General features: G+C 70.0%; 95 protein-coding genes, 2 tRNA genes and 1 pseudogene (1 of these 98 cut by a window edge). 50 read left to right on the top strand and 48 right to left on the bottom strand.

The window, feature by feature from the left end; all coding sequences use genetic code 11:
• Positions 1–279: 279 nt before the first annotated feature.
• Positions 280–2,430, top strand: a complete 2,151-nt coding sequence (locus tag ACFYPC_RS16435) for a SpoIIE family protein phosphatase (RefSeq protein WP_388675912.1) — start codon at positions 280–282, stop codon at positions 2,428–2,430.
• Between the two features lie 123 nt (positions 2,431–2,553).
• On the opposite strand, the gene ACFYPC_RS16430 is transcribed toward ACFYPC_RS16435, so the two are convergent.
• The 3 genes from ACFYPC_RS16430 to ACFYPC_RS16420 form a co-directional block, all read right to left on the bottom strand.
• Positions 2,554–2,778, bottom strand: a complete 225-nt coding sequence (locus ACFYPC_RS16430) for a hypothetical protein (protein ID WP_388675909.1) — start codon at positions 2,776–2,778, stop codon at positions 2,554–2,556.
• A 9-nt stretch (positions 2,779–2,787) separates the two neighbouring features.
• Positions 2,788–3,303, bottom strand: a complete 516-nt coding sequence (locus ACFYPC_RS16425) for a GNAT family N-acetyltransferase (RefSeq protein ID WP_388675907.1) — start codon at positions 3,301–3,303, stop codon at positions 2,788–2,790.
• A gap of 249 nt (positions 3,304–3,552) precedes the next feature.
• Complete coding sequence (locus tag ACFYPC_RS16420; protein WP_388675904.1) at positions 3,553–4,074, bottom strand: DUF2165 domain-containing protein; 522 nt, start codon at positions 4,072–4,074, stop codon at positions 3,553–3,555.
• 104 nt (positions 4,075–4,178) lie between these two features.
• Here ACFYPC_RS16420 and ACFYPC_RS16415 point away from each other — a divergent pair, with 104 nt between their 5' ends.
• Both ACFYPC_RS16415 and ACFYPC_RS16410 read left to right on the top strand, forming a co-directional pair.
• On the top strand, positions 4,179–6,815 hold the full coding sequence (locus tag ACFYPC_RS16415) for a BREX system ATP-binding domain-containing protein (protein ID WP_388675901.1): 2,637 nt from the start codon (positions 4,179–4,181) through the stop codon (positions 6,813–6,815).
• 163 nt (positions 6,816–6,978) lie between these two features.
• Positions 6,979–8,094, top strand: coding sequence for an ADP-ribosylglycohydrolase family protein (locus ACFYPC_RS16410; RefSeq protein WP_388675899.1), 1,116 nt, complete (start codon positions 6,979–6,981; stop codon positions 8,092–8,094).
• Positions 8,095–8,376: 282 nt separating this feature from the next.
• Here ACFYPC_RS16410 and ACFYPC_RS16405 read toward each other — a convergent pair whose 3' ends face one another.
• Together ACFYPC_RS16405 and ACFYPC_RS16400 are read right to left on the bottom strand one after the other, a co-directional pair.
• Complete coding sequence (locus ACFYPC_RS16405) at positions 8,377–9,945, bottom strand: sodium:solute symporter family protein (protein ID WP_388675897.1); 1,569 nt, start codon at positions 9,943–9,945, stop codon at positions 8,377–8,379.
• Between the two features lie 209 nt (positions 9,946–10,154).
• Positions 10,155–10,943 carry an SDR family oxidoreductase gene (locus tag ACFYPC_RS16400; RefSeq protein ID WP_388675895.1) on the bottom strand — a complete coding sequence of 263 codons (789 nt, stop codon included), beginning with the start codon at positions 10,941–10,943 and terminating at the stop codon, positions 10,155–10,157.
• 123 nt (positions 10,944–11,066) lie between these two features.
• On the opposite strand from ACFYPC_RS16400, the gene ACFYPC_RS16395 reads away from it, so the two are divergent.
• Together ACFYPC_RS16395 and ACFYPC_RS16390 are read left to right on the top strand one after the other, a co-directional pair.
• Entirely contained in the window at positions 11,067–11,924 is an 858-nt protein-coding gene (locus tag ACFYPC_RS16395; RefSeq protein ID WP_388676241.1) for a hypothetical protein, read from the top strand.
• A 6-nt stretch (positions 11,925–11,930) separates the two neighbouring features.
• Positions 11,931–12,056: a hypothetical protein gene (locus tag ACFYPC_RS16390; protein ID WP_388675893.1), complete on the top strand. Its 126-nt coding sequence runs from the start codon at positions 11,931–11,933 to the stop codon at positions 12,054–12,056.
• 91 nt (positions 12,057–12,147) lie between these two features.
• On the opposite strand, the gene ACFYPC_RS16385 is transcribed toward ACFYPC_RS16390, so the two are convergent.
• From ACFYPC_RS16385 to ACFYPC_RS16375, 3 genes are all read right to left on the bottom strand, one after another.
• Positions 12,148–12,357 carry a DUF397 domain-containing protein gene (locus ACFYPC_RS16385; RefSeq protein WP_388675892.1) on the bottom strand — a complete coding sequence of 70 codons (210 nt, stop codon included), beginning with the start codon at positions 12,355–12,357 and terminating at the stop codon, positions 12,148–12,150.
• Positions 12,358–12,605: 248 nt separating this feature from the next.
• Entirely contained in the window at positions 12,606–13,463 is an 858-nt protein-coding gene (locus ACFYPC_RS16380) for a helix-turn-helix domain-containing protein (RefSeq protein ID WP_385733527.1), read from the bottom strand.
• Between the two features lie 425 nt (positions 13,464–13,888).
• A complete protein-coding gene (locus tag ACFYPC_RS16375) occupies positions 13,889–14,644 on the bottom strand; it encodes a GPP34 family phosphoprotein (RefSeq protein ID WP_388675890.1) in 756 nt (251 codons plus the stop codon).
• A gap of 375 nt (positions 14,645–15,019) precedes the next feature.
• On the opposite strand from ACFYPC_RS16375, the gene ACFYPC_RS16370 reads away from it, so the two are divergent.
• Both ACFYPC_RS16370 and ACFYPC_RS16365 read left to right on the top strand, forming a co-directional pair.
• Positions 15,020–17,887 carry a serine hydrolase gene (locus ACFYPC_RS16370; protein WP_388675888.1) on the top strand — a complete coding sequence of 956 codons (2,868 nt, stop codon included), beginning with the start codon at positions 15,020–15,022 and terminating at the stop codon, positions 17,885–17,887.
• 270 nt (positions 17,888–18,157) lie between these two features.
• Positions 18,158–20,170: an MFS transporter gene (locus ACFYPC_RS16365; RefSeq protein ID WP_388675886.1), complete on the top strand. Its 2,013-nt coding sequence runs from the start codon at positions 18,158–18,160 to the stop codon at positions 20,168–20,170.
• A gap of 186 nt (positions 20,171–20,356) precedes the next feature.
• On the opposite strand, the gene ACFYPC_RS16360 is transcribed toward ACFYPC_RS16365, so the two are convergent.
• The 3 genes from ACFYPC_RS16360 to ACFYPC_RS16350 form a co-directional block, all read right to left on the bottom strand.
• Positions 20,357–20,644 carry a DUF6355 family natural product biosynthesis protein gene (locus ACFYPC_RS16360; protein WP_388675884.1) on the bottom strand — a complete coding sequence of 96 codons (288 nt, stop codon included), beginning with the start codon at positions 20,642–20,644 and terminating at the stop codon, positions 20,357–20,359.
• Between the two features lie 298 nt (positions 20,645–20,942).
• On the bottom strand, positions 20,943–21,440 hold the full coding sequence (locus ACFYPC_RS16355; protein WP_388675883.1) for a glutathione peroxidase: 498 nt from the start codon (positions 21,438–21,440) through the stop codon (positions 20,943–20,945).
• Between the two features lie 9 nt (positions 21,441–21,449).
• Positions 21,450–22,193, bottom strand: coding sequence for an LLM class flavin-dependent oxidoreductase (locus tag ACFYPC_RS16350; RefSeq protein WP_388675881.1), 744 nt, complete (start codon positions 22,191–22,193; stop codon positions 21,450–21,452).
• Here ACFYPC_RS16350 and ACFYPC_RS16345 point away from each other — a divergent pair.
• The 9 genes from ACFYPC_RS16345 to ACFYPC_RS16305 all read left to right on the top strand — a co-directional run bounded on the left by ACFYPC_RS16345 (position 22,192) and on the right by ACFYPC_RS16305 (position 31,799).
• Positions 22,192–22,482, top strand: coding sequence for a hypothetical protein (locus tag ACFYPC_RS16345; protein WP_388675879.1), 291 nt, complete (start codon positions 22,192–22,194; stop codon positions 22,480–22,482). The two genes, ACFYPC_RS16350 and ACFYPC_RS16345, sit on opposite strands and share 2 nt — an antisense overlap.
• Positions 22,483–22,488: 6 nt before the next feature.
• Positions 22,489–23,295 carry a transposase family protein gene (locus ACFYPC_RS16340; RefSeq protein WP_388675877.1) on the top strand — a complete coding sequence of 269 codons (807 nt, stop codon included), beginning with the start codon at positions 22,489–22,491 and terminating at the stop codon, positions 23,293–23,295.
• 294 nt (positions 23,296–23,589) lie between these two features.
• The gene (locus ACFYPC_RS16335; protein ID WP_388675874.1) at positions 23,590–24,756 is read left to right on the top strand and encodes an ATP-grasp domain-containing protein; all 1,167 of its coding nucleotides are present in this window, start codon (positions 23,590–23,592) and stop codon (positions 24,754–24,756) included.
• A gap of 99 nt (positions 24,757–24,855) precedes the next feature.
• The gene (locus ACFYPC_RS16330; protein WP_388675871.1) at positions 24,856–26,124 is read left to right on the top strand and encodes a radical SAM protein; all 1,269 of its coding nucleotides are present in this window, start codon (positions 24,856–24,858) and stop codon (positions 26,122–26,124) included.
• 12 nt (positions 26,125–26,136) lie between these two features.
• Positions 26,137–27,354, top strand: a complete 1,218-nt coding sequence (locus ACFYPC_RS16325) for an acetyl-CoA carboxylase biotin carboxylase subunit family protein (protein WP_388675869.1) — start codon at positions 26,137–26,139, stop codon at positions 27,352–27,354.
• The gene (locus tag ACFYPC_RS16320) at positions 27,351–28,220 is read left to right on the top strand and encodes a sulfurtransferase (protein WP_388675866.1); all 870 of its coding nucleotides are present in this window, start codon (positions 27,351–27,353) and stop codon (positions 28,218–28,220) included. The genes ACFYPC_RS16325 and ACFYPC_RS16320 overlap by 4 nt, the downstream gene beginning before the upstream one ends.
• A 38-nt stretch (positions 28,221–28,258) precedes the next feature.
• Entirely contained in the window at positions 28,259–29,473 is a 1,215-nt protein-coding gene (locus tag ACFYPC_RS16315; protein ID WP_388675863.1) for an MFS transporter, read from the top strand.
• A complete protein-coding gene (gene metC, locus ACFYPC_RS16310) occupies positions 29,470–30,660 on the top strand; it encodes a cystathionine beta-lyase (RefSeq protein ID WP_388675860.1) in 1,191 nt (396 codons plus the stop codon). The genes ACFYPC_RS16315 and metC overlap by 4 nt, the downstream gene beginning before the upstream one ends.
• A gap of 236 nt (positions 30,661–30,896) precedes the next feature.
• On the top strand, positions 30,897–31,799 hold the full coding sequence (locus tag ACFYPC_RS16305; RefSeq protein ID WP_388675857.1) for an LLM class flavin-dependent oxidoreductase: 903 nt from the start codon (positions 30,897–30,899) through the stop codon (positions 31,797–31,799).
• Between the two features lie 107 nt (positions 31,800–31,906).
• Here the strand turns inward: ACFYPC_RS16305 and ACFYPC_RS16300 are convergent.
• Both ACFYPC_RS16300 and ACFYPC_RS16295 read right to left on the bottom strand, forming a co-directional pair.
• A pseudogene (locus tag ACFYPC_RS16300) lies at positions 31,907–32,134 on the bottom strand (LLM class flavin-dependent oxidoreductase); the annotation flags it as partial.
• A gap of 7 nt (positions 32,135–32,141) precedes the next feature.
• Positions 32,142–32,912, bottom strand: a complete 771-nt coding sequence (locus tag ACFYPC_RS16295) for an ABC transporter ATP-binding protein (RefSeq protein WP_388675854.1) — start codon at positions 32,910–32,912, stop codon at positions 32,142–32,144.
• 182 nt (positions 32,913–33,094) lie between these two features.
• Between ACFYPC_RS16295 and ACFYPC_RS16290 the strand changes: the two genes are divergently transcribed.
• Entirely contained in the window at positions 33,095–34,147 is a 1,053-nt protein-coding gene (locus tag ACFYPC_RS16290) for an ABC transporter substrate-binding protein (protein WP_388675852.1), read from the top strand.
• A 91-nt stretch (positions 34,148–34,238) separates the two neighbouring features.
• A complete protein-coding gene (locus ACFYPC_RS16285; RefSeq protein WP_388675849.1) occupies positions 34,239–35,024 on the top strand; it encodes an ABC transporter permease in 786 nt (261 codons plus the stop codon).
• A gap of 3 nt (positions 35,025–35,027) precedes the next feature.
• Here ACFYPC_RS16285 and ACFYPC_RS16280 read toward each other — a convergent pair whose 3' ends face one another.
• Entirely contained in the window at positions 35,028–36,026 is a 999-nt protein-coding gene (locus ACFYPC_RS16280) for an ArsR/SmtB family transcription factor (protein ID WP_388676238.1), read from the bottom strand.
• Positions 36,027–36,117: 91 nt separating this feature from the next.
• On the opposite strand from ACFYPC_RS16280, the gene ACFYPC_RS16275 reads away from it, so the two are divergent.
• From ACFYPC_RS16275 to ACFYPC_RS16250, 6 genes are all read left to right on the top strand, one after another.
• Positions 36,118–37,365 carry an MFS transporter gene (locus ACFYPC_RS16275; protein WP_388675847.1) on the top strand — a complete coding sequence of 416 codons (1,248 nt, stop codon included), beginning with the start codon at positions 36,118–36,120 and terminating at the stop codon, positions 37,363–37,365.
• 190 nt (positions 37,366–37,555) lie between these two features.
• Positions 37,556–38,566, top strand: a complete 1,011-nt coding sequence (locus tag ACFYPC_RS16270; RefSeq protein ID WP_388675845.1) for a trypsin-like serine peptidase — start codon at positions 37,556–37,558, stop codon at positions 38,564–38,566.
• Between the two features lie 206 nt (positions 38,567–38,772).
• On the top strand, positions 38,773–39,321 hold the full coding sequence (locus ACFYPC_RS16265; RefSeq protein WP_388675842.1) for an isochorismatase family protein: 549 nt from the start codon (positions 38,773–38,775) through the stop codon (positions 39,319–39,321).
• Between the two features lie 205 nt (positions 39,322–39,526).
• Positions 39,527–40,657: a GNAT family N-acetyltransferase gene (locus ACFYPC_RS16260; RefSeq protein ID WP_388675840.1), complete on the top strand. Its 1,131-nt coding sequence runs from the start codon at positions 39,527–39,529 to the stop codon at positions 40,655–40,657.
• 181 nt (positions 40,658–40,838) lie between these two features.
• Positions 40,839–42,035, top strand: a complete 1,197-nt coding sequence (locus tag ACFYPC_RS16255; RefSeq protein WP_388676236.1) for a DegT/DnrJ/EryC1/StrS family aminotransferase — start codon at positions 40,839–40,841, stop codon at positions 42,033–42,035.
• A gap of 167 nt (positions 42,036–42,202) precedes the next feature.
• Positions 42,203–42,811: a DJ-1/PfpI family protein gene (locus ACFYPC_RS16250; protein WP_388675837.1), complete on the top strand. Its 609-nt coding sequence runs from the start codon at positions 42,203–42,205 to the stop codon at positions 42,809–42,811.
• 84 nt (positions 42,812–42,895) lie between these two features.
• On the opposite strand, the gene ACFYPC_RS16245 is transcribed toward ACFYPC_RS16250, so the two are convergent.
• The 12 genes from ACFYPC_RS16245 to ACFYPC_RS16190 form a co-directional block, all read right to left on the bottom strand.
• Positions 42,896–43,402 (bottom strand): flavin reductase family protein, encoded by a 507-nt coding sequence (locus ACFYPC_RS16245; protein ID WP_388675834.1) that lies wholly within the window; start codon positions 43,400–43,402, stop codon positions 42,896–42,898.
• 80 nt (positions 43,403–43,482) lie between these two features.
• On the bottom strand, positions 43,483–45,906 hold the full coding sequence (locus tag ACFYPC_RS16240) for an amino acid adenylation domain-containing protein (RefSeq protein ID WP_388675832.1): 2,424 nt from the start codon (positions 45,904–45,906) through the stop codon (positions 43,483–43,485).
• The gene (glyA, locus tag ACFYPC_RS16235; protein WP_388675829.1) at positions 45,903–47,318 is read right to left on the bottom strand and encodes a serine hydroxymethyltransferase; all 1,416 of its coding nucleotides are present in this window, start codon (positions 47,316–47,318) and stop codon (positions 45,903–45,905) included. Before glyA ends, ACFYPC_RS16240 begins: the two co-directional genes overlap by 4 nt.
• Positions 47,315–48,007, bottom strand: coding sequence for a thioesterase II family protein (locus ACFYPC_RS16230; RefSeq protein WP_388675826.1), 693 nt, complete (start codon positions 48,005–48,007; stop codon positions 47,315–47,317). Before ACFYPC_RS16230 ends, glyA begins: the two co-directional genes overlap by 4 nt.
• A complete protein-coding gene (locus ACFYPC_RS16225) occupies positions 47,998–49,278 on the bottom strand; it encodes a condensation domain-containing protein (RefSeq protein WP_388675823.1) in 1,281 nt (426 codons plus the stop codon). Before ACFYPC_RS16225 ends, ACFYPC_RS16230 begins: the two co-directional genes overlap by 10 nt.
• A 5-nt stretch (positions 49,279–49,283) precedes the next feature.
• Positions 49,284–50,132: an SDR family oxidoreductase gene (locus ACFYPC_RS16220; RefSeq protein ID WP_388675821.1), complete on the bottom strand. Its 849-nt coding sequence runs from the start codon at positions 50,130–50,132 to the stop codon at positions 49,284–49,286.
• A complete protein-coding gene (locus ACFYPC_RS16215; RefSeq protein ID WP_388675818.1) occupies positions 50,129–51,454 on the bottom strand; it encodes an MFS transporter in 1,326 nt (441 codons plus the stop codon). The genes ACFYPC_RS16220 and ACFYPC_RS16215 overlap by 4 nt, the downstream gene beginning before the upstream one ends.
• The gene (locus ACFYPC_RS16210) at positions 51,451–54,564 is read right to left on the bottom strand and encodes a condensation domain-containing protein (protein WP_388675815.1); all 3,114 of its coding nucleotides are present in this window, start codon (positions 54,562–54,564) and stop codon (positions 51,451–51,453) included. Before ACFYPC_RS16210 ends, ACFYPC_RS16215 begins: the two co-directional genes overlap by 4 nt.
• Entirely contained in the window at positions 54,561–55,682 is a 1,122-nt protein-coding gene (locus ACFYPC_RS16205) for a MupA/Atu3671 family FMN-dependent luciferase-like monooxygenase (RefSeq protein WP_388675813.1), read from the bottom strand. Before ACFYPC_RS16205 ends, ACFYPC_RS16210 begins: the two co-directional genes overlap by 4 nt.
• Entirely contained in the window at positions 55,675–58,719 is a 3,045-nt protein-coding gene (locus ACFYPC_RS16200; protein WP_388675811.1) for a type I polyketide synthase, read from the bottom strand. The genes ACFYPC_RS16205 and ACFYPC_RS16200 overlap by 8 nt, the downstream gene beginning before the upstream one ends.
• A complete protein-coding gene (locus tag ACFYPC_RS16195; protein WP_388675808.1) occupies positions 58,716–61,829 on the bottom strand; it encodes an amino acid adenylation domain-containing protein in 3,114 nt (1,037 codons plus the stop codon). Before ACFYPC_RS16195 ends, ACFYPC_RS16200 begins: the two co-directional genes overlap by 4 nt.
• 10 nt (positions 61,830–61,839) lie before the next feature.
• Positions 61,840–62,067: an acyl carrier protein gene (locus ACFYPC_RS16190; RefSeq protein WP_388676233.1), complete on the bottom strand. Its 228-nt coding sequence runs from the start codon at positions 62,065–62,067 to the stop codon at positions 61,840–61,842.
• Between the two features lie 424 nt (positions 62,068–62,491).
• On the opposite strand from ACFYPC_RS16190, the gene ACFYPC_RS16185 reads away from it, so the two are divergent.
• Together ACFYPC_RS16185 and ACFYPC_RS16180 are read left to right on the top strand one after the other, a co-directional pair.
• Positions 62,492–65,644: an amino acid adenylation domain-containing protein gene (locus tag ACFYPC_RS16185; RefSeq protein WP_388675806.1), complete on the top strand. Its 3,153-nt coding sequence runs from the start codon at positions 62,492–62,494 to the stop codon at positions 65,642–65,644.
• A 37-nt stretch (positions 65,645–65,681) separates the two neighbouring features.
• Positions 65,682–66,386 carry a thioesterase II family protein gene (locus ACFYPC_RS16180; RefSeq protein ID WP_388675803.1) on the top strand — a complete coding sequence of 235 codons (705 nt, stop codon included), beginning with the start codon at positions 65,682–65,684 and terminating at the stop codon, positions 66,384–66,386.
• A gap of 85 nt (positions 66,387–66,471) precedes the next feature.
• Here ACFYPC_RS16180 and ACFYPC_RS16175 read toward each other — a convergent pair whose 3' ends face one another.
• The 5 genes from ACFYPC_RS16175 to ACFYPC_RS16155 form a co-directional block, all read right to left on the bottom strand.
• Positions 66,472–68,043 (bottom strand): amino acid adenylation domain-containing protein, encoded by a 1,572-nt coding sequence (locus tag ACFYPC_RS16175; RefSeq protein WP_388675800.1) that lies wholly within the window; start codon positions 68,041–68,043, stop codon positions 66,472–66,474.
• Positions 68,040–69,047 carry an NAD-dependent epimerase/dehydratase family protein gene (locus tag ACFYPC_RS16170; protein ID WP_388675797.1) on the bottom strand — a complete coding sequence of 336 codons (1,008 nt, stop codon included), beginning with the start codon at positions 69,045–69,047 and terminating at the stop codon, positions 68,040–68,042. Before ACFYPC_RS16170 ends, ACFYPC_RS16175 begins: the two co-directional genes overlap by 4 nt.
• Positions 69,048–69,305: 258 nt before the next feature.
• A tRNA-Arg gene (locus ACFYPC_RS16165) sits at positions 69,306–69,378 on the bottom strand.
• A gap of 188 nt (positions 69,379–69,566) precedes the next feature.
• Positions 69,567–71,270, bottom strand: a complete 1,704-nt coding sequence (locus ACFYPC_RS16160; protein WP_388676229.1) for an IclR family transcriptional regulator C-terminal domain-containing protein — start codon at positions 71,268–71,270, stop codon at positions 69,567–69,569.
• 201 nt (positions 71,271–71,471) lie between these two features.
• Positions 71,472–72,746, bottom strand: coding sequence for a M6 family metalloprotease domain-containing protein (locus tag ACFYPC_RS16155; RefSeq protein ID WP_388675795.1), 1,275 nt, complete (start codon positions 72,744–72,746; stop codon positions 71,472–71,474).
• Positions 72,747–73,034: 288 nt separating this feature from the next.
• Between ACFYPC_RS16155 and ACFYPC_RS16150 the strand changes: the two genes are divergently transcribed.
• A complete protein-coding gene (locus ACFYPC_RS16150; protein ID WP_388675793.1) occupies positions 73,035–73,679 on the top strand; it encodes a TetR/AcrR family transcriptional regulator in 645 nt (214 codons plus the stop codon).
• 262 nt (positions 73,680–73,941) lie between these two features.
• Positions 73,942–75,495, top strand: a complete 1,554-nt coding sequence (locus tag ACFYPC_RS16145; protein WP_388675791.1) for an MFS transporter — start codon at positions 73,942–73,944, stop codon at positions 75,493–75,495.
• A gap of 226 nt (positions 75,496–75,721) precedes the next feature.
• Here the strand turns inward: ACFYPC_RS16145 and ACFYPC_RS16140 are convergent, their stop codons facing one another.
• Positions 75,722–76,225, bottom strand: coding sequence for a MarR family winged helix-turn-helix transcriptional regulator (locus tag ACFYPC_RS16140; RefSeq protein ID WP_388675788.1), 504 nt, complete (start codon positions 76,223–76,225; stop codon positions 75,722–75,724).
• A gap of 255 nt (positions 76,226–76,480) precedes the next feature.
• Here ACFYPC_RS16140 and ACFYPC_RS16135 point away from each other — a divergent pair, with 255 nt between their 5' ends.
• The gene (locus tag ACFYPC_RS16135; protein WP_388675785.1) at positions 76,481–77,299 is read left to right on the top strand and encodes a dioxygenase; all 819 of its coding nucleotides are present in this window, start codon (positions 76,481–76,483) and stop codon (positions 77,297–77,299) included.
• Between the two features lie 73 nt (positions 77,300–77,372).
• Here the strand turns inward: ACFYPC_RS16135 and ACFYPC_RS16130 are convergent, their stop codons facing one another.
• Complete coding sequence (locus ACFYPC_RS16130; protein WP_388675782.1) at positions 77,373–77,891, bottom strand: GNAT family N-acetyltransferase; 519 nt, start codon at positions 77,889–77,891, stop codon at positions 77,373–77,375.
• A gap of 172 nt (positions 77,892–78,063) precedes the next feature.
• Here ACFYPC_RS16130 and ACFYPC_RS16125 point away from each other — a divergent pair, with 172 nt between their 5' ends.
• On the top strand, positions 78,064–79,062 hold the full coding sequence (locus tag ACFYPC_RS16125; RefSeq protein ID WP_388675780.1) for an RNA polymerase sigma factor RpoD/SigA: 999 nt from the start codon (positions 78,064–78,066) through the stop codon (positions 79,060–79,062).
• Between the two features lie 719 nt (positions 79,063–79,781).
• Entirely contained in the window at positions 79,782–80,486 is a 705-nt protein-coding gene (locus tag ACFYPC_RS16120) for a TetR/AcrR family transcriptional regulator (protein WP_388676226.1), read from the top strand.
• 296 nt (positions 80,487–80,782) lie between these two features.
• On the opposite strand, the gene ACFYPC_RS16115 is transcribed toward ACFYPC_RS16120, so the two are convergent.
• Positions 80,783–81,772, bottom strand: a complete 990-nt coding sequence (locus tag ACFYPC_RS16115; RefSeq protein ID WP_388675777.1) for a helix-turn-helix transcriptional regulator — start codon at positions 81,770–81,772, stop codon at positions 80,783–80,785.
• Between the two features lie 62 nt (positions 81,773–81,834).
• Between ACFYPC_RS16115 and ACFYPC_RS16110 the strand changes: the two genes are divergently transcribed.
• The 5 genes from ACFYPC_RS16110 (at position 81,835) to ACFYPC_RS16090 (ending at position 88,239) form a co-directional block, all read left to right on the top strand.
• Positions 81,835–83,370, top strand: coding sequence for an MFS transporter (locus ACFYPC_RS16110; protein ID WP_388675774.1), 1,536 nt, complete (start codon positions 81,835–81,837; stop codon positions 83,368–83,370).
• 201 nt (positions 83,371–83,571) lie between these two features.
• On the top strand, positions 83,572–84,333 hold the full coding sequence (locus tag ACFYPC_RS16105; protein WP_388675771.1) for a DeoR/GlpR family DNA-binding transcription regulator: 762 nt from the start codon (positions 83,572–83,574) through the stop codon (positions 84,331–84,333).
• Positions 84,334–84,456: 123 nt separating this feature from the next.
• Positions 84,457–85,410, top strand: a complete 954-nt coding sequence (gene pfkB, locus ACFYPC_RS16100; protein ID WP_388675769.1) for a 1-phosphofructokinase — start codon at positions 84,457–84,459, stop codon at positions 85,408–85,410.
• Positions 85,411–85,645: 235 nt separating this feature from the next.
• Entirely contained in the window at positions 85,646–87,784 is a 2,139-nt protein-coding gene (locus tag ACFYPC_RS16095) for a fructose-specific PTS transporter subunit EIIC (RefSeq protein ID WP_388675767.1), read from the top strand.
• A gap of 188 nt (positions 87,785–87,972) precedes the next feature.
• Entirely contained in the window at positions 87,973–88,239 is a 267-nt protein-coding gene (locus ACFYPC_RS16090; RefSeq protein WP_388675764.1) for a hypothetical protein, read from the top strand.
• A 101-nt stretch (positions 88,240–88,340) separates the two neighbouring features.
• On the opposite strand, the gene ACFYPC_RS16085 is transcribed toward ACFYPC_RS16090, so the two are convergent.
• The 4 genes from ACFYPC_RS16085 to ACFYPC_RS16070 all read right to left on the bottom strand — a co-directional run bounded on the left by ACFYPC_RS16085 (position 88,341) and on the right by ACFYPC_RS16070 (position 92,947).
• Positions 88,341–89,090: a DUF6227 family protein gene (locus ACFYPC_RS16085; RefSeq protein WP_388675761.1), complete on the bottom strand. Its 750-nt coding sequence runs from the start codon at positions 89,088–89,090 to the stop codon at positions 88,341–88,343.
• 159 nt (positions 89,091–89,249) lie between these two features.
• Complete coding sequence (locus ACFYPC_RS16080; protein WP_388675758.1) at positions 89,250–90,479, bottom strand: Ig-like domain-containing protein; 1,230 nt, start codon at positions 90,477–90,479, stop codon at positions 89,250–89,252.
• A 240-nt stretch (positions 90,480–90,719) separates the two neighbouring features.
• Complete coding sequence (locus ACFYPC_RS16075; RefSeq protein ID WP_388675756.1) at positions 90,720–91,760, bottom strand: P1 family peptidase; 1,041 nt, start codon at positions 91,758–91,760, stop codon at positions 90,720–90,722.
• A 32-nt stretch (positions 91,761–91,792) separates the two neighbouring features.
• Entirely contained in the window at positions 91,793–92,947 is a 1,155-nt protein-coding gene (locus tag ACFYPC_RS16070; RefSeq protein WP_388675753.1) for a low temperature requirement protein A, read from the bottom strand.
• 274 nt (positions 92,948–93,221) lie between these two features.
• Here ACFYPC_RS16070 and ACFYPC_RS16065 point away from each other — a divergent pair, with 274 nt between their 5' ends.
• A complete protein-coding gene (locus ACFYPC_RS16065) occupies positions 93,222–93,404 on the top strand; it encodes a hypothetical protein (RefSeq protein ID WP_388675750.1) in 183 nt (60 codons plus the stop codon).
• Positions 93,405–93,573: 169 nt separating this feature from the next.
• On the opposite strand, the gene ACFYPC_RS16060 is transcribed toward ACFYPC_RS16065, so the two are convergent.
• The 6 genes from ACFYPC_RS16060 to ACFYPC_RS16035 all read right to left on the bottom strand — a co-directional run bounded on the left by ACFYPC_RS16060 (position 93,574) and on the right by ACFYPC_RS16035 (position 99,659).
• Positions 93,574–94,044: an MscL family protein gene (locus ACFYPC_RS16060; RefSeq protein ID WP_388675748.1), complete on the bottom strand. Its 471-nt coding sequence runs from the start codon at positions 94,042–94,044 to the stop codon at positions 93,574–93,576.
• A gap of 141 nt (positions 94,045–94,185) precedes the next feature.
• Positions 94,186–94,671 (bottom strand): hypothetical protein, encoded by a 486-nt coding sequence (locus ACFYPC_RS16055; RefSeq protein WP_388675746.1) that lies wholly within the window; start codon positions 94,669–94,671, stop codon positions 94,186–94,188.
• A gap of 442 nt (positions 94,672–95,113) precedes the next feature.
• Positions 95,114–95,992, bottom strand: a complete 879-nt coding sequence (locus tag ACFYPC_RS16050; protein ID WP_388675744.1) for an S-methyl-5'-thioadenosine phosphorylase — start codon at positions 95,990–95,992, stop codon at positions 95,114–95,116.
• Positions 95,993–96,070: 78 nt separating this feature from the next.
• Positions 96,071–96,424: an FmdB family zinc ribbon protein gene (locus tag ACFYPC_RS16045; RefSeq protein WP_388675742.1), complete on the bottom strand. Its 354-nt coding sequence runs from the start codon at positions 96,422–96,424 to the stop codon at positions 96,071–96,073.
• Positions 96,425–96,492: 68 nt separating this feature from the next.
• Complete coding sequence (locus tag ACFYPC_RS16040; protein WP_388675741.1) at positions 96,493–97,755, bottom strand: MFS transporter; 1,263 nt, start codon at positions 97,753–97,755, stop codon at positions 96,493–96,495.
• A gap of 368 nt (positions 97,756–98,123) precedes the next feature.
• Positions 98,124–99,659, bottom strand: coding sequence for a potassium/proton antiporter (locus ACFYPC_RS16035; protein WP_388675740.1), 1,536 nt, complete (start codon positions 99,657–99,659; stop codon positions 98,124–98,126).
• A gap of 266 nt (positions 99,660–99,925) precedes the next feature.
• Here ACFYPC_RS16035 and ACFYPC_RS16030 point away from each other — a divergent pair, with 266 nt between their 5' ends.
• On the top strand, positions 99,926–102,679 hold the full coding sequence (locus ACFYPC_RS16030; protein ID WP_388675737.1) for a penicillin acylase family protein: 2,754 nt from the start codon (positions 99,926–99,928) through the stop codon (positions 102,677–102,679).
• Positions 102,680–102,745: 66 nt separating this feature from the next.
• On the opposite strand, the gene ACFYPC_RS16025 is transcribed toward ACFYPC_RS16030, so the two are convergent.
• Positions 102,746–103,321 carry a 5-formyltetrahydrofolate cyclo-ligase gene (locus ACFYPC_RS16025; protein WP_388675734.1) on the bottom strand — a complete coding sequence of 192 codons (576 nt, stop codon included), beginning with the start codon at positions 103,319–103,321 and terminating at the stop codon, positions 102,746–102,748.
• 130 nt (positions 103,322–103,451) lie between these two features.
• Between ACFYPC_RS16025 and galU the strand changes: the two genes are divergently transcribed.
• The 8 genes from galU (at position 103,452) to ACFYPC_RS15985 (ending at position 110,636) form a co-directional block, all read left to right on the top strand.
• On the top strand, positions 103,452–104,354 hold the full coding sequence (gene galU, locus ACFYPC_RS16020) for a UTP--glucose-1-phosphate uridylyltransferase GalU (RefSeq protein ID WP_388675732.1): 903 nt from the start codon (positions 103,452–103,454) through the stop codon (positions 104,352–104,354).
• Between the two features lie 4 nt (positions 104,355–104,358).
• The gene (gene glp, locus ACFYPC_RS16015) at positions 104,359–105,681 is read left to right on the top strand and encodes a gephyrin-like molybdotransferase Glp (protein ID WP_388675729.1); all 1,323 of its coding nucleotides are present in this window, start codon (positions 104,359–104,361) and stop codon (positions 105,679–105,681) included.
• Between the two features lie 61 nt (positions 105,682–105,742).
• Positions 105,743–106,255 carry a cyclic pyranopterin monophosphate synthase MoaC gene (moaC, locus tag ACFYPC_RS16010; protein ID WP_388675727.1) on the top strand — a complete coding sequence of 171 codons (513 nt, stop codon included), beginning with the start codon at positions 105,743–105,745 and terminating at the stop codon, positions 106,253–106,255.
• Complete coding sequence (locus ACFYPC_RS16005; protein WP_388675724.1) at positions 106,252–106,797, top strand: molybdenum cofactor biosynthesis protein B; 546 nt, start codon at positions 106,252–106,254, stop codon at positions 106,795–106,797. Before moaC ends, ACFYPC_RS16005 begins: the two co-directional genes overlap by 4 nt.
• 26 nt (positions 106,798–106,823) lie before the next feature.
• Positions 106,824–107,510, top strand: a complete 687-nt coding sequence (locus ACFYPC_RS16000; RefSeq protein ID WP_388675721.1) for a GNAT family N-acetyltransferase — start codon at positions 106,824–106,826, stop codon at positions 107,508–107,510.
• A gap of 176 nt (positions 107,511–107,686) precedes the next feature.
• Positions 107,687–109,114, top strand: a complete 1,428-nt coding sequence (glpR, locus tag ACFYPC_RS15995; protein WP_388675718.1) for a gephyrin-like molybdotransferase receptor GlpR — start codon at positions 107,687–107,689, stop codon at positions 109,112–109,114.
• 95 nt (positions 109,115–109,209) lie between these two features.
• Positions 109,210–109,283 (top strand) — tRNA-Ala (locus ACFYPC_RS15990).
• Between the two features lie 471 nt (positions 109,284–109,754).
• The gene (locus ACFYPC_RS15985; protein ID WP_388675715.1) at positions 109,755–110,636 is read left to right on the top strand and encodes a barstar family protein; all 882 of its coding nucleotides are present in this window, start codon (positions 109,755–109,757) and stop codon (positions 110,634–110,636) included.
• A 42-nt stretch (positions 110,637–110,678) separates the two neighbouring features.
• Here the strand turns inward: ACFYPC_RS15985 and ACFYPC_RS15980 are convergent, their stop codons facing one another.
• The 3 genes from ACFYPC_RS15980 to ACFYPC_RS15970 all read right to left on the bottom strand — a co-directional run bounded on the left by ACFYPC_RS15980 (position 110,679) and on the right by ACFYPC_RS15970 (position 112,308).
• On the bottom strand, positions 110,679–111,167 hold the full coding sequence (locus tag ACFYPC_RS15980) for a DUF4265 domain-containing protein (protein ID WP_388675712.1): 489 nt from the start codon (positions 111,165–111,167) through the stop codon (positions 110,679–110,681).
• A 109-nt stretch (positions 111,168–111,276) separates the two neighbouring features.
• Positions 111,277–111,627 (bottom strand): hypothetical protein, encoded by a 351-nt coding sequence (locus ACFYPC_RS15975; protein ID WP_388675709.1) that lies wholly within the window; start codon positions 111,625–111,627, stop codon positions 111,277–111,279.
• Between the two features lie 129 nt (positions 111,628–111,756).
• Positions 111,757–112,308: a hypothetical protein gene (locus ACFYPC_RS15970; RefSeq protein WP_388675707.1), complete on the bottom strand. Its 552-nt coding sequence runs from the start codon at positions 112,306–112,308 to the stop codon at positions 111,757–111,759.
• A gap of 77 nt (positions 112,309–112,385) precedes the next feature.
• On the opposite strand from ACFYPC_RS15970, the gene ACFYPC_RS15965 reads away from it, so the two are divergent.
• The 4 genes from ACFYPC_RS15965 to ACFYPC_RS15950 all read left to right on the top strand — a co-directional run.
• A complete protein-coding gene (locus ACFYPC_RS15965; protein ID WP_388675704.1) occupies positions 112,386–112,922 on the top strand; it encodes a DUF4240 domain-containing protein in 537 nt (178 codons plus the stop codon).
• Between the two features lie 90 nt (positions 112,923–113,012).
• Positions 113,013–113,417: a hypothetical protein gene (locus tag ACFYPC_RS15960; protein WP_388675701.1), complete on the top strand. Its 405-nt coding sequence runs from the start codon at positions 113,013–113,015 to the stop codon at positions 113,415–113,417.
• Positions 113,418–114,175: 758 nt separating this feature from the next.
• A complete protein-coding gene (locus ACFYPC_RS15955) occupies positions 114,176–114,841 on the top strand; it encodes a response regulator transcription factor (protein WP_388675698.1) in 666 nt (221 codons plus the stop codon).
• Between the two features lie 70 nt (positions 114,842–114,911).
• A protein-coding gene (locus ACFYPC_RS15950) for a sensor histidine kinase (protein ID WP_388675695.1) crosses the window boundary here: on the top strand, positions 114,912–115,343 show its beginning. 960 nt of this gene lie beyond the right edge of the window; only the first 432 of its 1,392 coding nucleotides appear in the window; the start codon lies at positions 114,912–114,914; the stop codon falls past the right edge of the window.

The raw sequence follows: 115,343 nt of genomic DNA, 5'->3' as shown, positions 1-115,343 counted from the left end.
GGCGAACGCCGCCGAAAGGATGAACACCCCCCAAATGTTCGCGTTACGGGCAAGCCACGGCAAACTGTAGGAGTGACTGCCCCGCTGGTCCCTTGCTGCGCACGTAGCTCGTTTGGTGAGAACGGTCGTGATCGTGGAGCGAATGCTGTCGGAGCCGACGCCGATTCCGGGATGGCCGACAAGGGCTGTTGACTGGCACCGACCGGTCCGACATGGCCTGACACTCGCCCCGCGAAGCGATTCGCCCACGCGGGGAAGCGGGCCAGGGAGGTGAGCCGGGTGCCAGGGCCGCGGTCAAGCAGCAGGACCGGCGTCTTCACCGTTCTGCTCGTCTACATCGGGCTGCTCTCGGTCGCGCAGGTCCCCACGTCACAGGGTGGGGCGATCAGGCTCGGAGGCTTCTCCATCCTGGCGCCGCTCGTGGCGAGCGCACTCCTGTCGTACCGGCGGACGCTGATCGTCTGCGGTGTGACCATGGCGGCACTCGTGTTCATCTACGGAGGAGTCGTCCCGGGACTTCCGGTTGTCCAGCGCGTGGTCACCATCGTCCTGGTTTCGCTGGCGGCGGCCGCCAGCCTGCTTGTGTGCCGTGTCCGCATCGAGCGTGAGGAACGCATCAGGCGGCTCATGATCGCCCGGGACCGGCTCACCCTCCTCACGGAGGCAGGAGAGCGGGTGGGCTCGACGCTCGACATCTCCCGCACCGCCCGGGAGCTGGCAGACATCGCCGTTCCGCGATTCGCCGACCTCACCGCGGTCGACCTCTTCGACACTGTGCTCTCCGGCGACGAACCACCCGCGCTGACCACCGAGGAACCGGTCATCCTGCAGAGGATGGCCTACAGGACATCGAGGGCGCAGGCCGGCCAGGGTCCCGGATCGGGTCCGGGATCGGACCCCGGACCCGGTCCCGGATCGGACCCCGGACCCGGTCCCGGATCAGACCCCGGACCTGGCCCCGGCGGCCCGCGGGTCTACCCGCTCGATTCCGTTCCCGGCCGGGCGCTGGTCTCGGGGCGGCCGATCCTTGCCTCGATCACAGGTACGGCCGACGCTGCGGACTGGCTCGGTACGGCGGATCCGCAGGCGGCCGCCGGGGCAGCCGATTCCGGTCCCGGCTCCGGCTCCGGCCCCGAGCCCGCCCCCGCCGCGCCCGGCCACCGTGCCGCTCGCGCCTACCGCTCCGGCATCGCCGTGCCCCTGCGCGCACGGGGTACCACCCTCGGATTGGCGATCTTCGTCCGGGAGGCGCACAGCGAGCCGTTCGACGCCGACGACCTGCTGCTCGCGGAGGAGATCGGGGCACGCTCCGCCGTGTGCGTGGACAACGCTCGCCGCTACACCCGGGAACACCTGGTGGCCCTGGCCCTGCAGCACAGTCTGCTGCCGCACGGCCTGCCCGAGCAGGACGCCGTCGAGGCCGCGTACCGCTACCTGCCCGCGCAGCAGGGAGCCGGTGGCGACTGGTACGACGTCATCCCGTTGTCCGGTGCCCGGGTGGCGCTGGTCGTGGGCGACGTCATGGGCCATGGCCTGCACGCCGCCGCGACCATGGGGCGACTGCGCACCGCCGTGGACAACTACGCCGCCCTCGACCTGCCGCCCGAGGACCTGCTCACCAACCTCGGCGATCTCGTGGGCCGCCTCGGCATCGAGGACTATCTCGCCACCTGCCTGTACGGGGTGTACGACCCGGTGTCCCGCCTCTGCACATTCGCCAGCGCCGGTCATCCGCCGCCTGCCCTGGTGCTTCCCGACGGCACGGTGAAATACCTCGACATCCCGGCGGGGCCGCCGCTCGGCGTGGGCGGCACGCCCTTCGAGTCGGTGGAGGTGACGGTGCCCGAGGGCACCCGGCTGGCCCTCTACACCGACGGTCTCATCGAGCTGCGGAACCGTCACGTCGACACCGGGATGGACATGCTCCGCAACGCGCTGGCCGACCGGCCGGACCGCTCCCCGGACGAGATGTGCGAGGCGGTGATGGAGACGATGCTGGACGGCAACTCCCGGGACGATGCGGCTCTGCTCATTGTCCGTACACAGGGCTTCGACGCCGACCGGTGGGCGGACTGGGAGGTGCCCGGCGACCCGGAGGCTGTCTCCGCGGCGCGTGACAAGGTGCTCAGGAAGCTGGAGGAGTGGGGTCTGACGGAACTGGCCTTCAGCACCGAGTTGATTGTCAGCGAGCTGGCGACAAACGCCATCCGGTACGCCGGCCCGCCCATCTCCCTGCGGTTGCTGCGCGAAGACCATGCCCTGATCTGCGAAGTGTCGGACGGCAGCAGCACCTCACCCCGCCTGCGCCGGGCCGATGTGGCCGACGAGGGCGGCCGCGGCCTGTTCCTGGTCGCCCAGCTCGCCCAGCGCTGGGGCACCCGCTACACACCGAAGGGCAAGATCATCTGGGCCGAGCAGCAGCTGCCGTAGAACCGGACCGCTGGGAAGCATCCCGAAGATCTCGATCACCTCGATACCAGCCGCTTTGCCGAGACAGCCTGAGTGTGCGCGACTGCGGCGGAACTGCGGCGGAGTTAACGGGCCCGGTGCGGTTCAGCGCTCGATACGGATCTGGGCGGGCGGACAGGGGTAGGAGGACGTGGTGCCGACGGCCCAGTAGCCGTTGGCCGTTCCCGGCACCCGTGCAAAGGAGTTGATCAGGACGGGAGTGGAGGACACCAGCCCCCGCTCACTCACCCAGGCCGTGCCGTCCCACCGCAGATAGTGCGCCTGGGTCCGATCCCAGAATTCCCAGCCCGCGTCTGTGCGCGCCCTCAAGATCGCAAGCTAGATACTGATCCAGTACCGCCGCGTGCAGCCGTGCTCGGTGTCCCGGACGCCCTCGATGACGCCGCCCCGCTGCTCGATCGTCTTCACTGAGGCCAGGTTGCCGGCTTCGCAGACGATCAGCACCCGGTCCAGGCCGAACTCCCGCGCCTCGTCGAGCATTTGGCCCAGCGCCCAGCCGGCCAGCCCACGCCGCCGTGAAGACGGCCGGATGCCGTAGCCGATGTGGCCGAACCGCAGCACGTGGTCGTCGAACCCATGCCGCAGCGCGATCCCGCCGTGCACCTTGTTGCCCTCGACGATCCATCGGTACGTACAACCCCCGTCGGCCTCCGCCGCTTTCGGGCCCGACTCGTCAGCCAGCCGCGCCACCCAGGCCGCGAACCCTTGCGGCGAGTCGACCTCGTCGGACGGTCCCAACCCGAACCCGTCCTCGTGGAGGCCAGGACCCCACTCGTCACGAGCCTCGCGCCAGGCGGTGTGCAGACGGACGGTGGGTGCGATCAGTTCAGGCACACGGCAACGATAGTGATCGAGACCATCACGATCTACGGCCACGGTAGCCAAGCTCCGCGGAAGGAGGCGGCGTTGCAGGGCACTCGCTCTGTGCCCGGTGGCTCCTGTCGCGAGATTCAGGAGCGCCCCCTCCCATCGGCGGGCGACCAACAGGAGGAGACGCCGGAAGCTCAACCGGACATCAGGCCAAGGGTATTCGAATCAGGGGAGATTCGAATCAAAGGGCATACGAATCAGGGGGCATTCGCATCAAGGGGCTTTTGAAGCGGTCGCCGACTCGCCCCACGGGAGATGAATGACCACCAGCACGACCCCGCTCAGCAGAAACACCCGCATCGCCGCGTCGAGCCCGTTCCAGTCCCCCGACTGCCACATGGAGAACCACTCGCCGCCGATGCCGATGAAGCCGGCGCCGAAGAGGAGCATGAGCATCAGGAGGCCGAGGGTGGAGACGGAGCGGGCGCGGATGTCGTCACGGCGGGCCCAGAGATACGTCCCGGCGATGAGGACGAGGGCCGCGATCGTCTCCCAGGCGATGATCACGACGTACACCGCGTCCTGCAAGGCGTGTGACGTGATGGCCCGCCACATCAGGTCGTCGTCCTTGAACGTCGTGTCCATCGCGAGGACGTGGCGGACGAACTGCTGGTTGGTGCCGAAGTCGGTGATGTTGCCGAAGGCGACGAGGGTGATGTAGAGGGCGATGGTTGCCGTAAGGAGGGTGGAGGTGAGGCGGAGGACGGTGGTGCGGGGGGTTCTGGTTACAGGCATGATCCCAATATGGCCCTGGGGGGCCGTCAACAACCATGCCTTTTGAGGTGGGTTGGGCCAGACTGATCGCGGTCCGGACAGGCGATTGCGGAGGAGACGGGCGGATGGTGCGGGCGCGGCCTTCGATGCGGGAGCTGATCACGGGCCGTTCGCGGCGCGGTTTCGTCGGCAGAGGTGCTGAGCGTGCCGCGTTCCGGGAGAACCTGGAGCTGGCGGCGGAGGACGAGCGGCACCGGTTCCTGTTTCATGTGCACGGGAACGCGGGGGTCGGGAAGTCCTTTCTTGTACGGGAGTTGGAGCAGCTTGCGCGAGAGCGCGGGGCGCTGACCGCTTACGTCGACGAGAGCGTCGGCAGTGTGCCCGAGGCGATGGCGGCCATCAGTGACCGGTTCGCCCTGCAAGGGCATCGGTTCAAGGAACTCGACAGGTTGCTGGCCACTCATCGGGAGCGGCGGCACGAGGCCGAATCGACGGTCGTGGAGACCGTCGGGATGCTTGAGCCCCAGCCGTCGCCCGCGAGCATGACCGCCGCCCGCGCGGGCCTGGTCGGCCTGGGGCTCGTGCCCGGCGTCGGCGCGTTCGCCGGAGCCGTCGATCCGGCCCAACTCGCGCAGGGAGCCGACCGGTTGCGTGCGGGACTGAGTGCCCGCTTCCGCAGCCAGGAGGACGTGCAACTGGTGCTGTCGCCCGAGCGCGTCCTCACGCCCGTCCTGCTCACCGAACTCGCCGATGCCGCCGACGCCGCCCCCTGGCTCGTGCTGTTCTTCGACACCTATGAGCGGACCGGGCCCTTCCTCGACGGATGGCTGCACGACGTGATGACGACGGACAAGTACGGCGGCTCGCTGCCGGCCAACACCGTGGTCGTGACGGCCGGGCAGCGGGCCTTCGACACCGCCCGCTGGGGCGGCTTCGCGGACTTCGTGACGGACCTTCCGCTGGGGCCTTTCACGGACGCCGAGGCGCGGGGGCTGCTGGCAGGCAAGGGCGTGGTGGAGGAACCGGTCGTGGAGGAGGTGCTGCGACTCACCGGCGGGTTGCCGGTACTGGTGTCCACGCTGGCCGAGGCACGGCCGGCCGACCCGGACGATGTGGGTGACCCGAGCGCCACCGCCGTAGAACGGTTTCTGAAATGGGAGCAGGACCCGGCGCGGCGGGCGGTGGCACTGGCCTGCGCGCTGCCCCGGAGGCTCGACGCGGACGTATTCCGGGCAGCCGTGGAGTGCCCGGACGAGGAGGCGGACGCACTGTTCGGGTGGCTGAGGTCGCTGCCCTTCGTCAGTGACCGTGGGGATCGGGTGCAGTACCACGATGTCGTACGCGCCCCGATGCTGCGCCTGCAGCGCGGCCACTCCCCGCGCGGGTGGGCGGAGCGGCACGTACGCCTTGCGGAGACGTTCGGACGGTGGCGGGTCGAGGCCGAAGCCGGCCTGGAGACCGAGGAGTTGTGGGCGGACGACGGATGGCGGGAGCTGCGGCTCGCGGAGTCGTATCACCTGTTGTGCGCCGGAGTGCGAAGTGCCCTGCCGGCGCTGCTGCGGGACTTTGTCGATGCCTGCGACAGCGGTGATGTCACCGCTCGTCGTTGGGCGCAGGTCCTCATGGAGGCGGGCGATGACGCGGATGCGACTGTCGTGCGGAAATGGGGGCGCGACCTTCTGGCGGCGCTCGCGGAGGGCGGGGTGGCCGCCGCACTCGGGCTGCTGTCCAACCGGGCCGGGTTCGATGAGCGCCAACAGGCCCTCGCTCGGACGGTGCGGGGAAGCGCGCTGCGGCGCAGCGGCGCGTATGAACAGGCGATGGCGGAGTACGACCGGGCCGTCGCGCTCGATCCGGAGCTGGCGCGGGCCTACCGTGGCAGAGCCCTGAGCCGCGACATGCTGGGTGACCACGAGGCGGCGATCGCCGACCTGGACCGGGCTGTCGCGCTCGCGCCGAACCATGCCGGCACCGTCGCCGCACGCGGCGAGCACCACCGCCGCCAAGGCCATGACCGGGAGGCGGTCAGGGATCTGACCCGGGGAGTCGAGCTCGACCCCTCCCATCATTTCGCCTGGGCCTCCAGGGGAGCCGCCCATCAGATGCTCGGAATGCTGGACGAAGCTCTCGCGGATCTGAACCGTGCACTGGAACTCAACCCGGAGTACCCCTTCGCGCTGATGCGCAGGGCCCGCGTGTGGCGAGCTCTTGGAGAGCCCGCACGGCAGATCGCCGACCTCGATCACATGATCCGACTGAATCCCGACAGTGCCTGGCGCCGCTGCGAGCGAGGCGACGCCCTCCACTCCGCGGGCCGCCACGAGGAAGCCGTGGCCGACTACGACCGGGCCATCGACATCGACGGTGAGCACGCGTCGGCCTACGCGGGTCGTGGCGTCTGCCGGGGCGGGCTGGGCCGGTTCGACGAGGCGTTCGCAGACCTGGACCGGGCCCTCGCGCTTGCACCCGAGTACACCTGGGCACTGTGGCAACGCGCGGAGATCCATCTCCAACTGGGGTCCTACGACCGGGCTTTGTCCGACACCGACCAGGCGACGCGGCTCCGCCCCGACGATGCGGAGATCCTCGTGTGCCGCGCCCGCGCGCTCATCGGCCTGGAGTGCTTCGCCGAAGCCATCGCCGACCTGGACCGCGCTGCCGCACTCGTGCGGTCCGCGACGGTGGAAGGGGCCGGCCTCGCTCCGCTCCTGGGCCGGATCGACGTGGCGCGTGCCGCCGCCCGGGAGGGGAGCGCGCAGTAGTCCCTCAACGTGCTGCCGCGAAGCCCACCGAACACCTGTCAAAAGGTTCCTAATCGTGACCGGTCGGACCACATTTCGCATACCGTTCCGCCCCTAAACCGACCGTTCCCGTTCGATTACAGTGCTGGGCAGTCGGACGTGCGGACGGTGGCGGGAGGTCTCGGTGGGTGCGACAGCCGGTGCCGTCTGGGGCCGTGCCGAACAGCAGGACTTCCGTAGCCGGGTGCGCGGAACCTTGCTGGGCACGGCCGTCGGCGACGCGCTCGGCGCGCCCCTCGACGGGCTCGGCCTGGACGAGATCCGGGAGTCGTACGGCGCCGAGGGCCTCACCGACCTGACCTTCGGGCACGGCAGGCGGGGCGCCGTCACGCACCTCACCCAGCTCACGCTCTTCACCTTCGACGGGCTGGTCCGCGCCCAGGTACGCCGTGACACCGGCGCCTGGCACCCGCCCACCGACCTCCACCGGGCCTACCGCCGCTGGGCCGCGACCCAGAGCGACTGGGGCCCCGACGAGCGCCGCAAGGACGACGGCTGGCTGGCCCGCGAGGAGTGGTTGTACGCCCGCCGCGACCCCGCCCGCGCCTGCCTGCTCGGCTTCGGCGACGACACCATGGGCACACCGGACGCCCCCAAGAACCCGGGGGAGGCCGGACCCGAGGCCGCCGCACGATCCGCGCCGTTCGGGCTCCTCGTCGGCTGGGAACCGCAGCTCGTGATGCAGCTCGCCGTCGAGTGCGCCGCGCAGACCCACGGGCACGTGACCGCGTACCTGTCTGCGGGCGCATACGCCGTCATCGTGCACGGGCTGGCTCGCGGCGAGAGCCTCGACGGGGCCGTGCAGCGCGCCCTGGGGATGCTGGCCGCGCGCCCGGGGCACCAGCCCGTCACGGAGGCCCTCCAGCACGCGCTGGGCGCCGTACGGCAGGGTCTGGCCACGCCGTCCCGGGTGGAGGAGCTCGCCGGGGACGGCAGGGCGGAGGGGCTGCTGTCCGTCGCCGTGTACTGCGCCCTGGTCGGCGAGGACATCCGGCACGGGTTGTGCCTCGCGGTGAACCATGGTGGGGCCTCGGGGGCGGCGGGTGCGCTCACCGGGGGGCTGCTGGGGGCGCTGCACGGCGAAACGGCCCTCCCGCCGGCCTGGCTGGCCGAGCTGGAGGGCCGTCCCACGATGCTCGTCCTGGCGGACGACTTCGCGATGGAGATGACGCAGGGGCCTGCGTTGCACGGGCCCGGGGGGTCGTCCCCCGGGTGGCTCATCCGGTATCCGCGGGCGTGAGCGGGCGTGAGCGGGCGTGAACGGGCGTGAGGGCGGAGAGGGTTTCGCCCCCTCCGCCCCTGCCCGTCCCTTACCCCTGGGGGCTGCCGCCCCCAGCTTCCCCCGCTTCGGCCTGAACGGCCTCGTCCTCAAGCGCCGGACGGGCTGAGGAATGCGGATGGCGCGGCCTCGTCCTCAAGCGCCGGACGGGCTGAGAAATGCGGATGGCGCGGCCTCGTCCTCAAGCGCCGGACGGGCTGAGAAATGCGGATGGCGCGGCCTCGCCCTCAAGCGCCGGACGGGCTAGAGACCGGCGCCGGACGGGCTGGCGGTGCCCGCGTCCGCCTGCGTCGGGATCGCCGCCGCTGCCGAACCCGAGCCCCCGTCGTCGCTGTTGATCTTCGCGATGAGCTCGTCCCGTTCCGGGGTGTCCTCCGGCTTGATGTATCCGACGAGGATGTAGAGGACGAGGGAGACCGCGAGCGGGATCGACACCTGGTACTGCAGCGGTACGCCGCCGTCGACGTTCCAGCTGATCGGGTAGTTGACCAGCCAGAAGGTGAGCAGGCCGACGCCCCAGCTGATCAGGGCGGCGGTGGGACCGCTCTTGCGGAACCAGGGCAGCAGACCCAGCATCAGCGGGATGGCGATCGGGCCCATCAGCCCGGCGACCCACTTGATGACCACCGTGATGATGTCGCCGAAGAAGGCGGAGTTGACCTGCGTCGCGATGGACATCGACAGACCGAGGAAGAGCAGTGTGGTCAGGCGCGCTGCCAGCAGCCCGGCCCGGGTGTCCCACTCGCGTGCCTTCTGCGAGACGGCGGGCATGATGTCACGCGTGACGACGGCGGAGATCGCGTTGGCGTCCGAGGAGCACATCGCCATCGTGTGGGAGAAGAAGCCGACGATGACCAGCCCCAACAGGCCGTGCGGCAGCAGTTTCTCGGCCATCAGCGCGTACGAGTCGGCCGGCACGTCCGTCTTGATGATCAGCGGCGCGACCCACATGGGGAAGAACAGCACCAGCGGCCAGACGAGCCAGAGCGAGGCGGACAGGACGCCCGAGCGCGTGGCGGACTTCGCGGAGTCGGTGGCCATGTAGCGCTGGGCCTGGTTCCACATGCCGCCGTTGTACTCGAAGGTCTTGATGAAGAGATAGGCGATCAGGAAGACCATCATGTACGGGCCGGCCAGCGGCTTGGTGTGGCCCTCCAGAGCGGGCGCGTCCCACACGTTCCACAACTGGCTGAAGCCGCCCAGTTCGGACAGGACCGCGGCGAGCATCGCGATACCGGCGATGAACTGGATGACGAACTGGCCGAGTTCGGTGAGCGCGTCGGCCCAGAGCCCGCCGACCGTGCAGTAGACGGCCGTCACCGCGCCGGTGATGAGGATGCCCATGTTCAGCGAGACGCCGGTGAACACGGACAGCAGGGTCGCGATCGCGGCCCACTTGGCGCCGACGTCCACGATCTTCAGCAGCACACCGGACCAGGCGAGGGCCTGCTGGGTGGGCAGGTTATACCGGTTCTTCAGGTACTCCAGCGGCGAGGACACGTGCAGCCGTGAGCGAACCCGGTTGAGCCGCGGGGCGAAGAGCTTCGCGCCGATCGCGATGCCGATGGCGATGGGGAAGGACCAGGTGACGTACGACGTAACGCCGTAGGTGTAGGCGATCGCCGCGTACCCGGTGAACATCACCGCGCTGTAGCCGGACATGTGGTGCGAGATGCCGGACAGCCACCACGGCATCTTTCCTCCGGCCGTGAAGAAGTCGCTGACGTCGTCCACCCGCTTGTGGGACCAGACTCCGATCGCGACCATCACACCGAAGTAGCCGATGAGCACGGCCCAGTCGAGACTGTTCATATGCCCCCTCCCAGGGTCCGCCTTGTGAACTGCGATGACACGCGCGGCACTTCGCCAGTGCAGCCCGAAGAAGCCGCGAAGTGCCCGCTCATCGTGAGTTCGGTGGCATGGCGGCGACAACAGCTCGTAGGGTCAAGAGGGAGTAAAAATGTTCTCGTTGCTGACCTCGGTTCACATGAATGAACAACCAGGGGATGTCACATAGGCTGCTAACGCATCAATTCGCCCGCGTTCACCAGCAGCGACTGCCCGGTGATCGCCCGAGCGCGGTCCGATGCCAGGAACACCACGGCGTCCGCGACGTCCGCGTCCGTGGCCAGCTCGGGCAGCGCCATCCGCTCGGTGAGCCGCGCCAGCACCTCCGACTCCGGTACGCCCTCGGTGTGCGCGGTGAACTGGACGTACGCCTGGACGGGTGGCCCCCACATCCAGCCCGGCAGCACCGTGTTGACCCGAATCCGGTGCGGGCCGAGCTCCCGGGCCAGTGAGTACATCGCGCTCGTCAGCGCCCCCTTGGAGGCCGCGTACGCCGCCTGCCACACCTGCGAGGGCGCGGCCACCGCCGACTGGGTCCCGATGACGACGACCGAGCCGCCGCCCGCCTTCAGTGCGGGGAGGCAGGCGCGGGTCATCCGCAGCGTCCCCAGCAGGTTCACATCGATGATCGACTGCCAGGTGGCGAAGTCGGCGTCCTCCAGACCGCCGAAGTAGCTGTCCCAGGCGGCCACATGGACGACGCCGTCGATCCGCCCGAACCGCTCCACCGCCAGCGCGGCCAGGTCCTCGCACTGCCCCTCGTCCGTGATGTCCGTCGCCCGGTACGCGGAGTGCGCGCCGTCCGGATCGAGTTCGGCCGTGCACTTGGCGAGATTCGCTTCCGTGCGCGCCCCGAGCACTGCGTTGCCCCCGTCCCGCACCACGGCCGCCGCGACCTGGTGACCCAGCCCGGGTCCGACCCCCGACACGACGATGGTCCTGCCCGCGAGCAGTGCTGACATCGGACGCCTCCCCGGCTATGGCACATTTCCTGACGGGGCGTCAGAGTATGGGCGTCCAAGGGAGGAAGGAAGGGGAGCGACGTGAGCGAGGAGACCCGTGCTGAGGAGAGTCGCGGTGAGGAGATCCGCGGTGAGGAGAGCCGTGGTGAGGACACCCGTAGCGAGGTGTACGGGGAGCTGGCCGCCGTCGGTCCGTACGGCGTCCACCCGGGCCACGCCCTGATCACCATGGTCGAACCGCATCCGGGCCACGAGTACGCCTACAACCGCTGGTACGAGGACGACCACTACTACGCCGGCGCGATGGCGATGCCCTGGATGTACGCGGGCCGCCGCTGGGTCGCCACCCGTGACCTCCAACTCCTGCGGCACCCCGAGAAGTCGGCGGTCGCCAAGCCCGTCACCGCCGGCTGCTACCTCTCCACGTACTGGGTCACCGACGGCCGCTACGACGACCACATGAAGTGGACCGTCGGTATCAACAAACGGCTCAACCGTGACGGACGCGTCTACCAGGACCGTACCCACGTGTTCACGGCCTTCCAGGACCACGAGGTCACGGTCTACCGGGACGGAGCCGCGGGGCCCCGCGACTTCCACGCCCTGGACCACCCGTACGCGGGCCTGGTGTTGCAGGTCGTCGACGCCGAATCCCCTGAGCAACGCGCCGAGTTGCTGGAGTGGCTGCGCTTCCGGCACCTCCCGAAACGGCTCGCGGGGTCGCCGTCCGCGCTGGTCACGGTCTTCCGCCCGACCCCGCTCCCCGGTGACCGGATGACGTACGTCAAGCAGGTCGAGGGGGTGGATACGCGGCTGACACTGCTGTGGTTCCTGGAGGCGGATCCCCGGGACTGCTGGGAGGGGTACTTCGCCGGGACGGACGCGGCGGTTACAGAAGTGGGCCTGGGGAAGGTGGAGTTGGTGGCGCCGTTCATCCCGACGGTGCCAGGGACGGACAAGTACGTGGACCGGCTCAGGTAGAAGACCGTGGAGTTCGTGGAGTTCGTGGAGTCCGTGGAGTTCGTGGAGTTCGTGGAGACCGTGGAGTGGGGCGGTGGGGCCGCGGACGGTGGTGGCGAGTCTCCGGGGAGAAAGCCGAGCCCCCTCGGCTAGGACGGCGGGCCAGTCGAGAGGGCTCTGTCGGTGGTGCGTATGCGGTTGTTCGGTGCAGTTGTGGTGGTGGGCGATGGGTGGAATCTGTGCATCAGGCGAGGTCGGAGGTACCCCGGCTCACCTCTGTCACGAAGGCGTTCCACGAACTCGCGGGAAACGCCAGCGTGGGGCCCTGAGGGACCTTGGAGTCCCGTACCGCCATTGCCGCGAGAACGGGAGACTTGACCTCGACACATGCGCCGTTGCCAGTGGAATACGACGACTTGGTCCAAGTGTTCAGCGTGCCCTGCTGGATTGCCATGTTCACTCCGGTCAGCCAGTTGTTGAGTTGCTGTCACCGCACAACGGGTTCCTTCTGGAACGCGCTGTGCGGTTTGCGCCAACGTTGTTGCTTGATGGCGTGATCGACGCTACTCGCCAACATCGGCAGGCGAATGAAGTGTTCACTCGACCGGGTGGCATATTCCAATGGAGCTTCCGCTCAGCTGTGACGAAGGTGTAGAGTCCGGCACCTTCGCGACGAGGGTGCCCCTGTGAGCCTCACGAGCCTCAGCGTGCGTAGTCTTTCGCGATGTCCGCGATGAACTGCCGCGACTGCTCCACATTCAGGGCCTGGGCCCGCAGATGCTCGTACATCACGCTGTATTTCTGGACGTCGTTCGCCTTCTCCAGATACAGGTCGCTGGTGACTCCCTCGATGTAGACGACGCTCGAGTCCGCCGCGTCGGGGAACTCCAGGATCGCGTACTGCCCGTTCAGTCCCGGATGCGCGCCCATCTCGAACGGGATCACCTGGACGGTGACATGCGGGAGCTGCGACTGCTCGACGAGGTGTTCCAACTGCTCACGCATCAGGGAGCGGTTGCCGACGACACGGCGCAGGGCGGCCTCGTCGAGGACGGTCCACAGGCGGAGCGGGTTCTCCGGGGCGGAGATACGTTCCTGTCGGCGCAGTCGCACCTGGACACGCTTGTCGATCTCGCCGGTGGCGGTCTCCGGCAGCGCGCCGGCGATCAGGGCCTCCGCGTACGGGCGGGTCTGCAACAGGCCGGGGACGACCTGGGGGTCGTACACACGCAGGCTCGCGGCGTCCGTCTCCAGGCCGATGTAGACGCTGTACGGGATGTCGCCGAAGGAGTGCCACCAGCCCTGCTGGCGTGAGTCCTTGGCCATCTGCATCAGCGAGTCGACGATACGGACGTCCTCCACTTCGTAGACCCCGCAGAGGTCACGGACGTCGCGCTGGCTGATGCTGCGCCGCCCGTTCTCCAGGCGGCTGATCTTCGACTGGGAGACCAGCAGTCGCTCGGCGACCTCTTCGGCCGTCATGCCCTTGAGCTCACGGAGCCGGCGCAGCTCCTGGCCCAGCCGGCGCCGCCGGACGGTGGGATTGACACTTGACGCCACGGGACGTGCACCTCCGGCTGCGAACATCTACTTTGCGTATCTGCTTTTGAGCAGACTGCCACCAAGGTGCTTTCTACCGCTGGGAAACCGTGGATATGCGCTGGGTAGCCGCCAGTTCGGGGATCTGGCCGGTATGCGCGCGTGTGCGAGCTATCCGCGCGTGTACGAGCGCGCGAGCCCGTGTGTGAACGTGCCCGCCCATGCTTGAACGTGCTTGAAAATGTGGCCGCGCGGGGCGGTGAGTCCGTGTCGTCGTCCGGACGTACGGTCTCATCGCCCCGCGCGCCAGCGGCTCCCGGACCGGTTCCTGGGGACTGCGGTGCGGCGCTGGTGTTGCGGTCGTACGGTTCCTGCGGTCGTACGTTTCATGCGGTCATGCGGTCATGCGGTCACGCTGTTGTGTTGCTGTGCCGTGGTACTGCGGCTCAGTGGGCCACGGCGCGCGCCATTGAACTGTGGCGCGGTTGCATCGGAACACCGCGGGCGGGTTCCGGTGCGGACCTGACTCCGGCGCCGGCCGAACGGCCTGCCGGTGCCGGGCTCCGGCGTGGCTGTGCGGCCACACCGTTCTGGACGTCCATGACCGCGTGTGCCACGAGGCCGCCCATGGGGTCGTGCCTGATCAGATCCCGTAGCCGGGAGCGGGACGAGCGTCCCTCATTACCCGGATACAGGTGCTTGCCGAGTCCGACCGCGTGGGCCAGTGCGGCGAGCGCCGCGGTCCGTGGGTCCGGCGGAACGCCGGTACGGATCGCGCTGTCCAGCCGGGCCTTGATCTCCCGGCTGATCGCCGTGTCCGTCGCTTGGTAGCGAGTCGTCGGCAGCACCCCGCACATCTGGCCGGCCACGGCATGAACCATGCCGCACCTCTCCAGATGCGAGAGATAGGTCTGGCGCAGCCCCAGTCGGGGTCCGCCAATCCAGTTCACTGCGCGTACGGGTGCTCCGCGTCGGCGAAGCAGTTCCAACGCACAGTCCAGTGTTGGATCTCCAGTCGGCCGTGGTACGACCACGGCGATACGATCCCCGTCCGGGGCTATCCGTCCGGCCAGCGCCAGCTCCACTAGCTGTGCTCCGGCCAGACCGAGGTCGAGCGACTGCGGCTGTGCGGTGGTACCCGTGGTCGGGTCCAGCGCCAGCAGTAGAAGCTCTTCCGGAATTGATCTGCGGCTCCTGCCCATCCATGCCTCCCCGCGTGGATGAATGACAGGGTGACCCCTCTCACATTCATCTGTCGAGAGGGCGTGACCGGTTCGTAGTGGAACCGGTAGGTATGTCGTTCTCGTCCACCACGGAGGACAAGCCCCCACACAGGACACTGGTACATGGTTCGGACAGCGGTGTCCGGGCGGCAGATCAAGGGTTTTCGCGGGTTTCACGGGTTTTCACGGTTCGGATGGGCGCACTGCGGGTGTGCGCCGCAGGAGGAGGCATCGGTGGCGGGCGAGTCCCCCGACAGGTCGAAGCAGCACGAGTCGTCGGCAACGACGTCGTCGGGAGAACCGACGTCGGGGACTGCGGCCGCGGTTCCGGGTCCGACGCGGGGGGCGGGGCCGGTGTCGGCTTCGGCCCCGGTCGACCCGCGCATGGCGATGGCCCGCGAAAGGGCCGCCACGGTGCGGGTGGATCAGGCCACGGCGGTGTTCACGACGCGGGCACTGAGGGACGGGGACGGGGCGGACGGGGTGGCTGTCGCCGACGGTGGGCCGGCCGGGTCGGCTGGTGTGGGCTCCGACGGTTCGTCGGGCTCGGGGCGGTCCGGTGAGGCCGGCCCCGGATCGGAGGGGGCCGAGGGCGGTGTCCCCGAGGACGGGCGTCTTCGGGCGGCCGTCGCCGCCTGGGTGGCGACCGCCGATGAGGACGCGGAGGTGCCTGACCCGGCCGGCGGTGGCTCTTCCGCGAGTGACACCTCTGCGAGTGACACCTCCGCGAGTGACACCGCCGTGCTTGGCGCTACGTCGGACGCCGCCGGGGAGCGGGAAAGCGCAGCCCTGCCCGAGGCGGGCGCCGCGACGGACGACGCCGACAGGGCCGCGAGTGCGGTGGATGCCGCGACGGAGAGCGCTGCCGAGTCGGAGTCGGAGTCCGGGTCCGGGTCCGGGTCCGCGAGTGCGGTTGACGCCGTGACGGAGGGCGCTCCCGGGTCCGCGACCGCCGACGGGCCGCAGGCTGCCGCCGACGCTGAGAGAGCGCCCTCGGGCGCGTCCGGAGGCGACAAGGCTGCCGACGTGGGGCCTGCCGTCCATGGGTCTGCCGTCCATGGGCCCGCCGTCCGTGGGCCTGCCACCAATGACGGCGACAGCACCAGTGCCCAGCCTGAGGCGCACGCAGAGCGGTCCTCTGCGGCTTCCGCTGCCGGGAGTGCGGAAGGCTCCGGAACGGTTGGCGAGGCGGGGCCTGGCGCCGGTGCTGGGCCTGCTGGCGGCGAGCCTGCTGACGCCGAGCCCGAGGCGGACGTCTCGTCGTCCGCTGAGGCTCCCGAGACGTTGAGTGCCTCCGGGCGTGACGCGAGCGCGGAGCCCGCCTCTGAGGCCGACGCCCAGCCGTCCGCCGCCGAGGACGCGTCCGCGCGCGACGCGGACGCCGACCCGAAAGCCCCCGTGCGCACCTCCGACGAAGCCCCTGGCGGGGCCGCGGACGACGAGGCGGGCGATGACACGGGCGACAACGCGGTGTCCAGCCCGAACGGCTCCCCGAAGGCACCCTCCGAGGATCCCCGGGTGGACCAGCCCACCGCCGTCTTCAAAGCTCCGCGCCTCCCGGCCGTGGACCAGCCCACCACCATGCTCAAGCTAGGCGACACCAAGCGGCCCACTGACAAGCCCAAGCCCAGGCCCGAGCCGAGCGACAAGCCCACCCCCGAGCCCACCGACAAGCCCACCCCCGAGCCCACCGACAGGCGCGGGCCCGCGCCCACCGACAGGGCCAACCCCGAGGCCCCCGCCGAACGCACCAGCAAGTTCGTCGCCCTCAAGCCCCTCGACTCGCCTGCTCCGGTGTGGCCGAAGCCCGCTCCCGGCGCCCCCGGTGGCACCGCCGCCCTCCCGCAGGTCGGCCCCGGGCGTCCTCAGGCGGGCCCCGAACGTCCCCAGGCCGGCCCCGACCGCACCACCCAGCAGCCCCTGCCGCCCAAGCCGCCGCTGGACCTGCTGGCCGAGCTGACGAACACGCCGCCGCCCGCGCAGACCCCGGTGCGGACGATCGTCCGGCGGGTCAAGATCTGGACCCCGCTGGTCCTCCTGCTCGCGGTGGTCTTTGCAGTCGTACAGGCCGTACGGCCGCTCCCGGCGACAGCCCTCACGCTCACCGCCGACGCGACCTACACGTTCGAGGGCGGCACTCTCGACCTGCCCTGGCCGGGTCAGGGCCAGTCGGCGATCGAGGTCGAGGGCGTCGGCAGTCTCGGTACGGACGGCAAGCAGACGGCCGCGCCCATCGCGAGCGTCGCGAAGATCATGACGGCGTACGTGATCCTTCAGGACCACCCGCTGAAGGGGAACGAGGGCGGCGAGAAGATCACCGTCGACCAGCAGGCCGAGGACGAGTCGAAGAACGTGGACGAGTCGACGGCGGCCATGACGAAGGGGCAGCAGTTCACGGAGCGGCAGATGCTCCAGCTGCTGATGATCCCGTCGGGCAACAACGCGGCGCGGCTGCTGGCCCGTTGGGACTCCGACAGCAAGGCCTTCGTCGGCAAGATGAACGACGCCGCCAAGAAGCTCGGCATGACGAACACGACGTACACGGACCCGAGCGGTCTGGAGAAGACGACGGTGAGCACCGCCACCGACCAGCTCAAGCTGGCCAAGGAGGTCATGCAGAACCCCGTGTTCGCCGACATCGTCGGGATGGCCAGCGCGACGATCCCCGGGCTCGACGGCACCATCTACAACAACAATGACCTGCTGGTGAAGCAGGTCGGCGTGACCGGTCTCAAGACGGGTTCGTCGACCCCGGCGGGCGGCAACCTGGTGTGGGCCGCGACAAAGACGGTGAACGGCAAGACGCAGACGGTCTACGGCGCGGTCCTCGGCCAGAACGCGGGCACGGGCAAGGTCTGGGACAGCCTCCAGTTGGCCCTCACCAACAGCCAGAAGCTCATCGACAAGGTCCAACAGAGCCTGACGTCGGCGACGGTGGTGAAGAAGGGTGACGTCGTCGGCTACGTGGACGACCAACTCGGCGGCCAGACCCCCGTCGTCGCCACCAAGGACATGACGGCGGTCGGCTGGCCCGGTCTGAAGACGAAGCTCGCGATCGGCACCGCCGGTGGCGATACGGTTCCGCACTCCGGCAAGGCGGGCACGGTCGTCGGTGAGCTGACGGTCGGTGACGGTTCCGACCACGCCGTGGCGATTCCCGTCGCGCTCCAGTCGGACCTCGCCGAACCGGGCTTCGGCGCGAAGCTGACCCGCGTGGGCTGACATGGGCCGAGCTGACTCGCGTGGGCTGACATGCGCGAAGCTGACGCGCGTCGGGCGACATGGGCCAAGCTGACTCGCGTCGGCTGAACGGGCGTACGCCGGAGGGTGCGGCGAACATCCCGTGAACGCCCTCCGAACACCCCGCACCCCGCCGATGACGCCCCACCCGGGCGCTCACCGGCGGGGTGCGTGCTAGCGTCGCTAGGCGGCCTGGTCGCGGGCCGCCGGTCCCGGCCGAGAACGGAAAACGGGACACGGGAGTGCCTTGCAGTGGCGACAGCGGAGCCGACACACGCCGATGACGCCGATCCGGGCAGCCCAGGATCAGGCCCGCGAATACCGCTGACCGCCGGCTCGCGGAACGGCGAACCCCGTCCGCGCAATGACGAGTTCCGCACGCAGAACGGCACGTCCCGCACCCTGAACGCCGAGCCCCGTCCGGAAGCCCCCGAACCCGGTCCGCAGGCCGGCGAACCCCGCGCGCAGGACACCGAACTCCCTGCGCACGACAAGACGTCTTCGCCCCGAGTGCCCCGAGTGCCCCGAGTGCCCCGAGTGCCCCGAGTACCCCTGCTGACCCGTCTCCTCCGCCATCCCATCATCGTCGCCACCGCCGTCGCCGGCGTGCTCCACGTCGTCTGGTTCTTCACGTTCGCGAACAGTGGCGGGGACCTGGCGGCGCAGGACGCGTGGGCGGAGTTCGTGGGGCAGCATCCGGACTCGGCGTACAACCTCGCCTGGTACGGCGGGATGCACCCGGTGTCGTACAGCGTGGTGTCGCCGTATCTGATGTCGGTGCTCGGCGTCCGTACGACGATGATGATCGCGGGGACGCTCTCGGCGAGCCTGCTGACGCTGATACTCATCCGCAGCCGGGCGGTACGGCAGCCGCTGTGGCCGGCACTCGCGGGCGTGTTCGCGCTGCTCTGCAACGCCGCCTCGGGCCGGGTGACGTACGGCCTGGGCATGCTGTTCGGGCTCGCCGCGGTCGCCGTCGTCTTCTGCTGGCCCTACCGCTGGCGCTACAAACGCTGGGCGAAGGCCCTGTGCGCGGCGCCGCTCGCCGCGCTCGCCACCGCCTCGTCGCCGGTGGCCGGCCTGTTCGTCGGCCTGGTCGCGGTGGCTCTCTTCCTCCAGAAACGCCGCCCGGGCGCGTACGCCCTCGGTATCGCGCCGGCTGTCGTGGTGGCCCTCTCGGCCTGGCTGTTCCCCTTCTCCGGCACCCAGCCGATGGCCATCGGTTCGGCCTCGCTGCCGTTCCTGTCGGCCGTGGTCGTCTTCCTCCTGGTCCCCAAGGAGTGGAAGACGGTACGGATCACGGCGGCGGTGTACGGCCTCTCCGTACTCCTCGTCTGGCTGATCAGCTCCCAGATCGGCTCCAACATCACGCGCCTGTCGATGCTGTTCGCGGGTGTCGTGCTGCTGGCGGCCCTGCCGTTCACGATGCCGCGCTCACGCAGGTGGTACGCCATCGTCCTGGCCTTCGTCGGATTCACCGGGTGGATCGGCTTCAAGACGGTGGACGACGTCGTACATACGACACCGGCGGCGTCCTGGGCACGTGAGCTCGCCCCGCTGGTCAACGAGCTCCAGGTCGTCGGTGCCGAGAAGGGCCGGGTGGAGGTCGTCCCCTCCCGCTCCCACCGAGAGGCCTCCGCCCTCGCCCCGTACGTCAACCTCGCCCGCGGCTGGAACCGCCAGGCCGACATGGAACGCAACCCGCTCTTCTACGACGACACCCTCAACTCCGCGAACTACCACGAGTGGCTGCAGCGCTGGGCCGTCCACTACGTGGTGCTGCCGAAGGGGGAGCCGGACGGCGACGGCGGTGAGCGCGAACGCGAGCTCGTCCAGCGCGGGATGCCCTACCTCAAGCAGGTCTGGGGCGACGCCAACTGGCAGCTCTTCACCGTCACCGACCCCGCGCCGCTCGCCGAGCCCAACGCCGTTGTGGAACGGGCCGAACAGGGTGAGATGACCGTGCAGGTGAAGAAGGCGGGCCGGGTCCTGATCCGGATCCCGTACTCCCCGTGGCTGAGCATCGTCGACGCCGACGGCAAGAGCCTCGAGCCTCCGCAGGAGACCGAGGCGTCCAAGAACCGCGAGGGCGACGACGACACCCCGAAGACGTACGACAACCTCAACGGCTGCCTGACCCAGGCCCCGGAGAACGCGACCGGCGACAAGTGGACGGAGCTACTTGCCCCGGCGCCGGGGACCTACCGCCTGGCGGCGCCGTACCAACTCCCGCGCGGAACCCCGTGCCCGGAGGAGCTGAAGTAGGTCCCTGACCTCGTCGACGTGCGCCGGAGCCGGCAGCCAGGGCCGGCAGCCCGAGCCGGTCGCCACGAGCGGCCCATCCTCCGTCACCGGGCGCCTTCCGCCCGGTGACACAGGACGATGGTCCCCGCCCCAGGGCAGGACGATGGTTCCTGCCCCAGGGGCAAGGTCAATCGGTGTCGGGCCGGATCAACAGGTGCGCCCGACGTAGTACGCGCCGTTGATCTTGCTGGAGCGGCCGAGCCAGGAGTTGCCGGGGCCCACGCACTTCTCGTAGTTGGGCCCGAACACCTCGACCTCGATGACGACGCGCGAACCGTCGCTCGTGCAGTGGTTGTAGAACGCGTCGCTGCCGGTCGCGTAGAACCCGCAGGGGTTGGCGGCCGCCGTTGCCGGAACGCCGACGACGAGCGCCAGGGCACTGGCGGCGGGAACCACGGCGGCGATGACAGTGGGCAGGAAGCGGCGGACGCTCATGGACGATCTCCTTGGGAGGCGAAGTGCCAGGTCCCGAGCCGGAAGGCTCGGACACAGGCAGCTTCGATGATCACCGATCCATGGGCCCAGCGTTTTCCTCGGACGGAGTACGTGGTTCACGCTTCCGGGTGCCTACGCCGCCGGATCACCGGAGCAGAAGTCCGGCCGGGCAGGAAGCTGACGTGCCGGTTCAGTCAGCACGATGTGCCGAGAATCCGCTGACGTGCCGGTTCAGTCAGCACGGTGTGCCGAGAATCCACCGATGTGCGGGTTCAGTCAGCACGATGTGCCGGGGAATTCAGCCGATCGCCTTCTCCACCGCCGCCACGACCTCCGCCGACTCCGGCTCGGTCTGCGGCGAGAAGCGTGCCACCACCGAACCGTCGCGCCCGATCAGGAACTTCTCGAAGTTCCAGCGGACGTCACCGCTGTGCCCCTCGGCGTCCTCGGTCTCCACCAGCCGCGCGTAGAGCCCGTGCCGCCCGTCCCCGTTCACGTCGACCTTCTCGGTCAGCGGGAAGGTCACGCCGTACGTCGCCGAGCAGAACTCGGCGATCTCCTCGGAGGTCCCGGGCTCCTGCCCCATGAACTGGTTGCAGGGCACCCCGAGCACGGTGAACCCCTGCGCGGCGTACCGTTCCTGCAGCCGCTCAAGTCCCGCGTACTGCGGGGTCAGTCCGCACTTGGAAGCCACGTTCACGATGAGCACGGCCTTGTCCCGGTACTGGCCGAGGTCCGCGGAACCGCCCTGCAGGGAATCGATCTCGACATCGAGGACAGAGTTGTCAGTCGTCATAAACGGATGCTAACTCCGTTTGTCCCGCAGCTGCGGCGCGATCTCGGTGGCCAGCAGTTCCAGGTGGTCGAGGTCGGAGAGGTCGCGCAGGCGGACGTACACGCGGGATGCGCCGAGGTCGGCGTACTCGCCGAGCAGGGCCACGATCCTCGCGGGGGAGCCGTGCAGGGGCTCCTCCGGGGGAAGGCGGGACGGCTCGTGCAGGACGGCGAGGCGGGCGTCGGTCTCCGCCTCGGTGCGGCCGGAGGCGATGCCGAGGCACACCGAGAGGATCAGTGGAGGGCCGCCGGCGGCTGTTCTGGCGGCGCGCGCCCCGGCGTACAGCTCGGCGCTCTGCGCGGGGGAGGTGAACGGCAGGTTGAACTCGTCGGCGTAGCGGGCGGCGAGGGCCGGTGTGCGGCGGGGGCCCCGACCGCCCACGATCAGCGGCATACGGGGCTGCTGTACCGGCTTCGGCAGGGCGGGCGAGTCGGTCAGACGGTAGTGCCGGCCCTCGTACGAGAACTGCTTGCCGGGCGGCGTGGCCCACAGGCCGGTGATCACCTGGAACTGTTCCTCCATCCGCTCGAAGCGCTCGGCGGGCGGCGGGAACGGAATGCCGTACGCGCTGTGGTCCAGGGCGAACCAGCCCGCGCCCAGGCCGAGTTCGACTCTGCCGCCGCTCATCGAGTCGACCTGAGCGGCGATGACCGCGAGTGCTCCGGGCTGCCGGAAGGTGGCCGAGCTCGATCCGTGTTCATGCAATCGGTCCATGCGTTCACAAGGGCCACGCGAGGCGACGACAACCCCAGGTGAGGAGATCACAGACCGCATCTCCAAAGCCCAACGTCGCCTGGTCGTAAGGCCCATGAAGCTCCTCGAAGGCCTCACCGGACCCGGCGCCCGAACCGCCTGGTACGCCGATGACATGACAGACGAGCGCAGGAACGCGGTCCTGCGATTCCTCTTCTCCGGCGTGATCATCGACGCCTCCGGCAAGCCGCCCGGGATGTTCGACTGGGACCGGATCAGCATCGAGCAGAACCGCTCTAGCCGGCTCTAGCCGGGGTTGCGGCCCGATTATCATGGAAATCCGGCCTCACCAAAACGCACATCGCATGAAAGAGCTCATCAACTGGTCTTCACCGACCGGGTGATCGCGACCCTGGTGATCCTGCGGTTCCAGCTTCCGCACGCCGCACTCGCCGTTTTCTACGGCGTGGACCGCTCCACCGTCACCCGGGCCGTCCACGAGATCCGCCCACTCCTGGCAGCCCGTGGCTTCGCGGTCCCCGGCGAGGCGGGACTGCGCCTGCACACCTTGGCCGATGTCTTCGCCTACGCCAGCGCGAAGGGGGTGGAGCTGCGCCTGGACGGAACCGAGGTGCGGGTGCGGCGTCCGAAGGCGGGCGGGCCCGGGCGGCGGGCGTTCGTGTCCGGCAAGATACGGCAGAACACCAAGAAGGCCACCGTCGTCACCGACGGGCAGGGCCGTACCTTGTGGACCGGCGCGATCCGGCCCGGCCGGATGCACGACCAGACGGCGGTCAAGACCGAGGGGATCGAGGCTCTCTTCGAGCAGTACCCGCAGGTCAAGGCCAAGGTCGATGCCGGATACCGGGGCCTGGCCAAACGGTTTCCCGACCAGGTCACCGCTCCGCCGAAGAAGCCCGCCAAGGACGCTTCGGCCGAGGAGATCACCGGTTGGGAGGAGGCCCGCAAGAAGCAGTCCTCCGAGCGGATCTGCGTCGAGCACGCCAACGCCGAGCACAAGCAGTGGCGGCCCCTCCAGCGATACCTCGGCCGCCGCGAGTACTACGACCAGACCCACCTGGCCATCGCCGGACTCGTCTCCGACCGCGCCGCCGAGCGGTAACCGCCCTCCAGCCAACCCGCCAGGCCAACACAACTCAACCTCAGTCGTACACCACGCCGTTAGCGCCGCGCGCGTATCAGGAGAGGCTTCTTTGAGCAACCTCACATTTTCCTTAATTCTGTTGACAGCAGGCGAGTGCCACTGCGAGCTTATCGGCGGAGCGCTACGGGAAATGGATGGTCGCCCAGGGCGAAGCTGTTGCCTGTGTGTTCCTGGAACTATAAAAAGCGGGGGGCCGCAGATGTGCCGTAGTACGCAAATGTGTCGTTGTGCGCAAGCTCGGGAGACGGCGTCGTGACCCTCGTGGTCGTCGGGGCCAATCCGACGGTGGCGCAGGCGGCGGCGAAGCTGCCCGGTGATGTGATCCACGTGCAGCTGCCCGGCGCCCCAGCCTTTGGTCGGGACACTGCCAAACACCGGACGGTGTTGACCGTCGACTTCAGGGAAGGCTCTGCATTCCTCGCCTTCGTCGACGAGGTGCTCAGGCCGTTATCGCCCACAGCCGTCGTCTCGCTCACCGAGTCTGGCCTTGAACCGGCGGCGGCCGCGGCGGAGAGCCTCGGTGTCAAGGGCGTGGCCCGGGAGGTCGTCAGGGTCACCCGCGACAAACTGGCAATGCGGCGCGTCCTCGAGCGGAAGGCACCCCATCTGAATCCGGCCTTCGCGCCGGGCGACGACTCGGACGCCGTGGCGCGGCTGTTCGCCGAGCACGCGCCGGTGGTGGCCAAGCCGGTGGACGGCTCTGGCAGCACTGCAGTGGCGCTCTTGGACAGTCTCGTGGATCTCCCGCAGGACCGCAGGACCGCCGCCACGCTGCTCGAACAGTTCGTCGGCGGACTGGAGTTCAGCGTCGAGGCGCTGTCCACGGGCGGGCGGCACACCTTCGTGGGCATCGCTGAGAAGGGGACGACGGGCGGGTTCGTCGAGGTCAGCCACATGATGCCGCCGCCGTCCCTGGACGCCCGCCGACAACAGCTGGTGGAACGGGCGGTCGGGGAGCTTCTCGACGCCCTCGGCCTCACGGACGGTCCGAGCCATACCGAGGTCAAGGTCGTTGGCGACAAGATCACCGTGATCGAGACCCACAACCGTCTCGGCGGGGACGGCATCGCCGATCTGGTGCGGCTTACCTCCGGCATCGATTGGCGGCGCGCCGCCGTCGGATGGGCGGTCGGCGCGGGGCTGCGACGGGAGGAAGCCACGGCCGCCGCGGCGGCCACCGTGTTCTTCACGGCACCGCCCGGCCGGGTGTCAGCCGTCGCGCAGCAGCCCTCCCTGACCCACGGATCGATTGTGGAATGGGACATCTCCGTGCGGCCCGGAGACCTGGTTCATCCGCTCAGATCCTCGGCGGACCGGCTCGGTGTGGCCACCCTGGCCGCCGCCAGCGCGGCCGAATGCGTCACGGCCGTCGCCGAACTGACGGCCCTTCCGATTGTCACCACACTTCCCGCGCGCTGAGCCCACAGGCCGGACTCTCTTCACGGATATCGCGCGCCGCGAGTCTTCTCCATGCGTACTTCCTGTCCTTCAGCTGTCTATGCACCATGAGGGAGAAACATGCCTGTCGAAAACGCGCCCATTTCCTACGACTTCCACGGTGACACGCCATTCACCACGCCCTTCCGGGACATTAAGCCCGAGGACATCCACATCTATCTCGACCTGGACACCAAAGTCGGAAAGAATACGTGCGGACAGAAATGTACACACTGTTGGTTCGTCAACTACGAGAAGGTGTACAACAAGTCGTTCGCGATGGAGGAAGGACCACTAATCCTGGCGGGTCTGCAGTCGCACGGCTACCATGTCTACCCGCGCTACGTGGACAGCTTCGCGTACGACGGCGAGTTCATGCGCCTCTACGGTCCGGCCAACAACCGCGAATTCCGGCAGGAGTCCGACCATAAGCCCACCGAGACGATGGAGAACGGCGACGCCTGGACCAGCGGCCGCCCGCTGCTCGCCGACAACTACATCGAACTCCTCGACCTCGCTCGCGAGAACGGTTACGGCACGGTCTCCATCACCTACCACGGTGTGATCGACGAGGACCTCGCCGTTGTGGACGACGGCGGCTATCCGATCAAGGGCGTGTTCAGCGGCGCGAACACCGAGGAGGTGCTGCGCCGGATCGCCCACTACAACGAGCGCTACCAGGCCGGCTTGCCTACGGGCGCGGAGCCCTCGGACGCGTTCAGGGTCAACATTGGCGTCACGATCGGCCGTCATAACCACGGCCGCCAGTCCCTGGAGCGTTACGCCCGCTACTTCAACAAACTGGGCGTCGACACCGTCCGGTTCAACAACTTCTCCGACCACGGCGGCCGCCACCCCGAACTCCAGTTGAGCTACGAGGAGATCGAGCAGGCATACCGTGACTTCAAGTGGCTGCACGAGAACGTGAAACTGGATTTCCAGCTCGGCGTCAGCGAGGACTTCGGCACCTTCGGCATCAAGGCCATGGGCTTCCCCGGCCATGTCGGCTGGTGCCGGGCCGGCCGCCAGCTGTTCGCCGCCATCCCCACACAGGAGACGGTCCTGTCGGAGTCCGCGGACGGGCGCCGCGAGAAGATCGGCGACATCGTCGGCTGCGTCAACACTTTCGAGCCGCACCTCGGCATCCTCGTCCGCATGGTCGCTGATGGCGGGCAGAACGTGAGCTACGCCCTGGAGTTCGACCACGAGGAGATCGAAGCCTTCACCGCCAAGCGGCTCTCGGGCGTCTACAAGGACGGGTGCTTCGCCAGGGAGCTCTCACAGGAGCAGGGCCTGGTGTCGCGCGTGCCGGAGCGGCGCCAGCTGCCTATCGTCGAGACGACGGGCTGAGAGGAGACGACCATGCGACATGTCCTCGTCTTCGCCAAGACACCGTACGCCAAGACCCCTTACGACCACTGGCTGGCAGGCTCCGGGATCGAGCCGGTCATCCTGACCACGACGGAGTACGCGGCGGGTTACGCCCATCTGCCGCACGTGCACGCGTTCGACCGCTACGACACGAACCAGATCGTCGAGAAGACGGCACTGCGACTGGCCCGCGCCCATGCGGTCGAAGCGGTCTTCGCCCGGGCTGAGGCGGATGTGATCCGGGCCGCCCAGTTGCGGGACCTGTTGGACCTGCCGGGGCAGCGGACCGCGAGCGCGTTCGCCTTCCGCGACAAGGTGGCCATGAAGGACCATCTGGTCGGCGGCCCGGTGGGGATCCCCGCCTACCGGCTCCTGGACTCGGCCTACACGGCCGTGGAGTTCATCGCGGAGCACGGCTACCCGGTGGTGATCAAGCCGGTGTCCGAGTCCGGCTCCTTGGGCGCGAACATCATTCGCAACGAAACGGAACTGGACGCTTACCTCGCCCGTCCGTGGCGCGGGACCAGCCAGATCGAAACGTTCGTTCCGGGGCAGATGTACCACGTCGACGGGCTGATCGTGGGCGGCGAGGTGGTGTTCGTACACCCCTTCCGCTACGTCAATGACTGCTTGTCGTTCCGCGCCAACGACTGGGTGGGCTGCCTCCCGCTGGCACCGCAGGATCCGACGTACGGCCGCCTGGTCAAGGCGGCGGAGGCGGTGCTCGCGAAGCTGCCCACCCCGGCGCACACCGCCTTCCACGCGGAATTTTGGATCACCCCGGACGACCGGGTGGTGTTCTGCGAGATCGCGAGCCGCACCGGCGGCGGCATGATCAGCGCCATGGTCAGGCACTCCTTCGGGATCGACTTGGACAAGGAGTGGCTGTACGCCGAGTGCGGTCTGCCCTCGACCCTCGGCACCCTCGCTTACCGGCCCACCGGGTGCCTGAACATCCCTCCGTCGAACGGCGTGCTGGAGCACCTGCCCTCGGGCGGGGAACCCGACTGCGTCCGGGAGGTGTCGTTCACCGGAGCGGCCGGCCAGGAGTTCCACGGGGGTGTCAAGTCGGGCCTTTACCTGGCCGGTTATGTCGTCGACGGGGAAACGGAGGACGATGTGGCCGCGAATATGGACAAGGTGGCGGCCTGGTTCTCCGAACGGACCATGTGGCGTCCCACCGAGTCCGGGACAGGAGGCACACTGTGAGCACGCGACCCACCTCCGGCCCGCTCCCGGGTCCGCTGGTAGGAACCGGCTGGCTTGCGCCCCGGCTGGGCGAGCCGGGGCTGGTGATCGTCGACGCCTCGGTGGGCGCGCATCGTGACGCGAAACAGCGGATCCCGGGGGCGCGGTCCTTTGACATCGACGGGGCGCTGTCCGATCATTCCGGCGCGCTGCCCCACACGATGCCCGGCTCCAACGCCTTCACCGAGGAGATGCGCTCCCTGGGCATCGACGACACCGACACCGTCATCGTCTATGACGGTGTCGGTATCTACTCCAGCGCCCGCGCGTGGTGGATGCTGCGGGCGATGGGCTTCGACCGGGCCGCCGTGCTCGACGGCGGCCTGCCCGCCTGGGCCGCGGACGGGCTGCCGCTGGAGGACGGCGGGCCTGTGCCCGCGGCGCGGTGCGGTGACTTCACCGCGCGGCCCCGCCCCGGGCTGCTTGTCGGCAGCGGCGAGGTGACGGCCGCCCTGGCCGATCCGGCCTCGGCGGTCTTCGACGCCCGCTCCCGGGATCGGTTCTCCGGCGCGGCCGCCGAGCCCCGTCCGGGGCTGCGCGGCGGCCATATGCCCGGGGCGGCGAACCTCCCCTTCGGCGAGATCCAGCACGACGGCCGGATGCTCCCTGTGACTGAGCTGCGTGCCGCCTTCTCCGCCCTCGCCGGCGATCGGGAGAGGATGGTCTTCAGCTGCGGGTCGGGCGTCACCGCCTGCGTCCTGGCACTGGGGGCCGAACTGGCCGGGTACCGCGAGCTGTCCGTGTACGACGGTTCCTGGAGCGAGTGGGGTCTTCCCTCTGACCTGCCGGTCGTGACCGGTACGGAGAACGGGGGCCCGCAGCTGTGACGGCCTCCGTCTCCGCCAAGTGGAGGACCTTCACGGGGTTGTCGCCGAGTTTGAAGTCCCTGATCGTCCTGTCCTTCGTCGTGGCTCTCGGCAGCTACATGGTCACCCCGTTCATCGGGGTGCTCATGGTCGAGGCCGTGGGCTTGGACGTACGCCTGGCCGGTGTGCTGGTGGCCGTCGCTACGTTCATCCAGTTCGGCGGCAGCATCCTGGGCGGCCCAGTTGTGGACCGGCTAGGGCTAAAACGGACGATGGTCTTCTCCTTGGCCCTGCGGACCGCGGGCCTCGTCCTGCTCGGCCTGGCCGTCAAGGTCCCCACAGTCGCCTATCCGGCGGTGTTCCTCGTCGCAGTCGGCCCCGCCCTGTACCTCCCGGCGAACAAGGCGTACGTCGTCACCTCCGTCTCCGACGACCTGAGGCCGCTGTTCCTAGCGATCAGCAGCGCTGCCCTCAACGCTGGCATGGGGCTGGGACCGTTGCTCGCCGCCCTGCTGCTCGACGCCGATCCGGTGCTGCTGCTGCTCAGCGCCGCGGCCCTGTTCGCCCTGATCACCGTGGCCCACCAGATCACCATGCGGCCTGTGACCCGTCGCCCGGCCGCACCCGGGAACCCGCCTGGAGGCGCGGAGCCCGCGCGAACCAGCAAACGCCAAGCGCTGCGCGGCGCAATGCGGCCGGTGCTGTTCGCGGCCGTGGCCTTCTATCTGTACTTCTTCTTCCAGAGCTTCATGGGCCTTTACGCCGCGGGCGTGTCCAACATCCAGGTGCTCGGCTGGGCCATGCTCGTCAACTGCGCGATGGTGGTGCTGCTGCAGCCTCCGCTGTCGGGCTGGATCGCCCGGGCCGACTACCGCCGGCTGCTCGCCGGCTCGTTCGCGCTGATGGCGACGGGCATGGCCGTGATGTCCATGGGAGACACCCCGGCCCTGCTGGTGGGCACCGCCCTGTTCACGCTCGGTGAGGTGTTCCTGTTCCTAAGGTGCGATCTGGAACTCGTCGACCGTGTGCCAGGCAATCCGGCCTTCGCTTTCGGGGTCCAGCGGCTGACCGCGGGCATCGGCGGACTGCTCGCCGGGGTCATCGGCGGCTTTGTCTTCGCCCACTACCAGGGTGAGGGCGACCTGGGCATGTTCTGGATCGTCGTCGCGATCCAATGCGCGGTCGCGGCGGTCGCGGCGCTGCTGTTCGGCGGACGCCGGGCCGCCGCCCGCGAGAAGTCCGGCCTGGATCCCGAGCTGGAGGCGGTGTCATGACCGACGGACGCCCCTCCATGGAGACCCGGTTCGTGCACGCCGGGTCTGACCCCCGGCAGCAGCACGGCTATGTAAATCCGCCGGTCTACCGGGCCTCGACGGTGCTGTACGAGGACGTCGCGGCGATGGACGCGTCGCAGGCAGACCCCCTCAAGCGCGAGATGCCGGTGTATGGCCGGTTCGGCACGCCCACCGGCCGTGCCTTCGAGGCGGCCCTGACCGAGCTGGAGGGCGGGTATGCCGCCGTCGTGACCTGCTCAGGCCTCGCAGCGATCACGACCGCGATCCTGTCGTTCGTCCGAGCCGGCGACCACATCCTCGTCAGTGACTCCGTCTACCTGCCCACCCGGAAGTTCTGCGACTCCCTCGCGGGGTTGGGTGTGCAGACCGAGTACTACGACCCCTGTCTCGGCAAGGCCATCGAGGAGCTGATCCGCCCCTACACCCGCATGGTCTATCTCGAGTCTCCCGGCTCCACGACCTTCGAGGTGCAGGACGTCCCGGCGATCACCGATGTGTGCCGGTCGCAGGGCGTGGTCACGGTTATCGACAACACCTGGGCCACGCCTGCCTTCAGCCGACCACTGGAACTGGGCGCGGACGTCGTCGTGCACTCCGCGACGAAGTACCTGACCGGCCACGCCGATAGCATCCTCGGCGCCATCGTGTGCACCGAGGAACACTTCGCTGCTGTCCGCAGCGCGGCGATGAGGCTGGGCCAGTGCGCGAGTGCGGACGACGTCTACCTGGGTCTGCGGGGCCTGCGCACACTGGGCGTCCGGTTGCGCCACCACCAGCGTCAGGCCCAGGAGCTCGCGTACTGGCTGCGGGCGCAGGACGGGGTCGCCGATGTGCTCTACCCGGCGCTGCCCGGCGATCCGGGGCATGAGCTGTGGCGCAGGGACTTCTCGGGTGCGGCGGGCCTGTTCGGGCTGGAGTTGGAGCCCCGGTTCGGCAAACCCGCCGTACGCGCGATGCTGGGACGGCTGCGGCTGTTCGGGCTCGGCCACAGCTACGGGGGCTACGAGAGCCTGATCGTGCCGGTCGACCCGATCGGCCACCGGCTTCCCGGAACCTGGGCGGGCCGGGGCCAGCTGCTGCGTGTCCACTCCGGCTTCGAGGACCTCGACGATCTGAAGGAGGATCTCGCCGCAGGGCTCCGCGCGCTGTCCGATCACCGGGCGTGACCCTGTTCCCGCGCCATGGCACACCGGCTACCGTGGCGCGGGGCTGATCATCGAGGCCTCAGTCCATATGGGACCGGGCGTCACACGGCGCGCATTTCGCGGACCTGTGCCCTCGTAATGCGTAGGGTTCCGCCCGGGATGGGGCAGCCCGAACCTGGATTAGGACAAGATCGTCGGTGTCACGGAAGCGCTGGTTGAGTCTGGGCCTCTGATCGGAGCGACGTAGGCCCATCGCCATGGGCCTACGTCTGAGTACCGTGATCCTTCCCGTCGACCGCTGGCACGAGGGGGGCCGCTCGAAGTGGCAGTGGGCTGAGGAACTCGGATTCCAGGCGGCCTACACCTACGACCACCTGTCCTGGCGGTCGTTTCGGGACGGTCCCTGGTTCGGCGCTCTGCCCACGCTGACGGCCGCCGCCGCGGCCACGGGGCGCTTGCGCCTGGGCACCCTCGTTACCTCGCCAAATTTCCGACACCCTGTGACCCTCGCCAAGGACCTGATCTCCCTCGACGACATCTCGAATGGACGGATCACCCTCGGGATCGGCGCCGGCGGCACCGGCTTTGACGCCACGGCACTCGGCCAGGACCCCTGGACCCCGCGTGGGCGCGCCAGCCGCTTCGGCGAGTTCGTCCTGCTGCTCGACCGGCTCCTGACCGAAGACTCCGTCTCCCACGAGGGCGACTACTACTCAGCGCACGAGGCACGCAACATCCCCGGCTGCGTCCAGCGCCCCCGGCTGCCCTTCGCGGTGGCCGCCACGGGACCGCGCGGGCTGCGGCTCGCCGCCAGACACGGACAGGCATGGGTCACGACCGGCGACCCGAAGTTGTACGAGACGGGCACCCCCGAGCAGTCGGTTCAGGCCATTCGCGGACAGGTCGACCGGCTCGCCGACGCCTGCGCCGAGATCGGCCGGGACGTGACCGAGCTCGACAAGATCCTGCTCACCGGGTTCACCCCGGACCGCGGCCGTCCCCTGGAGTCCGTCGACGCCTTCGTGGACTTCGCGGGCCGACATCAGGAATTGGGGTTCACCGAGATCGTGATTCACTGGCCGATCCCCGACTCGGACTTCGCCGCAGACCAGGGCGTCTTCGAGAAGATCGCTACCGAGGCCGCCGCCCAGCTCCGCTGAACGTCCATCCCCTCAGCACGGTGTCCGATCACCTGCCACGCAGGTCTCCGCGACGCCTCTGGCGGCGTTTCCGCAGGTCAGCGCGTGATGTACGAACGAGGCTTGACTGAGGTCATCATCGTGCCGAGGCGGATGGTCGAGGTCTCGCGGGCCAGTCCTGCCAGGGTGGTCCAGGCGTCGGTGGGGCCGGGCAGGGCGTCGGTGAAGTGCATGGGGTGGTAGTGGTCGGAGACGAAGAAGCCGTCGAAGCCGCACTCCTCCGCGTGCCGGGCGGCGCGCAGCAGTTCGTCGTAGGTGGCTCCGTGGTACGGCTCGGTGAAGACGCGCAGCTCCATCTCCCGCTCACACCCCTGACTTGTGGCTGGCCAGCAGCAGTTCGTGGAGTTCGGCACGGCAGCGGGCGAGTTCGGTGGCGTGGGCGTCGTGGCCCAGGGAGCGGGGCCGGGGGACCGGCACGTCCAGGACCGTACGGACCTGGCCCGGGCGCGGGCTGAGGACCACGACCCGGTCGGCGAGCAGGACCGCCTCCTCGATGGAGTGGGTGACGAGGACGACGGTGGATCCGTGCTCCATGTGCACGCGTTGCAGCACCTCGCACAATTCCTCGCGAGTCAGGGCGTCCAGGGCCGAGAAGGGCTCGTCCATCAGCATGACGCGGGGGCGCTGGATGAGGGAGCGGCACAGTGCCACCCGCTGCTGCATACCGCCGGACAGTTCGTGCGGCAGGCGTTTGTGGAAAGGGGTGTCGAGGCCGACTGTCGCCAGCAACCGGCTTGCGGTTTCCCGGTGTTCGGGACGCGGTCGGCCGTGCACCTCGATGGGCAGCAGCACGTTGTCGAGCACCGATCGCCAGGGCAGCAGGGCCGGGCGCTGGAAGAGGATGGCGACGTCCCGGCGGGGTTCGCGGACCGGCTCACCGGCGATCCGTACCTCGCCGTAGGTCGCCGGGAGCAGCCCCGCGATCACCCTCAGCAGGGTGGACTTGCCGCAGCCGGAGCGGCCCAGGACGGCGACGAACTCGCCGTCACCGACGTCCAGTTGGATGTCGTGCAGGGCTTCCACGGTCCCCCTGCGGCCGTCGAAGCTCTTCGACACACCGCGTACTCGGATCACGGGAGCCCCCCAACACCGGTTCACCCGTAGCGGGCGGTACGAGCAGCAGAAACAGCGGCATGGCCGTACGGCCGAGGATAGGTCGGCGCGTCCGGTGATCAACCGGTCGCTCAATGTTTGTTACATGACAACCGCCTCTGTGGTCTCGACAACTTCCCCTCCAGCGACTCCACTTGGTTTCCATGAGCCTTTGCATTTCGAAAAGGACATCACGACTGCTCGCCGCACTCCTGGCCGTCCTGATGACGGCGGCGCTCTCCACGGCCTGCGGCTCCGACGACGACAACGTGAACGGCGGCGGCGCCTCGGGCGGCTCCGCTCCCGACAAGGTCACCTACATCACCGGCTTCGGCACCTTCGGCCGTGAGGCGTACGCCTATGTGGCCCAGGACAAGGGCTACTTCAGTGACGCGGGAGTGACCGTCACCATCCAGCCCGGCCAGGGCAGCGGCAACAGCCTGGCCGCGCTCGCCGGGGGCAGCGCGCAGTTCGCCCCCGTCGACCTCAGCAGCACCATCATGCAGCTCGGCGACGGCAAGGTCTCCGGGGTCACAGCGGTCGCGGCCGTCCACCAGACCACGGACGCGGCCGTCATGGCGCTGGCCGACAGCGGCATCAGCAAGCCGGCCGACCTGGAGGGCAAGAAGATCGCGGACCCGGCCGGATCGGTCATCGGAGCCCTCTTCCCCGCGTACGCCAAGCTCGCGGGCATCGACGCCGAGAAGGTCGAGTTCGTCGCCCTGGAAGCCCAGCAGCTCGGGGTCAACCTGGCCACCGGCTCGGTCGACGCCGTCGGTCAGTACCGGGTGGGCCGCCCCAACATCGAGAACGCCGTCAAGGGCAAGGAGGTCGTCGTCCTGCCCTTCGGCGAGTACCTCACCGAGAGCTACGGCGCCGCGATCACGACGACCACGAAGATCGCCGAGGAGGACCCCGACCTGGTGAGGCGATTCACCACAGCGCTGTTCAAGGGCATGCGCTACGCCATCGACCATCCCGACGAAGCCGCCGCACTGATGGCCGAGAAGTTCCCGACGCTGAACAAGGAGACCGCCGCCGCCGAGATCGAGCTCGTGGGCGCCGCCGTACAGCCGAGGGAGAACGGCGCACCGATCGGCACCATGGACCCCGAGCGCGTGGCCGGGGCGATCAAGGCGCTGGAGGACGCGGGGGCGGTGAAACCCGGGCTGACGCCCGAGGAGTTGGTCTCCTTCGACCTGGTGCCGAAGTCCTGACGTGAGCCGAGGTTCTGATGCGCCCCGAAGTCCTGACGTGAGCCGAGGTTCTGATGCGCCCCGAGGCCTTGGTGTGACCCGAGATCTCGACGTGAGCCGAAGTCCACAAGTACTCAGGCGGGCCGGGGAGTTCGGCTGGCCGGTGCTCGGGCTGGCGACGGTGGTCGGGGCCTGGGCGCTCGCGGCGGCCGTCCTCGACGTACCGGAGATCATCCTGCCGTCGCCCGCGGCCGTGCTCGACGCCTTCCTCCGCGTCCCCGGCTATCTGCTGGACGAGGCGATGGGCACGCTCCTGGTCATCGTGCTGGGGTTCGCGCTGGCCGTGGGCGCGGGGCTGGTGATCGGGGTGGCGATCGCGGCGTCACGGATCGTGGAGCTGATGTTCGCGCCGCTCCTGGTGGCGTTCAACGCGGTGCCCAAGGTGGCGCTGGCCCCGCTCCTCGTGGTGTGGATGGGCTTCGGCTCGCAGCCGAAGGTGGTCATGGCGCTGCTCGTCTGCTTCTTCCCCGTCGTCCTGTCGGTCGCGAGCGGACTCACCTCGACGCCGGTCGAACTCATCGAGCTGGCAAGGTCGTTGCGTGCCTCCCGCGTCCAGACCTTCCTCCGCTTCCGCTTTCCCGGTGCGCTGCCGCAGATCTTCGTCGGGCTGAAGGTGGCCATGCCGCTCGCGGCTGTCGGCGCGGTCATCGGCGAGTTCAGCGCCGGCGACGAGGGCCTCGGCTTCGTCATCCTGCAGTCCGGCGCGAACTCGGACACGGCACTGGCGTTCGCCGCGATCGGGTTGCTCGGGGTGATGAGTGTGGCGCTGTTCTACGCCCTCGTGCTGGCGGAGCGGACACTGCTTCCGTGGGTGAGAGAGACGACGTCGCAGCGGTAGGCCCTACGAGGGAGAGAGGGGTGAATTCCCCTCCCCCCGCTGGGCCGTGACCAGGACCTCCCCGGCAGGGGCGCGGAAGTAGAGCACCGAACGCCCCGCCCGCCGCCGCTCCACGAGGCGCGCGTCGAGCAGCACCTTCAGATGCCGCCCGACCGAACCCAGCCCCTGCCCGGTGACGGCCACCAACTGGCTTGTCGACATGGGGGAGTCGAGGAGTACGAGGATGCCGGCACGGGCGGTTCCGAGGAGCGGGCCCAGGCTCGCGGGCGCGGCCGCCACGTCCGGACCGCCGGCCAGCGCCCCCGCGCACGGGTAGATGACCGCGTACCGATGGGGCTCCTCCCAGGAGACCCACCCGATGCGCTGCGGAGTGACCGGTACGAAGAAGAGTTGCGCGCCGGAGATCTCGCGGGGCGGGTACTCGTGCAGATTGACCTGGAGCCGGTTGTCGCCGAGCCACCGCGTCCCCGGCCGTAGCGCATCGAGCGCCGCCGCCCAGCCGCCCTGGCTCAACTGCGCGGTACGCGCGACCACATCGGCCTCCAGGACGCGCCGCCGCCGGGTCCAGTACGGGCGTACGGCCTCCTCCCACACGTGGGTGAGGAGGTCGGCGGCGCGTTCCGGAAGGTCGTCGCGGTCGAGGCGGGCGGGGAGCGGGCCGCGCAGGGAGAGCACGAGGTGCTCGCGCGCCGCCCGGGGAGAGACCGCGCGCACCCGCTCCACCTCCTCCTCGAAGCCCGCCCGGTCGTCGCGCGGGGTGCGCGTGAGGAAGTCGGCGATCCAGTCCCGGCCGAGCCCGGAGCGGATGAGTAGCGCGGTGACGGGATCGGCGGCCAAGTGGCGCTTGTAAGCGGGGAGATGGGTGCGCAGCCAGGCACGCTCACCGGGGTGTGAGGCAGCCTCCGCGTGCAGCATCTTCAGGCTCGCGAAGGTCTCGGCGAGCGGCGACAGCACGAAGCGGCTCCCGGCGAGGGTGTCGGCGTTGACCTGCCACCAGCCCACGTACTCCACACCCCCTATCGCACACTCCCTGACGTTTCGCTCCTGCGCGAAACAATACCGGCAGCTGCACACCGCACCCCAGACTCCGCGCATGCGCAGCTACTCCGATCTCTTCCGCACCCGGGAATTCACCCCGCTCTTCCTCTCCTCCGCGCTTCACTCGACGGCCTCGACGATCGGCGGCCTGGCCATCGGAACGCTGGTGTACAAGGCGACCGAGTCACCGCTGCTGTCGGCGGTGAGCATGTTCGGGCCGCAGCTCGCCCAGGTCGTCGGTGCGACGACTCTGCTCTCGGCGGCGGACCGGCTGCCGCCCCGCTCCACGATGACGGGCATCGCCCTGTCCTTCGCCCTCGGCACGGCTGCGATGGCGATACCCGGTCTCCCGCTCTGGACGCTCTTCGCCCTCATCGCGGTCCTCGGCCTGATCTCCTCGCTCGGCGGCGGCGTCCGGTGGGGCCTGCTGAACGAGATCCTGTCCAAGGACGGCTATCTGCTGGGCCGTTCGGTCTTCAACATGGTCAACGGCTTCACACAGATCGCGGGCTTCGCGACGGGTGGTGTGCTCGTTGCGGTGCTGTCACCGAGGGCCACGCTCGGGATCGCGGCGGTGCTGTACCTGGCGGCGGCCCTGGTCACCCGCCTCGGCCTGTCCCAACGCGCGCCACGGGCCGCCGGCCGTCCGTCCATCGCCCAGACCTGGCGCACCAACGCCGTCCTGTGGTCCTCGCCCCCGCGCCGCAGGACGTACCTGCTCCTCTGGATCCCCAACGGCCTCATCGTCGGCTGCGAGTCCCTGTTCGTGTCCTACGCCCCCGACCGCGCCGGCCTGCTCTTCGCCTGCGGCGCGTTCGGCATGTTCGTGGGCGACGTGTTGACAGGCCGCTTCATCCCGCCGTCGGTCCGACGCCGACTTGGCATCCCGTTCCTGCTGCTCCTGGCCACGCCGTACCTGATCTTCGCCCTTCGCCCGGGTACGGCGATCGCGGCGGCCTGCATCGCCCTCGCCTCCGTCGGCTTCGGCGCGAGTCTGATCCAGCAGGAACACCTGATGGCCCTCACTCCGGACGAGTTGAGCGGCCACGCCCTGGGGCTCCACTCCTCCGGCATGCTGACCATGCAGGGCGTGAGCGCGGCGCTGGCGGGGGCGGTGGCTCAACTGACGTCAGCCGGTACGGCGATGACGGCCATGGCGGCGGCATCGATCGCCGTGACGGTGACGCTCTCAGCCGCGGGCAAGTGTGCGGAACGCCGTTCAGGTGGCAGGGGTGACGGCGAGGGCGGGGCTGTCGCTGAGGTTCTCGGTTCACCACAGAACACCCGCACAACGGGTGCGTAGGGGTTCACGCGTGCCATGGACACGCCATGAAGGGGGGAGCTAGTCTGGCGGCGCATTGGATCGACAACGTTGTCAGCAGGATTGCCCATCGTCAACGTTGTCGAAGGCAGTCCTCGCCCGAGTCCACCGAGTCCGAACCGGTGCCTCGCATGAACTCTCCCTTCCCCACGAGGACTTGGATCTGCCTGCCATGAGACGTACTGCTGTGTATCTCGGTGCTTTGACACTCGCAGCCACGGCATGGGCGGCCGGCACCGCCAACGCCGCGCCGCACACCCCCACTCGCGTCGACGGCACGACCTTCTCGGCCGCGCAGCAGAACGCGGCGCTGCGGTTCTGGACGCCCGAGCGGCTGCGCGCGGCAAAGGACTTGTCCGCCCCGGCCCAGCCGGCCGGAGTGACGGGCGAGACGGTTGCGCCGCAGACAGCGGGCCCCGAGGTGACCGTCCCGCCGGTCACCGCGACGGGAGCCCCGGCCACGAGCGAGTTCGCCGCCGGCGAGTTCGCGGCCGCGTCCTCGCCCACCGCCTGGACCGGGGGCGGTCTGATCGGCACGACCGCCGGCAAGGTGTTCTTCCAGAACGCGACGGGCAGCACGTACACCTGCTCGGCCACCGTGGCCAACAGCGACAACAAGTCCGTGGTCCTCACCGCGGGACACTGCGTCGTCAACGCCTCGACCGGCGAGGTCTACAAGAACTGGGTGTTCATTCCCGGCTACGCCAACGGCACTCGCCCGTTCGGCACCTTCACCGCCCGCAGCCTCCTCTTCGACACCGACTACGTCTCCTCGGCCGGGAACGCCAACTGGGACTTCGCGTTCGCGGTCCTGGGCACGGTGAACAGCCGCACGCTGGTGGACACCGTGGGGGCCCAGGGCGTCGCGTTCAACTCGGCGAACGGCCAGCACGTGCACTCATTCGGCTACGGCGGCTCCAGCGCCGAGGGCAGCGGGGAGCGCCTCAACCACTGCGAGGGCGACGAGTTCATCGACGCCGGGCGGGTCGGTTCCACGATGTGGGGCATCGACTGCGTGCAGACCGGCGGTTCCAGCGGCGGCGGGTTCCTGTCCGGCTTCGACACCTCGACAGGCTCCGGCTATCTGATCGGGAACATCAGTGTCAGCGCGGGCAACAACGAGTACCACCCGGTGCTCGGTGACGAGGCCCTGGACATCTACCGCCAGGCGGGCGCGGCCTGATCTGGCGGCGTACGCTGCCGGGCCGCCCCGTCAGGGGCGAGTCCCGGTGGCGTACGCGGGCCCAGCTGCCGCACGAGGTGATGACTTGCCGCACGAGGTGACGACTGCGGCCGGCCAGGGCTCTGACCTCCGGAACCTGCTCACCGATCCGAATGTCAGTGCCCCGGCCTACTGTGGGGTCGACCGGAAACTGAGGAGGTTTTCTCATGACGACCCTGCCCGGCAGGCCGAACACCGCGCTGCTTGTCATCGATGTCCAGAACGGGGTGGTGGAGGGTGCCCATGACCGTGACGGTGTGATCGCGAACATCAACGTCCTGGTCGACAAGGCCCGCGCGGAGGGCGTACCCGTGGTGTGGGTGCAGCACTCCGACGACCAGATCAAGAGGGACAGCGAGAGCTGGCAGTACGTGCCGGAGCTGGTCCGCGATGCCGCGGAGCCGCTCGTCCACAAGCTCTACGGCGACTCCTTCGAGGACACGGAGCTGGAAGCGGTGCTCGCCGAGCGCGGTGTGGGTCGCCTCGTCGTCACCGGCGCTCAGACCGACGCGTGCATCCGGTCCACCCTGCACGGCGGCTTCGTCCGTGGCTACGACGTGACGCTGGTCGCCGACGCGCACACGACGGAAGACCTCACGGCGTATGGCGCACCGTCCCCGGACCTGGTCATCGCGCACACCAACCTGTACTGGCAGGAGCAGAGTGCGCCCGGACGGGTCGGGGGGACCACGGAGACGACGGCAGTGACTTTCTGAAGCTTCCTGAGGGGGACTGGAGCGAAGGGCGACCGCACCTTCGTCCGGGGCCCCTCCCGTCCGCGCCCTCCCATCCGCACGCTTCCGTTACGACAGGCACCCTTGACAGGGTGCGTGGCTTTCGCGACGTTTGAGCCCCTGGGCATGGAATTGACGGGGCGGACGCGGGGGGCGCGTCATGGGGGAATTGGGGGGGCGGTCGTCTATGCGATCTTCTGAGACGGACATCACGATCCACAGACCCGAGGAGCTGAGTCCCGCCCTGTGCCAGGCCTGGCACAGGGCGATGGACGAGTCACCGGACTACGCGAACCCGTTCCTGGCGCCGGAGTTCGCGGCCGGGATCGGCAGGCACCGCAGCGGGGCGCGGGTGGCCGTCCTGCACGAGAGCGGGGAGGCGGTCGGCTTCTTCCCGTACGAGCGCAACGCCTTCGGTGTTGGCCGGGCCATCGGGCTCGGTCTCTCCGACTGCCAGGCCCTCGTGCACCGGCCCGGGGTCACCTGGGACCCCCAGCGACTGCTGAAGGCCTGCGGGCTGGCCGTCTTCGAGTTCGACCACCTCGTCGAGGAACAGAGACCCTTCGGGAAATACGTCACGGGGACGTTCCCCTCACCCGTGCTCGACCTGAAGGTCGGCGACGGCAGCTACCCGGAGTGGCTGCGCGGGGCATACCCCGGCCTGGCCAAGACGACGCTGAAGAAGGAACGCCGTCTGGGGCGCGACCTGGGCGAGATGCGGTTCGTCTACGACGAGCGCGACCCCCGCATGCTGCGTCAGCTCATGGAGTGGAAGTCCGCCCAGTACCGCAGGACGGGACGGATGGACCGGTTCGCGCGGCCGTGGATCGTGGACCTGGTGGACCAGTTGTTCCACGTCCGCGAGGAGCACTTCACCGGCGTGCTGTCCGTGGTGTACGCCGGCGACCGGCCGGTGGCGGCGCACTTCGGACCGACCTCGCGCACGGTGTTCGCCGCCTGGTTCACGACGTACGACCCCGAACTCCGCTACTACTCGCCCGGGTTGATCATGCACCTGCGGATGGCCGAGGCGGCGGGCCGGCAAGGCGTGCGGACCATGGACATGGGGCGTGGCGACAAGGAGTACAAGGACTGGCTCAAGACCCGCGAGCTGCGTGTGGGCGAAGGGTTCGCCATCCGCCCCAGTCCGGTGGCGACGGCACACCGGTTGTGGCGCAGGCCGGTCCGCGGTCTGCGGAACACAGTCCTGGCCCACCCCGGGCTCCGGAAGCCGGCCGACCGGCTGCTGAAGACTGCCGGCACCCTGCGCACCTCGGCCCGACCGTCCGCCACCCGAGCGGAACCCCGCGCCCGCTGAGCAAGCTCGTACCTCCTCTGAATTCCCCCTGGTTCTCCTTTTCCCCCCACCCCCGTCGGCGCGCGACGCCGGGGTCGACCCTGCGCGGCCCTGTTTCTCCCTGAACCGGTCGAACCTCGAACCACAACGGAGGAACCGGAGAACGGAAGAACGGAAGGACGGAAGGACGGAAGAGGTGACGATGTCGTACGGATCACGGCTCGGCGCGACGATGTCACGGCGGCTCGGGCGGGAATGCGTCTACACGCCCTCGGCCCGGCTCGCCCTGTACCTGGCGCTACGGCGCTGGTGCCGGCCGGGCGCGCGGGTACTGATGTCGCCGGTGAACGACGACGTGATCCTCTTCGTCGTCCTCGCGGCCGGGCTACGCCCCGTGCAGGCCCCGGTGTCCGCGTGGGACGGCAACATCGACCCGGCCGCCGTACCGGAGTCGACCTGGCGGAACGTGGACGCCGTCCTGACCACGAACCTGTACGGGATACCGGACCGGGTGGCCGAACTGCGCGTCCGATGTGAGGAGTTGGGGATCCCGCTGTTCGAGGACGCGGCGCACGCGATCGGCACGCGCGTCGACGGGCAGCCGATCGGGACCTTCGGGAAGGCGGCGGTGTTCAGCCTGTCCAAGCATGCCGCGTCGACGGCCGGAGGATTCCTTGCCGTAGAAGACGCGCGCACCCGACGGGAGTTGGAGGCTCTGCGCGACGAACTCCTCACGCCCCGCCGCCTCCACGACGACCTGACCGCTACCTTGCGGCCGCTGGCCCGTTCCGCCGTCCGCACTCTCCACCTGGTACGTCCCGTCTGGCGGACGCTCCAGCGCCTCGGGCTGCTGGAACGCGACGACTACCGCATGGCCCTGCACGCACCACGGCTCGCCGACCGTGCACGCGAGGCGCCGAGCCTCACCGCGTACGAGCCCTGGGTCCGCGTCGACCTGCACGGCTTCCGCTCCCGCCACGGGGCCCTGGTACGGGGGCAGTTGGAGCTGCGGATGGCCGCCCTGGACGCCAACCTCGCCCGACGCGGCGCCGGTGTTTCACTGCTCGCGGACACCCCGTGGGCGTCCCCGGCACTCCGCGACAGCGCGGCGCACCCCGACCGTCTCCCGCTCTTCAGGGCCCCGCTCCTGGTCCACGACCGCGACGCCCTCATCGACCGTCTGGTGAGCCACGGAGTGGTCACCGGATACGTCTACGATCCCCCACTCGACGACTACGCGGGCGCGGAGTTCGTGGAACCGTCCCCCGACCCGGCCGCAGCCCGCTGGTTCGCCTCCCATGTGCTCCCCGCCGACCCGCTCTACGCCCGCAGGGCTCTCCGCGCCCTGACGAGCGAAGGAACCGCACCCGCGACCCCGCTCCGGGCTGCTTCGGGCTGAAGGCGATCAGGCGATCAGGTGATCAGGCGATCACGTGATCACCGGGGTGAGCCACTCCCCGCCGATTGGACTGGGACCCGGGCGGGGCGCCCTGAGAAGCTGCACTCCATCGCCGATCGCCGATCGCCGATCGCCGATCGCCGATCGCCGTGCTGTGAGGAGATGCCATGCAGGTAGCCGTGGTCACCTTTGACGGATTCAACGAGCTCGACAGTTTCATCGCCTCCGCGCTGATCAACCGGTGCCGTAAGGACGGCTTGGAGGCCTTCATCACGACGCCGACACCGGTGGTCACGTCGATGAACGGCGTCGAGGTGACCGGTCAGCGCCCGATGGAGTTCGTGACCGAAGCCGACGTCGTACTGATCGGCAGCGGCGTGAAGGCGCGCGAGGTGGTCGCCGACGACCGGCTGATCTCCAGGCTCGCGCTCGACCCTTCACGGCAGTTGGTCGGTGCGCAGTGCTCCGGCGCGCTGGTGCTCGCCCGGCTCGGGCTGCTGGACTCCATGCCGGCCTGCACGGACATGACGAGCCGGCCCTTCGTGGAGGCCCGCGACGTCACGGTGCTGGACGCGCCCTTCCACGCAGAGGGGAACATCGCCACGGCCGGCGGCTGCATGGCCTCCCAGTACCTCGCCACGTGGGTGATCACCCGAACCCTCGGAGAGGCCGCGGCGCGCGGCGTCATCGACTACGTGGCTCCGGTCGGCGAGAACCAGGAGAGTGTCGACCGCGCCATGCGTGCCGTCCGTGCGGGCGAGGTCGTACTGCGCTGAGGCGCCCCACGACATCTCCTGCACCGCGTCCAGGAGGGCGGGGTGCCGGGCTGGTGAGAAGTCCGGGCTAGCGCCGCCGAAGGGTCATCCCTCACTCAGCCGGGCGTACGCACGGTCGTGGTACAACAGCGGGCGCCCGCCGGAGCAGGGCTCCGCCGCGACGGCACGTGCGACGAACAGCCGATGCTCCCCCGCGGGCACGGTCGCCTCGATCCGGCACACCAGCCATGCCAGCACCCCGTCGAGCACCGGGACGCCCTGCGGACCTCGCCGCCAGCGGGTCGGCGCGGCGAAGCGGTCCGATCCGCCGGCGGCGAAGGTCGCCGCGAGGTCCGGCTGGCTCTCCGAGAGGATGTGCACCCCGACGTGGGAGGCGTCCTGGAAGACGGGCCAGCTCGACGAGGACGTGCTCATGGAGAACGAGACGGTGGGCGGGACCGCGGCCACGGAGCAGAGCGAGGTGGCGGTGAAGCCGGCCGGCCTGCCGACGTACGCCGTCACCACGGCGACACCCGCCGCGTGGTGACGGAAGACGGATCGGAACGCCTCGGCGGTGAGCGGCAGCGCGTCGGTGCCGGTGTGAACCGTCACGGTTTCTCCTCCTGGGCGTGTGCGGGGACGCGGGCGTGACCGGCCCGGTTCACCGGGCGGGGGAACCGGGCCGACACGTGTCAGACGGGCGGCGGTGTGAAGCCGACGGCGGCGAGATGGTCGGCGAGCCCGCGGACCGTCGGATGCCGGAACAGGTCGGGCCAGCGAAGGCCGTTGCCGATGCGGGTCAAGCAGCGCAGGGCTGACATGGAGTCACCCCCCAGCGCGAAGAAGTCGTCGTCGCGGCCGACCGCGTCGACGTGCAGGATGTCCTGCCACAGCGCGGCTATGTACTCCTCCCAGGCACCGACCGGAGCTTCGGTGGCCGCCGTGCCGGGACCCGGTTCCTCCGGGGTGGGGGCGAGGGCGCCGAGGGCCTTGCGGTCGAGCTTGCCATTTGCGTTGAGGGGCAGCTCGTCCAGGACGAGCACCACGGCGGGCACCATGTACGCGGGCAGTGCCTTGGCCAGGTGCGCGCGCAGTTCGTCAGGGCGCGGCGGCGGACCGGGGCGGGTGACGGCGTGACCGACCAGTTGCCGGCCGCCACCGGCGTCCTCCCGGGCCGTGACGACGGCCTCCCGCACAGCGGGGTGGGCGCGCAGCACGGCCTCGATCTCGCCCAGTTCGACGCGCAGCCCGTGCAGCTTGACCTGGAAGTCCTTGCGGCCGAGGAGCTCCAGGACACCGTCCGCGCGCCAGCGGGCGAGGTCCCCGGTCCGGTAGAGGCGGTCGCGCACATCACCGTACGACCAGTCCAGAAAACGTTCGGCCGTCAGGTCCGGGCGCTCCAGGTAGCCGCGGGCCAGCCCGGTGCCGGCCAGGTGGAGTTCGCCGACGACACCGGGCGGAAGCGGCTGCGCCGCGTCATCGAGGATGTAGGCGCGCTGGTTGGCCATGGGACGGCCGTAGGGGATGCTCGTCCAGGTGGGGTCGGTCTCCACGACTTCGTAGAGGGTGGAGTGGATCGATGCCTCGGTGGCTCCGCCGAGGGCGACGAACCGGACCTCGGGGGCGAGCGTCCGGACCCGGTCGGGCAGGGACACCGGAACCCAGTCGCCTCCGAGCATGACCAGCCGCAGCCGGGCCAGGGCCGCGCCACCGGTGTGCTCCAGGTGTTCGGTGAGCAGTTCCAGCAGGGCCGGGGCGGAGTTCCAGATGGTGACGTCGTGCTGGGCGAAGAGCTGGGCCCAGTACGCCACGTCCTTGGCACGGTCCGCCTCGGGCACCACCACGGTCCCGCCGGCTGCGGTGATGCCGAGGAATTCGTAGACCGACATGTCGAAGCTCGGCGAGGACAGGGCGAGGACGCGGTCCGAAGGGCCCACGGTGTAGCGGGAGTTGAGGTCGGCCAGGTTGTTGACGACACCTCGGTGGCGCAGCGCGATGGGCTTGGGCAGTCCTGTCGAGCCGGAGGTGTGGATGACGTAGCACAGGTCGTCCGGGCCCGCGGTCTCGCCGGGGTCGGTCTCCGGCTGGTCCGCGAGTTCCGGCGCCGTGCCGTCGAGGAGTCCGTCGGCCAGGACGACCAGCCGTTCGTCGCCGGGCGACGGAGCGGGCAGCACCATGGCCCGGAGCCGGTCGGTGACGACGACGGCGCAGGAAGTGCCCTTCAGCATGGTGGCCAGTCGCTGGGCGGGGTAGTCCGGGTCGAGGGGCACATAGGCGCCGCCGGCCTTGAGAATGCCCAGTACCGCGGAGAGCAGGGTGGCTGAGCGCTCCAGGCACAGCCCGACCCGTACGTCGGGACCGACCCCGGCGTGCCGGAGACGGTGGGCCAGCCGGTTGGCGGCGGCGTTGATTTCCCCGTAGGACCAGGTACGGGCGTCGTGGACGACGGCGGGCGCACCGGGGTCGGCCGCGGCCCGCTCCTCGAACGCCGTGTGCAGACAGGCGCCGTGCGGCAGGTCTGCCCAAGTGTCGTTCCACTCGGTCAGGACCCGGTGCGTCTCCTCGGCGGTGAGCAGGGCGAGGCGGGAAACCGGTGTGTGCGGCTCCTGGAGGGCGCTCCCCGTCAGGGTGCGCAGGTGCGAGAGGACGCGATGGGCCGTGTCGGCCGTGAACAGCCGCTCGTCGTAACGGAGTTCAGCGGTCCATTCGCCATCCTGCCGGTCCAGGGTGAGGTGCAGCTCGAACGGCGGGACGTCCTGCGGTCCGGCGCCGTGGGCGACTGCCACCGGAGGTGTTCCTCCGTCGGCAGTGGGGGGCACGGGAATGGCGCCGGCCATCAGGTCTGCGGTGGTGGAGCCCGCGGCGACGGCATGTCCGGTGATGCCGTCGGGGGTGGCGATCGCGATCAGACCCTGGCCGGTGAGGCGGTGCAGCAGTGCCGCGAAGCAGGCGACGAGCAGGTCGGGGGCCGCCGCTCCGTCCTCCCGCACAGCCAGGGTGCCCTGGACCAGACCGGTCGCGCGTGGGTCGGCACCGGCGCGGCGTGGCCGGTCGGCCGGGACGAGCACGGCGGGCCAGGCGGCCGGGGCATCGGCGGTCACCGTGTCGGGGCTCACAGGGCAACTCCTGTCGGGAGGGAACCGGCGCCGTCGGCCCGGGCGGTCGCGTGCGGCAGGGGGTGGCGAGCGCACAACGCCCGCACCCGTTGGCGGAGATGGACGCGCTGGTGGGGGTCGATGCGGTACTCGGTGTCGCTGAGCGGCGTGGTGGCGCTCAGGACGGCGTGCATGAGTTCCGCGCACTCCCGCATGTGCTCCGGGCCCATACCGCGCTGGGCGAGAATGTTGCAGCCCAGCCGGACGCCGCTCGTGACCAGGGGCGGCCGGGTGTCGTCCGGTATGCGGTTGCGGTTGACGAGGATGCCGCATTCCTCCAGGGCCCGTTCGGCGACCACTCCGCTGAGCCGGCTGCCGCGGAGGTCGATCAGGACCATGTGGTTGTCGGTCCCGCCGGTGAGCACCTGGTGTCCCAGGCGTGCCAGTTCGGCGGCGAGCGCGCGGGCGCCGGAGACGGTCAGCCGCGCGGTGCGGGTGAACAGCGGTTCGGCGGCGAGCGCGAACGCGCGGGCCTTGGCGGCGATCGACGCGGGAGCGGGGGTGCCCTGAGTCTGCGGGAAGACGGCCCGCTGCATCAGCCGGTACAGCGGAGTGCGTCCGTCGGGGCCCGGAGCCCGGTGGTCGCGACCGCTGAGGATGATTCCGCCGCGCGGGCCGCCGAGCTGCTTGTAGGTGCTGGTCGTGGTGATGTGCGCGTGGTCGACGGGGCTGGGGTGCTCACCGGCCGCGACCAGGCCCGCGATGTGTGAGATGTCGGCCAGCAGGTAGGCGCCGACCGAGTCGGCGATCTCCCGGAAGCGGGCGAAGTCCACGGTCCGGGGGTAGGCGCTGGCACCCGCGATCAGCACGGTGGGGCGATGTTCGAGGGCGAGTTCGACGACCTGCTCGAAGTCGATCAGGCCGTTCTTGTCGAGGCCGTAGTGCACGGCCTTGTAGTGCCGCCCGGTCACCGAGGCCGGGGAGCCGTGCGTGAGGTGACCGCCGGCATCGAGGCCGAGACCCAGCAGGGTACCGCCGGGCGGCACGAGGGCAGCGAGCACGGCGAGGTTGGCGGAGGAGCACGAGTGCGGCTGGACGTTGGCGTACTGCGCCCCGAACAGGGCCTTGGCGCGGCGCACGGCAAGCCGTTCGACCTGGTCGAAGTTGACCGCGCCGGGGTGGTAGCGGGCGCCGGGGTAGCCCTCGGCGGTGACGTTGGACAGCGCGGAGCCGCTCGCGGCGAGGACGGACGGGGCGGCGACACTGGCCGACGCGATCATCGCCAGAGTGGTGTCCTGGTCGTGGACCTCGGCGTCGAGCAGGCCCGCGAGTTCCGGGTCCTCCCGGCGCAGTTCGGCCAGTCCCGCGTGGGCGAGTGCCGCCTGGCCGTACTCCGTCGCGGCCGGAAGCGGAGGCAGGGGGGCAACGGTCATAGCTGCTCCTCGATCAGGCGCCACAGTTCCGGCATGGAGTCCAGCAGGTAGAGATGGCCGCCGGGCATCTCGTACTCCGCGTAGTCCTTGGTGGTGAAGGTCTTCCAGTCGGCGACCCCCTCCGGCGTGGCCAGGGTGTCCGACACACCGCGCAGTGCGGTGAGTGGGACCGGCAGCGGGTCGCACATCTCGGGCCGGTAGTCGCCGTACTGCTCCAGCAGCCGGGCGTCGGAGCGGAGCGTCGGCAGCAGGATGGCGCGCAGTTCAGGGTGGTCAAGTGCCTCGAAGCCGCGCAGGCTGTCCTGCTTCAGCCGGTCGACGGCCTCGTCGTCGTCGTCGCTGAGGCCCGTGTAACCGCGGTAGCGGGGACTGCGCGTGCCGCTGACGATCAGCCGCTCGGGCACCGGTCCTCCGGTCTCGTACAGATGGCGCGTGACCTCGTAGGCGATCAGCCCGCCGAAGCTGTGGCCGAAGACGGCGAAGGGTTCGCCGGCCGCGGCTTCCGTGACGCGGCGGGTGACGTCGGCGACGCACTCGGGGAACGAGGTGTAGCGGGGCCGGGAGAACTCTTCCTCCCGGCCTGGGAGTTGTATGGGCACGGCACGGGCGCGTTCCGTGGCCATGGTCTTCCAGGAGCGGTAGACGCCGGCACCGGCTCCCGCGTACGGCAGACACATCACTAGTGCCATCTGGCGATCTCCTCAGTGGTCGTGAGCAGGGCGAGCCGGCGCCCGACGGCGTCCGACAGCTTTGCCAGGCGTCCCGCCCAGAGACCGCCGGCGGGGGCCTGGAGCATTCCCTCGAGTCGGTGGCCGGGCAGCTCGTTCAACTGGAGCAGGACCTCGGCCTGGGTGCCGAGCGGGGTCACGGGCTCGGTGCGCATCCGGACCGTGCCGGCGTCGTGGACGGGGCGCGGCCAGCTCTCGTACGCGAACAGGGCCTGGTAGAGGGGCATGCGGCGCCCGGGGCGGGTACGCACGGCACGGACCAGGTCGTCCTGCGGCAGGTCCATGTGGAACAGACCGTCGGTGAACGTCCGCCACGTGCGCTCGCACGCGTCGGCCTCGGTGGGCAGCCGTATCCGCACCGGCAGTGTGGTCAGCAGGCAACCGATCGCGTCCTCGCAGTCCGGGGTCCGGGTCGACACCGGGGTGCCGATACAGAAGTCCTCGGCGCCGCACAGGTCGTACAGGGCCTGGGCGTACGCCGTGAGCAGCACGGCGAACGGCGGACAGGCCAGGCGCCGGGCCGCCTCCCGGGTCGCGGCGCCGGCCTCGTCGGGGAACCGGACGACGTGACGGTGCGGCTCGCTCCGGGCCAGCTCCCGCTGGGTCGGACCGTCGCTGTCTCCCGGCAGATCGGGCATGCCGTCGAGCACCGTCTGCCAGTGGGCGGAGAGTTCGGCGCGGCGTCCGGCGTCCGGCGGTCGCGGCACGGTGTGAGCGAGCGGGGCGGGTTCGGGTTCACCGGCGACGACGCGGGCGTGGGCCCGGGCGAGGTCGGCGGTGAACACCTCGTGGGACAAGCCGTCGTACACGAGGTGGTGGGTGAGGACGTACAAGGTGGCGCCGGGAGCGGCACCGGTGTCCTTTGCGAGCGCGAGGACCACATGACGGCCGGTGGCGGGGTCGAGCAGCCCGCTGCGGGCCAGTTCGCGGGCGGCCGCGTCGAAGGCGGTGCCCGGGGGGAGTTCGAGCAGCGGCGGTGCGACCGGCGGTACCGTCGCACACCACAGCTCGCCGCCCGCCGGGGCGAAGACCGACCGCAGCGCGGGGTGCCGGGCGACCACCCTCGCCGCCGCGGCGGCGAGGGCCTCCCGGTCCGCAGGACCTTCGACGCGTACGGTGCTGAGCACGCGCCAGGCGGGTGAGCCCGGGGCGATCCGCTCGGCGAACCAGAACTGACGCTCGGTCGCGGAGGCGGCGCGCCGTCCGGCGTGCAGCGCGGTGGAGGTGTCCATGGGCGTCACCGGGCCGAGTAGCCGGCGTCGACGCTCAGGGTGGTGCCGGTGACTCGGCGGGAGCCGTCACCGGCGAGCCAGAGCGCGGCCGCCGCCACGTCGGCCGGGTCGACCAGGGTGTTCATCGGCTGGTCGGCGGTGAACAGCTCCTCGTGCTCAGCCGCCGGTACGTCCAGCGCCCGGGCCACCTCGGAGAGCATCCGGCCGTCCATGGCGGGCTCGTCCCGGATGTTGCCGGGGCACACCGCGTTGACGCGCACCCCGTACGAGGCGTAGTCGAGGGCACTGGCCTTGGTCAGGCCGACCAGTCCGTGCTTGGCCGCGACGTATGCGGCGAAGTTGCGGTAGCCCACCAGGCCCGCGGTGGACGCGATGTTGACGATCGAACCGGAGCGGCGTTCGACCATGGCGGGGGCGAACACCTTGGTGGCGCGCCAGGCGCCCCCGAGGTCGATGTCCACCACGAGCTGCCAGTCCTCTTCCGCCGTCTCGTGCACCGGCAGGCCCGAAGGCGCCACGACGCCCGCGTTGTTGACCAGCACGTGCGGCGCGCCGAAGCGGTCGTGCGTCCGCTCGCGCAGCTCGGTCAGGGCCGCGAGGTCCCGGACGTCGACGGCGGCGGTGAGGACGTCGGCACCCAGGCGGCGGCAGGCGTCGGCGGTGTGGGCGAGCTGGCTCTCGGAGCCCATCGGGTAGGGGACGCCGGGAATCCGGGCGGCCACGTCGAGCAGGACCAGGTCCGCGCCCTGGGCGGCGAAGGCCAGCGCGCAGGACCGTCCGGCGCCGCGCGCGGCGCCCGTGATCACGGCCGTGCGCCCGTCGAGGGCGCCGTCGGCCGGGTGTGCCGTGGTCACTTGGCGCTCGCCTCCTCGCCCATCCGGGGCCCCGGGTTCGCGCCGGGCGCGGCCTCGCCCGCCGCGTCTGCGGTGCCGGGCCGTTCGTCCATGGCGCGCAGCGCGGGCCACCGCCAGCTGACGGCGATCAGGACGAGGTAGACGAGGGAGAAGCAGAGCATCGGGACGCGCAGGCCGGCCAGGTCCACCAGCCATCCGGCGGTCAGCACGCCGAGCGGGGCGGAGGTGAGCGCCATGGCGCCGGTGAGGCCGAAGACCCGGCCGCGCAGATCCTCGGGAACCCGCTCCAGCATGACCGTCGAGAGCATCGGGTTGAGCGGTCCGCCGGCCACCCCGACCAGGAAGCAGATCACCGTCACGCCGATGGCGCCGGGCTCGAAGTAGAGCGTCATGCGCAGTACGGCGACCACCGCGAAGCAGCCGAACAGGGTGTAGCGGCGGTTGGACAGGATGTTCCGGCTGGCGGGGCCGTACAGGAAGGTGCCGACGATGGCACCGATGCCGACCGCGCCGAGGAACCAGCCCATGGCCGCGCTGCTGTGCAGCACCTCCTGGGCGTACACCGGCAGGAAGAGCGGGGTGAAAGCGTCGTCGAGGAAGTTGGTGACCACGACGAAGGCGGTCATCGCTCCGATCACCGGCATCGTCCTGACCAGTGCCGCGCCTTCGCGGAGCTGGCCGAAGAAGCCCGGCCCGGCCGCCGCGTCACCCTGGGGCTTCTTGGGCTCGGCGACCGGCACCGCGAAGGCGACGAGCGCGGCGGCGACGAGGAAGGTCGCGGCGTCGACGTACATGCCGACGGCCGAACCGGTCGCCGCGATCAGCACGCCGGCCAAGGGCGCGCCGGCCACCAGGCCGAGCCGGGGGGCCGCCTGGTACCAGGAGTTCACGCCCTCCAGCCGTGCCCCGGCGCCTTCGATGACGGGCTTGAGCAGCGCCATCCGGGCGGCCGTGGCGGGGGTCGCCACGACCGTGCGGGCGAACAGCAGGGCGAGCAGCAGCGGAATCGACAGCCCTGTGGTGGCGTCCAGCAGCGGTACGAGCAGGACCAGGATTCCGGCCCCGAGGTCGGACAGCACGCTCAGCCTGCGTCCGCCGAACCGGTCGACCAGGACGCCGCCGACGGCGCCCGCGAAGATCAGCGGCAGCGCGCCGATGAACCCGGCGAGACCGGTGGTGGCGGTCGAGCCGGTGGTGTGCAGGACGAACAGTGGCACCGTCACGATCGTGATGGCGTTGCCGAAGGCCGACAGGTACTGGGCCGTCAGCAGGGCCACGAGGGGGCTGCGGCGTGGCGCAGCCGTTGCGGCGGGCTCGGTCATGTCTGTTCCCCCTGCCGGTCCCGTCGCTCCCGGCTGAGCCGCGCGAAGAGACGTTCCATACTTTCCTCGGTCACTCCGGTCACACCTGGAAGGTCGTCCGGGAGTTGGGTCTGCAGCTCCCCTGCGAGCAGGCCGCGCAGTTCACGGACCGCGGTCTCGGCGGCCTCGTGGACGGCGGTGGCGTCCACCGCGTCGGGGTTGAACAGCCAGCGCAGGACGGCGTGGCCGTCGCGCACTCCGACCGCGATGTCCACGTCCACATCTCGCTCCACTTCGGCGTTGCCGGTGGCTGCGGTCTGCGTCGAGGCGATGAAGGGGCCTGCCGAACCGTCGACCGGGTCCGTCAGCTCACCGAGGTGGTTCACGATGACCCGGGGCTGTGCCAGGGCCGCGAACTCCGCGCGCAGGCCGGGATCGGCGGCGCATCCCAGCAGCCCGAACGTCTTGCCGGAGTCGGGGATGCCGCGCAGCGCGGTGACCGTGGCGCGCAGGTCGTCCTTGGCCGGGCCGCCGGTGAGAGGCACCCGGAAGGGGTGGGCGGCCGAGTAGAACCCGACGGCCCGGTCCGGGTCCCAGTCGGGAAGCGCTGCCAGCGGGTCGCGGCCCAGGCCGATCAGCCACACCGACGGCTGGTCCTCGGGCGTCCAGGGGCGCAGCGCGCGGGCGACGGCGGTGAGCGCCGCCGCTTGCAGGGTGCCGTACCCGTCCGGGGGCAGTGGCAGTGACACCTCGAACGACTGCTCACCGGAATAGGTGTTGGGACCGTCCAGACGCCAGCGGTAGGGACCCGCGCCGCCCGACTGCGCACGCCAGTACCCGGCGTGCGGTGCCGGGTCCAAACCCCTTACGACGGCCGCGTGTTCGGCGTAGCCGACGCGTTCGGCGGCCAACGGCTCACCCCGGTAGGCAGCGGCCAGGTCGGCGATGACGATGCCCCAGGACATCCCGTCGATGACGAGGTGGCTCGCGCCGATGACGACCCGGTCGGCCTCGCCCGGGACGCCGGGCAGGTGGCTCACGGCGAACAGCGGCCCGGCGGCACGGTCGAAGCGGGCCCGCTGGGCGGCCACCACCTGTCGCGGGTCGGTTCCGGCCGGTTCCGCCGACCAGTGCCAGTGCGCGCCGGGTACGAGCCGGGTACCGAGGGTGTCGTCGGGGCGCACGGCGGTGGTCAGCGCCGGATGGGAGCGCACCACGTCCGTGGCCGCCTGTCGCAGACGCTCGGATTCCAGCGGGCCGGCCGCAGTGAGGACGTGGCTGTGCGAGAAGTCCTCCACCCGGGACAGGCCCCGGCTGAGGAGCATCTCCTGCTCGGGACCGAGCGGCCCGACGGGCGGGACCGGCGCACGGTCCGCCCCAGTGCCGCGGCGGGCGGCGAGGACCAGGGCGAGTCCGGCCGGCGTGGGATGGGTGAAGACGTCCTTGAGGGTGACGGTGAAGCCGTCGCCGCGCAGCTTGTGAGCGAGCCGGACGGCGAGCAGCGAGGACCCGCCGCTGGTGAAGAACACCGCCTCGGGGTCGGCCGATTCGACGCCCAGCACATCGCACCAGGCCGTGGTGACCCGGGCGAGGGTCTCGGCGGCGACCGGTCCGGATGCGGTCCGGCCGGGCGGGGTGCTGCCGCCGAGCAGCGGTGCGGGCGGCACGAGCAGGGCCGGGGCGGGCCGCCGCAGCGGCTCGTCGGGGTACCGCGTGAACTGCTCGATGAGCTGGAGCAGACGGTCGGCCATGGCGGCGACGGTGGCGTGCTCGAACAGGGCCGTGCGGTACTCGATGCGTCCGTAGACGGTCGCCCCGACCCGCCACCAGGCTGTCGTCAGGTCCATGGTGGAGATGCCCTCGGGCACAGCGTTGGCATACACCTCGGCGCCCGGGAGTTCGAGGGTCTGCGAGTCGTCGAGGTCGAGTTGCACCAACATGGTCTGGAGCAGCGGGTACTGGTTGGTGGAGCGGTCCGGCGCGGCGGCCTCGACGATCTCCCCGAAGGGCACTTCCCGGTGGTCGGCCACGGCAGCGGCAGAGCCCGCGACGGCCGCGAGCACGTCCTTGGGCGCCGGGTTCTCCGGCAGCCTGATCCGCAGGGGGATGCTGGTCAGCAGGAACCCGATCAGCGGCTCCGCCTCCGGCTCGTTCCGAGTGGAGGTGGGGACGCCGATGATCAGGTCACGCTGGCCGGTGACTTCGTACAGCAGCGCGGCGTAGACGGCGGTCATCGCCGTGGCGGGGGTGGTGCGGGCCTCCCTCGCGTGCCGGAAGAACGCCTCGGCGACCGTGCCGTCGAGCGTGAAGTTGTAGTGCTCGCCGCTGTGGTCGGTGGTGTCGGGGCTGTGGTCGTAGGGCAGCGCGAGGCGCTGGGGTACGCCGTCCAGGAAGGTCCGCCAGAACTCCCGGTGGCGGGCACCGTGCGGGCCTGCGAAACGTTCCCGTTGCCAGTGCGCCCAGTCACCGAACTGGACCGGCAGCTCGGCCAGACGCGGCGGACGCCCCTCGGCCAGCGCCCGATAGTGTTCGAGGAGTTCCTCGTTGAGGCGCACGTACGACCACTGGTCGACGAACGAGTGCGGCATCGTCTCGACGATCTGGTGGTCGTCCTCGGCCACCTTGGCGACCGCGAGGCGCAGGACCGGGTCGGCGGCCAGGTCGAAGGGGCGGCGGACCTGCGCGGCGATGAACTCCTGCCGGCGCGCCTCGATCTCATCGGCCGGTACCTCGGTGGTGTCCTCACGCGTCAGGTCGATGAAGCTGAGGTCCGCCCGCCGATCGGGGTGCACCCGCAGGAAGGGACGGCCGCCCTCGGCCTGCGCTCCGGAGCGCAGCAGTTCGTGGCGGCTCACCAGGCCGTCCGCGGCGCGCCGGAAGAGATCCCGGTCGAAAGCCCCACGTACGCGGAGCCCGTAGCCAAGGGTGTAGGTGGTGGTCCCCGGGGCGAGCTGGTCGAGAATCCAGAGACGTTCCTGGTCCATGCCGAGCGGGAACCGTTCCCGGGGCCCCGGCCTCGGGCGCAGTACGGGGCCGTTGCGGGCGGCGAGCCGGCTGGTGAGCGCGGCGCGCTGGGCGGGGCTGAGGCGGGCGAGCCGGGCCGTCAGCCGCTGGTCTGCGGGGGTGCTCATGCGGTCCTCTCGACGGCCGGGACACCAAGGTGGAAGAGGGCGGGCAGCGCATCCAGGACCTCGGAGGCCGGCAGCCCGAAGTCGATCAGGCAACCCACCTCGTCGGCGCCCGCCTCGGTCAGGTCGGCCAGGACGGCCCGGGCCTTGGCCGGGCTGCCGAGGAGCGAGGGACCGGTCAGGAAATCCAGGTAGGCGCTCTCCAGCAGTACGAGTTCGTCGCTGCTCCCGGTCTGCTTGCGGAAGGACCGCAGGTAGGAGTGCATGGTCGGGCGGAGGAAGTCCTCGAGGTCCGGCCGGTCGCTGACATACGCGTGTGCCATGACGACCACGTCGCCCTCACCGGAATGACCGGCGTCCTTCCACGCCTGCCGGTAACGGGCGATGTTCTCCCGCAGGGCGGGCATCGTCTGCCCGAGGAGCGCGGTCGCCACCCCGTATCCGGCCTGGGCGGCGGTGACGAACGTCTGGGGGGTGCCGGTGGCGGTGAGCCAGACGGGCAGCTCGGGCTGGACGGGCCGGGGACGGGTCAGCACCTGGGTCGTGGTGCCCGCGGTGGACGGGTACGGCAGGGTCTCTCCGCGCCACAGGGCACGGATGTCCTCGATGGTGCGGCCGGTGACCTCGCGCCGGTCCTGGTAGTCCTCGCGGGCCAGGGCGAAGTCGTCGGGATGCCAGCCGCTGCCGAAGGAGAGGCCGACACGCCCGCCGGAGATACCGTCCACGACCGCCCACTCCTCGGCCACGCGGGCGGCGTGGTGCAGCGGGGCGGCCACACTGCCGGCGCGGATCTGGATGGTGCTGGTGCGGGCGGCGACCGCGGCGGCCAGCACCGACGGGTTCGGCGAGAAGCCGCCGAACTCGACGAAGTGCCGCTCCGGGAACCACAGGGCGTGCTGGCCCGCCGCGTCGGCGGCGGCCGCCGCCTCCAGGACGAACGCGTAGTAACCGGCGGCGTCGGCGTGGTCGGCGCTGGCGAAGAAGTAGAGACTGCGGCGCAGCTTCCCGGAGAGTTCCACCGGGCCCTGCCGCTGTTCGGCGCGCTGGGCGCGCAGGCCCGCACTCAACTGGCGCCGCTGTTCCGGGGTCAGCGCGTCGAGGCGCGCGGAGAGATCACTCATGGCTGGTCTGCCCCTCCTCGCTCTCGATCTCTTCCAGCAGCCGCAGCAGGGCGACGTCGTCGCGTTCGGCGGCGAGTTCCTCGGCCCGGGCGATGAACCCGGCGAGGGAGGAGTTCTCGTAGAGGTCCTGGAGCCGGATCTCCACCAGGAGGGCGTCGTTGACGACGCTGACCAGGTGGGCGGCGTGCAGGGACGTGCCACCGAGGTCGAAGAAGTTGTCCTCGGGCCGGAGTTCGGCGATGCCGAAGGTGTCCTGCCAGAGGGTCTGGACGGCCTTGGCTGTCGACGCCTCCCCGGCCGGCTCGTCAGTGGCCGCGGTGACAGGGCCGGCCTCGTCCGCCGCGGGGATCGGGTCCGGCACGGGTGCGTCGGACGGGCGGCGGGCTTCGTGGAGCTCGGGCTCCGGAGCCGCCACCCAGTGCCGCTGGTCGGCGAAGGGGTAGGCCGGCACCGCCACGACGCGGGCGGGCCGTGCGGGGCCGGTCGGTGTGTGACCCGTGGTCCACAGCGCCGCCACGGCGCCGTACCAGTCGGCGGCCTCGTCGACGCCGGCACGGTCCGCCGCGTCGACGACGTGGAGGTCGCGCCGTGCGGCGAGGGCCGCCCGGCGGATCTCCGCGGTGGCCGCGTGCGACCGGTGCAGGCCAAGGATGCTGTCCGGGGCCGCTTCGAGCAGTGCGGTGACCGCGTCCGTGAAGCGGACCGGGCTGCTCAACTGGCGCCCCCAGTAGGCCGGATCGACCGCCTGGGCATCGGTGAGCAGTACGCCGGTGAGCCCGGAGACGATGGGCACGGCGGGTGCGGAGAGCGTCAGGGCGGCGACGAACTCCTCGAACTCCTTGGCCGCACCGGCCATCGCCCGCGAGTGACCGGCGCGGGTGACCGGCAGGCGCGTGGTGCGGATACCCGCCTCGGCGCAGCGTCCCTCGAAGGCGGCCAGCGCCTCTTCAGGGCCGCCGCAGACGGTGTTGTCCGGCCCGTTGAGCACGCAGACGTCGACCTCCAGGCCGGCCGCGAGCCGTTGGGCGGTCTCCGCTCCGGTGCGCACGGCGGTCATCGTGCCGGGCTCCGCCGAGGCCATCAGCCTCCCGCGCCGCACGATGGCGGCCACCGCGTCGGGCACGGAGAAGACACCCGCGTGAGCGGCCGCGGTCAGTTCGCCGACGCTGTGTCCGAGCAGCAGCTCCGGGACGAGGCCGTGCCGTTCGGCGTGGCGCAGGCCCGCGAGGCCGAGGGTCAGCAGGAGCGGCTGGACCACGGCGGTGTCGAGCAGGCGGGGGTCGTCGGCCGGCCAGTTCCGGGCGTCGGAGAGGTCGGGGCCGCCGGCCCGGCTCACCTCGGCGGCGAGTTCGGCCAGGTCCGCCGCGAAGCCGTCGTCCACGGCGGCGAGCCCGGCTCCCGCGCCGGCGAGCGGAACACCCTGGCCGGGCAGCACGGCGGCGAGCCGCGGCGCGGTGAGGGCGCGACGGCTGTCGTTCCCGGTCAGTACGGTCAGTGCGGCGACGAGCCGGCCGCGGGCCTCGGCGGGGTCGGCGGGCAGGGCGGTCGCCCACCGCTCGGGCAGCGCCTTGCGGTGGTGCCACAGGGTTCCGGTGAGCTCGCCCAAGGGGACTTCGGCGCCCTCGCCTTCGAGCCACGCCGCCAGGTCGCGGGCCTTGCGCCGGAGGGCCTCGGGGGTGGCCGCGGACAGCACGGCGAGGTGGGGCTCCCGCCGCGTCGCCGGCGCGTGCTCGGCCGAGCCGGTGGGCCGGGGCGCGGCGGTCAGCAGTACGTGGCAGTTGGTGCCGCCGAGCCCGAACGAGCTGACGCCCGCGGTACGGGGCCGGTCGTCGGGCCAGGGACGGGAGACTCGGGGCAGTTCGAAGGACGCGGAGCCGAGCTTCACGTCGGGGCCGTCGCCGGGCTGGGACGGGACCGGCGGCACCACGCCTGTCTCGACCGCGAGGACCGCCTTGATCAGGCCGATGACGCCGGCCGCCGCGTCGCAGTGCCCGATGTTCGGCTTCACCGCGCCCAGGGCCAGGCCGGAGTCCGTGGGCCGTCTGCCGTACACCTCGGCCAGGGCGGCGAGTTCGACCTGGTCGCCCAGGGTCGTGCCGGTGCCGTGCGTCTCGACGTAGCCGACATCGGCGGGTTCCAGCCTCGCGACGGCGAGGGCCTCGCGCAGGACATCGGCCTGGCCCTGCGGGCTGGGCGCGGTGGGGCTCATACGGGCGGCGCCGTCGTTGTTGACGGCGCTGCCCAGCAGGTGGGCGCGCGCGTTCTCACCGGTTCCGGGCAGGTCGGAGGCCCGGCGCAGCACCACGATCCCGGCGCCGCTGGAAGGCACCGTCCCGGCCGCGCCCTCGGTGAAGGCGCGGCACCGGCCGTCGGGCGAGGTGACGCCGCCCTCGGTGAAGACGTAGCCCTGCTCCTCGTCGAGGTGGACCGTGGCTCCGCCCGCGATCGCGATGTCGCACTCGTAGGTGAGCAGGCTGCGGATCGCCTGGTGGACGGCGACGAGGGAGGTGGAGCAGGCGGTCTGGACCGTGATGGCGGGGCCGGTCAGGCCGAGCCGGTAGGCCAGGCCGGTGGCGAGGAAGTCGCGTGAGTTGCCCAGGGCGAGTTGTTCGGCGCCGAGGACGCGTACCGTCTTCTCGTCCTTGAGCACGTGTTCGCGGTAGTAGGTCTCGCTGCCGCACCCGACGAACACTCCGATGCGGCCGGTGGCGCGTTCGGGGTCGATGCCGGCGTCCTCCAGGGCCTGCCAGGCCACTTCGGTGAGGACGCGGTGCTGCGGGTCGGTCGCCGCCGCCTGGGCGGGCAGCATGCGGAACAGGTCGGCGTCGAACCGGTCGAACCGGTCGATCTGTCCCGCGCGCAGCGCACCGTCGGGCGCGGCCGGCAGGGAGACGACACCGTCGGTGATCGACTTCCAGAACCCGCCGGGGTCGGTGCTGCCGGGCACCCGCAGGGACATGCCGACGACGGCGACGGCGTCCGTATCCTCATCCTCCGAGACCGTTCCGGGGTCGTGGTCCTGGCTGTACTCGCTCACGCTTCCTCCTGGTTGGCACGCCCACCGGAGGGCGGACCGATGATCGCCGCGAGGCGGCGCGGGGTCGGGTTGCGGAATAGGTGCTTGAGCTGGGAGCCCGGGAATCCGGTCGTACGCTGCAGGGTGTTGAGCCGGACCGCGAGCAGTGAATTGCCGCCCAGCTCGAAGAAGTTGTCGTCGAGTCCCACCGGAACGCCGAGGAGTTCCTGCCACACCCGGGCGAGCTGTTCGGCGGCGGCGGGCTCGCCCGGGGCGGGCGGTCGGCCGGTGCCGGTGGTCTCCTGCGGCGGAGCGGTGTCGTTGCCGCGCGCCGGTTCGGGCAGTCGGCTGGTGTCGAGCTTTCCGTTGACGGTCAACGGCAGCGACGGCACCGGGGTGAGGGTCGCGGGCAGCATGTGCGAGGGCAGCCTGGCGGCGAGCCACTGGCGCAGTTCCGCGAGGTCCGGCGCGGCGGTGGTGCCGACGAGGTAGGCGTCGATCCGCGCGGTGGCCGCGTCGTGGGCGTCCCGGACGACGGCTGCGGCTCCGGTGACGGCAGGGTGTGCCAGGAGCGCTCCGCTGATCTCGCCGAGCTCGATGCGGTGGCCCCGGATCTTGACCTGGTCGTCGAGCCGTCCCAGGTGTTCCAGTTGGCCGTCCGGCAGGAGCCGGCCCCGGTCGCCCGACCGGTAGAGCACCTCTTCCGGGAGTCCGGCGGAGCCGCCGGGTACGAAGCGTTCGGCGGTCAGTTCGGGCCGGTTGAGGTACCCGGCGCTGACGCCGCTGCCCGCGACGTGGATCTCGCCGGGGACTCCGGGGGCCACCGGGCGGCCGTCCTCGTCCAGCACGTACAGCCGCCACCCGGGCAGGGCGGGTCCCACCGAGCGTGTCCCGGAGAGGGCGTCCGCCCGGGTCAGGTCGTGCCACGTGCAGTGCACGGTGGTCTCGGTGATGCCGTACATGTTGACCACCCGGCAGGTCCGCTCCGGGTAGCGGTCCATCCAGGGCAGCAGCATCCGCGGGTCGAGTGGCTCACCGCCGAAGATCAGCAGACGGACGGAGAGGGCGTCCGGCGAGGCCGCGTCCGCGGCCAGGAGCTGTGCGAACGCCGACGGGGTCTGGTTGAGCACGGTGACGCCTTCGGCGACGAGGAGGGCGTGGAAGCCTTCCGGGTCGCGGGCGATCCAGTGCGGTACGACGACCAGATGGCCGCCGGTCAGCAGGCAGCCCCAGATCTCCCAGACGGAGAAGTCGAAGGCGAAGGAGTGGAAGAGCGACCAGACGTCCTTCTCCCCGAACCCGAATCCGAACCCTTCCGGACCGGCCGTCGCGGCCAGCAGAGCGGCGACATTGCGGTGCCGTACCAGGACCCCCTTGGGAGTGCCGGTCGAGCCGGAGGTGTGGATGACGTAGGCCACCCGTTCCGGGTCGGGGCCGGGCAGCGGGGTGTCGGCCCGGGCGGGAGTGGCGTCGGCCGGCAGCAGTTTCAGATGCGGCGGCAGCAGTTCCGGGTCGCAGTCGGTCACGGCCGTGGTGAGACCGGTGTCCTCGGCGACGAAGGCGAGCCGCTCGCGCGGATAGTCCGGGTTGAGGGGTACGTAGGCGGCGCCGGCCTTGAGCACCGCGAGCAGGGCGACGACCAGGTCCGTGCCGCGGTGCAGGCACACGCCGACCCGGTCGCCGGCGCGCACCCCGGCTTCCGCCAGCGACCGGGCGAGCGCGGTGGCGTGGTCGTCGAGCTCGCGATAGGTCAGGTGCTGCTTCTCGCAGCTGACGGCGACGTGGTCGGGCAGCCGAGCGGCCTTCTCGGCGAAGAGCGAGGCGAGGTCGGCGTCGGCCGGAACGGTGTCGGCGGACAACGGCCCGGCGGGATCGGCCGGTTCGGTCGCGGGGACGGTGGAGAGGCGCGCGAGGGAGGTGCTCGGGTTCTCGGCCATGGCAGCGAGGGCGGTCTCCAGTTGGCGGCAGAAGCGGGTGGCCGCAGCGGTGTCCACCTCGGTCGCCCGGTGACGCAGCAGGCCGCGCCGCTCACCACCGAGGTCCTGCCGGACGTAGAGGGCGAGGGGGAACTGGGCCGGGCCGAAGCCGGGGTCCGGCAGCGACGTCGCCGTCAGCTCGGGCGTGACGATGTCCGGCAGGGCGCGGCAGGGGACGACGACCAGAGAGAGACCGGCGCGGTCCGAGGGCGGCAGTACCGTCGACAGGGGCAGGTCGGCGTCCCGGTAGGCGGTCATGGCCCGCCGGTGGGAGCGGCGCAGATAGTCGGTCACCCTCAGGTCGCCGTCAGTCTCCAGCGGCACCGGCACCGTGGCGCTGAAGTAGCCGACGGCGGTCGCGTGGCGCGGCGTGCGCCGGGAGACGGTGGTGCCGAGCACGGGGCGGGCGGTGGCGCTGTTCCGGCTCAGGACCAGGCCGGCGGCGGCGAGGATCAGCGAGTGCTGGGTGATGCCGAGTTCGGCCGCCAGGCTGCCCGCGGCGTCCCACACCGCGTCGCGGATCACCAGGGGCACCGCGCCGGAAGGTCCCGCGGGCTCCGGCCCGGGGGTGCGGGCCCATTCCAGTGCGGCGGACACACCGGGCTGGAGTCGGCGGGCGAGCTCGGCGGCCCGCTCTCGCCGCTCGGGCGGCAGTTCATGCCTGCCGAGGGACCACTGTGCGAAGGATTCGGCCGGGAGGCCGGGCGTGTCACCGAGGAGCCACTGGGCGAGCACCGCCATGGACGTCTCGTCCACGATCAGATGGTGGGCCGTCAGACAGAGGTGAGCGGTACGGGGGCTGTGGCGGACCAGGACGACGCGCAGCAGGGGGCCGTCGTCGAGGTCGAACGGCCGCAGCGCTTCCCGGCGCAGGCGGGCCCGGGCCAGCGGTCCGTCGGGGTCGACGGGTGCGTCGGCGACGAACAGCTTCGGGGGACGGCGGCCGGGAACGAACACCAGCCGCCCCTGATCCTCCGTCACCCGCGAGGCCAGTAACGGGTGGGCGGCGAGCAGCGCGGCGAACCTGGCGTGGAGGGCGTCCTCGTCGAGGGTGCCGTCGACACGAAGGGACAGCGCGGAGTTGTACGTGGCCGTGTCCTCCGCGCTGCGGTCCGCCGCGTACAGGTCGCACTGTCCCGGGGTGAGGGGCAGCACCGCCGCCCCTCTAGTCACGGCCGCCGGCGAGGACGGCCTGGAAGAGGGTGGCCGCGTCCGGGGCTTCCAGGATTTCCAGGTAGTCGAGCTCCTGCCCGGTCGACTTGAATATCCGGTCGGCGAACAGCACCGCCTTCAACGAGTCCCCGCCATTGGCTATAAACCCTGTGTTCAGATCGGATTCATCGCCCAGCATTTCTTTCCAGAGTGCGGTGAGCTCTTCCGTGGATACCCGCATCACGGGCCCTCCCGTTACGCCCTCGAAAAGCGCTTCTCCCGACACGGAACATCACCAACCAATGAGTCTCGACGGTGACTGCAGCTCGGTGGCCGCAATAACGGGAAAGATCATCACCATATCGGGATGGAACTGTCAACCAATATGCTCAAGAAATAGAACAATGAGAATCGGCCATCGTCCGGATTTACACAGGTGTTTTCGGTGGCCTGGAAGGGTAGCGAGGTCAAAAGGGGTAAAAGTCGAACATTCCCGCAGAGTTCACCCATACTTTTTGGCATTCTTGTAAAGCCGATCCCGCGAAGTGCGCCGATGCCGTATGGCCCGTTCATTTCGGCCAATTGCGCCTTGGTGGATCTTGACGCCTTCCCGGAGCCCACTTACGATCTGGAATTTCTTGCAGTCGACCGAATAAGGACGCCGAATGCGGAATCCTGCGACTCCCGGCCAGCTCCGTTTCTTCGTACTCGACATGCAGCAGCCCCGGCCGGCCATCGTGCACCGCCTCACCGCTTCCGGGAAGGTGGACATCGACCGGCTGCTCGCGACAGTGAGTGCCGTCCTGCGCGCGCAGCCGGCCCTGCGCGTCTCCCTGCGCATGGAGCCCGAGGGTCTGGTCCAGCACCTCCACCCGGTGTCCGAGGTGCCGGTCGACGTGCACCCTCTGCCCGCGGACGAGGAGGCGGCACACGGGGTCCTCGAAGGCCACCTGGCCGCGCTCGCCGCACCGTTCGACCATGCCGGCGCACCGCTGTGCCGTATCACCGTGCTGCACCGCGCGGACCGGGCCCACCTGCTCTTCTCGGTGCACCATGGCGTCTTCGACGACGGTTCCGCCCCGGCCCTGCTGGCCTCGCTGACCACCGCCCACGGATCGGGCCCGGACAGCCTCGCCGACGCCGAGGCGCCGCAGGGTGTCCCGTCCGCCGAACGGCAGGACGTCTTGCGGAAATTCTGGGCCACCACGCTCGATCAGGCCCCGGAGAACTGCTCCCTTCCGCAGCTCACGCCCGGTGCGGACCGGGCCCGCGCATCGGTCACCGCGCGGTTGCCCGAGGCCCTCGTGGACCGGATGCGCCGACGTGCGGCGGAGACCGGCGCGAGCCCGTTCACCCAGGTGATGAGCGCGCTGGCCTGGGTCGCGGGGTGGTACGGCGGCACCGACGACATGGTGGTCGCCACGGTGAGCGGAGCCGAGCGGGACACTCAGGGCATCTCCGCCATCGGCTGTCTGCAGAACACCATCCCGGTCCGTGTCGACCTGGCCGGTGCCACCACCGAGAGCCTGCTCGACCGAACCCTGGAAGCCCTCCTCGACGCGGTGGAACACGCGGAACTCCCGCTGGAGGAGATCCTGGCCGTGACCAGTGCGCCCCGGCACCCCGACCGCAAGCCCTTCACGCAACTGATCTGCACACAGGGCGAGTTGTTCACCGAGACGGTCGACGCGTCGGGACTGCGATGGCGGATGGACCCGCCCGGGTCCGACCAGGTCGAGTACGACCTGAGCGTCACCCTGCTGCACGCTCCCGACGGCGGGGAGCACCTGGTCGTGGCCCATCCCCACGCGGCCCTCGACACAGGCACCGCGGAGCGCTTCCTCGGCCACCTGGTCACCGCCCTCGGCGCTCTGACCGCCTCGGACGCCCAGCCCCTGACCATGTGCGACCTCCTCGGCGCGCCCGAGCGCGCCGAACTCGAAGCACTCACCGCCACACCGGTCGGCGTGGCCGCCAAGCCGGTGCACCGCGTGATCCAGAGCCGGGCGGAGCAGACCCCGGCAGCCGCAGCCGTCCGCGCCGGCGGCGCCGAGCTGGACTACGCCACCGTGACCAGCCGCGCCCGTGACCTGGGGGCAGCCCTTCTCGCGGCGGGTGTGGGCCCGGGTGACCGGGTCGCCATCCACCTGGACCGATCACCCGACCTGGTCACCGCCGTCCTGGCCACCTGGTGGGCGGGCGCCGCCTATGTGCCGCTCGACCCCGACCACCCGGACGAGCGGCTGCGCTACGTCCTGCGGGACGCCGAGCCCGCCGCGCTGATCGCTCGGGCTCCCCTGCTGCCGGACTTGCCGACGCTGGCCCCGGACTCCTCCGCACCGGCACCGGCAGCCTGGCCGGAAGTCGCCGCCGACGCCCCCGCATACGTCATGTACACCTCCGGCTCCACGGGTCACCCCAAGGGCGCCGTCATCCGCCATGACAACCTGTGCGCCCTGTTCGCGGCCTTCGACGCCGAGTTCGCCCAGGGCCCCGCAGTCGTCCTGGCGGGCACCAGTGCGACCTTCGACATCAGTCTCATCGAGCTGGTCTGGCCGCTGACCAGTGGCCGCACCCTGCACCTGACCAGCCACCGCACAGTGCTCCAGGACATACCGGACCCGGACGGCGCGCTCTACCAGTGCACCCCGTCCGCCGCCCGGCTGCACACCGCCTCCCAGGAGGGCCGCGCGTTCCTCGGCCGGCTCGGCGCTCTCCTGGTCGGAGGCGAGCCGCTCGCCGACGACCTCGCCGACGACCTCGCCCATCTCGTACCCGGTCCGGTTCTGAACGGGTACGGACCGACCGAGGCCACGGTGTACACCACGCTCTGGCGGGTCACCCCGGGTGCTCCCGTGCACATCGGCCTGCCACTGCCGGGCGTGCGCTGCCACGTCGTGGACGCGCACGGCCGCGATCTGCCGCCGGGCTGCCCCGGCGACCTGCTGATCTCCGGCACCGGCGTGGGCGACGGCTACTGGCAGCGCCCGAGCCTGACCACCGAGCGCTTCCCCGCGCTGCCCCGGTCCGGTGGCATCACCGGCTACCGCAGCGGCGACGTGGTGTCCTTCACCTCCGGCGTCGGGCTCAGGTTCCTGCACCGGGCGGACGAGCAGGTGAAGGTGCTCGGCCAGCGCATCGAGGCCGGGGAGATCGAGACCACGCTGCGCCGGCGTCCCGGCATCCAGGACGCCGCCGTCGCACCGCTGCCGGACCGCACCGGCGTCGTCGCCTTCCTCGTACGGGAGGACGACCCCGCGGCGGGTCTCCGGCCCCGCCCGCTGCCCGCCACCGTCGCGGCGGAACTGCGGCGCGGCGCTGCCGACTGGCTCACCGGGGCCATGCTGCCCACCGCATGGCTCGGGGTGGCCGACCTGCCCCGCTCCCCCAACGGCAAGCTGGACCGGCGAGTTCTCGCCGACTGGGCCGCCGTCACTGCCGATGCGGCGGAGGCCGCAGCGCCGTCGCTACCGGGGACGGCCGCCGGCGCGGTCGTGGAGGTGTGGGAGCGCGTCCTGGGCGAACCGGTCACCGACACCGGAGCCACCTTCTTCGAACTCGGCGGCACCTCCTCCGGCATCCTGCGGGTGCTGACCCTGCTGCGGACACGCCATCCCCGGCTGCACGCGGCGGACCTGTTCCGCCACACGACCGCGCGGGGGCTGGCCGGGTTCCTGGACACCCTCGACGCCGCCGCCCCGGACGACGCCCTGGCCCCCGCCGGTGCGGTCCGGCTCCCTGCCCCGACCGATGTGCCGACCGGAACGCAGCGCGGAGCGCGGCGCGCTCAAGCCCTTGGCCGCTGGGCCCGCCGGTGACCCACGTCCCCCTCTCCGCGCACGCCTGGAGTCCACGATGACGCTCTCCCTCATGTGCCTGCCCTACGCCGGAGGCGGGGCGGGAGTCTTCCGTCCCTGGCAGAACCAGCCCGACCTGCCGTTCCGCGTCGTCCCGGTGCAGCTTCCCGGACGGGACGAATGGTTCGTCCAGAAACCCTGCACCACCATGGCGGACGCCGCACGCGTATGCGCCGACCAGATCCGCGACGCGGCCGGGACCGGTCCGTTCGCCGTCTTCGGGCACAGCTTCGGCGCGCTGCTCGCGTACGAGACGGTCCGGTTGCTCGCCTCCGACGGAGCACCACTGCCGGAACACCTGCTGGTCAGCGGGGCCGCGGCGCCCGACGTCGACCGTCCCAGGATGGACGGCGCCCTGTTGGACGACGACGCGTTCGTCGCCCGGCTGCGTGACCTCGTCGGATACGACCACGAGGCGTGGCACGAGCCGGAGTTGCGGGAACTGCTGCTGCCCGCGCTCCGTGCCGACCTGGCGGTCCAGGACGCCTACGTACCCGCTCCCGGCACCCCGTTGACGATGCCCCTGAGCGTCCTGCGCGGCACTCAGGACGACTTGGTGAGCTACGAGGACGCGGCCCGCTGGGCGGAGCACTCCTCCTCGGGAGCGCGGGTGGTGGACATGCCGGGCAGCCACATGTACTTCACCGAGGACTGGCCGCTGCTCTGGAAGACGCTCGGCACGCTGCTGGCCACCCGCGACTGACGGTCCGCGACTGACGGTCCGCTACGCCCGAAAGGGCCGATGGTTCCGACCGGTTCCCATCGGCCCTTTCCAGGTGCCGCCCGGTTCAGTTCCGGATCGCGGCCAGTTGCTCCGCCAGCACCCGGCGGTCCAGCTTTCCGTTGTGATTCAGTGGCAGCTCGGCCCGGTGCGTGAATCTGTGCGGCACCATGTACCGCGGCAGGCGTGCCGAGAGCGCCTGCCGGAGATCCGCGGCCGGCCGGGCCGTACCGGTGTACGCGGCCTCCAGGCGGGTCTGCCCGTCCTCGTCACGCAGGGCCACCACCGCCACTTGGCCGATGCCGTCCTGTTCCCGCAGCACCGCCTCGGCCTCGCCGATCTCCACCCGCTGGCCCATGATCTTGACCTGCTGGTCGAGCCGTCCCAGGTGCACCAGGGTCCCGCCCTCCAGCACCTGGACCAGGTCGCCGGTGCGGTACCAGTGCTTCTCGTCCGGCACATACCGTCCGGCGGTCTCCACCGGGCGCCCCGAGGCGTCCAGGAACCGCCCCCGGTTGTCCTTCTCGTCGAGGTAACCGGCGAACCGCTGTACGCCCCGCAGTCGCAGCTCGCCCACGTCGGAGGGCCGGCCCTCCTCGTCCACCACCTGATGGTCGAGGTGGGGGTAGACCTCACCGATGGGAAGGGTGCCGTTGGCCGTGTCCGGCCAGTCCTGCGTCCTTTCCGGCAGCCGGTACTGCGACGAGAGAATCGTCAGCTCCGTCGGCCCGTACACGTTCTCGATGACGCTGTGCGGTGCGGCGGTACGCCAGGCTCTCGCCTGCTGCACCGTGAGCTGCTCGCCGCCGAAGAGAGTCCAGCGCAGCGACGGCATCGAACCAGGGGCGAGTCCTCCCGTCAGGTCGGCCATCGTGATCACGGACGGCACCGAGAACCAGTGCGTGATCCCCTCGCGGGCCACGAACCGCGCGGGCTTGGGGAGTTCGGCCCGTGGCGGTACGACCAGCGTGGCGCCCGAGCCCCAGGCGCCGAACATCTCCAGGACGGACGCGTCGAAGGCCAGGCCGCTGTTCTGGGCCATCCGGCAGCCGGGCCCGAGCGCGTAGCGGTCGATGACGTACCGCAGGAAGGCGTCCATGCTGCGGTGCGCGATCGGTACGCCCTTGGGAGTACCGGTGGAGCCCGAGGTGAACAGCACGTATGCGATGTCCCCCGGCAACACCTCGACAGCGGGCAGCGGGTCCGGGGCCGCGTTCCCCTCGCGCAGCCGGGCCGGCAGGTCCTTGGACAGGAGCAGGGCCGGTATCTCCGGACCCTGGGGAACCGGAGCGCGGTCGGTGAGGTGCAGTTCCAGGCCGGCGGTTCGCGCGATGGTGGTCAGCCGGGCCGGGGGGAAGGACGTGTTGAGCGGGACCACGGCCGCGCCCAGGCGCAGCACCGCCAGAACCGCCGCGTACGTCAGCACGTTCGACGCGGTCGTCAGGCCCACCCGGCGCGGGGCACGGCCGCCGCACATGGTGAGGATCTCTGCGGCAAGGGCCGCGGCCAGGTCGTCCAACTCCCGGTAGGTCAGCCGCTCGCCGGCGGCCTCCAGGGCGATGAGATCGCCGTGCTCGCGTGCCGACGCGGCGAACCAGTCGTGCAGTTCGCGCGGCGTTTCCTGCTCTCGTCCGGTCATCGGGCGCCCGCCTTCGCCTGCCACGCGCGAAGCACTTCGCGCTCCTTCTCCGGGTCGATCCCGAGCACGATGTCGCCCTGCCGGTAGGGCGTGTCGGACGGACCGCGCTCGCGCAACCACTCCCAGGTGTCCGCGACCGTCTCGCCGAGCGGACGGCAGCGCAGTCCGGCGTCGACCGCCCTGGCGGGGGAGGCAGCCCAGGCGCCCGCCATGGCGGGGTGTTCCGTCGCCCAGAACGGCAGCTCCGTCCAGGCTCCCACCTCGTGGTCCGCGAGCAACTCCTCGTCGACCCACACCGGTTGGGCCCCGGCCTCGGTCACCTGGGCGCACAGCTCCAGCAGTTCCCCCAGGGTCGTGGTGTCCTTGGGGCCGGTAACCAGGTAGCGCCCGGCAGCGCCCGCCTCCAGCAGGTCCAGGGCGAACGCCGCGACGTCCCGGGCGTCGATGAACTGGATCGTCCGGTCAGCCCGCCCCGGCGCGAGGACCTCACCGCCGCGCGCCATGCGCTCCAGCCACCACAGCAGCCGTCCGGGAGTCTCACGCGGGCCCACGATCAGCCCGGGGTTGAGGATGAGGACATCACCCTCGAAGTATTTCTCGACAGCTCGCTCGCACCCTGCCTTCAGCGCATTGCCCGGCACGTCGTCCACGGCTGCGTCCGGCGGACAGGCATGGCGCGCCGAATCTTCGCTGACGGGCCCGGCGGGCCAGTCGGAGTAGACGTGGAAGGACGATACGAACAGGTACGTTTCCGCGTGTGCGCTGAGCGCGCCGGCCGATTGCCCGACGGTACGGGGATGGAAACCGCAGGTGTCGATGACCGCGTCCCAGGGCCCCGCGGCGGCCAGTGCCTCCAGATCAGCGGAATTCTCCCGGTCGCCGTGAAGGTTCTCCGCTCCCTCGATGTCCGGTCCGGACTTTCCCCGGTTGAAGACGGTTAAGGCATGGCCGCGGCCGATTGCTTCCTGCGCAAAGGCGTGCCCCAGGAATACAGAGCCGCCCATGACGAGAATTCTCATTACGACATGATCACGCAGCTGCCGCCGATTGACAAGGAATAAGGATTCCGCCAACCGGTCCCAGGGCGGCACTCGCGCTCCGGCGCGCGCCGACGCCCTCGGCGCAAATATCGGGTCCTGGCGACTCATCCGCTCATGCACCGCTCACGCACCGCTCACGCAAACGACCCCGGACGAGGAGTCCGAGGTCGAATGGGAGCGCCTCCCGGGGGAGGAACTCCAGGTCAGTGCCGTAATGCACGGTGCCCCCGGCAGGATTCGAACCTGCGACACCCGCTTTAGGAGAGCGGTGCTCTATCCCCTGAGCTACGAAGGCGGGGCCCTGCGTGTGACGCGGTGGACAACTCTGGGTGAGTGGTCGGCCAGGTCCCTGCAAGGTCTGAGCTGCCGCTGAGGGCAGCTTTGGACAGGGTAGCGGATGCGGTGGCCTGGGCGGTGGGGTGGTGGGGTGGTGGGGCGGTGGGGTTGCTGGGACGGGGCAGATGACCGGCACCCCCCCCGAACTCAGCCCATCGGTACTCGCCTGAACCGCCCCGCGACCCGCAGGTCCGCCTCGATTCGGCCGGCCGTGGTGTGGAGTTCGGGCAGGATGTCGCGGACGCACGCCTCGACGGTACGGCGGCTGCTGTGCAGGGCGACGTTCACCGCGGCGACGACCCGCCCGCCGCGCTCGCGCACCGGAACGGCGACGGACCGCAGCCCCTCCTCCAACTCCTCGTCGGTCAGCGAGTATCCGGCTTCCCGTACGCGGTCCAGCTCGGCCCGCAGCCTTTCTGGATCGGTGATCGTACGAGGGGTCAGCGGGAGCAGTTCCGGAAGGTGCGGGTCGGGAAGGTCGGCGAGCAGGACGCGGCCCAGTGAGGTCGCGTACGCGGGCAGGCGGGTGCCGACGGTGACGTTGACGCTCATCACGCGAGTGGGGGCGACGCGGGCCGCGTACTGGATCTCGTCGCCTGTCAGCACCGCGAGCGACGCCGACTCGTGCAACCGGTGCGAGAGTTCGGCGAGGTGGGGCATGGCGATGTCGGGGAGCGAGGTCCGGGACAGCGGGGGGAAGCCGAGGCCCAGGACGCGCGGGGTGAGCCGGAAGACGCGGCCGTGCGTGGTGACGTAACCGAGGTGTTCCAGGGTGATCAGGGCGCGCCGGGCGGTGGCGCGGGCGAGCCCGGTCGCCTGGGCGACCTCCGTGAGCGTCAGCTCGGCGCGGCCCTCGCCGAAGGAGGTGATCACGGTCAGTCCGCGGGCCAGCGACTCGATGAACTCCCGGCCCAGTTCCTGCTTGGAGGCGCCGGTCCAGGTGGCGAGGCCCGAGGGGGCGGCCGGCTCGGCGGCGGTCGGGGCCACGCGCAGCTCCCGTTCCATCGCGGCCACCGCTGTCCGCAGCCGAGGCAGCAGGGTGTCCCGCAGGTCGGCCGCGGTGTGCCGGCTGGTGTGACTCACCACGCTCACCACGCAGGCGACGCGCCCCGCTTCCCGTACCGGCATGGAAAGGGCGACGAGCCCCGGCTCGATGAGCTGGTCGTCGAGCGCCCAGCCGTCCTTGCGGGCCCTGTCGGTACGTGTCTGGAAGTCGTCGCCGACGGTGACGACCCGGACGGGCGGGGCAGGCCGTGCCGCACGGCCACGGTCGGACTCGCGGGTCCCGGACGGTGCGTCGGCGAACGGCCGGCTCCGAGCCGGTACGGCGGGGAAACCCCGGTCCTCCGGATCGGCGGCCCGGCGTTCGTGCCAGTGTGCCCACTCCGTCTCGCCCCACTCGGTGGCGAACAGCGGGCCGGGGGCGGTGCGTTCGGCGGGGAGCAGGTCGCCGATGCGGAAGCTCAGGGACATGGCGCGGCGCCGGGTCGTCTGATGGATGAAGCGGATGCCGTCCCGGTCGCCGACCGCGAGGGACACCGATTCGTCGAGGGCGTCGGCGAGGGCGTCGGCGTGCGCGTTCAGGAGGCGGGGGAGGCGGAGGGCGCCGAGGTAGGCGTTGCCGAGTTCCATCAGGCGCGGGGCGAGTACGGCGTCCCGGCCGTCGAGTCGTACGTACCCCATGCGCGCGAGCGTCGCCGTGATCCGGTCGACGGTGGAACGTGCGAGCCCGGTGGCCCGCTCGAGGCCGCTGAGGCTGGACACTCCGTCGGCCTCGGTCAGCCGCCGCAGTACGGCGATACCGCGCATGAGGGGCGCCACGGCCTCGGTGGGCACGGCGGTCCCGGTCATTACGGTCCCGCTTCCGCTCCCGTCCTTGGTCTCGTCCTCGGGGGCCGGCACGACGTTCAATGGCATGGGCTCTCCGTTTGCGGCGCTCAGAACAGACACGGTAGTCCTTGCCCGGTCACCTCAGCAGGTTCTGAGCGCGTCCTCAGCAGGTCCTCAGCGGCTCCTCAGCAGATCACCGGCGCACCGGCAGGCCCGGCCGGCTCAGCGGCGGGTCACGTACACGCGGTAGTTCCCCGCGAGATCCACTCCCGACACGGTGATCACGACGCCGGTCCTGGGGTCCTTGAAGGACTCGCCGGGGGCGAAGGGCGCGTCGGACAGTTCCGCGTGGACGTTGGGGGAGCGGGTGCAGCCGCCGCTGTCGCGGTGGGAGTCGTACACGGTGACGGGGCCGTTGCCGGTGTCGACGTTCGCGTCGACCTTGTAGATGAGGATGCCGGGGCGGCAGACGGCCACGTCGTTGCCGTCCCGGGTGCGCAGTTCGAGGGCGTACCCGGTCTTGGTGCCGGTCGGTACGAAGACGAGTTTGGCGCCGCCCGCCTTGGCCAGCGGGGTGAGCGTGTACTCCGTGGTGCCGGCGGTGGCCGCGCAGCCGACCTGCGTCTCGTCGAGCCAGCCGAGCTTCCACTTGTGCCAGCCGAGCAGATCGTTCCCGGCCCCCCAGTCCTCACTCATGATGTCCCAGTGCCCGACCGCGCCCCCGCCGTCCTGCGTGTAGAGGTCGGGCAGGCCGAAGGTGTGGCCGTTCTCGTGGGGGAGTACCCGGTAGCCCGTCTCGTCGTAGGAGCCGGAGCCGTCGTCCTGGCGGCTGTAGACGAAGGACGCGTTGGAGACCGCGACGCCGTCGGCGATCGGTGCCTCGGTGTTGCCGGCGAAGGTCACGGACAGCACGGTGTCCAGGGCGGAGGGCCCGGCGTTCGGCGTGACCAGCACGTTCAGGAGGTCGTAACTGCGGAAGTCCACGGTCGGGTCGGCGGTGGCCACGATGTCCTGGACCAGTGAGCGGTACCCGGGGTCGAAGGGCGCGCCGCGTTCTATGCCGTACGCCTTGAACGGCTTGGGCATCCGCAGCCAGTGCCGCACGGGCGTCTCGGGGCGGTAGTCGAGGCGGCCGTAGGAGCCGGTCCTGAACCATTCCTGGGTCTGCGGGAAGAACTCCGCGAGGCGGTCGAGCGCGCTTCCCTGGCCTGGCGCGTCGGAGAAGTCGACCATCAGGGTGAGGGCGCGGACGGTGCCGGTGGAGCGGGCGTACCCGGCTGGCGTCGGGATGCCCTCGCCCATCTGTACGCCCAGCGAACCGTTGATCATGCAGGGACCGAGCGCCGTGGAGCGGGCCAGCGCGATGGAGCCCGCCGTCGTCGAACCCGCCGTCAGATGCCCGGAGCCGGCGGAGGTGCTGACCGCCAGTGTCAGAACGGCCACCGAGGCGAGTGCGACCACGCGGCGCGGGCGTATCCGACGGCTGGTCGGCTGCATACGGGAGCCCTTCGCTCGACGGCAGCCGCCGGTCACCGGCTGCACCCTTTCGATCACCCTGTGGCGAGGGGTGCGGGGGCGCGCGCTGGATGAGCCCGATCGTGGGTTTCTTGCCGGAGCGGATGTGACTCAGGTCACACTGAGGGCGGGAAATAACCGGGGACCGTTTCCCCGTTTAGTCAGGTGTCCAAGCGAAACGGGGAGCTGATCCCCGGATAGCAACCGGGCCGTCGGCTACCCAGTCGGCAGTCGGCCGTCGGCCGTCGAACACACTACGAGGAGTACGCCGTGGAGACCGCAGCCCGAGTACAGCGTCGAGTGCCCCGGCCGCGCGCCGATGCGCTGCGCAACCGGGAGCGGATCGTGGGCGCCGCCCTGGAGATGTTCATCGAGTTCGGCTCAGACGTGCCGTTCGACGAGATCGCCCGCCGGGCCGGCGTCGGCAACGCCACGGTGTACCGAAACTTCCCCGACCGCGACGCTCTGGTGCGGGAGGTCGTCTGCACGGTCATGGACCGTACGGCCGAGCAGGCGGAACTGGCGCTCGCCGAGAGCGTCGACGCGTTCGAGGCGCTGAGCCGCTTCGTGCACGCCTGTGTCGACGAGCGGTTCGGTGCGCTGTGCGCGATGGTCTCCGGCAATTTCGACAAGAACCATCCGGATCTGCTGGCGTCACGTCAGCGGACCGAGGCGCTGGTCGAGGGAATGATGGAGCGCGCCCGGGAGGCCGGGCAGTTGCGCTCCGACGTCGCCGTCGGAGACCTGATGGTCGCCGCCACCCAGCTCACCAGGCCGCTGCCCGGCACGGTGTGCCAGGGCTTCGACCGCTTCGTACACCGCCACCTGCAGCTGTTCCTGGACGGACTGCGGGCACCGGCCCGCTCCGAACTGCCGGGTACGGCCGCGACCATGGAGGGGCTGCGAGGTGCCTGACCGATGGCGGGGCTGATATCCGGACCCACGACCGCTGCCTTGTACGGGACCCACGACTGGCGCCCCGTGCGTGACCCGCGACTGCTGCCTTGTGCGGGACCCACCACCGGCGCCTAGAGAGCTCGCTCGTACAACGCCACCCAGAACCCGCCCCACCCCTTCAGGCCGTCACCGTCGACGAGCCGGTTCCTTCCCTGATCGCCTTCCCTTCTGTCTCTCTCATCGCCTTTTTTCGCTACGAAGTCCCGGAGTGGGTACTCCCATGTCTGAAACAGGAAGTTCGACAGCAATGTCCGACCCCAAGACCGCACATTCCAACCGCTGGAAAGCGCTCACCTTCATCGCGCTCGCCCAGCTGATGGTCGTCCTCGACGCGACCATCGTGAACATCGCGCTGCCCTCCGCCCAGCAGGACCTGGGGATATCGGACGGCAACCGGCAGTGGGTCATCACGGCCTACGCCCTCGCCTTCGGTGGTCTGCTGCTCTTCGGCGGTCGTATCGCCGACCTGTGGGGCCGCAAGCGCACCTTTGTCGCCGGTCTGATCGGTTTCGCCGGCGCGTCCGCCATCGGCGGCGCCGCCACGAACGAGGCGATGATGCTCGGCGCCCGCGCCCTGCAGGGTGCGTTCGGCGCGCTGCTCGCACCCGCCGCGCTCTCGCTGCTCGCCGTGATGTTCACGGAGCCCAAGGAGCGCGCCAAGGCGTTCGGCATCTACGGCGCGATCGCCGGTGGTGGCGGCGCCGTGGGCTTCATCCTCGGCGGCGTTCTCACCGAGTACCTCGACTGGCGCTGGACGTTCTTCGTGAACATCCCGTTCGCGATCATCGCGGCCACGGGTGCGTACTTCGTCATCCGTGAGCCGGCCGGTGGCCGCAACCGCTCGCCGCTCGACATTCCCGGCGTCGTCCTCTCCGTCCTCGGTCTGGTCACGCTCGTCTACGCCTTCACCCGCGCCGAGTCCGACGGCTGGGGCGACTCCGTGACGCTCAGCCTGTTCGCCGCCTCGGTGGTACTGCTCGCCGGGTTCGTCCTCACCGAGTCCAGGGTCAAGGCCCCGCTGCTGCCGCTCCGTGTCATCACCGAGCGCAACCGCGGCGGCGTCTACCTCTCGCTCGGCCTCGCGATCATCGCGATGTTCGGCCTGTTCCTCTTCCTGACCTACTACCTGCAGATCGTGAAGGGCTACTCGCCGGTCAGGACCGGCTTCGCCTTCCTGCCGATGATCGCGGGCATGATGGTGGGCTCCACCCAGATCGGCACCCGCCTGATGACCCGGGTCGCACCGCGCCTGCTGATGGGCCCGGGCTTCCTGGTCGCCGCGCTCGGCATGCTGTTCCTGACCCAGCTGGAGATCGGCTCCTCCTACGCGAGCGTGATCCTGCCGGGCATGGTGCTGCTCGGTCTCGGCATGGGTACGGCGTTCATGCCTGCCATGTCCCTGGCCACGTTCGGCATCGAGCCGCGTGACGCCGGTGTCGCCTCCGCGATGGTGAACACCTCGCAGCAGGTGGGCGGCGCGATCGGTACGGCGCTGCTGAACACGATCGCCGCCTCGGCGACGACCTCGTACATCAAGGACCACATCGCGGGCGCCACGTCCCAGCCCCAGCAGCAGCTGGTTCAGCTGCAGGGCCAGGTGCACGGCTACACCAACGCGATCTGGTTCGCCGTCGGCATCCTCGTGCTCGCCGCGGCGGTCGCCGTGACCTTCATCAACACCGGCCGCCCGGACGTCACTTCGCCCTCCGGCGCGGGTGCGGGTGCGGGCGAGGGCGCCGAGGACGAGCTGAAGGTACCGGTGATCGCCCACTGACGCCGGCGGTTGGTACCCCGTCGTACCCCGGGTACTTCGTACTGCGCGTACGGACGAGGGGTGGGGACGCCTCGTCCGTACGAGTCCCAGGGTCCGCCCCGGTTCCGAGCACAGTGGAGCCGGGGCGGACCCGCGCCCGGAACCGGGCCGGTCAAGGGCACGTCCGGCGCGGGCCACGCTGAGCTCCCCACGAGAGAGCCCTGAAGCACGATCCGCCGGACAGGCCTTAGCGCAGCCAGGGCAGGTCGGCGCCCGCGTCCTTCGGCTGGAGCCCCTCGGCGATGATCCGCATGGCCTCACCGAGAGCCTTCTGCTGGTCGGGGGAGAGCCGGTCGAAGAGGGCCTGGCGTACGGCGGCGACGTGACCGGGCGCGGTCCGGTTCAGGACCTCGTAGCCGTCGTCCGTCAGGACCGCGAACTGCCCCCGCTTGTCGGAGGGACAGTCCTCGCGCCGCACCCAGCCGCTCTTCTCCAGGCGCGCGATCGCGTGGGAGAGACGGGACCGGGTGATCTTCGCGCTCATGGCCAGCTCGGTCATCCGCAGCCGCCTGCGCGGCGCCTCGGCGAGCTGCACGAGCAGGCCGTAGTAGACGTGCGGCATCCCCGCGTCCCGCTGGAGCTGTCGGTCGAGATGGTCCTCCAGAAGGGTGGAGGCGTGCATGTAGGCACGCCAGGTGCGCTGTTCCTCGTCGGTGAGCCAGCGCGTCTCTTGAGTGGATGCCGTGTTCATGTACTCCACTGTACGAGCCCCTTCTTGAAAGTTAAATAAACTGGGATTATGGTGATATTGCTGTTGAGAGTTCAAGTATTGATGATTGATTGACGTGAGTGAGTGATCCGAGTGCCGATGATTCGGGTCGCGTGATCGAACCCGTGGGGAGCCGCCGCCGTGTCTGCTGTCGGATCTGCTGTCACTTCTGAAGTCACTTCTGAAGCCACCTCTGAAGTCGGCTCTGAAGTCGGCTCTGAAGTCGGATCTGCTGTCATGTCTGCTGTCAGGTCTGTCGCGACCGAGGAGCGTGTCGTGCGGGAGCGCATGCCCGCCCTCTATCTCAGTCATGGCGCCCCGCCCCTCGCCGAAGACCCGGTATGGCCCGGCCAGCTCGCCGCCTGGGCCGCCGACCTGCCGCGACCGAAGGCGATCCTCATGGTCTCCGCCCACTGGGAGGAGGCACCCCTCGCCCTCGGCGCGGTCGAGACGGTGCCGCTCGTATACGACTTCTGGGGCTTCCCCCAGCACTTCTACCAGGTGCGGTACGAGGCTCCGGGTGCCCCTCAACTCGCCGCGTCCGTACGGAAGTTGCTACGCGCGCCCGGCGCCCCGGTGCAGGACATCCCGGACCGCGGACTCGACCACGGCGCGTACGTCCCGCTGGTGGAGATGTTCCCCGAGGCCGACATCCCGGTCCTGCAGATCTCCATGCCGACCCTCGACCCGGTCCGGCTGATGGACATAGGCAGGAAGCTGGCGCCGCTGCGCGACGAGGGCGTCCTGATCGTGGGCTCCGGCTTCTTCACACACAACCTCGCGGCCCTGCGGCACACCGGCGGTGGCGTACCTTCCTGGTCGAGCGAGTTCGACGACTGGGGCCACCGTGCCCTGGACGCCGGTGACGTGGACGCGCTGCTCGACTTCGAGAACAAGTCCCCGGCGGGCCGTCTCGCCCACCCGCGCACCGAGCACTTCGCGCCCCTCTTCGTGGCCATGGGTGCGGCGGACGCGGTCGGTGAGCCGGCCGGGCAGAAGTCCGTGATCGACGGCTACTGGCTGGGGATGGCGAAGCGGTCGGTGCAGTTCGGCTGAGGCTGAGTCTGTGCCTGTGCCTGTGCCTGCCGGGTCGGCCCGTGCCGACGGCGGCAGCTGCGTGCCTACCGGGTCACAGCTCCTTCTCGTACCAGGCCACATCCCAGTACCGGCCGAACTTGCGGCCCACCTCCCGGTAGGTGCCGATGTGTCGGAACCCGAAGCGTTCGTGCAGCCGCGTGGATGCCTCGTTGGGCAGCGCGATGCCCGCGTAGGCACGGTGCAGGTCCTCGCCCTCCAAGGCCTCGAAGAGGGCTTTGTAGAGGAGGGTGCCGATGCCGCGGCCGGCCGCGTCGGGGGCGAGGTAGATGGTGACCTCGACCGAGGTGGCGTACGCGGGCTTGGGGCGGAGCGGGCTGCTGGTGGCGTACCCAAGAGTTGCCTGTGAGTCCGCGTCCGCGGCAACCAACAGGCGGTGCGGTCCGTCTTCAGGGTGGGAGAGCAGCCACGAGCGACGCTCTTCCGCAGTGAAAACAGCGGTATCGAATGTGATGGGCGTCTCACGCACATAGTGGTTGTAGATGGCCGTGAGGGCATCGAGGTCACCCTCGGTTCCCGACCTGACCTGCACTTCTGTACGTTCTGTCGTCATCTGGTCCCTCTCTGTGGCGGGACAGGGTACTGCATGATCAGAAAAATCGAGGGGCGGGTTGGGAATTCTGTCCGGATTCCAGTCGTTGTTTCCTTCGGATGCAGGGCACCCGGGAGGGTGAGCCCGAAGTGTCCGGACCGACCCGCAAGCCCACCATCGCAAGGGAGCACGCATGGCAACCCGTGCCGTCGCCCGTCGTAAGTCCGCCTCCGGCGAGACCAGCGACGGTGCACGCAGTGTTCGCGTCGTAGGCGGCGAGATCGCCGACCGCGACCTGGTCGGCATGTACCTCGACGAGATCGCGCGTACACCACTGCTCGACGCCGCCAAGGAAGTAGAGCTGTCCCAGATCATCGAGGCGGGTGTGTTCGCGCGGCAGATCCTCGAAGGTGAGGAGCAGGCCGAGGCGGACGCGTCCCGCGAGGAGCTGGAGGCGCTGGTCGCCGACGGCGAGCGGGCCAAGGACGTCTTCATCCGGTCGAACCTGCGCCTGGTCGTCGCCGTGGCCCGCCGCTATCCGCGCAGCGGCCTGCCCCTGCTCGACCTGATCCAGGAGGGCAACGCCGGCCTGGTGCGCGCGGTCGAGAAGTTCGACTACCGCAAGGGCTTCAAGTTCTCCACGTACGCGACGTGGTGGATCCGCCAGGCCATCACCCGTTCCATCGCGGACCAGTCGCGCACGATCCGCCTCCCCGTCCACCTGGTCGAGGAGCTGGGCCGGATCCGTCGCGTGCAGCGCGAGTTCAACCGCGAGCACGGGCGCGAGCCGGAGCATGCCGAGATCGCAGCCGAGCTCGCCTCCACACCGGAGCGCGTGGCGGACGTCCTGGACTGGGCCCGTGACCCGGTCTCGCTGAACATGGCGGTGGACGACAACGGTGACACCCAGTTCGGTGACCTGCTGGAGGACACCTCCGCGGTCTCGCCCGAGCAGTCGGTGATGACGCTGCTGCGCAGCGAGGAACTGGACGACCTGATCGGCCGCCTCGACCAGCGCACGGCCTCGATCATCAAGATGCGGTACGGCATCGAGGACGGCCGGGAGCGCACGCTCACGGAGGTCGGCAAGGAGCATGGCCTCACGCGAGAGCGCATCCGCCAGATCGAGAAGCACGCGCTGCTCGAACTGAAGAAGCTCGCACGCGACACAGGTTTCGACGCGGTTGCGTAAGCCCGGCTCTTCGTTACCGACAGATGTCGGCCACAAGCCGGCCGGACATGGCCGTGTAACGCCGCTTCAACTCGCTTGGCTCTGGGAACAAGACTTCAGGGCCCAGGGTTAGGCCCCACAGTCCCGGGCATACGTCCGTGACCCCCAAAGCCGAGTCCCGACGCACACCCCCCCCGCGCCGGGACTCTTCCAGAGCCGAGCTCCGTCGCCTCCCCCCGGCGCCGGGGCTCGGCTCCTTTTTGTGCCTGCACCGCCCCAGGGGCGGACGGCGAGGCTCGGTGGTTCCTGGCCGGGGGTGACTCGTGAAGCTTCTCACCCGGGTGGTTTCGGGTAGGCCTTGGCGCTTGCCCGACGGCTCGTGGTCTCGTGTGGTTGCTGCCCGGCGAGGGGGGCGCGGAAGATCCTGTTGCCTCCGGCGGGGGAGGCTGCTTCGGGGCAGGTCGTTTGACGGGCCACCCCGAACCTGAACCCCGGGGTGACCCGAATGGCAGATTGTGCCACAGAGGCATAACCTGCCGTTCGTGAGCGGTACCGAACATGTGGCCAGGGCCTCCGAGGACGCGGCGGCCTCGGTGGCTTCGGCTTCCGACGGTCCGGCGGCCGAGAAGCGCCCCGTCGGCGCCCCTGCGCACCGGGTGTCCGGCGACCGCGCCGCCCCGCGTTCCTCGCCCGACGGGCAGGCCCCCTCGCTGATCGAACGGCGCAAGGCCGCCACCCGCATGGATATCGCCCGAGCCGCTGCGGGGCTGTTCATGCGCAACGGCCTGCGCGCCACCCGCGCCGAGGACATCGCCCGCGCCGCCGGCATCGCCCCGCGTACCTTCTACCGCTACTTCGCGAGCAAGGAGGAGTCCCTCGCCCCCCTCTTCGCCGCGGGTGCCCAGAAGTGGGCCGAGACGGTCCGCGACGCCCCGGCCCACCTGACCGTCCCAGAGGCCCTCCATCGCGCGGTCGTTGAGACGATGACACCCGGGGTCGGGGTGCGCGCGGAGTCCCTGCGGTGGGTCCGTTCCCTGCTCCGGCTGGCCGAGGGAAGCCCGGCCCTGCTGAGGGTGTGGGGCGAGGCATGCCATACCGCGGAGCGGACGCTGGCGGAGGTGCTGGCGGCGCGGACCTCCACTGCGCCGGGTGCCCCCGATGCGGGTGCGGATGCCGACACACCCCCGCCTACGCCTACGCCCACGCCCACACCCACGTCCACACCCACGCCCACACCCGAACCCGGTTTCCGGCAGCCCGGTGACGACCCCTCGCCGATCTCCCCCGAGATCCGGCTCAGCGCCGCCCTGGCCAGCGCGGCGGTGCGCGTCGCGGTGGAGGCGTGGGCCGCCGGTGACGACCCGGCAGACGGACCGTCCGGGCCCGTCGCGCTCGCGGTGCGCAACCTCGGTTCCCTTCGCGACTTTCCGTGGCACACCGGGTGAGCGACGGAGGCATGGCTCATCAGGTGTGCTCTTCGTCCCGTCCCGCCCCCCGACGGCGTTACTGCGACACCGACACCGGCACCGGCACCGGCACCGACGATGCCGGGCGACACCGGGCGACACCGGGTGGCACCGATGCCGACACCGCTGTCGGAGTAGGCCGCTCCGTCGGAGTAGGCCGCTCCGTCGGAGTCGGAGTCGGAGTCGGAGTCCGCGGCCGCGTGCCCGGTCTGCGTCTGGAACTCACGCACACGCTGCCAGTCCCGTACGTCGGACACCACGCGCTCCGACGTCCGCTAGCCCCCAGTGACCCCCGACCGCTCGCCACCCGCCGCCCGCGTCAACCGTGCCCCCAACTCCCTTAGACACGCCACGAGTTCCGTCGGCTCCCGCACCGTGAACTCGCAGTCGACCATCGCGAGACGCACCGCGAGCCACTCCACGGAATCCCCGGCGGAGGAACGCAGCCGGCAGCTGTGGTCGTCGATCGGCTCGGGCGCCCCGAGCCAGGCGGGCAGCCGCGCGGCGACGAACATGGCCGGCGCGGCGAAGGTGACGTCGAAGGCGTACGTCTCCTGACGCCGGTACATCGACTGCCGCAAATACTCCGCCGCGTTCCCCGTCGGCAACTCGCGCGGAGCGAACCGCGCTCCGGTCGCGAAGGGTTCGGTGACCCGGTCGACGCGGAACGTACGCCAGTCCTCGCGACCGAGGTCGTACGCGACGAGGTACCAGCGACGGCCGGTGGAGACGAGGCGGTACGGCTCGGTCAGCCGGCGCGACGGTGTGCCGTCCCCGGCGCGGTAGGCGAACCGCAGCCGCTCCCGGCCGGCCACGGTCGAGGCCATCACGGTCAGCGTCTCGGGCGCGATGCTCGCTCCGTCGCCGCTGGTGAGCGGGGTGGTCGCCGCCTGCAGCGTGGACACTCGATGCCGCAGCCGGGACGGCAACACCTGCTCCAGCTTGGCGAGGGCCCGTACGGAGGCCTCCTCGACGCCCTCGACCGCGTGCCCGGCGCCGGCCCGCAGCCCGACCGCGATCGCCACGGCCTCCTCGTCGTCGAGTACGAGGGGTGGCATCGCCTTCCCCGCCACCAGTCGGTACCCGCCGTCGGCGCCCTTGGTCGCCTGCACCGGATAGCCCAGTTCGCGGAGCCGGTCGATGTCCCGCCGGACGGTACGACGGGACACTCCGAGCCGCTCGGACAGCTCGCCGCCGGGCCACTCGCGGGGCGTCTGAAGGAGGGAGAGGAGCTGGAGAAGCCTGGCCGGCGTATCCGTAGTCATGCTTTCCAGAGTGCCGCACAACTAGGACACGATCTGACCTAATCGGACCCTACCTTCGTTGCATGACCTCCACCGAGACCATTCTCAACAGCCCGGCCCCAGCGGCCGACCGACGCCGTTGGTTCGCACTCGCGATCGTGATGACCGCGGCCTTCATGGACCTGGTCGACGTCACGATCGTCAACATCGCGATCCCGTCCATCCAGCGGGAGGCGGGCGCCTCGGTCAGCCAAATCCAGTGGATCACGGCGGGTTACGCGCTGGCCTTCGCGGCCGGGCTCATCACGGGCGGGCGGCTCGGCGACATTCACGGACGCAAGCGCCTCTTCCTGGTCGGCATTGGAGGATTCACGATCGCATCGGCCCTGTGCGGCTTCGCGGTGAACCCCGAGATGCTCGTCGCCTCCCGCATCCTCCAGGGCGGGATGGCCGCGTTGATGGTGCCCCAGGTGCTGTCGATCGTGCACGCGACCTTCCCGGCGCACGAGCGGGGAAAGGTGTTCGGGCTGTTCGGCGCGGTCGTCGGACTGGGCGCCGTGTCCGGGCCGCTGCTCGGCGCACTGCTCACCGAGTGGAACCTGTTCGGCCTCGAATGGCGGCCGATCTTCCTCATCAACCTTCCGGTCGGCATCGCGGGCCTGATTCTGGGCCGCCGCTTCATCACCGAGTCCAAGGCGCCGCGGGCGCTCAAACTCGACCTCGTCGGTGTCGCCCTCGTCGCGCTCGGACTGGTGATGCTGCTCTACCCGTTGACGCGCGGCGAGGAGCTGGACTGGCCGCTCTGGGGTTACGTGTCCATGGTCGGCGCCCTCGTCGTCTTCGCGGTGCTGGTGGCGTACGAGAAGCGGAAGACGCGGATCGACGGTTCGCCGCTCGTCGAGCTCTCCCTCTTCAAGGTGAAGAGCTTCGCGGCGGGCATCGCCGTACAGACCGTCTTCGGTGTCGCGCTCGGCATCTTCTTCCTGGTCTGGACGCTCTACATGCAGTTCGGTCTGGGGTGGAGGCCGCTGCGGGCGGGCCTCACCGGGGTTCCGTTCTCGATCGCGGTCTCGGCGGCCGCGGGGATGTCGGTGCAGCTGCTGGTCCCGCGCTTCGGGCGCAAGGTGCTCCAGGCGGGCGCGCTGACCATGGCCGCCGGCGTACTCCTCTACATCTGGGAGTCCGAGCGGTACGGCATGTCCATCACTTCCTGGCAGATGGCGCTTCCGCTGGTGGTCATGGGCGTGGGGATGGGCTTCATCGTGGCGCCGCTGACGGACGCGGTGCTCTCGGAGGTGCCGCGTGAGCACTCCGGTTCGGCGTCCGGGCTCATCAACACCGTGCAGCAGATGGGCAACGCGCTGGGTCTCGGCCTGGTGTCCGTCGTCTTCTACGGCACGATGGGGGACCGGCTGGCCCTGGCTGAGGTGGGCCCGGCCTTCGTGAACGCCTTCCAGCACGCGCTCGGCTGGGTCGCGGCGGTGATGACGGCCATCTTCCTGCTGATGTTCGCGCTGCCGAAGCGGCCGGCGCAGCATGCCGAGGGTGCCGAGAGCGCGGAGGGCACGGAGGATGGTTCGTCCGGCGAGGTCACGAAGGAGCCCGAGCTCGTTCCGTGAACCAAGACCGAAGGGGCCCGGCACCTCAGGTGCCGGGCCCCTTGCGTTGTCCCGGGTTTACGTTGTCCCGGTTTGCGTTGCCCTCGGCAATCGAAGTCCGTTCATGCCCGGATCGCGCCCGGACTTGTTTACTTTCCGGAAATCCGGGCGTAGCCTCCGATTGAAACCACAGGTTCGGGCATAACTCGGAGGCGAACGGACATGTACGCACCGGAGCGGCAGCAGGAGATCCTCCGGCTCGCCCGTGACGGCGGCCGGGTGGACGTGGTGTCGCTGGCCGAGGAGTTCCAGGTCACCGCGGAGACCATCCGCCGGGACCTGAAAGCGCTGGACCGCGCGGGTCTCGTACGCCGGGTGCACGGGGGTGCGATACCGGCCGGGCGGCTGGACTTCGAGCCCGACCTCGCCGAGCGCGAGTACACGGCGGCCGACGAGAAGGATCGCGTCGCCCAGGCCGCCGTAGCCGAACTGCCGCACGACGGCACGGTGATCCTGGACGCCGGATCGACGGTCGCCCGGCTCGCCGGAGCGGTCCCGCTGGAGGCGACGCTGACCGTCGTCACCCACAGCCTGCCGATCGCGGCCCGCCTCGCGGACCACCCTGGCATCCAACTCCATCTCGTCGGAGGGCGCGTGAGGCACCGTACGCGCGCCGCTGTGGACGCCTGGGCGCTCCGCGCGTACAGCGAGATCCGCGCCGACGTCCTCTTCATCGCGGCCAACGGCTTCTCCGTCTCGTACGGACTGACCACCCCCGACCTCGCCGAGGCCGCCGTCAAGCGCGCGACCATGCGCGCCGCGCGCCGCGTGGTTCTGCTCGCCGACTCCTCCAAGCACGGCCAGGAGCATTTCGCCCGTTTCGGCGACCTGAGCGATGTGGACCTGCTGATCACCGACCGCGGGCTGAGCCCGGACAACGCCACCGCCATCGAACGCGGCGGCACCGAAGTGCTGTGTGTGTAGAGCGAGCCGTCCGTATTGAGCGGCAAGCGGCAAGCGGCAAGCGGCAAGCGGCAAGCGGCAAGCGGCAAGCGGTACGTGACCGCTGTGTGTTGAGAACCACTGTGTGTTGAGAAACGAGTGCGCATGATCCTCACTGTCACCCCCAACCCCTCCCTCGACCGTACGTACGAGGTCCCGTCGCTCGACCGCGGCGAGGTCATCCGGGCCACCGGCGAACGCATGGACCCGGGCGGCAAGGGCGTGAACGTCTCGCGCGCGGTCGCGGCCGCCGGGCAGCGCACGGTCGCCGTCCTGCCCCTGGGTGGTGCGCCCGGCGCACTCGTCGCCGACCTGCTCGACGCGCAGGGCATCGAGGTCGCGCCGGTACCGATAGCCGGAGCCACCCGCTCGAACATCTCGGTCGCCGAACCCGACGGCACCATGACGAAGATCAACGCGCCCGGCCCCGAACTCTCCGCCGCCGAGGCCGAACTCCTGCTGGAGACCGTTCGCTCGCAGTACCGCTCCGGCGAGACCGACTGGATCACCTGCTGCGGCAGCCTGCCGCGCGGGCTCGGGCCTCGCTGGTACGCCGATCTCGTCGCCCGTGCGCATGCGGCGGGCGCCCGGATCGCGCTGGACACCTCGGGCCCCGCGCTGCTCGCGGCGCTGCGCGAGAGGCCCGACGTGGTGAAGCCCAACGCGGAGGAGCTCGCGGAAGCCGTCGGGCGCCCTCTTACGACGGTGGGGGACGCGGTGAAGGCGGCCGAGGAGTTGCGCGAGATGGGGGCGCGCGTCGTGCTCGCGAGCCTGGGCGCCGACGGTCAGTTGCTCGTGGACGCCGAGGGTGCCTGGTTCGCGAGCGCACGGGTGGACGGCGTACGCAGCAACGTGGGCGCCGGTGACTCCTCGCTCGCCGGTTTCCTGATCGCCGGCGGCAGCGGTCCCAAGGCACTTGCCTCCGCCGTCGCCCATGGCGCCGCAGCCGTCCAGCTCCCCGGCAGCGTGATGCCGGGCCCTGCCGACCTCGACCCCTCCGCCGTGACGGTCACATCGGAGATCCCGGTGGACCGCGTACTGACGGAGCCAGTGTCATGACCCCGCGCCACGTCGGTGCGACGGGCCCTGGATGCACTGCCCCCGGGCGCATGGGCCGCGTACTCACCCCCGCACTCACCCCCGCACTCACTCCCGTACTCACCCCCGTACTCACTCCTGTTCTCATCCCTGTTCTCACCTCCGTCCCCACCCATGTCCCCACCCCCGTACGAACCCCCGCCCCCGCCCCCGCCCATGAGTCCCCCCGGGCGATACGCGTGCGAAGGAGCCCGCGATGAGCGAGATGATCACCGCGGACCTGGTCGACCTCGACCTGTCCGCCGATACGAAGGAAGCGGCGGCACGAGCCCTCGCCGAGCGCATGGTGGCCCTGGGCCGGGTGACCGACCTCGACGGCTTCCTCGCCGACGTGGCCGCCCGCGAGGCCCAGATGCCGACCGGCCTCGACGGTGGCATCGGCATCCCGCACTGCCGGAGCGTTCACGTCACCGAGCCGACGCTCGCCTTCGGGCGCAGCGCGGCCGGGGTCGACTTCGGCGCGCCGGACGGGCCCGCCGACCTGATCTTCCTGATCGCCGCCCCCGCGGGAGCGGACGACGCCCACCTCACGATGCTCTCGTCCCTCGCCCGGCACCTGATGAACGCCGAGTTCACGACCGCGCTGCGGTCGGCGGACGACGAGGCGGCCACGGCCGCGCTCATCCGCGGGGACGAGCCCGAGGCGGCAGCCACCGCCTCCGACAGCTCCCACAGCTCTGACACCTCCGACAGCTCCGACAACTCCGCGGCGGAGTCGAGCGCGCCGGCCTCCGCCGACACCGGCACGGACGGCGCGGCCCCGGCGCCGGGTGCGACCGTCGAGGACGGACCCGCCCCGGCGCCGGGCGCCACCGTCACCTCCGACGAGCGACCGTTCCGTATCGTCGCCGTCACCTCCTGCCCCACCGGCATCGCGCACACCTACATGGCGGCCGAGTCGCTGGAGAACGCGGGACGCGAGGCCGGTGTCGAACTCGTCGTCGAACCGCAGGGCTCGGCCGGCTTCACCCGGCTCGACCCGGCGGTCATCGCGGCGGCGGACGGCGTGATCTTCGCGCACGACGTGCCCGTACGGGACAAGGACCGCTTCGCCGGGAAGCCGACCGTCGACGTCGGTGTGAAGGCGGGCATCAACCGTCCCGCCGAGCTGATCTCCGAGGTTCGCGGCAAGGCGGAGCGCGGCGAGGTCTCCGCGGGCACCGCGTCCGGCACGCCGGTGGAGCGCACCGGTGAGTCAGGCGAGGGCTACGGCAGCAAGCTCCGCAAGTGGCTGATGAGCGGCGTGAGTTACATGGTGCCGTTCGTCGCCGCGGGCGGTCTGCTGATCGCCCTGGGCTTCGCGATCGGCGGCTACCAGGTCAACAAGGCGCCGTCCGTCATGGACCACTTCATGTGGCTGCAGGCGGACAGCTGGGGTGCGCTGTTCTTCCAGATCGGCGGCGTGGCCTTCGGCTTCCTCGTCCCGGTCCTCGCCGGCTACATCGCGTACGGCATGGCGGACCGGCCGGGTCTGGTCCCCGGCTTCGTCGGCGGCGCGATCTCCCTCACCATCAACGCGGGCTTCCTCGGCGGTCTGGCCGCCGGTCTCATCGCCGGTGCCGTGGTGATCGCGATCCAGAAGGTCAGGATCCCGAAGGCGCTGCGCGGCATCATGCCGGTGGTGGTGATCCCGCTGATCTCCGCGGCGATCGTCGGGTTCCTGATGTTCGTGGTCATCGGCAAACCCATCGCCTCCGCGCAGCAGGGCATGACCGACTGGCTGAACGGTCTCACCGGAACCAATGCCATCCTGCTCGGCACCCTGCTCGGCCTGATGATGTGCTTCGACCTCGGCGGCCCGGTCAACAAGGTCGCGTACACCTTCGCCACGGCGGGTATCGCGGTCGCGAGCCCCAGCGACTCGGCGATGAAGATCATGGCCGCGGTGATGGCGGCCGGTATGGTCCCGCCGCTCGCCATGGCCCTGGCCACCACCGTCCGCGCCAAGCTTTTCACCCAGACCGAGCGCGAGAACGGCAAGGCCGCCTGGGTGCTGGGCGCCTCCTTCATCTCGGAGGGCGCGATCCCGTTCGCCGCGGCGGACCCGCTGCGCGTCATCCCGTCGTCCATGGTGGGCGGCGCGGTCACCGGCGCCCTGTCGATGGCCTTCGGCGCCACCCTGCGCGCCCCGCACGGCGGCATCTTCGTGGTCCCGCTGATCGGCAACCCGTTCCTCTACCTGGTCGCCATCGCCGCGGGTGTCTGTGTCACCACCGCTCTGGTGGTCGTACTGAAGGGCATGCGCAAGCAGGCTCCCGAGGGCACGGGCGCGGGGGTCGCCGGCGCTCCGACAGCGTCGAAGGCCGACCGCAAGGAGCCGGTGGCCGCCGCCTGAAACGCCAACCGCCTGCCCCTTTGGGGATCCTGTGAGCTGTTCGCAGCATCTGTGATTTGTTCACCGCATCTGTGATTCGTTCACGGCATTTGTGATCAGTTCAGCGCATCTGTGAGCTGTTCGCGGCATCTGCGATATACGTCACGGTCCGGGGTCAAAGTCCCGGACCGTGGTGTCTACTGGGGCGCATGCCCGAGCAAGTGTCGATCCTTCAGCTGACAGGTGTGGCCACCCTCGCCCTGGCGACCGTCATCTGGGTTGTCGGGCTGGTGCGCCTCCTGCGCGGGGGCCGGGGCCGCTCCGAAGCTGCTGCGGTCCGGTGCCAGGGCGACGCGCTCTGTGCGATGCCCCGTCAACGACGGTCCGGCCCCGACACCGAGTCCGTCGAACTGACTCCGCAGGAGCACGCCGCATTCGCCGGTCTGGTACGCCAGTTCAGCGAAAGCCGCCCGTAGGCGGCCTTCGGTAGCCGGCTCGCGGTAACCGGCTTGCGGTAACCGGCTTGCGGTAACCGGCTTGCGGTAACCGGCTTGCGGTAACGCACTGACTTCGTGCGTCAGTTGAGCCGAGCCGCGCGCCGCTCCATCGCGTCCCGCGCCGCGTCCTCCGTGGCGTACACCTCGCACATGTGCCGCCGGTCGGGCGTCGCCGTGTGCTCGACCTCCCACAGGGAGATCTCCTGCCCGTCGCGCAGCAGGAACGCGTGCTCGTAGAGCGAGAAGGACATCCCCGGCCGGCCTGTCCGGCAGGGACGGCCGAAGGCCTGGGTGATCTGGTGCGCGCACGCCTCGCCGGTCAGCAGCGCGGCGATGTCGCCGTCCGGCTGATCGGGGTTCTCCGCTCGCCGTAACAGCCGCCGTGCGTGGTCCGCCGAGTCGTCGGGCACGTACTCATGGCGCGGCTCGGGGAAGGGTGACAGGTGCACGAGCACCGCCAGTTCGAAGTCCGGCGTGTCCGCGGGCAGCGGCAGCCGGTCCGTGGCGGCGCGCAGCTCCTCGTTGTCCACGTACACCTCGTGCTGCGGATCGCTGCCGGGTGCCGTGTTGTGCACCAGCTCCCACAACGTGACGGCCGAGCCGTCGGCGAGCAGCCACGTGTGCCGGTACGTCTCGCGATGCAGGCCGGCGCTGTGGTGCGCGGAGTGCAACGAACTGTCGTGCGCCAGCGCGCTGTCGAGCCGCCGTATCGTCTCGTCCGGCAGTTCGAAGGAGTTCAGGGCGCGACCGAGGAGTCGCGCGAGATGCTCCTCCGGAGACTCGGGCGACTCGGGTGGTTCGTACGCTGCTGTCTCGTACGGAACGCTCAAGGTTTCTCTCCCGGCGTTGCTGCATGTCACCTTGTGGGTGCATACCGTAGCCCCTCGATCGGGCATCATGCCCGCGAACCGAGAAAACGTACGGCCGGAAAACGGGCGGACCGCGCGGCAAGTTCCCACGCGGCCCGCCCGGGTGTCAAAAAGCCCTCGTCAGACGGCACTTCCCGCGTTCCAGGCGCTCCACGACATGTTCCAGCCGTTGAGCCCGTTGTCCGGCGCGACGGTCTTGTCGGGGGAGTTCTTGACGGTCACGACGTCCCCGACGAGAGAGTTGTCGTAGAACCACTTGGCGCTGGTGTCCCCTTGCGCGCCCTGCACATCGGCGAGCCCCACACAGCCGTGGCTGGTGCCCTCCCGGCCGAAGGGCGGATTGCCCTTGTTGTACCAGTAGTTGCCGTGGATGAACGTCCCCGAAGTCGTCAGACGCATCGCGTGCGGCACATCCGGGATGTCGTACTCGCCGCCGTAACCGACCGTCGAACCGTTCATCCGCGTCTGTACGAACTTCTCCGAGATCACCATCTGCCCGTTGTACGTCGTGTGGTCCGGGCTGCCCGCCGAGATCGGGACCTTCTTGAGGGTCTTTCCGTCCCGTACGACCGTCATGGTCTGTGTGTTGACGTCCACCGTCGACACCTGGGAACGCCCGATGGTGAAGGTGACGGTCTTCTTCTGCACCCCGTAGACGCCGTTGGCGCCCTCGACTCCGTCCAGGTCGATCTTCATCGTGACCTTGGAGCCGGCCTTCCAGTACTCCTCGGGCCGGAAGTCGAGCCGCTGCGTCCCGAACCAGTGCCCCACCACCTGCTGCCCGCTGCTGGAGGACACCGTGATGTGCGACTGCACGGCCTTCTTGTCGCTGATCACCTTGTCGAAGTTGAACGAGACCGGCATCCCGACGCCGACCGTGGTGCCGTTGTCGGGCGTGTACGTGCCGATGAAGCTGTTGCTTGAGGTGACCGTCGTGAAGATGGAGTTGGCGGCGGCGGTGCGCCCGTTCGCATCCTTCGCCGTGGCCGATATCTGATACTTCGTCCCACGCTCGAGCTGCTCCTTCGGCTTCCAGGAGCGGCCGTCCGCGGATATCGCTCCGGCTACGGCCGCCCCGGTCCCGGACACCGTCATCTTCACGTCGGTGAGCTTGCCGTTGCTGACCTTCACGCCGGTCGCGTTGATGGACGCGCCCGTCGAACCGTCCTTGGCCGAGATGGCGAGGGCTGCCGTGGAAGATTTGGTCGAACTCGCGCCGCTCCCCGCGTCCTTGCCGCCCTTGCTGTCCGCTTTCGCGCTGCCACCGCAGGCGGTGAGGGTGAGGGCGCCGACCATCAGGGCGGCACAGGCCCCCAGTGCGCGCCGCGCTGTTTTGTCCGGCGTTGCCACGGGCTGCTCCAGATTCTCGTGATGTGGGTGATCCGCTCCACTACGTCGAGAAAGAGCGAGCGGCGGCGTGAAGGGTTCCCTCCGTCCGCCGTGAACACCATGACGTGACAGAACCGCGACAATCCCCCAGCTCCGGCCCCTGCCGCCCAAGCCACCAAGAGGCGCCGACCCCCCTACCCCTCCACCAAGAGGCACCGGCCCCTACCCCTGCTGCCCCAGCCACCAAGAGGCGCAGGGCCCCTACCCCTGCTGCCCCCGTCCCCCGTACAACTCCTCGTAAGACGGCCACCCCCCTCCCGCCCCGTCCACCGACCCCGCCGCCCGCACCGCCCGCACGATCGCCCGTGTCACCAGGTCCGCGCCCGCCGCAAGAATGTCGTTGAGCGCGAGGGGATGCGCGTCGGTGAAGGGCCGGGCGCCCGTGGCAAGCGCGAACACCGTGTCGCCGTCGTTCAGCAGATGCACCGGACGCACGGCGCGGGCGATGCCGTCGTGCGCCGTGCCCGCGAGCTTCTGCGCCTGGGCACGCGTGATGTCGGCGTCGGTGGCGACGACCGCGAGCGTGGTGTGCAGCGGGGGAGGGCCGTTCTTCGAATTGGCTTCGGCCAGCCGCCGCTGCGCCGCCTCGTGCACCTCGACGGGCGGATACGGCGTACGCCCCTGCATCAGCTCCCCGTACAGCGCTCCCGTCTCCGGCTGCACCACCGACCCCGCCGCGTTGGCCACCACCAGCGCGGCCACCGTGATCCCCGAGTCGAGCACGACGCTCGCCGTGCCGATCCCGCCCTTGACCGTCCCGACGACCGCCCCGGTACCGGCGCCCACGCAACCCTCACGCACCGGAGCGCCGGGCTCGCTCGCGTCGGCCGCCTCGACCGCCGCACGGCCCGTCGACGCGTCCGGCCTGGCCCGGAAGTCGCCGCCGCGGCCCAGGTCGAAGACGGCGGCGGCGGGCACCACCGGCACGACGTGCGCCGGATCGGGGCCGACGCGTACCCCGCGCCCCTGCTCCTCCAGCCAGGCCATCACACCGGACGCCGAATCCAACCCGTACGCGCTGCCGCCGGTCAGCACGACCGCCTCGACCTTCTGCACCAGGTTGCGCGGGTCGAGCGCGTCGGTCTCCTTCGTGCCCGGCCCGCCGCCGCGCACGTCCACGGCCGCTGTGGCGCCGCCCGGAGGGGTGAGTACGACCGTGGTGCCGGTGAGCCAACCGTCGCCGGTACGCGTCGCATGCCCCACCCGCAGACCCGCGACATCCGTCAGAGCGTCAACTGTCATGGCGACAGTGTTTCCCCCGAGGCGGGTTTCCCCTAGGCGGCCCGCGCCTCCTCTCGTGTGACCATCCGCGCCGTCAATGTCACCCCGACCACCACGGCCAGCGCCGACACGATGCCGGCCGCGAGTACCGCCCGGTCGCCCAGGAAGGTGCACAGGATGACCAGCAGGGCGGTGGTCGGCAGGACGGCCTGCTGGGCGATGCCCACCTTGAAGTAGCGCGAATGCAGCGCCCAGACGGTGAGGAGATACAACGCCGTCGGCAGGGTCACGGCGGAGGACGCGGCGAGCGTCGAGATGTGAGCCTTTCCGACCGCCTGCTCGACCGCCACCTCGAGTCCCGCGCCGATCGCGGCCGCCGACGCATAGATCAGATAGTGGCCGTAACCCCACAGGAACGACTGCCTGTTGGACCGCAGGTGGCCGTGGATGGGCACCACGAAGTAGATCCACCACGCGGAGAAGACGATGAGCAGCCCGCCCGCGGCGATCGGCAGTAGCTCTCCGAGCGCGTCGTTCTCGTCCACACCCGACTTCACGGCGACCGTGGCCGCGGCGATCGTCTCGCCGAGGACGATGATCGTGAACAGGCCGTACCGCTCGGAGATGTGGTGCGGATGCCAGGACGTCGCGAAGTCCTTCTCCGCGAACAACGGAACGCACAACTCGGCGAGGGCCATCACCAGGAACACCCAGGCCCTGCCGGACTCCGGCAGGAACAGCAGCCCCAGCCAGCCGACCTGGCACAGCAGCACGCCGCCCGCGTACCGCGATGCCGTCGTTCGCTCCGCACCCTCCGTCGACCGCACCACCCGCAGCCACTGCGCGATCATCGCGAACCGCATGATCGCGTACCCGAGCCAGACGACCAGGAAGTCGTGGTCCTCGGCCGCCCGTGACACTCCGGCGGCGAGTACGAGGACGCCGGCGATCTGCACCAGCGTGACGACCCGGTAGAGCGCGTCGTCGTTGTCGTACGCCGAGGCGAACCAGGTGAAGTTCATCCAGGCCCACCAGATCGCGAAGAAGATCATCGCGTAGTTGAGGATGCCCTCACCCGCGTGCCCCTCGGCCACGGCGTGCACCAGCTGGACGCCCGCCTGGGCGATGGCCACGACGAAACACAGGTCGAAGAAGAGCTCCAGCGGTGACGCGACCCGGTGCGCCTCGTCGCGGCCGCGGGCGGTCATTCTGCGCAACGGCCCGCGACCGGCAGGCCGTGGCGTCGCAGCGGATTCGGAAGCGGATTCGGAGGCGGAACGGGACGTCATACGGCCAAGCACAGCAGAAAAGCTCCGGAAATTCTTGTGAATGCGATCACAAGCGGGTTGGGGGCCGGCGTCGGCGGGTGAGGGCCCTGGGGGCCCGCTGGCCTCGGTGTCTGCTGGTGGTTCCCCGCCCGCCGAGAGCCGGCGCCCGGTCGGGCCGGGGCGGGCCGCCGCCCCCTCGGCGTACCCTGAAGGCATGAGCACCGCTCCCGCCCCCGAACCGCGCGATCCCAAGCCTGCCGCGCTGGTCTTCGACGACCCGCTGAGCCAGCAGTCCTCGGACGACACGGACCGTGGGTGGGGCGAGCGGCCCGGCGGCGACAGTGACAGCTCCGACCTCAAGCGCTTCCTCGACGAGAAGCCGCCCCACCACATCTGAGCCGTGCGCGACCAGGTCTGAGCCGTGCGCGACCAGGTCTGGGCCGTGCGCGACCAGGTCTGGGCCGCGGCCCAGCGCCTCGGAGTTCCGGCCGACCACCTCTGTGCCCTGTCGGTCCACGTCCATGCTCTGCCCGACCGCGTCCGGACCCCGGCCCGGGCCCTCCCCGCTAGTTCTCGCTGTGCCCCGAGCCGCGCTGCGCCACCAAGGCGTCGCGGATCTCCTTCAGCACCTCCAGCTCGGTCACCTCCATCATTTCCTGCGTGCCCTCCTTCGCCTTCTGGCGGGCCGCCTGCCGGGCCAGGTACTTGGACATGGGCAGGACCATCAGGAAGTAGACGACGGCTGCGGTGATCACGAAGCTGAGCGCGGAGCCCAGCACCGAGCCCCACAGGATCCGGATGCCCGTCGCGGTGTCGCCAGCGCCTGTGCAGGGAGACTTGAGACAGGAGCTGTAACTGTCCAGATTCTTCGTGCCGAACGCGCCCACCAGCGGGTTGATGACTCCCTTCACCACCGAGTTGACGATGTTGGTGAAGGCCGCGCCGATGACGACCGCGACTGCCAGGTCGACGACGTTTCCCCGCGTCAGGAAGGCCTTGAAGCCGTCCAGGACACTGGGTTTCTTCTTCTCGCTCACCGAGGGGCCCCTCTGCACAAGTTGTGGAACAAACAGCTCCGCAACCTACGTCAGGGCGTGCCCGGCCTGTCCAATTCGGTAGCTCTAACGAGGGACTTGACACCGATTCTTCACTCACGATGTGCTCACCGGCCGCGTTACTCAGCACAGCGTCACCGCCAGCCGTGAGGTCGTGCTTGCGCCTGCCAGGCGCGCCGCCGTGGTCCGCGGCACGGACAGGACGACCAGCGCCCCGGTCTCGACGGCATCGACCTGCGGGACCTCGGTGACCCGGGCCCCGGTCGCGACCACCCGCGCTTCGCCGCCGCTGTCCGCCGCGACCACATCGACCCGGTCGCCCCGCCGCAACAATCGCACCGTCGCCGCGTCGGCGATCCGCACCGGCGCCGTCACCATCTCGACCGCGCGCCGCTCACGTAGGTGAGCCGATGCGGCCGCTGAGGAGGAGGCGGAAGTGGCGGTGCTTGCCGGATGCCCCCGTGCCCGTTCGGCGTCATGAGGTCCCGCCGCGATGAGCGCGGCCGCTGTGACCGCCAGCCCCGCGGCCACGGCCCGCCGCCGGTGCCGGGTGAGCCGCCGCAGCTGATACCGCCCGCCGCGTACGCGAACCGGAGCGAAGTGAGGCACCTCGCAGGTGGGAGGCGCGTCCGCACCCGGCGGACCTACGGGATCCCTGTCGGTCGGGCGTACAACCGGAGCGAGAGGAGCGAGAGGAGCGAGGGGAGCCAGAGGAGTGAGAGGAGCCTGGACTGCGAGAGGAATGAGAGGAGTGAGCTGTGCCATGGTGACCACCACCTGCGACGAGAGATCGGGTTGCGATCCCACGATGAGCTCTCGCGGCGGATCCCGCCGGAGCCCGTGGACCACCGGCGGGTTGTGGACAACTCCCTCACCCGAACGGGAAGTTCCACCCTCGTGCCGAGCAGCCCCGGCCGACACCCACCACCCTCGCGGCCCCCACGGCAGTGGGAACCCCGGATCCATCCCGCTCCGGCTACGGCAGTGGGAAACCCGGATCCAGCCCGCTCCGATTACGGCAGCGCGCGAACCCGGATCCACCCCGTCCCGACTACGGCAGCGTGAACCCCGGATCCATCCCGCCCAGCGCCGTCGTGCACAGGCAGTCCCGCGTCCCGTTGTCCGGGAGCCCCGCGACCGCGTCGAAGAGCACGCCGCGCAGCCGGTCCACATTCGCCGCGAACACCTGGAACACCTCGTCGTGCGAGACGCCCTCGCCGGTCTCGGCCCCCGCGTCGAGGTCGGTGACGAGGTTCAACGACGTGTAGCAGAGCTCCATTTCGCGCGCGAGCGCGGCCTCGGGGTGGCCGGTCATACCCACCACGGACCAGCCCTGCGCCTGATACCACAGCGACTCGGCGCGGGTCGAGAACCGAGGCCCCTCGATGACCACGAGGGTGCCACCGTCCACCGGCTCCCACTCCCGCCCGCGCGCCGCTTCGAGTGCGGCCTTGCGCCCGACCGGGCAGTACGGGTCCGCCAGCGACACGTGGACCACGTTCGGCATCGTGCCGTCCGGCAGCGGAAGCCCGTCGAAGTACGACTGCGCCCGCGACTGCGTTCGATCCACCAGTTGGTCCGGCACGAGCAGTGTTCCCGGTCCGTACTGCGTTCGCAGTCCGCCCACCGCGCAGGGGCCGAGGATCTGGCGGGCGCCGACGGAACGCAACGCCCATAGGTTGGCGCGGTAGTTGATGCGGTGCGGCGGCAGATGGTGGCCGCGGCCGTGCCGGGGGAGGAAGGCGACTCGTCGCCCGGCGATCTCCCCCAGGAACAGCGAGTCGCTGGGCGGCCCGTAAGGGGTGTCCACCTGTATTTCGTTCACGTCGTCGAGGAAGGAGTAGAACCCCGAGCCGCCGATGACCCCGATCTCGGCCCTGTCCGCCGCCTGCTCTCCGGCAGGCCGCCGCGCGCTATCCGTGTTCGCCATGAACCGCACCCTAGCCGGACCGGGAAACGCCGAAGACCCTGTCGTCGTACGACGACAGGGTCCCGTAAGAACAAGGTCCTACGCGGCGGAGCTGCTACTGCTGGACGAGCCCGTGCCCGACGACTTCGAGGTCGACGAACCCGAGGAGCTCGACGAACCCGACGACTTCGAGTCCGAAGAGGACGACGAAGAGGTCGAGGGTGTGGACGACGGCTTGGAAGCCGACGCCGGCGCCGGCGAGGTGCTCGTCGACGAACCGCGGCTGTCATTGCGGTAGAAGCCGGAGCCCTTGAAGACAATGCCGACGGCCGAGAACACCTTCTTCAGGCGGCCACTGCAGCTGGGGCACTCGGTCAGGGCGTCGTCGGTGAACTTCTGCACCGCCTCGAGGCCCTCGCCGCACTCGGTGCACTGGTATTGGTAGGTCGGCACTGGTCTTCCTCCTGGCACTCTCACTCAATGAGTGCTAACGACGGTCCATACTGACGTATTCCGAGAGATCAGTCCACCGCCACTGGCACTCGGTGACCCACGCCACGTGCGACGGTGCGGCCGGCGGGCCGCGTCGACAGCCGTGATCGCAGGGCCACAAGGGTTATCAGAGCCAGTGCGGTGCCGGCCATCGGTACCAGGAAACCGGCGCCGTCCCAGAAGCGGTCCTCCAGTTGTCCGGAGGCTGTGACGGCCGCCGCCTGGCCGAGCGCGACGGCGCCGGTCAGCCAGGTGAAGGCCTCGGTGCGGGCGCCGACGGGCACCAGACCCTCGACCAGTGTGTAGCCGGTGATCAGGGCCGGAGCGATGCACATGCCGACCAGGAGGCCGATTCCGGCGAGCACGACCACGGAGTGGGCGGCCCAGAGTCCGGAGGCGGTGAGGGCGAGGGCCGCGTACCCGAGGAGAAGCCGCCGCTGCGGGGCCGCCTTCCAGACGACCGCGCCGCAGACGATGCCGGAGACCATGTTGCCCGCGGCGAAGACGCCGTACAGGACGCCGTTCAGGCCGGGTTCGCCGATGGAGTCGCTGAACGCGGCGAGCGAGACCTGCATGCCGCCGAAGACGGATCCGATGCCCAGGAAGGCCACGATCAGAACGCGCACACCGGGGACGCGCAGCGCCGAAACGTGCTCCACGCGCGCGTGCCCGCTGCCGGCGACAGTGGGCTGTGTGCTCTTCTGCGCGGCGAACAGGAGGCCGCCGATCAAGGTAAGCGCGGCCTCGGTGAGCAGGCCGGCGGCCGGGTCCACGGCGGTGCACAGCGCGGTCGCCACCAGCGGCCCGAACACGAAGGTCAGCTCGTCGGTGACGGACTCGAAGGCCGCCGCGGTGGTCATCAGGGGTGAGCCCTGGAGTTTCACGCCCCAGCGGGCGCGCACCATCGGGCCGATCTGCGGCACCGAGGCGCCGGTCGGCACGGCGGCGGCGAAAAGGGCCCACAAGGGGGCGCCCGTCAGCGCGAGCGCGGTCAGGGAAAGGCCCGACAGGGTGTGCACCAGGACGCCCGGGACCAGCACGGCCCGCTGCCCGAGCCGGTCGGTAAGACGCCCCGTGAAGGGGGCGAACAGTGCCATGGAGACACCGGTTACGGCGGCCACGGCGCCGGCGGCTCCGTACGAACCGGTGGTGTGCTGAACCAGCAGCACGATGGAGATGGTCAGCATCGCGAAGGGCTGGCGGGCGGCGAAGCCGGGGAGCAGGAACGTCCAGGCGCCGCGCGTGCGCAGCAGCTTTCCGTACCCGGGGCGGGAGGTGACCGTGGATGCCACGGCCCGTGCCTTTCTGCCACCTGGTAGCGCGCCCGTGCGGGGGCGCCGAGAGCTGTCCTCTTGCGCGGAACTGCGGTAGATGCCGGCTGCCCACTGTGAGGCACCGCGGCCGCCATACGGTCGCGCCAGCTCTGCGTCAGGCAGAGTTGGTTCGATCAAAGTCTGCCTTCATCGTACAGGGATGAAGGATCCGGTGCCTGTGAAACCCAGCACCACGGCATCGCTGGCCTGTGAATGCATATGGGCCCTTAAGGTGCTGTTCGCCTTGATGCCCCGCGCGACGGACCGGTCGGCGGCGGGGTTCCGTCGTCGTCCGATCCCGGCCGGCCTCAGCGGCAGGTTCCGTCGCCCGCCGGTCCCGGCCGGCCTCAGCGGCGGTTTTCGTTGCCCGCCAGTCCCAGCCAGCCGGCCAGTTTGCCGCCCTGGCCCACCGCGCGCAGCCGCTGCTCGGCGGCGTCCCGGACGGGATCGGTGGCCACCACGAGGAGCTCGTCGCCGCGCCGCAGTACGGTCGTGGGCAGGGGCACGAAGGACTTCTCGTCGCGTACGACGAGGGTGACGGCGGCGCCCGCGGGCAGCCGCAGCTCGCCCACCTCGACGCCGTGCATGCGCGATCCGCCCGGGATCGCGACGGACAGCAGGTGGCCGCGCAGCCGCTCCAGGGGCGCTGATTCGATGCCCAGGTCGGCGGGACTCTCGGACTCGCCGAGGCGCAGCGTGCGGGCCAGCCAGGGCAGCGTGGGTCCCTGGATGAGGGTGTAGACGACGACCAGTACGAAGACGATGTTGAAGATGCGGCGGCTTTCCTCGATGCCGCTCACCATCGGGATGGTCGCCAGGATGATGGGCACGGCGCCGCGCAGCCCGGCCCAGGACATCAGCATCTGTTCCTGCCAGGGCAGGCGGAACGGCAGCAGGCTCAGCACGATGCTGAGCGGCCGGGCCACCATGGTCAGTACCAGGCCGATGACGAGCGCGGGCCAGATGTCGTCGCCCATCTCGTGCGGCGTGACCAGCAGGCCGAGCAGCACGAACATGCCGATCTGGGCGATCCAGCCGAGCCCCTCGGCGAAACCGCGCGTGGCGGGCCAGTGCGGCAGTCTCGCGTTGCCCAGCACCATCGCCGCGAGGTACACGGCGAGGAAGCCGCTGCCGTGGGCGAGCGCCCCGGCGGCGTACGCCACGACCGCGATGGCCATCACGGCGATCGGGTAGAGGCCGGAGGCGGGCAGTGCCACATGACGCAGCCCGTACGCGCCCAGGAAGCCCACTGCGATGCCGATGGCCGCGCCGATGGCCAGTTCCAGCGTTATCTCGCCCAGCAGGACGTACCAGTGCTCCACCGGGCCCGCCGCGGAGAACGCGACGACGAGGATGAGCACCGGGGCGTCGTTGAAGCCGGACTCGGCCTCAAGGACGCCCGTCACGCGCGCGGGGAGGGGGATTTTCCGCAGCACGGAGAAGACGGCCGCCGCGTCCGTCGAGGACACCACCGCCCCGATGATGAGTGACTGACGCCAGTCCAGGCCGATCAGATAGTGGGCTGCCGTGGCTGTGACCGCGACGCTCACCGCGACTCCGACCAGCGCCAGCGAGGTGGCGGCGGGAAGGGCCGGCTTGATCTCCTTCCACTTCGTGCCGAGGCCGCCCTCGGCCAGGATCACGACCAGGGCCGCGTATCCGATGACCTGGGTGAGCTCGGCATTGTTGAAGTGGACGTTGCCGATTCCGTCCTGGCCCATGGCGATGCCGATGCCCAGGTAAACGAGCAGCGTCGGGAGCCCGCTGCGCGAAGAGATCCGGACCGCTGCCACCGCGACGAGCAGAACGAGCGAGCACACGAGCAGAAGTTGGTTGAGGTGGTGGACAGTCAGCGGCCGTTCCCTTCTCGTCAATCCGTACACGCGGATCGGAACGTTCGGATCGGCACACGCGGATCGGAACCCTCGGATCAGAACACCGGAAGCCGAGCACTTCAGTGCAAGTACTTCGTTACCTTACCTAACTCTTGACGCTTTCTTGACGCTTGCCGGTGCAAGATCGAACACCCGTCCGCTCGAGTACCCGACACCGCGTCAAGGCCCGATGGGCCCTGCGCCTATGGTTGCTCCAGCGCTCAGTCAAATGCACAGCCCCGCCTGCCGCTCGCGTTAGGACAGCAAGGACAGCGATGCCCCCCACCACCACCGCCTCTTCCGGCCAAAAGCCCGGCAAGTCCGGCAGGAAGAAGGGGCGCAAAGCCCGACTGTTCTTGATCGTCCTGGTTTTGGCCGTCATCGGCGGCATCGCCTTCGGCGGGTTCTGGACCGTCAGCACAGTGCGCGCTTCCTTCCCGCAGACAACGGGCGAGATCACACTCGACGGCCTGTCAGGACCCGTGGACGTCAAGCGGGACAGCTACGGGATCCCGCAGATCTACGCCTCCTCCGACGAGGACCTCTTCATGGCGCAGGGCTTCGTCCAGGCGCAGGACCGGTTCTACGAGATGGACGTACGCCGTCACATGACCTCCGGCCGGCTGTCCGAGATGTTCGGCTCGGCGCAGGTCAAGGACGACGAGTTCCTGCGCACCCTGGGCTGGGACCGGGTCGCGAAGGAGGAGTACGACACCAAGCTGTCGGACTCCACGAAGAAGTACCTCCAGGCATACGCCAAGGGAGTCAATGCCTACCTGAAGGGCAAGGACGGCAAGGACATCTCCCTGGAGTACGCGGCCCTCGGCTTCCGCAACGACTACAAGCCCCAGGAGTGGACCCCGGTCGACTCGGTGGCCTGGCTCAAGGCGATGGCCTGGGACCTGCGCGGCAACATGCAGGACGAGATCGACCGCTCCCTGATGACCAGCCGCCTGGGCCCGCAGCAGATCAAGGACCTGTACCCGGAGTACCCGTACAGCCGGAACGAGACGATCGTCCAGGACGGCGAGTACGACAGCGCCACCGGGACGTACGTCCAGGGCGACGGCACCACCTCGACGGGCTCCACGGCGGGCACCGGGCTCGCGGGCGACACCGCGGCGCCCTCCGACCTGGAGAGTCAGCTGTCGGGGCTCTACGACGTTCTCGATGACCTGCCCACGGCCGTCGGAGTGAACGGCAACGGCATCGGCTCCAACTCCTGGGTCGTCTCGGGCGCCCACACCATCACCGGCAAGCCACTGCTGGCCAACGACCCGCACCTGTCGGCCTCGCTGCCCTCGGTCTGGTACCAGATGGGCCTGCACTGCACCACCGTCTCCGCCACCTGCCAGTACGACGTCTCCGGCTACACCTTCGCGGGCATGCCCGGCGTGGTCATCGGCCACAACCAGGACATCGCCTGGGGCATGACCAACTCCGGCGCCGACGTCACCGACCTCTACCTGGAGAAGCTCACCGGCGACGGCTACCAGGTCGACGACAAGGTGAAGCCCTTCACGACCCGCGAGGAGACCATCAAGGTCGCGGGCGGCACGTCCAAGACGATCATCGTCCGGGAGACAGACAACGGCCCCCTGCTGTCCGACCGCAACGACGAACTCGTCAAGGTCGGCCAGAAGGCCACCGTCGACGCCGCGGCACCCGACCGCGGCGACGGCTACGGCATCTCGCTGCGCTGGACCGGGCTGGAAGCCGGCAACTCCATGGACGCCGTCTTCGAGTTGGACAAGGCCTCCGACTGGACCGAGTTCCGTGACGCGTCGGCGTCCTTCGACGTGCCCTCGCAGAACCTGATCTACGCCGACACCCAGGGCAACATCGGCTACCAGCTGCCCGGCAAGATCCCCACGCGCGGCAAGGGCGACGGCTCGCTCCCGTCGCCGGGCTGGGACTCCAAGTACGACTGGACCGGCTACATCAAGCAGGCCGCGCTGCCCTACGACTACAACCCGGCACGCGGCTACATCGTGACCGCCAACCAGGCCGTCATCGAGAAGGACAAGTACCCCTACACGATCACCACGGACTGGGGCTACGGCACGCGCAGTCAGCGGATCACCGACCTGATCGAGTCGAAGATCAAGGGCGGCGGCAAGATCTCGACCGAGGACATGCGTCAGATGCAGCTCGACAACAGCAGCGAGATCGCCAAGCTGCTGGTGCCCAAGCTGCTCAAGATCGACGTCGACGACCCGGACGTCCGCGAGGCGCAGAAGCTCCTGGAGGGCTGGGACTACACCCAGGACGCCGATTCCGCGGCGGCCGCCTACTTCAACTCGGTCTGGCGCAACATCCTCAAGCTCGCCTTCGGCAACAAGCTGCCCAAGGAGCTGCGGGTCGAGGGCCAGTGCCTCAACGTGGCGCCGGTCGACACCACGGGTCCCGCGGACGAGGACCAGACGGTGCGCGAGTGCGGCCAGCGGTCCGCGGACCAGGCGCAGCCGGACGGCGGCGACCGCTGGTTCGAGGTGGTCCGCAACATCATCGACGACGAGGACAACGACTGGTGGAAGTCGCCGGCGACGCGCACCGACGAGGCCACCGACACTCGTGACGAGCTGTTCGGCCGGGCCATGAAGGACGCCCGCTGGGAGCTGACCGCCAAGCTCGGCAAGGACATCGACACCTGGAACTGGGGCCGGCTGCACCGCCTGTTCCTGAAGAACCAGACCCTGGGCGTCGAAGGCCCCGGCGTCGTGCAGTACATGCTCAACCGCGGCCCCTGGAAGCTCAGCGGCGGGGAGGCGACGGTCAACGCGACCGGCTGGAACGCGATGGGCGGCTACGGCGTGGTCTGGGTGCCGTCCATGCGGATGGTGGTCAACCTCGGAGACCTCGACAAGTCCAAGTGGATCAACCTCACCGGCGCCTCAGGGCATGCCTACAGCGCCCACTACACCGACCAGACGGACATCTGGGCCGAGGGCCAACTGCTGGACTGGTCCTTCTCGGAGAAGGCGGTCGAGGACTCGACGAGTGACACGCTGGTCCTGAAACCGTCGTGACGCGGTGACGTCGGAAGGGGCCCTCCACGCGCGCGTGGAGGGCCCTTTTGCATGTGGCCGGGGACCTCAGCGGAAGCGGCGTACACCCGTCGGGGTCACCACCGCCTGGACGGGCCGGTCGTGCGGTTCGCCGGGCACCCGCTCGACGACCTCCGCGTCGTACAGCAGCACCACCAGCGCGGGATCGGCCCCCGCGCGCTCCAGACGGGCCAGAACGCGGTCGTACGAGCCCCCGCCGCGTCCCAGGCGTATCCCGCGCGCGTCCACGGCGAGACCGGGCAGCAGGACGACGTCCGCCTCCAACACGGCGTCGGGCCCCAGCCGCTCGCCCGCGGGCTCCAAGAGGGCCGTCTTTCCGCCGTGTTGGACGCGCACGAGGGAGCCCGCTCCGGCGTACGCCCCCCAGTCCAGGTCGTTGTCCGCAAGCAGGACGGGAAGCAGCACGCGCACCCCGCGCGCGTGGAGCGCGTCCAGGAGCGCGAGGGTTCCGGGTTCGCCCCCCACCGAGACGTACGCCGCCACCGTGCGCGCGTGCGCCAGCGCGGGCAGTTCAAGGGCGCGGGCGGCGAGCGCTGCGGTGGATTCCCGCAGGTCGTCGGCCGTCAACTCGCTTCTCACCGCGAGGAATTCTCGCCGCAACATTCGCTTGTCATGCTCTGCATTGGATCCGACGTGACTCAAGGTGACTCCCGTAGCTTTGCAATAGGCTCATATGAGAGCAAATTAACCGGAGCCACAGATTCTCAACATAGCCACCGGATATGGTGCGAGCATGACTGAGTCGCACCCCAGGATCACCAAGGCTGTCATCCCCGCAGCAGGCCTCGGCACCCGGTTCCTGCCGGCCACAAAGGCCACGCCCAAGGAGATGCTGCCGGTCGTAGACAAGCCGGCGATCCAGTACGTGGTCGAAGAGGCCGCGGCAGCGGGTCTTGACGACGTTCTCATGATCACAGGCCGCAACAAGCGTCCTCTCGAGGACCACTTCGACCGCAACTACGAGCTCGAATCGGCCCTCCAGAAGAAGGGCGACGCCGACCGGCTCGCCAGGGTCCAGGAGTCCAGCGACCTCGCCACCATGCACTATGTGCGCCAGGGTGACCCCAAGGGACTCGGCCACGCCGTCCTGTGCGCGGCCCCACACGTCGGCCACGAGCCCTTCGCGGTGCTCCTCGGCGACGACCTGATCGACCCGCGCGACCCCCTGCTCGCGCGCATGGTCGAGGTCCAGGAGCAGCACGGTGGCAGCGTCATCGCGCTCATGGAGGTCGCGCCCGAGCAGATCCACCTCTACGGATGTGCCGCCGTCGAGACCACCGACGAGGACGACCTCGTGAAGGTGACGGGCCTGGTGGAGAAGCCGGACCCGGCCGACGCACCCAGCAACTACGCGATCATCGGACGTTACGTCCTCGACCCCCACGTCTTCGACATACTCCGCAAGACCGAGCCGGGCCGCGGCGGCGAGATCCAGCTCACCGACGCCCTCCAGCAGCTCGCCACCGACGAGAAGGTCGGCGGACCCGTGCACGGTGTCATCTTCCGGGGCCGCCGCTATGACACCGGCGACCGCGGCGACTACTTGCGTGCCATTGTCAGACTCGCATGCGAACGTGAAGACCTGGGCCCGGACTTCCGGACCTGGCTTCGCAGTTACGTAGCCGAGGAGATGTAGCGATTTGAGCACCGCCGCGACCCGTGTCACCGGCCAGGACCACATCTGGTCGGTGACCGAACACCTGGAGGACATCCTCGCGACCGTGCGCCCCCTCGAACCCATCGAGCTGCAACTCCTCGACGCCCAGGGCTGTGTCCTGGTCGAGGACGTCACGGTGCCGGTCTCCCTGCCGCCGTTCGACAACAGCTCGATGGACGGGTACGCGGTACGGGTCGCGGATGTCGCGGGCGCGAGCGAGGAGTTCCCGGCCGTGCTGACGGTCGTCGGCGATGTCGCGGCGGGCCAGGCCGAGCTGCTCCACGTGGGCCCCGGCCAGGCCGCCCGCATCATGACCGGCGCCCCCCTGCCGCCCGGCGCCGAGGCCGTCGTCCCCGTGGAATGGACCGACGGCGGCCTGGGCGAGGGCCCGGTCTCCGGGATGCGGGCCCACAGCGCGGCCCCCGAGGGCGCCTTCGGGCAGGTGCAGGTCCACCGTCCGGCCCAGGCACGCGCGCACGTGCGCGCCAAGGGCAGCGACGTGAAGGCCGGAGACCGCGCCCTCGAAGCCGGCACGGTCCTCGGCCCGCCGCAGATCGGTCTGCTCGCCGCGATCGGCCGCGGCACCGTACGCGTGCGTCCCCGCGCCCGTGTGGTCGTCATGTCCACCGGCAGCGAACTCATCCAGCCCGACGAGGAGTTGGGCGCCGGCCAGATCTACGACTCCAACAGCTTCGCCCTCTGCGCCGCCGCCCGCGACGCCGGCGCCATCGCCTACCGGGTGGGCGCGGTCGCCGACGACGCCGAGACACTCCGCGCCACCATCGAGGACCAGCTCATCAGAGCCGACCTGCTGGTCACCACGGGCGGGGTGAGCGTCGGCGCGTACGACGTCGTCAAGGAGGCCCTCTCCTCCGTCGGCGACGAGGACGAGGACGGCAGCGGCATCGAGTTCCGCAAGCTCGCCATGCAGCCCGGCAAACCCCAGGGCTTCGGCACCATCGGCCCCGACCACACCCCGCTGCTCGCCCTCCCGGGCAACCCCGTGTCGTCGTACGTCTCCTTCGAACTCTTCGTGCGCCCCGCTATCCGCACCCTGATGGGCCTGAAGGACATCCACCGTCCGACGGTGCGGGCAGTGGTCGCGACCGACAAGGCACTGACCTCGCCCGCGGGACGCCGGCAGTTCCTGCGGGGGACGTACGCGGACGGCCGAGTGACACCCGTCGGAGGCGCCGGATCCCACATGGTCGCGGCCCTCGCACAGGCCGACGCCCTGATCGTCGTCCCCGAGAACGACACCTCGGTCGAACCCGGCGCCGAGGTCGACGTGGTCCTGCTCGGCTGAGCGGCCCGGGTTGGCGGTACCGTGTCGCGCACAACAGGTCCGACCGGGAGCGCCGCAGCACATGACAGTTCCATCCCGGGGGGAGACCCCCGGACCCCCTGTACAGGACCGGCTCACACACATCGACGAGGTGGGCGCCGCCCGCATGGTCGACGTGTCCGGCAAGGACGTGACCGCCCGCACCGCCCGCGCCAGCGGCCGCGTCCTGGTCTCACCCCGTGTCATCGAGCTGCTGCGCGGCGAGGGTGTCCCCAAAGGCGACGCCCTCGCGACCGCACGCATCGCGGGCATCATGGGCGCCAAGCGCACGCCGGACCTGATCCCGCTGTGCCACCCGTTGTCGGTGTCGGGTGTCAAGCTGGATCTGTCGGTCGCGGACGACGCCGTCGAGATCCTCGCCACCGTGAAGACCACGGACCGTACAGGCGTCGAGATGGAGGCCCTCACCGCGGTCACTGTGGCGGCCCTCACCGTGATCGACATGGTCAAAGCGGTCGACAAGAAGGCGGTCATCACGGACGTACGCGTGGAGGAGAAGACGGGCGGCAAGTCGGGCGACTGGAGCAGGGAATGACGGCGCCGGTCGAGCCGCCCATCGGCGGTGCCCTCTTCGCGCCGTACAGCGCCCTCGTCGTCACTGCCTCGAACCGCGCGGCGGCGGGTGTCTACGAGGACAGGGGCGGACCCCTCATCGCGGAAGGACTGGAGTCCTTCGGCTTCGCCGTCGACGGGCCCTGGGTCGTTCCGGACGGTGATCCGGTCGAGAACGCCCTACGCGCCGGTGTCGACGCCGGATACGACGTCATCGTCACCACCGGCGGCACCGGCATCTCGCCCACCGACCGGACCCCGGAGGCCACGCGTCGCGTTCTGGACCACGAGATCCCGGGCATTCCCGAGGCCATCAGGGCGTTCGGGAAGGAGAAGGTGCCGACGGCGGCGCTGTCACGGGGGCTCGCCGGAGTCGCGGGAGGGACGCTGATCGTCAACCTGCCGGGATCCTCCGGTGGGGTGAAGGACGGACTGGCCGTCCTGGAGCCGCTGCTGACTCACGCCGTCGACCAGATCCGTGGCGGCGACCACTCCAGACCCGGCGGCAGTGGGGGTGTGAGCTGAACACCCCATCGTGGCCCGTCGAGCTGGTGGAAGGCGACGTCGTCCTCCGGCCGATAAAGGTGCGCGACCAGCGGACCTGGCGTGAGGTCAACCGGCGCAACCGGGACTGGCTGCGGCCCTGGGAGGCGACCATTCCGCCGCCCACACCCAGCGGTCCGATCGCGCACCGGCCGACCTACCGGCAGATGGTCCGGCACCTGCGCGCCGAGGCCAACGCGGGCCGGATGCTCCCCTTTGTGATCGAGTACCAGGGGCGGCTCGTCGGGCAGTTGACCGTCGCCGGGATCACCTGGGGCTCGATGTGCTCCGGGCACATCGGCTACTGGGTCGACCAGTCGGTGGCGGGGCGCGGAGTGATGCCGACAGCGGTGGCGCTCGTGACCGACCACTGCTTCCGCACCGTCGGCCTGCACCGCGTCGAAGTCTGCATTCGCCCCGAGAACGGCCCCAGCCGCAGAGTCGTGGAGAAACTCGGATTCCGCGAAGAAGGACTTCGTCCACGTTATCTTCACATCGACGGAGCCTGGCGCGACCATCTCGTCTTCGCGCTCACCGCCGAAGAGGTGCCGGAGGGTTTGCTGGGGCGCTGGCAGCGGGCGCGCTCCGAACAGACGCGATTGGACCAGACCAGGTCGGGGCGAGCAGGGCGCGAGCAGGTGCAGCCCGGGCAGACGGGCGCGCAGAATCCGAGCAAGCCCGGCAACGCCAATTAATGAAATAGGTGTTCGAAATTGATCGCCCCTTGATCGCCCGGGGCCATTAAATTCGCGGTCCCGGCGGCCAGCTGATCGCATCGGTCACAAAAAAAGCTCGAAATATCAGCCAGATCGTGCGACACACCGACTCAATTGGCAGATGGCCTCACGCAAACCCCTCTACCGTGTGAGGCGTGAGCAGCAGCGGCCTCATCTACGCAGTCATCGTCGGGGCCTGGGCCGCCTACTTGGTGCCGATGTGGCTCCGTAGGCAGGACGAGCTGAACGAAGCCCGTCCGACGGAACGCTTCAGCACCGCCATCCGGCTGCTGTCCGGACGGGCGGGCATGGAGCGCCGATACGCCAAGGACCTGCGGGCGCGCTCCACCGAAGAGGGGGAGCCCAGCGCCGATTCGGACGGCGTCACCGACTCGGTGGACGTCCGGGCCTTCGCCATGCCTCCGACCCCGGCGCCGGCTCAGCACCGGTCGCACGCACAGGCTCCGGCCCAGCAGCGACCGCAGGCACAGGCGCACGCGCAGGCACAGTCCCGGCCGCAGGTACGGGAGCGGGTTCGGGCGCAGCCCCCCGTCCAGCCGGAGTCGGAGTCCGAATCGGAGTCGAGGCACCAGAGCGCGGGCAGGCCCGGACCCCAGCACGGGGCACCGGCGCACACGGCGCAGGAACCGGCGCGGGGCGCGCACTCGGCGCCGGCCGCCTCCAGGCCCGTACCGCAGCAGTCGGCCAAGCCCGTACCGCAGCAGTCGGCCAGACCCACGCCGAAGCAGTCGGCGCGGTCCAACTCCGAGCCCAAGCCCGTGCCCCGGCAGGCTTCTGCCGCGCGGCGCGCTTCTTCGGCGGAGGCCGCGGCCCGCGCCCGGCGCTCGAAGGTACTCGCGCGCCGTCGGCGTACGACAATGATGCTCTTCCTCGCTTTCACGCTCGGCACGATCGTGGCGGCCGTCGGCGGGCTCGCGTTCCTGTGGGCACCCGGGGTACCGGCAGTGATGCTGAGCGGGTACATCGTGTATCTGCGCGCCCAGGAACGGCGCCGCTTCACGTACACGATGGACCGCCGCCGGGCCGAGGCCGCGGCGCAGCGGCTGCGGGAACGCCAGCCGCGACGGCGGCCGACCGTCGACCCCGGCGCCGACGAGCCGGACGAGGGCCCAGAGCCGGAGACCGACCCCGGTCTCTCCGCGCTCGCCGCCGACCGCCGCGCGCTCGTCGAGCAGACCGATCACGCGGAGTGGGTGGATCAGCAGCGCGAACGCCAGCGGGGCCCCGGCCGGGGCGACAGCTGGGATCCGGTGCCGGTTCCGCTGCCGACGTATGTGACCGCGCCGGTCGCGCCCCGGGCCACGTCCAGTGTCGACCTCGGCGGACCGGACGCGTGGAGCTCGGCGCGCTCCAGCGCCGTCGAGCCGAGCGCGTCCGACGCGGAGCGCGTCGCCGAGGAGGACTGCGAGGACGACGGGGGCGCCGATGGCGCGGACTGCGCCGACGACAGTCGTAGCGACGCCCGTCGCGCCGCGTCCGCACGGCGCGCCCGCGAGCGCGGTCGCACCCCCCTGTTCGACCAGTACGAGGACGGGGAACGGCCGCGTGCGGCCAACGAGTGAAGCTGCCGTGACGGCCCCTCGGGGCCACCGGCTGACCAGCCAGGAACGGATTTCCGGGCACCCTGATGGGGATGCTAGAGTTTCTCTCGTTGCAAGGGCCTGTGGCGCAGTCTGGTAGCGCACCTCGTTCGCATCGAGGGGGTCTGGGGTTCAAATCCCCACAGGTCCACACTGCGACTGTTCTTGAGTTAGCTCAGGGGTAGTTGACGAGATCCCGTCCGATCGGAAGATCGGGCGGGATCTTCGTCGTTTCCGGGTGGCAGCTTCGGTGATCCACCGAGTCGGCCCACGACGGTGTCCACTCCGGCAGCTACTTCCAGGCGGACGGCCGGACGAAGCAGACTGACCCACCGTTCTGCGATATCGGACGGCAAGTGCTCGTGAGCCAGGGCGCGCAGGGCCTCAGGAGATCCGTGTGTCATGCGCTTGATCATGCACCGCCCCACTGACAGTCCGGGCCACGGGCCCTAGCACTGGTGAAGAGCATCTGCAGGTGGCGCTCCAGACCATCAGGGCGAGAAGAATGGTCTGCGCGACGCGGCCGTGGGCGAGCCGTTTGCTGGGGTCGGCGAAGTTGATGTCGTGGCTCTTGATCCTTCCGTTCGCTCCTTCGGGCCCGTTCGGACCATAGGGTCGGAGCATGCCGACCGAAGACGTCCCGGGCCCCACCGCCAAGCACTGGCAGGGGTGCACGGACGTGTACGACTTCCTGGACCAGATCCGCCTCCGGCCCGGCATGTGGCTGTCCGGCGGCTCACTTCACGATCTGCAGAAGATGCTGATCGGCTACCAAGTGGCCCTTGGTGTGCACTCCATCGATGACCCCTGCGACTTCTGGCACGGCGGAGCCTTCAGTCGGTGGCTCGGGACACGCCTCGGCGGCACCAGTCCACTCGGCTGGGCAGTCGACATTGAACGGAGCACCCCCGATGGCTCGACTCCGGTCGAGGAGTTCTTCCGTCTCCTCGACGCCTACCGAAGCGACGTCTCATGTGCTCCGGGGCAGGCCACCGCGACGACTCGGCTCCCCGGCATCGAATACATGAGCAACACCTTCGTCACTCTCTTCTGGAGCCGACGGTTCCTCACCCAAGCCGTGCTGCGGATGGAAGAGCTTGGTTTCCGCGTCGTCCGCCTTGCAGCAGGCGAGTGGACCACGGAACTGGACATGCACCGCGCGTTCGCCACCGCGCTGCACTTTCCCGACTACTACGGCCACAATCTGGATGCGCTCAATGACTGCCTCGGCGACGTGGCCTGCTACGGAGGCTACGACGACTCACCCGAAGGCACCGGACTCGTCCTGTCCCTCACCGACTACGATCGCTTCGCCGCCGCTTGCCCCAGAGCAGCACAGATTGTTCTGGACATCATCGCCGACCGTGCCCGCCACGCGGCCGTACTCCAACGACGCTTCTTCAGCCTGGTCCACAGCAACGACGCCAACATCAAGTTCGAACCTGTCGGTGCCGTGCCCGTCATGTGGAACAGCGACGAATGGGCGGACAGCAATCGAGGCTGAGCGCATGGCATCCGAGGGAGGCGATCACCGCAAACGCGACGGTCAGGCGGTGGCCGTGGATCGCCAAGAGGCGGTGACACGCCCTTCCTCCCAGTGCCACCATCCCTCAACCTCGCCGTGCGCCAAGAGCTTCCGAATCCGTGGCAGATCCGCATCGGGCTGGACATCGAGAGCCACCATCCTGAATTGCTCGATCCCCTCGCCGGTGGTGTCGAGGCGATGAAAGGTCTTCAGCACGGTCTGACGGGCGGCAGCTGAACCACCGTCCTTCATCACGATTAACCTGATCGTGCAGTGCTCCGCGGCTCGGACCGTCTCCCCGGCCCAGCCAACACATTCGTCGTCGGGTTCCACGCGGATGATGTCCCCGCTGGCGACTCCGCGTACGAACCAGGGCGTGTTGTCCAACCGCGTCGAGCCATCGCCGAGATCAACGGCCCACAAGCTCTCGACGCTTGCCGGCGGCCAGCCCTCCTCATCCACATCCATGCGGAAATGAACCTTCAGGTGGTCTCCGCTGATGCTCGGCACCGCACCATCATCCTCGCTGTCGAAGCAGCGCTGGAGGCTACTCCCACCAGTGCCTTTCGTTCCCGCCGCAGAATGCGAAAACCGGACGTTCGACCGGCTCTACGGCCGCTCACTTGAACCGGCTGAGAGGCTGAAGGCTCTCCACGAATGCTCGGAAGTCGGCCGCGAGCGGCAGTTCTGTGCCGGATTCGGTGTCGAACCAGGTCACCGACGGTACCTCCAACCCGCCGTAGGACCGGTAGTCGAGACCGATCCAGTAGTGGCCGTCACCGGACAGCAGCACTGGAGACGGCAGTCCCCACTCCTCCACCAGGTACGGCGTGTCCAGCAGCGACAAGCCGTGCCCGCCGGTGCCGATCCCCATCAACTCGGTGAACGGGATATGGTCCTCGCTCCACGAGGTTGGCTGAATGGTCGGAAAGGCATCCCGGTCGGCCGTGACACCGCCGCCGTTTGGCACACGCAGAAGGTCGAGCAGCGATTCGGGAGTCGCAGCCCGAGGGCTCGCTCCGCGTCGGCGACGGTCGCCTGGGTCAAGGCGGCCTGGACACCGTACGTGTGTCCGCTCCAGAAGGACGCCTTGATTTCATCAAACTTCATCGGCTCCTCCGCTCGGGACGTCGTGGCGAACCAACTGGTCAAGCTCCTCGGCGGAGTCGGCGGCGAGGCGGTAGATGCCCTGGAGGCTCACCGAACGGATCAGCCGTCCGTCCTCGACGTACTTGAGCAGGCGCTCGCCACGACGGGATGTGAACGTCAGCCGTTCCAGGAGGTCCCCCGGGACGACCGTGTCGAACGTGAGTGGGGCACCTGGCGGTCCGACAAGTACTTCAGTGACACATCCGGCCTTGAGCGGGCGCCAGTCCAGCAATTTCACGTAGTCGTCATCGGGAAGCGCCGAGCCTGCGTTCTCGTAGGGGACGATTCGAGCTACCTCCAGCATCCCCAGCACATGGAGGCGGGTGCGCTGGACGCGCACGGGGTAGATGCGGTCGCCAGGCTGCACCCCCGCGCGCTGGAAGCTCGGCAGTGACTGGTGTGGCCCGCCGAACAGCATCGTCAGCCGCTGACCGGTATAGCCGGACCGCTCAAGCTCTCGGCATGAGTCGTTGGTCCACAACGTTGTGTATGAGTTCGGCACGCCAGCACGGTAGCCGTGCCCTCCGACAGGCAGCGTGCCGGGAACCGATGTCAGTACGTGGTGCCATGCTCGCGGCCATGAACAAGGAGCAGTTCTGGACGTTGATCGAGAAAGCACGTGAACACGTACCTGATACCAGGGACGGTTCCGATATCGCCGACTGTGCCTCCGCGTTGCTTGCTCGCCGCTCAGCCCAAGAGATCATCGCGGCACAGCAGACCCTGTGGGATCTCATGGCCGACTCCTACCAGAGCCCGCTGTGGGCTGCCGCCTATGTCGTCAACGGCGGCTGCTCGGACGACGGCTTCGACTACTTCCGCGGCTGGCTGATCGCACAAGGACGTACAACATTCGAGCGCGTCCTTACAGCCCCCGACGCACTTGCCGAACTCCCCCACGTCCGCGCCGCCGCGGCTGAGGGTATCGACCTCGACTGCGAAGACATGCTGCACATCGCCTGGAACGCCCACCAGAAGGCCACCGGCCAGGAACTTCCCGCCGACGCCTTCACCATCCAGTACCCGGACCTGGACTCTGCCTGGAACTTCAATTTTGACGACCGTGAAGAGATGGCTCGCAGGCTCCCCGCCTTGACCGCGCTGAATTCGTACTGACAGCAGTCGGCAACATCCCGTGATTCCGACAGAGCCCAGCCTGAGCTGTGCCACCGTAACCGCTACTCGAGTCCTTTCCGGAAGGCCATCATGAGTTGGGACGTGATCCTCCTTCGCCTGCCCGACGTTGTCACCTCGGTGCAGGAGATCCCCGCCGACTACACCCCGGACCCGCTCGGCCGGCGACACGACGTACTCGCGGCTGTCACCCAGGCCGTTCCCGATGTTGATCTCTCGGACACCGCGTGGGGCGAACTTTCCGGCCCCACATGGTCCATCGAGCTCAACATCGGCTCAGAAGACCCGGTGGACTCCGTCATGCTCCACATCCGAGGCTCCGGCGACGACGTGCTGACGCCCGTCCTCCGTCTCGCCGAGGCTCTGCGGTGCAAGGCGCTCGACTGTGCCGAAGGGGACCTGATCACTCCGGGACAGACGTCGGGCTGGCACGCGTTCCAGCAGTTCCGCGATCGAGTGGTTGGGACCTCTCCGTGAGGAAGCAAGCCGTACACGCTGGCCGTGTACGCCGAGCGGATCACCAGCGCCCACCACTGGGACTCTCTCTACTCGTGGCGGCTCCGGCATCCCTGTGGTGAGCTCGGAATTCTCTCTCGTCGGTGCACACGTCGCGCCGGCTGTGACGGACTGACGCCAGCCGCCTGGCTTGCGTGGCCGTGAACGCACTTCGCGGCCTACAGGTCACCTTGGATGGGCTACGGCTCGTCGGACGCGTCCCGTCCACACTTGAGGACGCCTTCGCCGAGTACACGTCCAAGAACGGTCACGACCTGCGGTACTCCCAGCACGCGGACCCAGGCTCCGAGACGCTCGGCCTCGTCCTTCGCGCTCAGCGCGCCGGGGACGTAGTCCTGCGTCGGCCCGTGTTGGTTGCCTCCACCTGGGCCGAGCGCTGCTGTGATATCGCCGAAGGCTGCATCTCCGCTGAGGAGTGGCGAGACTGCGCGTGGTGATGGGGACTGTGGTCAGCTGGCGGGTGTCTGATGCTGGGAAACGATCTACGACCAAGTGGGAAGCGATCTTCAGCCGGTGCCCTCGGTCCCTGATCAGGTCAACTCGTGAACACTCGACACTGCACGCAGTGACTGTTCTTGGGTTCGCTCAGGGGCAGTTTGCGAAATCCCGTCCGATCTGGTTGATCGGGCGGGATTTTGGCGTTCGCGAGTTCCGGGTACCCGCGTGCGGAACGGGATGGGTTCAGGCCGCGTTCAGGGTGTTGTGCCACCGTTGGCGGGATGCGGTTACTGGTGGTCGAGGACGACGTGCGGTTGGCGGAAGTGTTGTTCGCCGGACTGGTCGCCGAGGGGTTCGATGTCGATGTCGTGCACGACGGCCTGGAGGGGTACTGGCAGGCGTGCGAAGGAGCGCATGAGGTCATCGTGCTGGACGTCATGCTGCCGTCCCTCAACGGCTACGACATCGCGCGGCGGCTGCGGGCGGAGCAGATCTGGACGCCGGTGCTGATGCTCACCGCGAAGGACGGCGAGTACGACGAGGCGGACGGGCTGGACGTCGGGGCGGACGACTACCTGCGGAAGCCGTTTTCGTTCGTCGTGCTCGTCGCCCGGTTGAGGGCGCTGGCGCGGAGGGGAGCGACACCTCGTCCGCGGTTGCTCAGCCATGGGGGGCTCACGCTCGACCCCGAGTCGGGGGACTGCACAGTGGGTGGGCAGGCGGTCGGACTGCAGCCCCGTGAACGGGCGGTGCTGGAGGTGCTGCTGCGCAACCGGGACCGCGTGTTGTCGAAGGGGCGGCTTCTCCGGGCGGTCTGGGGGCTGGACGCGCCCGGGGACGCGAACCTCATCGAGGTGTACGTGTCGGGGCTGCGGCGGAAGATCGGTGCGGCGCGGATCGCCACCGTGCGGGGACTGGGATACCGGCTGGTCGATCCCGATGCGTGAGCGGCGATGGCGAACCCTGCGGGGGACAGGGTGGCGGCCCCTGCGGGTCACGCGCCGGCCCAGCTTGCGGGTGGCGCACGGGCCAACCCCGAAGGCCACGCGCCCCCGTACCCCGCGGCTCACCCGCCGTCCCACCCTGCGCGTCACGCTGACCGCGCTCGTGACCGTGGCCGTCGGGCTGGTGCTCACGCTGGCCTCGGTCGTGCTGGTCACCGGCATGTCGCACACGCTGATCGGAGATGTGAAAGCGGCGGCCGTCCGTGAGGTCGACCGGGTGGCGGACGAGTTGGCGGGTGGGAAGCCCGCGACCGACCGGCGATACAGCCCGGTGGAGGTCGTCACCGTGATCCGTGTCGAGGACGAGAGCGGGCGGATCGTCCAGACGATTCCCGAGCTGCCGACGGGGGCGCCGGAGGACCGTCCGACCGCCCGGCCCCCCGGGGAACCGGTCCAGACACCCGCGGAGGACCTCGTGGTCGCGTCCCGTACGGTCGTCACGCCC

This window comes from Streptomyces sp. NPDC005808, assembly GCF_042871385.1.
Classification (GTDB): Bacteria; Actinomycetota; Actinomycetes; order Streptomycetales; family Streptomycetaceae; genus Streptomyces.
The sequence above is the reverse complement of the archived record's forward strand: the minus strand, read 5'-3'. Positions and strand labels throughout refer to the sequence as shown.

What these genes read in the sequence shown, in the direction of transcription:
- ACFYPC_RS15960 (WP_388675701.1), top strand. Translation starts at nt 113,013, where the DNA reads ATGAGTTGGGACGTGATCCTCCTTCGCCTGCCCGACGTTGTCACCTCG.
- ACFYPC_RS16420 (WP_388675904.1), bottom strand. Translation starts at nt 4,074, where the DNA reads ATGCCTGTAACCAGAACCCCCCGCACCACCGTCCTCCGCCTCACCTCC.
- ACFYPC_RS15955 (WP_388675698.1), top strand. Translation starts at nt 114,176, where the DNA reads ATGCGGTTACTGGTGGTCGAGGACGACGTGCGGTTGGCGGAAGTGTTG.
- ACFYPC_RS16145 (WP_388675791.1), top strand. Translation starts at nt 73,942, where the DNA reads ATGTCTGAAACAGGAAGTTCGACAGCAATGTCCGACCCCAAGACCGCA.
- ACFYPC_RS16110 (WP_388675774.1), top strand. Translation starts at nt 81,835, where the DNA reads ATGACCTCCACCGAGACCATTCTCAACAGCCCGGCCCCAGCGGCCGAC.
- glyA (WP_388675829.1), bottom strand. Translation starts at nt 47,318, where the DNA reads ATGACCGTTGCCCCCCTGCCTCCGCTTCCGGCCGCGACGGAGTACGGC.
- ACFYPC_RS16175 (WP_388675800.1), bottom strand. Translation starts at nt 68,043, where the DNA reads ATGACCGGACGAGAGCAGGAAACGCCGCGCGAACTGCACGACTGGTTC.
- ACFYPC_RS16260 (WP_388675840.1), top strand. Translation starts at nt 39,527, where the DNA reads ATGCGATCTTCTGAGACGGACATCACGATCCACAGACCCGAGGAGCTG.
- ACFYPC_RS16415 (WP_388675901.1), top strand. Translation starts at nt 4,179, where the DNA reads ATGGTGCGGGCGCGGCCTTCGATGCGGGAGCTGATCACGGGCCGTTCG.
- ACFYPC_RS16125 (WP_388675780.1), top strand. Translation starts at nt 78,064, where the DNA reads ATGGCAACCCGTGCCGTCGCCCGTCGTAAGTCCGCCTCCGGCGAGACC.
- ACFYPC_RS16375 (WP_388675890.1), bottom strand. Translation starts at nt 14,644, where the DNA reads ATGGGCAGGAGCCGCAGATCAATTCCGGAAGAGCTTCTACTGCTGGCG.
- ACFYPC_RS16135 (WP_388675785.1), top strand. Translation starts at nt 76,481, where the DNA reads ATGTCTGCTGTCAGGTCTGTCGCGACCGAGGAGCGTGTCGTGCGGGAG.
- ACFYPC_RS16350 (WP_388675881.1), bottom strand. Translation starts at nt 22,193, where the DNA reads ATGGACCGATTGCATGAACACGGATCGAGCTCGGCCACCTTCCGGCAG.
- ACFYPC_RS16030 (WP_388675737.1), top strand. Translation starts at nt 99,926, where the DNA reads ATGCCCCCCACCACCACCGCCTCTTCCGGCCAAAAGCCCGGCAAGTCC.
- ACFYPC_RS16355 (WP_388675883.1), bottom strand. Translation starts at nt 21,440, where the DNA reads ATGACGACTGACAACTCTGTCCTCGATGTCGAGATCGATTCCCTGCAG.
- ACFYPC_RS16025 (WP_388675734.1), bottom strand. Translation starts at nt 103,321, where the DNA reads ATGTTGCGGCGAGAATTCCTCGCGGTGAGAAGCGAGTTGACGGCCGAC.
- ACFYPC_RS16090 (WP_388675764.1), top strand. Translation starts at nt 87,973, where the DNA reads ATGCCCGAGCAAGTGTCGATCCTTCAGCTGACAGGTGTGGCCACCCTC.
- ACFYPC_RS16400 (WP_388675895.1), bottom strand. Translation starts at nt 10,943, where the DNA reads ATGTCAGCACTGCTCGCGGGCAGGACCATCGTCGTGTCGGGGGTCGGA.
- pfkB (WP_388675769.1), top strand. Translation starts at nt 84,457, where the DNA reads ATGATCCTCACTGTCACCCCCAACCCCTCCCTCGACCGTACGTACGAG.
- ACFYPC_RS16325 (WP_388675869.1), top strand. Translation starts at nt 26,137, where the DNA reads ATGCGACATGTCCTCGTCTTCGCCAAGACACCGTACGCCAAGACCCCT.
- ACFYPC_RS16360 (WP_388675884.1), bottom strand. Translation starts at nt 20,644, where the DNA reads ATGAGCGTCCGCCGCTTCCTGCCCACTGTCATCGCCGCCGTGGTTCCC.
- ACFYPC_RS15985 (WP_388675715.1), top strand. Translation starts at nt 109,755, where the DNA reads ATGCCGACCGAAGACGTCCCGGGCCCCACCGCCAAGCACTGGCAGGGG.
- ACFYPC_RS16230 (WP_388675826.1), bottom strand. Translation starts at nt 48,007, where the DNA reads ATGGCACTAGTGATGTGTCTGCCGTACGCGGGAGCCGGTGCCGGCGTC.
- ACFYPC_RS16255 (WP_388676236.1), top strand. Translation starts at nt 40,839, where the DNA reads ATGTCGTACGGATCACGGCTCGGCGCGACGATGTCACGGCGGCTCGGG.
- ACFYPC_RS16005 (WP_388675724.1), top strand. Translation starts at nt 106,252, where the DNA reads ATGACGGCGCCGGTCGAGCCGCCCATCGGCGGTGCCCTCTTCGCGCCG.
- ACFYPC_RS16385 (WP_388675892.1), bottom strand. Translation starts at nt 12,357, where the DNA reads ATGGCAATCCAGCAGGGCACGCTGAACACTTGGACCAAGTCGTCGTAT.
- ACFYPC_RS16405 (WP_388675897.1), bottom strand. Translation starts at nt 9,945, where the DNA reads ATGAACAGTCTCGACTGGGCCGTGCTCATCGGCTACTTCGGTGTGATG.
- ACFYPC_RS16250 (WP_388675837.1), top strand. Translation starts at nt 42,203, where the DNA reads ATGCAGGTAGCCGTGGTCACCTTTGACGGATTCAACGAGCTCGACAGT.
- ACFYPC_RS16305 (WP_388675857.1), top strand. Translation starts at nt 30,897, where the DNA reads ATGGGCCTACGTCTGAGTACCGTGATCCTTCCCGTCGACCGCTGGCAC.
- metC (WP_388675860.1), top strand. Translation starts at nt 29,470, where the DNA reads ATGACCGACGGACGCCCCTCCATGGAGACCCGGTTCGTGCACGCCGGG.
- ACFYPC_RS16120 (WP_388676226.1), top strand. Translation starts at nt 79,782, where the DNA reads ATGGATATCGCCCGAGCCGCTGCGGGGCTGTTCATGCGCAACGGCCTG.
- ACFYPC_RS16215 (WP_388675818.1), bottom strand. Translation starts at nt 51,454, where the DNA reads ATGACCGAGCCCGCCGCAACGGCTGCGCCACGCCGCAGCCCCCTCGTG.
- ACFYPC_RS16075 (WP_388675756.1), bottom strand. Translation starts at nt 91,760, where the DNA reads ATGACAGTTGACGCTCTGACGGATGTCGCGGGTCTGCGGGTGGGGCAT.
- ACFYPC_RS16160 (WP_388676229.1), bottom strand. Translation starts at nt 71,270, where the DNA reads ATGACCGGGACCGCCGTGCCCACCGAGGCCGTGGCGCCCCTCATGCGC.
- ACFYPC_RS15965 (WP_388675704.1), top strand. Translation starts at nt 112,386, where the DNA reads ATGAACAAGGAGCAGTTCTGGACGTTGATCGAGAAAGCACGTGAACAC.
- ACFYPC_RS16210 (WP_388675815.1), bottom strand. Translation starts at nt 54,564, where the DNA reads ATGAGCACCCCCGCAGACCAGCGGCTGACGGCCCGGCTCGCCCGCCTC.
- ACFYPC_RS16185 (WP_388675806.1), top strand. Translation starts at nt 62,492, where the DNA reads ATGCGGAATCCTGCGACTCCCGGCCAGCTCCGTTTCTTCGTACTCGAC.
- ACFYPC_RS16275 (WP_388675847.1), top strand. Translation starts at nt 36,118, where the DNA reads ATGCGCAGCTACTCCGATCTCTTCCGCACCCGGGAATTCACCCCGCTC.
- ACFYPC_RS16345 (WP_388675879.1), top strand. Translation starts at nt 22,192, where the DNA reads ATGCGTTCACAAGGGCCACGCGAGGCGACGACAACCCCAGGTGAGGAG.
- ACFYPC_RS16225 (WP_388675823.1), bottom strand. Translation starts at nt 49,278, where the DNA reads ATGGACACCTCCACCGCGCTGCACGCCGGACGGCGCGCCGCCTCCGCG.
- moaC (WP_388675727.1), top strand. Translation starts at nt 105,743, where the DNA reads ATGACAGTTCCATCCCGGGGGGAGACCCCCGGACCCCCTGTACAGGAC.
- ACFYPC_RS16265 (WP_388675842.1), top strand. Translation starts at nt 38,773, where the DNA reads ATGACGACCCTGCCCGGCAGGCCGAACACCGCGCTGCTTGTCATCGAT.
- ACFYPC_RS16190 (WP_388676233.1), bottom strand. Translation starts at nt 62,067, where the DNA reads ATGCGGGTATCCACGGAAGAGCTCACCGCACTCTGGAAAGAAATGCTG.
- ACFYPC_RS16290 (WP_388675852.1), top strand. Translation starts at nt 33,095, where the DNA reads ATGAGCCTTTGCATTTCGAAAAGGACATCACGACTGCTCGCCGCACTC.
- ACFYPC_RS16095 (WP_388675767.1), top strand. Translation starts at nt 85,646, where the DNA reads ATGAGCGAGATGATCACCGCGGACCTGGTCGACCTCGACCTGTCCGCC.
- ACFYPC_RS16155 (WP_388675795.1), bottom strand. Translation starts at nt 72,746, where the DNA reads ATGCAGCCGACCAGCCGTCGGATACGCCCGCGCCGCGTGGTCGCACTC.
- ACFYPC_RS16050 (WP_388675744.1), bottom strand. Translation starts at nt 95,992, where the DNA reads ATGGCGAACACGGATAGCGCGCGGCGGCCTGCCGGAGAGCAGGCGGCG.
- ACFYPC_RS16180 (WP_388675803.1), top strand. Translation starts at nt 65,682, where the DNA reads ATGACGCTCTCCCTCATGTGCCTGCCCTACGCCGGAGGCGGGGCGGGA.
- ACFYPC_RS16140 (WP_388675788.1), bottom strand. Translation starts at nt 76,225, where the DNA reads ATGAACACGGCATCCACTCAAGAGACGCGCTGGCTCACCGACGAGGAA.
- ACFYPC_RS16170 (WP_388675797.1), bottom strand. Translation starts at nt 69,047, where the DNA reads ATGGGCGGCTCTGTATTCCTGGGGCACGCCTTTGCGCAGGAAGCAATC.
- ACFYPC_RS16130 (WP_388675782.1), bottom strand. Translation starts at nt 77,891, where the DNA reads ATGACGACAGAACGTACAGAAGTGCAGGTCAGGTCGGGAACCGAGGGT.
- ACFYPC_RS16115 (WP_388675777.1), bottom strand. Translation starts at nt 81,772, where the DNA reads ATGACTACGGATACGCCGGCCAGGCTTCTCCAGCTCCTCTCCCTCCTT.
- ACFYPC_RS16105 (WP_388675771.1), top strand. Translation starts at nt 83,572, where the DNA reads ATGTACGCACCGGAGCGGCAGCAGGAGATCCTCCGGCTCGCCCGTGAC.
- ACFYPC_RS16070 (WP_388675753.1), bottom strand. Translation starts at nt 92,947, where the DNA reads ATGACCGCCCGCGGCCGCGACGAGGCGCACCGGGTCGCGTCACCGCTG.
- ACFYPC_RS16205 (WP_388675813.1), bottom strand. Translation starts at nt 55,682, where the DNA reads ATGAGTGATCTCTCCGCGCGCCTCGACGCGCTGACCCCGGAACAGCGG.
- ACFYPC_RS16270 (WP_388675845.1), top strand. Translation starts at nt 37,556, where the DNA reads ATGAGACGTACTGCTGTGTATCTCGGTGCTTTGACACTCGCAGCCACG.
- galU (WP_388675732.1), top strand. Translation starts at nt 103,452, where the DNA reads ATGACTGAGTCGCACCCCAGGATCACCAAGGCTGTCATCCCCGCAGCA.
- ACFYPC_RS16330 (WP_388675871.1), top strand. Translation starts at nt 24,856, where the DNA reads ATGCCTGTCGAAAACGCGCCCATTTCCTACGACTTCCACGGTGACACG.
- ACFYPC_RS16065 (WP_388675750.1), top strand. Translation starts at nt 93,222, where the DNA reads ATGAGCACCGCTCCCGCCCCCGAACCGCGCGATCCCAAGCCTGCCGCG.